Annotated in this window: 110 protein-coding genes, 1 pseudogene and 4 riboswitches (2 of these 115 only partly in view); of the genes and pseudogenes, 30 read left to right on the forward strand and 81 right to left on the reverse strand. The window is 36.0% G+C overall.

The genetic code is table 11. The features are described from left to right. The 7 genes and pseudogenes from MHH96_RS01040 to MHH96_RS01070 form a co-directional block, all read right to left on the reverse strand. Positions 1–107, reverse strand: the start of a protein-coding gene (locus tag MHH96_RS01040; protein WP_047944769.1) for a flagellin N-terminal helical domain-containing protein. The gene continues 1,303 nt to the left of window position 1, outside the view; 107 of the gene's 1,410 nt are visible here — the first part of the coding sequence; the start codon lies at positions 105–107; the stop codon falls past the left edge of the window. Between the two features lie 20 nt (positions 108–127). Continuing rightward, positions 128–559 (reverse strand): flagellar export chaperone FliS, encoded by a 432-nt coding sequence (gene fliS, locus MHH96_RS01045; protein ID WP_047944768.1) that lies wholly within the window; start codon positions 557–559, stop codon positions 128–130. A gap of 56 nt (positions 560–615) precedes the next feature. Next, on the reverse strand, positions 616–912 hold the full coding sequence (locus MHH96_RS01050) for an EscU/YscU/HrcU family type III secretion system export apparatus switch protein (protein WP_047944767.1): 297 nt from the start codon (positions 910–912) through the stop codon (positions 616–618). After that, positions 909–5,480 carry a hypothetical protein gene (locus MHH96_RS01055; protein ID WP_341116386.1) on the reverse strand — a complete coding sequence of 1,524 codons (4,572 nt, stop codon included), beginning with the start codon at positions 5,478–5,480 and terminating at the stop codon, positions 909–911. Before MHH96_RS01055 ends, MHH96_RS01050 begins: the two co-directional genes overlap by 4 nt. Positions 5,481–5,617: 137 nt before the next feature. Beyond that, positions 5,618–6,031, reverse strand: a complete 414-nt coding sequence (locus MHH96_RS01060; RefSeq protein ID WP_047943677.1) for a TIGR03826 family flagellar region protein — start codon at positions 6,029–6,031, stop codon at positions 5,618–5,620. Between the two features lie 13 nt (positions 6,032–6,044). Continuing rightward, on the reverse strand, positions 6,045–6,737 hold the full coding sequence (locus tag MHH96_RS01065) for a ComF family protein (RefSeq protein ID WP_047943676.1): 693 nt from the start codon (positions 6,735–6,737) through the stop codon (positions 6,045–6,047). Beyond that, a pseudogene (locus MHH96_RS01070) lies at positions 6,734–7,693 on the reverse strand (DEAD/DEAH box helicase); the annotation flags it as partial. The pseudogene MHH96_RS01070 and the gene MHH96_RS01065, both read right to left, overlap by 4 nt. A gap of 163 nt (positions 7,694–7,856) precedes the next feature. On the opposite strand from MHH96_RS01070, the gene MHH96_RS01075 reads away from it, so the two are divergent. From MHH96_RS01075 to MHH96_RS01085, 3 genes are all read left to right on the forward strand, one after another. Continuing rightward, complete coding sequence (locus tag MHH96_RS01075; RefSeq protein WP_341116389.1) at positions 7,857–8,351, forward strand: PH domain-containing protein; 495 nt, start codon at positions 7,857–7,859, stop codon at positions 8,349–8,351. A gap of 48 nt (positions 8,352–8,399) precedes the next feature. After that, positions 8,400–8,660, forward strand: coding sequence for a hypothetical protein (locus MHH96_RS01080; protein ID WP_341116391.1), 261 nt, complete (start codon positions 8,400–8,402; stop codon positions 8,658–8,660). A gap of 321 nt (positions 8,661–8,981) precedes the next feature. Next, positions 8,982–9,944, forward strand: coding sequence for an NYN domain-containing protein (locus MHH96_RS01085; protein ID WP_095320695.1), 963 nt, complete (start codon positions 8,982–8,984; stop codon positions 9,942–9,944). Between the two features lie 162 nt (positions 9,945–10,106). On the opposite strand, the gene MHH96_RS01090 is transcribed toward MHH96_RS01085, so the two are convergent. The 22 genes from MHH96_RS01090 to MHH96_RS01195 form a co-directional block, all read right to left on the reverse strand. After that, a complete protein-coding gene (locus MHH96_RS01090) occupies positions 10,107–11,006 on the reverse strand; it encodes a peptidoglycan-binding protein (protein ID WP_341116395.1) in 900 nt (299 codons plus the stop codon). Between the two features lie 126 nt (positions 11,007–11,132). Beyond that, the gene (locus tag MHH96_RS01095; RefSeq protein ID WP_341116396.1) at positions 11,133–11,537 is read right to left on the reverse strand and encodes a phage holin family protein; all 405 of its coding nucleotides are present in this window, start codon (positions 11,535–11,537) and stop codon (positions 11,133–11,135) included. A 35-nt stretch (positions 11,538–11,572) separates the two neighbouring features. Further along, complete coding sequence (locus MHH96_RS01100; protein ID WP_341116397.1) at positions 11,573–11,800, reverse strand: hypothetical protein; 228 nt, start codon at positions 11,798–11,800, stop codon at positions 11,573–11,575. Continuing rightward, positions 11,800–12,231 carry a hypothetical protein gene (locus tag MHH96_RS01105; RefSeq protein WP_156485373.1) on the reverse strand — a complete coding sequence of 144 codons (432 nt, stop codon included), beginning with the start codon at positions 12,229–12,231 and terminating at the stop codon, positions 11,800–11,802. Before MHH96_RS01105 ends, MHH96_RS01100 begins: the two co-directional genes overlap by 1 nt. 61 nt (positions 12,232–12,292) lie before the next feature. Beyond that, positions 12,293–17,080 carry a phage tail protein gene (locus MHH96_RS01110; protein ID WP_341116403.1) on the reverse strand — a complete coding sequence of 1,596 codons (4,788 nt, stop codon included), beginning with the start codon at positions 17,078–17,080 and terminating at the stop codon, positions 12,293–12,295. A gap of 36 nt (positions 17,081–17,116) precedes the next feature. Further along, a complete protein-coding gene (locus MHH96_RS01115) occupies positions 17,117–17,833 on the reverse strand; it encodes a distal tail protein Dit (RefSeq protein ID WP_341116406.1) in 717 nt (238 codons plus the stop codon). A gap of 6 nt (positions 17,834–17,839) precedes the next feature. Continuing rightward, positions 17,840–21,124, reverse strand: a complete 3,285-nt coding sequence (locus MHH96_RS01120; RefSeq protein WP_341116407.1) for a phage tail tape measure protein — start codon at positions 21,122–21,124, stop codon at positions 17,840–17,842. Then, positions 21,125–21,469, reverse strand: a complete 345-nt coding sequence (locus MHH96_RS01125; RefSeq protein WP_341116409.1) for a phenylalanine racemase — start codon at positions 21,467–21,469, stop codon at positions 21,125–21,127. A gap of 89 nt (positions 21,470–21,558) precedes the next feature. Next, positions 21,559–21,861: a segregation and condensation protein B gene (locus MHH96_RS01130; protein WP_341116411.1), complete on the reverse strand. Its 303-nt coding sequence runs from the start codon at positions 21,859–21,861 to the stop codon at positions 21,559–21,561. A 13-nt stretch (positions 21,862–21,874) separates the two neighbouring features. Then, a complete protein-coding gene (locus MHH96_RS01135; protein ID WP_341116412.1) occupies positions 21,875–22,357 on the reverse strand; it encodes a phage major tail protein, TP901-1 family in 483 nt (160 codons plus the stop codon). Between the two features lie 12 nt (positions 22,358–22,369). Next, positions 22,370–22,777: a tail completion protein gp17 gene (gene gp17 / locus MHH96_RS01140; RefSeq protein WP_095320708.1), complete on the reverse strand. Its 408-nt coding sequence runs from the start codon at positions 22,775–22,777 to the stop codon at positions 22,370–22,372. A gap of 6 nt (positions 22,778–22,783) precedes the next feature. Beyond that, positions 22,784–23,122, reverse strand: coding sequence for a hypothetical protein (locus MHH96_RS01145; protein ID WP_341116414.1), 339 nt, complete (start codon positions 23,120–23,122; stop codon positions 22,784–22,786). Further along, positions 23,119–23,439 (reverse strand): hypothetical protein, encoded by a 321-nt coding sequence (locus MHH96_RS01150; protein WP_341116415.1) that lies wholly within the window; start codon positions 23,437–23,439, stop codon positions 23,119–23,121. Before MHH96_RS01150 ends, MHH96_RS01145 begins: the two co-directional genes overlap by 4 nt. Continuing rightward, the gene (locus tag MHH96_RS01155; RefSeq protein ID WP_341116417.1) at positions 23,436–23,768 is read right to left on the reverse strand and encodes a phage head-tail connector protein; all 333 of its coding nucleotides are present in this window, start codon (positions 23,766–23,768) and stop codon (positions 23,436–23,438) included. The genes MHH96_RS01150 and MHH96_RS01155 overlap by 4 nt, the downstream gene beginning before the upstream one ends. A 1-nt stretch (position 23,769) precedes the next feature. Next, positions 23,770–24,084, reverse strand: a complete 315-nt coding sequence (locus MHH96_RS01160) for a hypothetical protein (protein WP_341116418.1) — start codon at positions 24,082–24,084, stop codon at positions 23,770–23,772. Between the two features lie 21 nt (positions 24,085–24,105). Continuing rightward, a complete protein-coding gene (locus MHH96_RS01165; RefSeq protein ID WP_341116420.1) occupies positions 24,106–25,032 on the reverse strand; it encodes a hypothetical protein in 927 nt (308 codons plus the stop codon). Positions 25,033–25,050: 18 nt separating this feature from the next. Next, on the reverse strand, positions 25,051–25,686 hold the full coding sequence (locus MHH96_RS01170) for a capsid assembly scaffolding protein Gp46 family protein (protein WP_144547406.1): 636 nt from the start codon (positions 25,684–25,686) through the stop codon (positions 25,051–25,053). Between the two features lie 160 nt (positions 25,687–25,846). Beyond that, the gene (locus tag MHH96_RS01175) at positions 25,847–25,984 is read right to left on the reverse strand and encodes a hypothetical protein (protein ID WP_341116423.1); all 138 of its coding nucleotides are present in this window, start codon (positions 25,982–25,984) and stop codon (positions 25,847–25,849) included. Continuing rightward, entirely contained in the window at positions 25,977–27,461 is a 1,485-nt protein-coding gene (locus MHH96_RS01180) for a minor capsid protein (RefSeq protein ID WP_341116425.1), read from the reverse strand. The genes MHH96_RS01175 and MHH96_RS01180 overlap by 8 nt, the downstream gene beginning before the upstream one ends. Then, complete coding sequence (locus MHH96_RS01185; RefSeq protein WP_341116426.1) at positions 27,461–28,789, reverse strand: phage portal protein; 1,329 nt, start codon at positions 28,787–28,789, stop codon at positions 27,461–27,463. The genes MHH96_RS01180 and MHH96_RS01185 overlap by 1 nt, the downstream gene beginning before the upstream one ends. Further along, on the reverse strand, positions 28,790–30,055 hold the full coding sequence (locus MHH96_RS01190) for a PBSX family phage terminase large subunit (protein ID WP_341116427.1): 1,266 nt from the start codon (positions 30,053–30,055) through the stop codon (positions 28,790–28,792). Then, entirely contained in the window at positions 30,048–30,476 is a 429-nt protein-coding gene (locus MHH96_RS01195; protein ID WP_341116428.1) for a terminase small subunit, read from the reverse strand. Before MHH96_RS01195 ends, MHH96_RS01190 begins: the two co-directional genes overlap by 8 nt. A gap of 132 nt (positions 30,477–30,608) precedes the next feature. On the opposite strand from MHH96_RS01195, the gene MHH96_RS01200 reads away from it, so the two are divergent. Continuing rightward, positions 30,609–31,331, forward strand: coding sequence for a hypothetical protein (locus tag MHH96_RS01200; protein ID WP_341116431.1), 723 nt, complete (start codon positions 30,609–30,611; stop codon positions 31,329–31,331). A 124-nt stretch (positions 31,332–31,455) separates the two neighbouring features. Here the strand turns inward: MHH96_RS01200 and MHH96_RS01205 are convergent, their stop codons facing one another. The 13 genes from MHH96_RS01205 to MHH96_RS01265 all read right to left on the reverse strand — a co-directional run bounded on the left by MHH96_RS01205 (position 31,456) and on the right by MHH96_RS01265 (position 43,100). After that, the gene (locus MHH96_RS01205) at positions 31,456–31,983 is read right to left on the reverse strand and encodes a hypothetical protein (protein ID WP_341116433.1); all 528 of its coding nucleotides are present in this window, start codon (positions 31,981–31,983) and stop codon (positions 31,456–31,458) included. Between the two features lie 4 nt (positions 31,984–31,987). Beyond that, the gene (locus tag MHH96_RS01210) at positions 31,988–33,361 is read right to left on the reverse strand and encodes a DEAD/DEAH box helicase (RefSeq protein WP_341116434.1); all 1,374 of its coding nucleotides are present in this window, start codon (positions 33,359–33,361) and stop codon (positions 31,988–31,990) included. After that, the gene (locus MHH96_RS01215) at positions 33,358–33,654 is read right to left on the reverse strand and encodes a VRR-NUC domain-containing protein (protein ID WP_341116435.1); all 297 of its coding nucleotides are present in this window, start codon (positions 33,652–33,654) and stop codon (positions 33,358–33,360) included. The genes MHH96_RS01210 and MHH96_RS01215 overlap by 4 nt, the downstream gene beginning before the upstream one ends. Before the next feature lie 309 nt (positions 33,655–33,963). Further along, complete coding sequence (locus MHH96_RS01220) at positions 33,964–36,396, reverse strand: virulence-associated E family protein (protein WP_341116436.1); 2,433 nt, start codon at positions 36,394–36,396, stop codon at positions 33,964–33,966. Between the two features lie 86 nt (positions 36,397–36,482). Next, positions 36,483–36,773, reverse strand: coding sequence for an IDEAL domain-containing protein (locus MHH96_RS01225; protein ID WP_341116437.1), 291 nt, complete (start codon positions 36,771–36,773; stop codon positions 36,483–36,485). A gap of 16 nt (positions 36,774–36,789) precedes the next feature. Next, positions 36,790–37,563: a hypothetical protein gene (locus tag MHH96_RS01230; protein WP_341116439.1), complete on the reverse strand. Its 774-nt coding sequence runs from the start codon at positions 37,561–37,563 to the stop codon at positions 36,790–36,792. A gap of 157 nt (positions 37,564–37,720) precedes the next feature. Further along, the gene (locus MHH96_RS01235) at positions 37,721–39,703 is read right to left on the reverse strand and encodes a DNA polymerase (protein ID WP_341118087.1); all 1,983 of its coding nucleotides are present in this window, start codon (positions 39,701–39,703) and stop codon (positions 37,721–37,723) included. Next, positions 39,703–40,536, reverse strand: coding sequence for a DUF2815 family protein (locus MHH96_RS01240; protein ID WP_341116441.1), 834 nt, complete (start codon positions 40,534–40,536; stop codon positions 39,703–39,705). Before MHH96_RS01240 ends, MHH96_RS01235 begins: the two co-directional genes overlap by 1 nt. Then, positions 40,536–41,711, reverse strand: a complete 1,176-nt coding sequence (locus MHH96_RS01245) for a DUF2800 domain-containing protein (RefSeq protein WP_341116443.1) — start codon at positions 41,709–41,711, stop codon at positions 40,536–40,538. The genes MHH96_RS01240 and MHH96_RS01245 overlap by 1 nt, the downstream gene beginning before the upstream one ends. Next, positions 41,708–42,196 carry a hypothetical protein gene (locus MHH96_RS01250; RefSeq protein ID WP_341116444.1) on the reverse strand — a complete coding sequence of 163 codons (489 nt, stop codon included), beginning with the start codon at positions 42,194–42,196 and terminating at the stop codon, positions 41,708–41,710. The genes MHH96_RS01245 and MHH96_RS01250 overlap by 4 nt, the downstream gene beginning before the upstream one ends. Before the next feature lie 129 nt (positions 42,197–42,325). Then, on the reverse strand, positions 42,326–42,484 hold the full coding sequence (locus MHH96_RS01255) for a hypothetical protein (protein ID WP_341116446.1): 159 nt from the start codon (positions 42,482–42,484) through the stop codon (positions 42,326–42,328). Between the two features lie 175 nt (positions 42,485–42,659). Continuing rightward, a complete protein-coding gene (locus MHH96_RS01260; protein ID WP_341116447.1) occupies positions 42,660–42,845 on the reverse strand; it encodes a hypothetical protein in 186 nt (61 codons plus the stop codon). Positions 42,846–42,869: 24 nt separating this feature from the next. After that, positions 42,870–43,100, reverse strand: coding sequence for a helix-turn-helix transcriptional regulator (locus tag MHH96_RS01265; RefSeq protein WP_341116448.1), 231 nt, complete (start codon positions 43,098–43,100; stop codon positions 42,870–42,872). 189 nt (positions 43,101–43,289) lie between these two features. Between MHH96_RS01265 and MHH96_RS01270 the strand changes: the two genes are divergently transcribed. Both MHH96_RS01270 and MHH96_RS01275 read left to right on the forward strand, forming a co-directional pair. Then, positions 43,290–43,997, forward strand: a complete 708-nt coding sequence (locus MHH96_RS01270) for a helix-turn-helix domain-containing protein (protein WP_341116450.1) — start codon at positions 43,290–43,292, stop codon at positions 43,995–43,997. 66 nt (positions 43,998–44,063) lie between these two features. Next, complete coding sequence (locus MHH96_RS01275; protein WP_341116451.1) at positions 44,064–45,443, forward strand: recombinase family protein; 1,380 nt, start codon at positions 44,064–44,066, stop codon at positions 45,441–45,443. Positions 45,444–45,587: 144 nt separating this feature from the next. Here MHH96_RS01275 and MHH96_RS01280 read toward each other — a convergent pair whose 3' ends face one another. The 3 genes from MHH96_RS01280 to MHH96_RS01290 all read right to left on the reverse strand — a co-directional run bounded on the left by MHH96_RS01280 (position 45,588) and on the right by MHH96_RS01290 (position 47,694). Continuing rightward, entirely contained in the window at positions 45,588–46,172 is a 585-nt protein-coding gene (locus tag MHH96_RS01280) for a hypothetical protein (RefSeq protein ID WP_341116452.1), read from the reverse strand. Positions 46,173–46,453: 281 nt separating this feature from the next. Then, positions 46,454–47,002, reverse strand: coding sequence for a hypothetical protein (locus tag MHH96_RS01285; RefSeq protein WP_341116453.1), 549 nt, complete (start codon positions 47,000–47,002; stop codon positions 46,454–46,456). A 242-nt stretch (positions 47,003–47,244) separates the two neighbouring features. Then, positions 47,245–47,694, reverse strand: a complete 450-nt coding sequence (locus MHH96_RS01290; RefSeq protein WP_445668991.1) for a nuclease-related domain-containing protein — start codon at positions 47,692–47,694, stop codon at positions 47,245–47,247. Between the two features lie 386 nt (positions 47,695–48,080). Here MHH96_RS01290 and MHH96_RS01295 point away from each other — a divergent pair, with 386 nt between their 5' ends. Beyond that, the gene (locus MHH96_RS01295) at positions 48,081–49,040 is read left to right on the forward strand and encodes a hypothetical protein (RefSeq protein ID WP_341116454.1); all 960 of its coding nucleotides are present in this window, start codon (positions 48,081–48,083) and stop codon (positions 49,038–49,040) included. 598 nt (positions 49,041–49,638) lie between these two features. Here the strand turns inward: MHH96_RS01295 and MHH96_RS01300 are convergent. The 3 genes from MHH96_RS01300 to MHH96_RS01310 all read right to left on the reverse strand — a co-directional run bounded on the left by MHH96_RS01300 (position 49,639) and on the right by MHH96_RS01310 (position 52,817). After that, positions 49,639–50,478, reverse strand: a complete 840-nt coding sequence (locus tag MHH96_RS01300) for a DegV family protein (RefSeq protein WP_047943672.1) — start codon at positions 50,476–50,478, stop codon at positions 49,639–49,641. A 323-nt stretch (positions 50,479–50,801) separates the two neighbouring features. Next, a complete protein-coding gene (locus MHH96_RS01305; RefSeq protein WP_047943671.1) occupies positions 50,802–51,488 on the reverse strand; it encodes a response regulator in 687 nt (228 codons plus the stop codon). A 189-nt stretch (positions 51,489–51,677) separates the two neighbouring features. Next, positions 51,678–52,817 carry a sensor histidine kinase gene (locus MHH96_RS01310; RefSeq protein ID WP_047943670.1) on the reverse strand — a complete coding sequence of 380 codons (1,140 nt, stop codon included), beginning with the start codon at positions 52,815–52,817 and terminating at the stop codon, positions 51,678–51,680. A 557-nt stretch (positions 52,818–53,374) separates the two neighbouring features. On the opposite strand from MHH96_RS01310, the gene MHH96_RS01315 reads away from it, so the two are divergent. The 4 genes from MHH96_RS01315 to MHH96_RS01330 all read left to right on the forward strand — a co-directional run bounded on the left by MHH96_RS01315 (position 53,375) and on the right by MHH96_RS01330 (position 58,206). Then, positions 53,375–54,007 carry a YigZ family protein gene (locus MHH96_RS01315; protein WP_061797935.1) on the forward strand — a complete coding sequence of 211 codons (633 nt, stop codon included), beginning with the start codon at positions 53,375–53,377 and terminating at the stop codon, positions 54,005–54,007. A gap of 129 nt (positions 54,008–54,136) precedes the next feature. Continuing rightward, positions 54,137–55,225 (forward strand): LCP family protein, encoded by a 1,089-nt coding sequence (locus MHH96_RS01320; RefSeq protein WP_047943668.1) that lies wholly within the window; start codon positions 54,137–54,139, stop codon positions 55,223–55,225. A 243-nt stretch (positions 55,226–55,468) separates the two neighbouring features. Then, positions 55,469–55,606 (forward strand): hypothetical protein, encoded by a 138-nt coding sequence (locus tag MHH96_RS01325; RefSeq protein WP_156485402.1) that lies wholly within the window; start codon positions 55,469–55,471, stop codon positions 55,604–55,606. A gap of 221 nt (positions 55,607–55,827) precedes the next feature. Beyond that, a complete protein-coding gene (locus MHH96_RS01330) occupies positions 55,828–58,206 on the forward strand; it encodes a SpoIID/LytB domain-containing protein (protein ID WP_341116455.1) in 2,379 nt (792 codons plus the stop codon). Between the two features lie 59 nt (positions 58,207–58,265). Here MHH96_RS01330 and MHH96_RS01335 read toward each other — a convergent pair whose 3' ends face one another. The 3 genes from MHH96_RS01335 to MHH96_RS01345 form a co-directional block, all read right to left on the reverse strand. Next, complete coding sequence (locus MHH96_RS01335) at positions 58,266–59,327, reverse strand: glycosyltransferase family 4 protein (protein ID WP_047943667.1); 1,062 nt, start codon at positions 59,325–59,327, stop codon at positions 58,266–58,268. A 308-nt stretch (positions 59,328–59,635) separates the two neighbouring features. After that, complete coding sequence (gene tagH, locus MHH96_RS01340; protein ID WP_047943666.1) at positions 59,636–60,445, reverse strand: teichoic acids export ABC transporter ATP-binding subunit TagH; 810 nt, start codon at positions 60,443–60,445, stop codon at positions 59,636–59,638. Positions 60,446–60,458: 13 nt separating this feature from the next. Beyond that, positions 60,459–61,289 (reverse strand): ABC transporter permease, encoded by an 831-nt coding sequence (locus MHH96_RS01345; protein WP_047943665.1) that lies wholly within the window; start codon positions 61,287–61,289, stop codon positions 60,459–60,461. 643 nt (positions 61,290–61,932) lie between these two features. Here MHH96_RS01345 and tagU point away from each other — a divergent pair. The 7 genes from tagU (at position 61,933) to MHH96_RS01380 (ending at position 69,748) form a co-directional block, all read left to right on the forward strand. Further along, positions 61,933–62,862 carry a polyisoprenyl-teichoic acid--peptidoglycan teichoic acid transferase TagU gene (gene tagU / locus MHH96_RS01350; protein ID WP_047943664.1) on the forward strand — a complete coding sequence of 310 codons (930 nt, stop codon included), beginning with the start codon at positions 61,933–61,935 and terminating at the stop codon, positions 62,860–62,862. A 198-nt stretch (positions 62,863–63,060) separates the two neighbouring features. After that, positions 63,061–63,456 carry a glycerol-3-phosphate cytidylyltransferase gene (gene tagD / locus MHH96_RS01355; protein ID WP_047943663.1) on the forward strand — a complete coding sequence of 132 codons (396 nt, stop codon included), beginning with the start codon at positions 63,061–63,063 and terminating at the stop codon, positions 63,454–63,456. Positions 63,457–63,481: 25 nt separating this feature from the next. Continuing rightward, complete coding sequence (locus MHH96_RS01360) at positions 63,482–64,621, forward strand: CDP-glycerol glycerophosphotransferase family protein (protein WP_269083452.1); 1,140 nt, start codon at positions 63,482–63,484, stop codon at positions 64,619–64,621. A 272-nt stretch (positions 64,622–64,893) separates the two neighbouring features. Next, complete coding sequence (locus MHH96_RS01365; RefSeq protein ID WP_047943661.1) at positions 64,894–65,610, forward strand: IspD/TarI family cytidylyltransferase; 717 nt, start codon at positions 64,894–64,896, stop codon at positions 65,608–65,610. Next, positions 65,603–66,628 carry a ribitol-5-phosphate dehydrogenase gene (locus tag MHH96_RS01370; RefSeq protein WP_047943660.1) on the forward strand — a complete coding sequence of 342 codons (1,026 nt, stop codon included), beginning with the start codon at positions 65,603–65,605 and terminating at the stop codon, positions 66,626–66,628. The genes MHH96_RS01365 and MHH96_RS01370 overlap by 8 nt, the downstream gene beginning before the upstream one ends. A 33-nt stretch (positions 66,629–66,661) precedes the next feature. Further along, positions 66,662–67,837, forward strand: a complete 1,176-nt coding sequence (locus MHH96_RS01375; protein ID WP_176473329.1) for a CDP-glycerol glycerophosphotransferase family protein — start codon at positions 66,662–66,664, stop codon at positions 67,835–67,837. Positions 67,838–67,855: 18 nt separating this feature from the next. Continuing rightward, positions 67,856–69,748 carry a CDP-glycerol glycerophosphotransferase family protein gene (locus tag MHH96_RS01380; protein WP_082138395.1) on the forward strand — a complete coding sequence of 631 codons (1,893 nt, stop codon included), beginning with the start codon at positions 67,856–67,858 and terminating at the stop codon, positions 69,746–69,748. Positions 69,749–70,080: 332 nt separating this feature from the next. Here the strand turns inward: MHH96_RS01380 and gloA2 are convergent, their stop codons facing one another. Together gloA2 and galE are read right to left on the reverse strand one after the other, a co-directional pair. After that, positions 70,081–70,470, reverse strand: coding sequence for an SMU1112c/YaeR family gloxylase I-like metalloprotein (gloA2, locus tag MHH96_RS01385; protein WP_047943659.1), 390 nt, complete (start codon positions 70,468–70,470; stop codon positions 70,081–70,083). Positions 70,471–70,554: 84 nt separating this feature from the next. Continuing rightward, positions 70,555–71,517 carry a UDP-glucose 4-epimerase GalE gene (gene galE, locus MHH96_RS01390; RefSeq protein ID WP_047943684.1) on the reverse strand — a complete coding sequence of 321 codons (963 nt, stop codon included), beginning with the start codon at positions 71,515–71,517 and terminating at the stop codon, positions 70,555–70,557. A 372-nt stretch (positions 71,518–71,889) separates the two neighbouring features. On the opposite strand from galE, the gene MHH96_RS01395 reads away from it, so the two are divergent. After that, the gene (locus MHH96_RS01395) at positions 71,890–75,504 is read left to right on the forward strand and encodes an alpha-amylase family glycosyl hydrolase (protein WP_341116460.1); all 3,615 of its coding nucleotides are present in this window, start codon (positions 71,890–71,892) and stop codon (positions 75,502–75,504) included. A 38-nt stretch (positions 75,505–75,542) separates the two neighbouring features. Here MHH96_RS01395 and MHH96_RS01400 read toward each other — a convergent pair whose 3' ends face one another. Further along, positions 75,543–76,289, reverse strand: a complete 747-nt coding sequence (locus MHH96_RS01400) for a WecB/TagA/CpsF family glycosyltransferase (protein WP_095258457.1) — start codon at positions 76,287–76,289, stop codon at positions 75,543–75,545. Positions 76,290–76,529: 240 nt separating this feature from the next. Beyond that, a riboswitch (cyclic di-GMP riboswitch) is annotated at positions 76,530–76,618 on the forward strand. A gap of 24 nt (positions 76,619–76,642) precedes the next feature. Here MHH96_RS01400 and MHH96_RS01405 point away from each other — a divergent pair. Further along, positions 76,643–76,789 carry an anti-repressor SinI family protein gene (locus MHH96_RS01405; RefSeq protein ID WP_095258455.1) on the forward strand — a complete coding sequence of 49 codons (147 nt, stop codon included), beginning with the start codon at positions 76,643–76,645 and terminating at the stop codon, positions 76,787–76,789. A gap of 235 nt (positions 76,790–77,024) precedes the next feature. On the opposite strand, the gene MHH96_RS01410 is transcribed toward MHH96_RS01405, so the two are convergent. From MHH96_RS01410 to MHH96_RS01425, 4 genes are all read right to left on the reverse strand, one after another. Then, positions 77,025–77,171, reverse strand: coding sequence for a hypothetical protein (locus tag MHH96_RS01410; protein WP_163186436.1), 147 nt, complete (start codon positions 77,169–77,171; stop codon positions 77,025–77,027). Positions 77,172–77,185: 14 nt separating this feature from the next. Further along, on the reverse strand, positions 77,186–77,527 hold the full coding sequence (locus tag MHH96_RS01415; RefSeq protein ID WP_047943656.1) for a single-stranded DNA-binding protein: 342 nt from the start codon (positions 77,525–77,527) through the stop codon (positions 77,186–77,188). 266 nt (positions 77,528–77,793) lie between these two features. Further along, the gene (locus MHH96_RS01420) at positions 77,794–79,530 is read right to left on the reverse strand and encodes a phospho-sugar mutase (RefSeq protein WP_144544688.1); all 1,737 of its coding nucleotides are present in this window, start codon (positions 79,528–79,530) and stop codon (positions 77,794–77,796) included. A gap of 165 nt (positions 79,531–79,695) precedes the next feature. Beyond that, positions 79,696–80,202 (reverse strand): cupin domain-containing protein, encoded by a 507-nt coding sequence (locus MHH96_RS01425; RefSeq protein ID WP_047943654.1) that lies wholly within the window; start codon positions 80,200–80,202, stop codon positions 79,696–79,698. A gap of 235 nt (positions 80,203–80,437) precedes the next feature. On the opposite strand from MHH96_RS01425, the gene MHH96_RS01430 reads away from it, so the two are divergent. Beyond that, positions 80,438–82,120, forward strand: coding sequence for a methyl-accepting chemotaxis protein (locus MHH96_RS01430; RefSeq protein ID WP_047943653.1), 1,683 nt, complete (start codon positions 80,438–80,440; stop codon positions 82,118–82,120). A 586-nt stretch (positions 82,121–82,706) separates the two neighbouring features. On the opposite strand, the gene MHH96_RS01435 is transcribed toward MHH96_RS01430, so the two are convergent. From MHH96_RS01435 to MHH96_RS01490, 12 genes are all read right to left on the reverse strand, one after another. After that, on the reverse strand, positions 82,707–84,176 hold the full coding sequence (locus tag MHH96_RS01435; protein ID WP_047943652.1) for an MFS transporter: 1,470 nt from the start codon (positions 84,174–84,176) through the stop codon (positions 82,707–82,709). A 119-nt stretch (positions 84,177–84,295) separates the two neighbouring features. Continuing rightward, on the reverse strand, positions 84,296–84,907 hold the full coding sequence (locus MHH96_RS01440; RefSeq protein WP_053215751.1) for a cysteine hydrolase family protein: 612 nt from the start codon (positions 84,905–84,907) through the stop codon (positions 84,296–84,298). A 69-nt stretch (positions 84,908–84,976) separates the two neighbouring features. Then, complete coding sequence (locus MHH96_RS01445) at positions 84,977–86,011, reverse strand: ABC transporter substrate-binding protein (RefSeq protein ID WP_047943650.1); 1,035 nt, start codon at positions 86,009–86,011, stop codon at positions 84,977–84,979. Positions 86,012–86,053: 42 nt separating this feature from the next. Then, complete coding sequence (locus MHH96_RS01450; RefSeq protein ID WP_047943683.1) at positions 86,054–86,869, reverse strand: ABC transporter permease; 816 nt, start codon at positions 86,867–86,869, stop codon at positions 86,054–86,056. A 71-nt stretch (positions 86,870–86,940) separates the two neighbouring features. Continuing rightward, positions 86,941–87,711: an ABC transporter ATP-binding protein gene (locus MHH96_RS01455; RefSeq protein ID WP_412759302.1), complete on the reverse strand. Its 771-nt coding sequence runs from the start codon at positions 87,709–87,711 to the stop codon at positions 86,941–86,943. A 118-nt stretch (positions 87,712–87,829) separates the two neighbouring features. Further along, positions 87,830–88,156, reverse strand: a complete 327-nt coding sequence (locus tag MHH96_RS01460) for a Na-translocating system protein MpsC family protein (RefSeq protein ID WP_047943648.1) — start codon at positions 88,154–88,156, stop codon at positions 87,830–87,832. 241 nt (positions 88,157–88,397) lie between these two features. After that, complete coding sequence (locus MHH96_RS01465; protein ID WP_082138393.1) at positions 88,398–89,831, reverse strand: NAD-dependent succinate-semialdehyde dehydrogenase; 1,434 nt, start codon at positions 89,829–89,831, stop codon at positions 88,398–88,400. Positions 89,832–89,958: 127 nt separating this feature from the next. Further along, positions 89,959–92,199 carry a GAP1-N2 domain-containing protein gene (locus MHH96_RS01470; RefSeq protein WP_341116471.1) on the reverse strand — a complete coding sequence of 747 codons (2,241 nt, stop codon included), beginning with the start codon at positions 92,197–92,199 and terminating at the stop codon, positions 89,959–89,961. 664 nt (positions 92,200–92,863) lie between these two features. Next, positions 92,864–93,256 carry a nuclease-related domain-containing protein gene (locus MHH96_RS01475; RefSeq protein ID WP_082138392.1) on the reverse strand — a complete coding sequence of 131 codons (393 nt, stop codon included), beginning with the start codon at positions 93,254–93,256 and terminating at the stop codon, positions 92,864–92,866. 241 nt (positions 93,257–93,497) lie between these two features. After that, positions 93,498–94,493 (reverse strand): acrylyl-CoA reductase family protein, encoded by a 996-nt coding sequence (locus MHH96_RS01480; RefSeq protein ID WP_328282762.1) that lies wholly within the window; start codon positions 94,491–94,493, stop codon positions 93,498–93,500. A gap of 109 nt (positions 94,494–94,602) precedes the next feature. Further along, complete coding sequence (locus tag MHH96_RS01485; RefSeq protein WP_176474113.1) at positions 94,603–95,421, reverse strand: MurR/RpiR family transcriptional regulator; 819 nt, start codon at positions 95,419–95,421, stop codon at positions 94,603–94,605. 63 nt (positions 95,422–95,484) lie between these two features. After that, positions 95,485–96,045 carry an AAA family ATPase gene (locus MHH96_RS01490; RefSeq protein ID WP_328282761.1) on the reverse strand — a complete coding sequence of 187 codons (561 nt, stop codon included), beginning with the start codon at positions 96,043–96,045 and terminating at the stop codon, positions 95,485–95,487. A 185-nt stretch (positions 96,046–96,230) separates the two neighbouring features. Between MHH96_RS01490 and MHH96_RS01495 the strand changes: the two genes are divergently transcribed. Then, a complete protein-coding gene (locus tag MHH96_RS01495) occupies positions 96,231–97,319 on the forward strand; it encodes an iron-containing alcohol dehydrogenase family protein (protein WP_047943682.1) in 1,089 nt (362 codons plus the stop codon). A 32-nt stretch (positions 97,320–97,351) separates the two neighbouring features. On the opposite strand, the gene MHH96_RS01500 is transcribed toward MHH96_RS01495, so the two are convergent. After that, on the reverse strand, positions 97,352–98,215 hold the full coding sequence (locus MHH96_RS01500) for an NAD(P)-dependent oxidoreductase (protein WP_047943681.1): 864 nt from the start codon (positions 98,213–98,215) through the stop codon (positions 97,352–97,354). 101 nt (positions 98,216–98,316) lie between these two features. Next, the gene (ric, locus tag MHH96_RS01505; RefSeq protein WP_047943641.1) at positions 98,317–99,006 is read right to left on the reverse strand and encodes an iron-sulfur cluster repair di-iron protein; all 690 of its coding nucleotides are present in this window, start codon (positions 99,004–99,006) and stop codon (positions 98,317–98,319) included. A gap of 155 nt (positions 99,007–99,161) precedes the next feature. Here ric and MHH96_RS01510 point away from each other — a divergent pair, with 155 nt between their 5' ends. Beyond that, on the forward strand, positions 99,162–99,857 hold the full coding sequence (locus MHH96_RS01510) for a Crp/Fnr family transcriptional regulator (RefSeq protein ID WP_061798030.1): 696 nt from the start codon (positions 99,162–99,164) through the stop codon (positions 99,855–99,857). Positions 99,858–100,296: 439 nt separating this feature from the next. Beyond that, complete coding sequence (locus tag MHH96_RS01515; protein WP_061798035.1) at positions 100,297–100,746, forward strand: AraC family transcriptional regulator; 450 nt, start codon at positions 100,297–100,299, stop codon at positions 100,744–100,746. Positions 100,747–101,105: 359 nt separating this feature from the next. On the opposite strand, the gene MHH96_RS01520 is transcribed toward MHH96_RS01515, so the two are convergent. Next, on the reverse strand, positions 101,106–101,612 hold the full coding sequence (locus tag MHH96_RS01520) for a hypothetical protein (RefSeq protein WP_053215750.1): 507 nt from the start codon (positions 101,610–101,612) through the stop codon (positions 101,106–101,108). 900 nt (positions 101,613–102,512) lie between these two features. Continuing rightward, a riboswitch (cyclic di-GMP riboswitch) is annotated at positions 102,513–102,614 on the forward strand. Positions 102,615–102,680: 66 nt separating this feature from the next. On the opposite strand from MHH96_RS01520, the gene MHH96_RS01525 reads away from it, so the two are divergent. Both MHH96_RS01525 and MHH96_RS01530 read left to right on the forward strand, forming a co-directional pair. Next, positions 102,681–102,866, forward strand: coding sequence for a hypothetical protein (locus MHH96_RS01525; RefSeq protein WP_047943638.1), 186 nt, complete (start codon positions 102,681–102,683; stop codon positions 102,864–102,866). Positions 102,867–102,961: 95 nt separating this feature from the next. After that, positions 102,962–103,366: a YkvA family protein gene (locus tag MHH96_RS01530; protein ID WP_061798045.1), complete on the forward strand. Its 405-nt coding sequence runs from the start codon at positions 102,962–102,964 to the stop codon at positions 103,364–103,366. 47 nt (positions 103,367–103,413) lie between these two features. Here the strand turns inward: MHH96_RS01530 and MHH96_RS01535 are convergent, their stop codons facing one another. The 8 genes from MHH96_RS01535 to MHH96_RS01570 all read right to left on the reverse strand — a co-directional run bounded on the left by MHH96_RS01535 (position 103,414) and on the right by MHH96_RS01570 (position 112,064). Continuing rightward, on the reverse strand, positions 103,414–104,595 hold the full coding sequence (locus tag MHH96_RS01535) for a NupC/NupG family nucleoside CNT transporter (RefSeq protein WP_061798048.1): 1,182 nt from the start codon (positions 104,593–104,595) through the stop codon (positions 103,414–103,416). Positions 104,596–104,942: 347 nt separating this feature from the next. After that, entirely contained in the window at positions 104,943–106,151 is a 1,209-nt protein-coding gene (locus MHH96_RS01540) for a M20 family metallopeptidase (RefSeq protein ID WP_047943635.1), read from the reverse strand. A gap of 12 nt (positions 106,152–106,163) precedes the next feature. Then, entirely contained in the window at positions 106,164–107,021 is an 858-nt protein-coding gene (locus tag MHH96_RS01545; RefSeq protein ID WP_061798054.1) for a MetQ/NlpA family ABC transporter substrate-binding protein, read from the reverse strand. Between the two features lie 79 nt (positions 107,022–107,100). After that, on the reverse strand, positions 107,101–107,763 hold the full coding sequence (locus tag MHH96_RS01550) for a methionine ABC transporter permease (RefSeq protein WP_047943633.1): 663 nt from the start codon (positions 107,761–107,763) through the stop codon (positions 107,101–107,103). Continuing rightward, complete coding sequence (locus MHH96_RS01555) at positions 107,763–108,779, reverse strand: methionine ABC transporter ATP-binding protein (protein WP_061798057.1); 1,017 nt, start codon at positions 108,777–108,779, stop codon at positions 107,763–107,765. Before MHH96_RS01555 ends, MHH96_RS01550 begins: the two co-directional genes overlap by 1 nt. A gap of 140 nt (positions 108,780–108,919) precedes the next feature. After that, positions 108,920–109,030, reverse strand: a riboswitch (SAM riboswitch). A 385-nt stretch (positions 109,031–109,415) separates the two neighbouring features. Beyond that, positions 109,416–110,723, reverse strand: a complete 1,308-nt coding sequence (locus tag MHH96_RS01560) for a nucleobase:cation symporter-2 family protein (protein ID WP_061798058.1) — start codon at positions 110,721–110,723, stop codon at positions 109,416–109,418. A gap of 1 nt (position 110,724) precedes the next feature. Continuing rightward, positions 110,725–111,333, reverse strand: coding sequence for a xanthine phosphoribosyltransferase (locus MHH96_RS01565; RefSeq protein ID WP_061798060.1), 609 nt, complete (start codon positions 111,331–111,333; stop codon positions 110,725–110,727). Between the two features lie 160 nt (positions 111,334–111,493). Then, positions 111,494–111,595: riboswitch (purine riboswitch) on the reverse strand. A gap of 283 nt (positions 111,596–111,878) precedes the next feature. After that, positions 111,879–112,064, reverse strand: a complete 186-nt coding sequence (locus MHH96_RS01570) for a hypothetical protein (RefSeq protein ID WP_141232341.1) — start codon at positions 112,062–112,064, stop codon at positions 111,879–111,881. A gap of 191 nt (positions 112,065–112,255) precedes the next feature. Between MHH96_RS01570 and MHH96_RS01575 the strand changes: the two genes are divergently transcribed. The 4 genes from MHH96_RS01575 to MHH96_RS01590 form a co-directional block, all read left to right on the forward strand. Continuing rightward, positions 112,256–112,945, forward strand: a complete 690-nt coding sequence (locus MHH96_RS01575; protein WP_341118089.1) for a response regulator transcription factor — start codon at positions 112,256–112,258, stop codon at positions 112,943–112,945. Beyond that, complete coding sequence (locus MHH96_RS01580) at positions 112,942–113,943, forward strand: sensor histidine kinase (RefSeq protein WP_328282758.1); 1,002 nt, start codon at positions 112,942–112,944, stop codon at positions 113,941–113,943. The genes MHH96_RS01575 and MHH96_RS01580 overlap by 4 nt, the downstream gene beginning before the upstream one ends. Before the next feature lie 124 nt (positions 113,944–114,067). Continuing rightward, positions 114,068–114,832, forward strand: a complete 765-nt coding sequence (locus MHH96_RS01585; protein WP_144544671.1) for an ABC transporter ATP-binding protein — start codon at positions 114,068–114,070, stop codon at positions 114,830–114,832. Next, a protein-coding gene (locus MHH96_RS01590; RefSeq protein WP_328282757.1) for an ABC transporter permease crosses the window boundary here: on the forward strand, positions 114,819–115,343 show its 5' portion. Its footprint extends 1,419 nt past the window's final position; the window shows 525 of its 1,944 coding nt (coding positions 1–525); it begins with the start codon at positions 114,819–114,821; its stop codon lies off the right edge, out of view. Before MHH96_RS01585 ends, MHH96_RS01590 begins: the two co-directional genes overlap by 14 nt.

The raw sequence follows: 115,343 nt of genomic DNA on the forward strand, positions 1-115,343 counted from the left end.
ATTCTTAAACCAGAAGATAGTCTTTCTAGGTTTTTGGAAGTATTGAATTGGTTTTGATATAGATTACGGTAAGCATTTAGTGCCTGAATATTGTGATTAATTTTCATTTTAATATACTCCTTTTGTTTTAATTTTTATCATATGTCATGATATTTTTTTCGTATGCCAATGTTTTTTGGCGAAGACCAGTATTTATCTTAGGTGTTTTTTCTTTCATGCTTACAGACCAAGCTGCAAGTAGTTCTTCTATTATCGTTTTGACTTCTTGGATAATGGATATATCTTTTTTTAAATTGGCATCAATAAGTTTTCCTGCAATATAGTTATATAACATGTCTAGTTGATCGGCGATAATTCCTGCCTCATAGTTAATCCCAGCGCCAAGTCTCCAGACAATGTCATTAGCTTTCTTTAATTTTACATTCGCGAGGATATAATCCTTATTTTCTATGTTTTCAATTGCTTCTTCTAAATTATTTAGACATGCTTCATATAATAATGCTGTGAGTTCTTGTGGAGATTTTTGATAGAGTACTTCTTCTGAAATAAGGTTAGCCATGATTTTCCACCTCCAAAATGCTCCTGCTTTTTTTATCGGAACATCTTTTAATTTCTTTAATATTTTTTATTCATTTCTTCAATTAATAGAAGAATTTCTGCTATTACTGAATATAATTGAGGAGGAATACTATCTCCTAAGTCCATATCTAATAGATTGGCAACAAGAGAGGAGTCTTCTTGCATATGGATATTATTTTTCTGGGCCAATTCTATTATTTGTTGAGCAACTGCTCCCTTCCCTTGTGCAACAACAGAAGGGGCAGTGCTTTTATCGTCATATTTTAATACTGCTGCAACTGGTCCATTTCTTTCAAAGCGATTTTTTTGATTATAATATCTTGTCATGCTCATATTTGTAAGTTAACTCCTTTCTCTTGTATGAAATCATTAACGCTGGCAAGTCTTTTATTATCTTTTTTCTCTATTGTATCAGCTGAAGGATTTGTAAGATGCGTAAAATGGATATTTTGTACTTGATAACCAATCTCTTGTAAACGATCTACCGCAATTTTAGATAGTGGCGACATTTTCTTTTCAAAATCTGCTGAATCATTTTTTACGGTGATGGATAGATTGCGATCTGTTGCATTCAATAAAATTCCAACATCTCCTAATTTCTTCGTTTCTAAAAGAAAGTAAAGATTGCAATTTTCCCAATCTACTTGTTCCCCTTTTGATTTTGAATTGATAAATACTTGTATGTTCTCATTTTTCTCGCCTAACAGCATGGGCAAATTAAAGAACATACTTTGCAATTGGCTAGATGAATCTTGCTTATTTAATAATTGTTGTCCGTTAATATTGTTTAATGCCTGTTCCGCCTGCCTGCTTACTGTTTCATCACCTAAATTTTCACTACTTGCTAATTTCAATAATGTTGTCTTCAGATTGTCTTCCTGTTCTTTAGTTGGAGTATGACTTGAAACAAGTCTATTTGCTACATCACTCTCTCGATTTAAACCGAATGAGCGGATTTTTTCATACATTTGTCGTGAAGAAGGCTCTTCTCCTTCTAATATATAATTCCTTCCAATATCCTCAGATTGTTTTACCAAACTTTTCAATGGAGATACTTCTTCTAATAACGCACTATTTTTTGAAACATAGTGGACAATTTTTTGTTCAGATGGCTTATATTGAATACTATCAACCATCTTTTTCACCTCTGAAACAATTTCAGTTGCTTTGGCAGTATTTCCATTAGAAAGATATTTTTTTGCTTCTGCTAATTGTGAGCTCGCCTGGAGTAGTCGTTTTTCGGTACGCATATCGGCATATAACATTAAATCACTTTTTAAAATTGTTTGATCTAATTTAGCAATTGTACTTTCAATTATTTTGGATGCTTGTGGGATACTTGAATCCTTGTACTTTTTCATTAATTTTTGCGCATTATCTAAATTTCGATAGATTTCTCTCTTTATATCTCTAAATTCATGTGTTGCCTCTGCTAGTTTTTGAGATATTTTTGTTACCAATATATCCTTTGAAGATATTCCCATGGCTTGCAACTGACTATCCCATCGTTTTTCTTCCATCTCCACTTGTTTTAGAGAACTATCTTCTCCATAATTTTTGTTTTCTTGTTGTATTGCTGTTTCTACTTCCTGTAAAGCTTTAGAAATGTTTTGTCTTGATGCCATCTCTCTGCCTTTACTATTTAACTCTAATGAAGTATTAATTGCTTTTTCTATCTTTTCTTTTTTATCTGGACTTAAGTTTTCATTTTTACTAAGCTCAGATTTTAAATCATTTAGTGCCTTTTCTAGGATAGGCTCTTTTTGTATTTGTTTAGCAGCTTGTTTGATAGTCTCCATCTGTAATTGAGTCGTGTTAGTCTTAGCAGCTTCTCTATTGCTCTCATTTTGTTGAACTTGACTCTTTTCATTAGGAATTTTTGAATTATCCATTTCGATAATCTGATTAAGAGCAGTTATTATACGCTCTTTGGCTGCTGCATTTAATTGATCTGCTTGATTAATAACCTGTACCACTTGCTTTACTACTTCCGGCGGCATTTTCGGATTGTTAATAATCGTCTCTTTTACCGTTTGGATTGCTTTTTGTAGATTAGGGTCTTGTTTTATTTGGTCTTTCGTTTGAGTTAATTGATCCTGCACGGCTTTGCTTTGGTCTGTTGCTATTGGTTTGAATTGTTGGGCCGTTACTTCTTGTTCGGCACGAGTCAGTGCTTGCACTAATTTCTCTCTGCCCGCACTTTCTTGGCCTAAACGCTGGCTTATTGTCGCTTCTCTTACTGCCTGTTCTACTTGTTTTACTACTTCTGGCGGCATTTTTGGATTATTGACAATTGTTTCTTTTACTGTTTGGATTGCCTTTTGTAGATTAGGCTCTTGTTTTATTTGGTCTTTCGTTTGAGTTAATTGATCTTGCACGGCTTTGCTTTGGTCTGTTGCTATTGGTTTGAATTGTTGGGCTGTTACTTCTTGTTCGGCACGAGTCAGTGCTTGCACTAATTTCTCTCTGCCCGCATTTTCTTGGCCTAAACGCAGGCTTATTGTTGCTTCTCTTACCGCCTGTTCTACCTGTTTTACTACTTCTGGCGGCATTTTTGGATTATTGACAATTGTTTCTTTTACTGTTTGGATTGCTTTTTGTAGATTAGGCTCTTGTTTTATTTGGTCTTTCGTTTGAGTCAATTGATTTTGCACTGCTTTATCTGTTGCTATTGGTTTGGCTTGTTGGGCTGTTACTTCTTGTTCGGCACGAGTCAGTGCTTGCACTAATTTCTCTCTGCCCGCACTTTCTTGGCCTAAACGCTGGCTTATTGTCGCTTCTCTTACTGCCTGTTCTACCTGTTTTACTACTTCTGGCGGCATTTTTGGATTATTGACAATTGTTTCTTTTACTGTTTGGATTGCTTTTTGTAGATTAGGCTCTTGTTTTATTTGGTCTTTCGTTTGAGTCAATTGGTCTTGTACGGCTTTGCTTTGGTCTGTTGCTATTGGTTTGAATTGTTGGGCTGTTACTTCTTGTTCGGCACGAGTCAGTGCTTGCACTAATTTCTCTCTGCCCGCATTTTCTTGGCCTAAACGCAGGCTTATTGTTGCTTCTCTTACCGCCTGTTCTACCTGTTTTACTACTTCTGGCGGTATTTTTGGATTATTGACAATTATTTCTTTTACTGTTTGGATTGCCTTTTGTAGATTAGGCTCTTGTTTTATTTGGTCTTTCGTTTGAGTCAATTGATTTTGCACTGCTTTATCTGTTGCTATTGGTTTAGCTTGCTGAGCCGTTACTTCTTGTTCGGCACGAGTCAATGCCTGCACAAGCTTCTCTCTGCCCGCACTTTCCTGGCCCAAACGCTGGCTTATTGTCGCTTCTCTTACTGCCTGTTCTACTTGTTTTACTACTTCCGGCGGCATTTTCGGATTGTTGATAATCGTCTCTTTTACCGTCTGGATTGCTTTTTGTAGATTAGGCTCTTGTTTTATTTGGTCTTTCGTTTGAGTCAATTGATTTTGCACTGCTTTATCTGTTGCTATTGGTTTAGATTGCTGAGCCGTTACTTCTTGTTCGGCACGAGTCAATGCCTGCACAAGCTTCTCTCTGCCCGCACTTTCCTGGCCCAAACGCTGGCTTATTGTCGCTTCTCTTACTGCCTGTTCTACCTGTTTTACTACTTCCGGCGGCATTTTTGGATTGTTGATAATTGTTTCCTTTACCGTTTGGATTGCCTTTTGTAGGTTAGGCTCTTGTTTTATTTGGTCTTTCGTTTGAGTCAATTGGTCTTGTACGGCTTTGCTTTGGCCTGTTGCTGCAGGTTTGGATTGTTGGGCCGTAATTTCTTGTTCGGCCTTTGTGACTGCTTGTACTAATTTCTCGCGGCCAGCACTTTCTTGGCCTAAACGCTGGCTTATTGTCGCTTCTCTTACTGCCTGTTCTACTTGTTTTACTACTTCCGGTGGCATTTTCGGATTGTTGATAATTGTTTCTTTTACTGTTTGGATTGCCTTTTGTAGATTAGGCTCTTGTTTTATTTGGTCTTTCACTTTATTCAATTCCGTAGCAGCCTCTTGTAAATCGTCTAATTTTATATTTGTCAATACATCCATTATTTTTGTTTTGGCTATTGATTGTAGTTTTTCAGAATCTTGTATAGCTTGTGTAATACTTTTTATATGCTCTTTCGATATCCGTGGATTTTCGTTTAATTTTGTACGTAATAACTCTATTCCCTTTTGAATATCCTCTTCCGTTTCCATTGCAGAAGATAATTCACTTATTAATTTTGTCAAAGCATTATTTTGCTTTGAACTAGTTTCATTTTTTAAAGCATAGACTGGATTATGATGTTCTACTTGATTTTTCGATACATTTTTTTGAAAATTAGGATCAATTACATTTGCTATTTTTGTAATGATATCATTCAACGGCTCTCCATTAACTGCTGCATGGATAGAACGCAAATTAACTGCTGATATCTCCAGATTTTTGCTTGCCAGAGCACGTAATGAAACTAATTTTTCTTCTATTGTCCCTGTTTCATTTTCTAAAAATGTATTTAACTGGACTAATGTATCTCTATTTATGGTAGTTTTTTTTCCTAAAATAGCCGTTGCCATTCTTAATTCATTTTTACTTTTTTCTGAAATGCTCATATCTTCTATCATTTTTTCTGATGAAGGATTTGATGGTAAGTCAGGAGCAGTAGTGGTGATTGTTTTAACCTTTATTTCACCACCATCCATATCACTAATTTGGACAGAAACTCGATTTTCCTTTGGAATCGTTTCTTCAAATTTCACATTAAAGTCTTTTCCTTTAATTTGGACAACCGCTTCATTTTCTGAAATCCGAGATTTAATTTGTGCATTATATGTTTCATTTTTTAAAAGCTCTAATTGTTTTTCATTGGTTGTTACATTGGATAGTTGGGTTTTATTAGATATTTGCATAATAACACTCCCATAAAATACATTCTTCTTACTATATCGGCCCAATGCTTTCTAACTTTATTTATTCAATAAAAATGGTAAAATTTAATTAAAAAAGTTTAATAGAATTACAATTCTATTAAACTTTTTTAATTATTCTACCTTTTATCTAATACTCGATAGGCTGATTTATTTCTTTCTTCCATTTCTCTTTTTCTTTCTTCTTCCTTTTCCATCACATTTAGATCATTCTGTATTCCTGATAAACAAGAATGACACAGCTTCCCTTCTCGAATAATCGTTCCACACTTGGCACAGGGATATCCAAGATTAGGGAATTGGGCAAGCTTGATTCTGCCTTTTTTGATAAATTTATATATCAATGTTCTTTCTACACCAGTCGCTTCGACCACATCATCCATCTGCGCTGTGCGATTCTGCTTTTTGCGAATATATTGGTATACTTTTTCATAATCTGCTTCTTCTTGTTTATAGCATTTCAAACACACATCTCGAATGTTATTTATCACATATATATCGCCACAGTTTGGGCAATTCCCTAGTTCAGCCATCCATGATTCCTCCTCATCTTGCAATTGTAAAGGAAGTGATGGACTTTGCTCCGGCTTCCTTTAGCACTTTCGCTGCATTTCGTAGCGTTGCACCTGTAGTATATATATCGTCAACCAGAATAATATCTTGAGCGATAACAGCCTCTTTTTGCTCTATTTTAAAAATATTTCCTATCTGTAATCGTTGTTTTCGTGTTTTTTTCGATTGTTTTTCACTATGTATGCGCACAAGACCATTTACATAAGGAACTTTTGCATAAAAGAGAACTGCCTCTACTTGATTAAAGCCTCTTTCGTACAAACGTTCGTCACTTAATGGAATAGGCATCACCACTTTATTTTTTCCGAAATCCTTCGGTAAAAAAGAAACAAAGGCTGCAGCTATATTATAGTCCCCTCTATATTTAAACCGTGCAATCGTTTCTTTCAAAAAATCATTGTACAAAAATAACGATTGGTTGGATTGCAGTATTCCTTTCCATTCCTCTTCGTCTTCCCATTTTTGACAATCATAGCACATGCCCTCTTTAACATGAACGGACTCCAAGAACTGAAGAGATCGGCCACAAATTCGGCAAGTCTCTCCCTTTATTACTGCTAACTTCTCCTTACAGCCCGCACATAAATAGCATTCTGGTGCTTTCGAGAAAAGATAGGTCCAATTAAATTCCGGTATAACTGGTGCTAAGCAAATCACGCAAATCATAACAGTAGCATCCCTTTCTCTCCTGCTTCTTGATTGCTTCGCTTAATTTGCTTTCGCGCTAATACCATATTATTTGTTTTTCCATAATGAAAAAAAGTTATCGCTCCATCTGGAAATTCCTTTTTCCTTCCTACTCTTCCCGCAATCTGTACAAGAGCACTCTCTGTGAAAATCCGATTTTCCGCTCCTAAAACAGCAACATCTACATTTGGAAAAGTAACGCCCCTCTCTAAAATCGTTGTTGTAACAAGCAAATCCACTTCTTTATTACGCATTTTTTGTACCTTTTCCTTTCGATCAGGATCTTCAGCATGAACGGCTTCAACCTTATCAACAATTGGTTGCAACAGCTTTTTCACTTTTTCCATATAATGAATTTTGGGCACGAATAAGAGCATAGGTTTATTTTGTGGAACTCGTTCACGAATCCAATCAACAAGCATGGCAGGGAGCTTGTCCTTTTTCAAGCCCTTTTCCCAATTCCCACACCATTGAAAATCTGGAACAGGCAACGGATATTGATGAAAGCGTGCTGGAATGGTCACAAAGTGAACTTTGTTATGCTTACACTTTTCTTGCCAGTCTTTATCGGGAGTCGCCGTTAAATAAATAAGTGTCGATTGTTCCTTCTTGGCTTTTTGCACAGCATATTGAAGCGATTTATCAACGGAATATGGAAACGCATCCATTTCATCTAAAATAATGAGGTCAAAGGCTCGGTGGAACCGAAAAAGCTGATGGGTCGTGCTAATCGTTAGCGGACTAAACTGATGACGATCTTCACTACCACCATAAACAGGCAATACCTTTATTTCTGGAAAAACCTCCTGTAATCGAGGGGCCAATTCGAGGACAACATCTGTACGAGGAGTAGCAATACATACACGTTGATTATCACGCAATGCTTTTTCAATTCCTTTAAAAAGAATCTCCGTTTTCCCAGCGCCACAAACAGCTGGTTATGAATGCATAAGTTATTTTAAAAGCAATTACGAGGCTCTTAAATCAACATGTCTCTTACATACCCTCTTGAATTTATTGTCTATTTTTGTCGAATGCATAATTTACCCGATCCATTTATTGTATGATTAAAGTACTATTAAAACTAGGAGTGATAAGATGAAATTTTGCCCAGAGTGTGGAACAAAAGCAGAAGGTATGAAGTTTTGTCCGGAGTGCGGATATAAGCTTGGAGAAGTGGCTGCTCCTCAACCGGAAGTAGAGCAATCACCCTCAGAAAGAACATTATTAACATTTCAAACGTACATGTTTGGTATGGAAAACAAGAAGGGTATGCTTGGAGGATTCCAGGTATCCGTTCCGCAGCACAATTACGAACTAACTACTGAACGTCTATTGATTAATAAAGTGGGTGTCATGTCTACTAAGCGAGATGAGATTGAACTATATAAAATTAAAGACGTTGCAGTTAAGCAAGGCATGAAAGAAAAACTTGGAGGCTTTGGGGATATTGAAATACATAGTTCCGATGAATCTCACCCAACATATACAATTAAACGTATCAAGGATCCTGTTCAAGTGAAAGAAGCAATTCGCCGTGCAGTGTTGGATAATAAAAACAATATGAACATAAGCTATAGACAAAATATATGAAATAAAGCCCTTCTCATACGAGTTGGGCTTTTTAATAAGGAGAACCTTATGCAAATACATATTGCTATATATTACGCTACTCACTATCCTGGATTAGGTTCAAACAATACTTTACAACGTGGAAATTATGAGGTTGATTCATTTGAATATAAAATAGATCCAGGTAAAGAAGCAGCACGAGTTGCTAAGATTGCTTGTGATAAATTGATTAGAGATAACGTCAATAAGATCACTCTAAGAAAGGTAATTTACAATGAAACAAATGATATTTCTGAATTGGTTAGAGAGTTATACATCGGCAGGAAATGATTCTAAGAAGGTATCGATTAGATGTTTTAAATCAGTGGAGTCTTTCGCGGATTCATACTGTTCATTAAGCTGCAACAATATTTCAAAGTCGGTCATTTTATCCCTCCTTTCATACTAAGGAGGTTTCTTTATTTTGAAGGGAATTTCCTGTTTGTTCACAGATTATACAAAATAAAAAGTTAGACAGCCATAAACATTTTTTGTTAGAAAGCGATTCTTTATAAAAATACTCTTATTTTCAAAAAAAATTCATAAATTACTTGTTTCACAGTTAGATAAAATTGTAAAATTATGATATTAATTGTAAGAAAGGAGAAAATTATGTCAAGTCCCAAAAAGACTAAATCTACAACAATAGTAAAACCTACTAATCAAGATAAGGAATTTGAGGAATCAATCGGTTTATTCTTCGATATAATTGGAAAATCTACAGAAGAAACCGTTAGAGCTTTAAACCATGTAGATTTACTTGATAATGTTGCAATATTCGTTGACTATGACAATGTATATTGGACATTGAAAAAAATCTTCAACCATGATCCTGATCATGAGGATTTAGAGAAAAATCTATTCCATCAATTGTGGAAAAGGTATGGTCAAGATCATGTAAGAACATTTCGAGTATACGCCGATTTTCAAAAGATTAGAACAAGCCTAACCAACCTTCAAAAGAACAGGGTTCAAATTAGACATGTTTATTCGAATGGAAAAGAAGGAGAAAATAGAAAAAACTCTTCGGACATAGAACTTTGCATTGATGCAATAGAAAATACATATAAAGATCCAGGTATAACTTGTTATGTATTTGTTACTGCTGACAGCGATATGATACCTATTATGAGTAGAATGATGTATAAAGGGAAAAGAGTTGAATTATTTTATCTTTCCGATGCTGCTCCCAAATATGTTGAAATGAGTAATTACGTACATCATTCAGAAGACTTAAGTGACTTTCTAAACATAGAAAGAAAAATTTATAATGTAAATGACTATATCATCCCTGGTTTACAGATTATTGTTGATTGGGAAAGTAAATATGAAGCAGAAGGTATAAAATTTCTAGGAGCTCCTTATTTAAAAGGACAATTCTCAAAATTACTTGAGATTCCTGAATTAACAGCTAGTGACTTAATCGAGTTGTTACAAATTCAAAATTATATTGAAGATAGTAACAAAAAGCTAAAAAATGGACAGGTTAAAAACAGTATAAAAGTTTCAGAAAAAGGGCATGCACTACTTCAATTAAATACAAGTACACAAATTGCAGCTACAGAAGCTGAATAATTTTTTTGTGTTCTGCTTGACGTTCTCATTCTATTTGGTATATTATGTAACTACTTAATATTCGCTTATAAATTCGCTAATATTATATTCGCTATTTTATACGTTAGAAAAGGACAGGAACTATATACCTGTCCTTTTTACTTTAATTAAATATTACATAATTTAAAACATCTTATTCCAAGTGTTTTTACCAACAATGCCATCTACGTCTAATCCATGTCGTTTTTGATATGCTTGTACAGCTTTTTTAGTAGCATTACCAAAGATTCCATCTGCTGTTACTCCTACCGCACGTTGAATACGCTCCACATCTTTACCTTTACTTCCAACTTTTATTAAATGCCCTGGATAAGGTACTATAGCTTCACTATTCGCTTTATTCGATGTGGATGGCTTCTTATATTCGTCTAACTTTTTAGCTGTGACAGGACCATATACGCCATCTACTGTTATTTTTACAGCTTTCTGAAAAGCTTTGACTGCATTAACTGTCTCATCTCCATAATTACCATCTGCACCATATTTCGTTAGCTTAAAGCCTTTATCGATTAGTTTTTGTTGCAACTTTTTAACGGCAGTTCCTTTATCTCCTTTTTCTAATATGGAAGGAGCAGTAATAATTTCTGAACCAACCTTGGTTTCTTCTGGTACCACCGTTATTTTTCCAGTGTACTCTAGATGCGGATTATCTTTAAAGCTAGTCCAGTCTCCACCCCATTCGAACCCTTTTGATTTTGCGATAGCTGCAACGCGTTTCCAGTCTTTATTAACCGTCCAATATGCGTCTGTACCTTCTTTGTTAGTTAAACAAAAGTCTACCGCAATACCAAAATTATGGTTAGATTGTCCACCCTTTGCATTTGTAACGATTTTACCAGGCTTTGTTCTGCCCTGCGCATATAAAGCATCTTGTTCCGCATATGAACGATAGCCGTCTGTAATCAATACGTAAATTCCTTCATTGTAAGCTTCTTCAATAATCTCTAATGCCTTTTCTTTTACAATTGTTTTAACTGCTCCCATACGTTTAATAGCTTTATCTTGTAAAGTTTTCAAGCTCATTCTTTCCACACTCCTTAATATTTTTCGTTTAATAAGATTTCAATTTCTTCTTTGTCTACTTTGCTAAAGAACCATTTAATTTTCTTAAACATACAATCACCTCATAAAAAAAGAGCAGCCGCTAAGCTACTCTTTCCTTCCCTTTACTTTTTCTTTTAGCACTGCAATGATATTGCCCAACGGTCCTAGTGGAACGCCAATCTTTCCAGCATTTTCAGTAATGCTAATAAATTCAATTGCAATGTACGCCCATGCTGCTCCTTCTCCACCTGCTGCAGTTCCGTTCAAAGATATTTCAATAAGATATAATAGACCAATTAAAATAAGGACAATCAACTTTTTTATAAAGCCTCTTGTCCCCTTTGCGCTATTTAATTCTTTATTTACAAATGCACATAATAATCCGGTCACATAATCCGCAAGCATGACCACCAGCAGCACTGACACCGCTAGACCAAAACTCCCCACCATTACTGACCAAATCCCCCCAATAACACCTATCGCAATACTTAATCCATGTTGTTTTTCCATTTTCCCCTTATCCTTTCCAGACATAATAAAAAAGCCTATTCGGCTTCTGTTCCTACAATTGATTCGATTACCTTTTCTTTGACTTTAGCTTGCAAACCACTGATGTCATTCGCGATTGGAGTGTATTCCTCGAATGTTAAAGGAATATATCCATTTAAATTGATTGTTTGGTGCTCATGTGTTGCAAAAAAGTTAACATTAACCCCACTGACTGTTCCTTTGTTGTATGCAATATTTACGCTGGTTACTTCAATTGTAATCATTATTTATTTTCCTCCTTGTTCTCATCGCTATTTTCAAAGACTTCATAAAGATAATCATAGACTTCTGCATCTTTTCCGCTGACTTCTCCGTCATAACCTAATAAGATTTCTTTCACTGTTTTTAAATAACCAGTGGCATCGCCTCCTTCAATGACAAAAAGTTCATCAAATAATTCCTTTTGTTGTTCTTTGAATCCTTTTACATCTTTTACATCAAATGAACCATCTTCTTTTTTATTCGGATTTCCTTCCTCATCTGTGCCTGCGTACTCTTTTAACAATTCTTGTTCTTCTTCCACAACTTGTTTCCACTTTTCTTGCATAGCTTTAACAAAGCGAGAACGATGTCGAGATTGTTTTCCTTTCAGTGTTAAGTTATATAAAAACTCTACTGCTGCGGGTAAATAAGATACTTTGATTGATATTTTCATGACTTTTCCTCCATAATAAAAAGCTGACCGAATTTTACGATCAGCTTTGCTTTTAATTTTTTTATGCTGCATAAACAGCTTTTTCTAATTCTTCTACTCTGCGTTTTAAAACAAAGTTTTCAACTTCTAATGCTTTATATTTTTTATCCAACTCTTGAATGGCAAACCATGACAAACTATTCATCATGTACTGTTCTACACCGTCTCCATCTACAACACAGGATGGCGTTTTATAACCTTCACCAATGACCAATCCAATACGAACTCTGTCCTTACCTTGAGAAACTTCCGAGCGTAATCGGTAATCATAGATAGTTGCACTATTAATAATAGCTAGTGCGCTATCAGTGTGTGGTCTAATATCTTGCTTATACTCTGCCATGGAGCCAGTTGGGAAGCTTGATGCTCTCATTGGTACATAGCTATCTGTTGTATTTTCTACTGTTGCTCTCACTTCTCCGCCGGCAGCAGGCTTTATATAAATATTTATACCGCTGGCTCCACTATTTCTTTGCAAAGTATTAGCGAACAATTGTCTTGCTCTTAAATCAAGATAAGTATCTAAGGTATTTTCCCTCGTAACTCTTAATTCTCCGCTTCCGGCAGGTTTGATATACATATTTCCCCCATCAACACCGCTATTATTTTGAAGAGTGTTTGAGAATACTTGTCTTGCTCTTATATCAACATAATTTTCCATCGTGTTTGCAGCTGTAAATCTTACTTCACCAGTTGCACTAGGCTTAATATAGATATTCACGCCGCTAAAATCGTTATTGTATTGAATAGTATTAACAAGCGCTTGTCTTGCCCTCATATCACCATCAACGAATAATACATTATCACTATTTCCTGCACGTGTTAGCGTGATTCCGTTTGTTGCTTCTATCCGCATATCTTGACCACTAAATATGTGCATACCCAAACCTTGTACGCCCGAATTTATAGTTTCGTTTGCAAAGAAATCTATGAATCTAGCACCATTTTTGTCGGTTGTTCCCGAGTGAACGGCGCGCTGTGTTGTGATTCCTTTGTCAGTTAACATGGTTGCTCTACCACCCGCAGAATCTACCCTTTCAACGCCATTTGATTTTTTGCTAGTGATTCCTACACGAACCACACCGTTGTAAGAATCAAAAGTAGAAACATATGTCGCTATACTAGAAGCGCCAAATATTCGAGTGATTGTACCCGTTGAAGAGATATTCCCTCCTGTAATCTCTGTTGTATCTCCGCTTGCTGTTGATATAATCCTAACGCCGCTTAATGTTCCTGTTTTGATATTGGAAGCATTCAAGTTAATTACAGAAACTTTCGCGGCATCTAATGTGCCTGCGGTTACTTTTCCAGCATCCAAACTTGTGATATTACCATTTCCTACTTTAAAAGTTCCGTTAACCGTTACGTTTCCATCAAGTACTAATTTCTTACCTTGAATAAGGATTCCAGATGTATCAAGATTTATCTGATTAACTACATCGTTTTTTGTAACTCTTAGATTGATAGCATCTGATAGTTGACTAAATTGTGATACGGTTGCCATATCCTCCGGAGCTGGTGACCAATCGGTAGGTTTATTTCCTTTCTCGACTTTTGCTTCTTTATATCGGACAGTATCACTAGGTGTAGTAGCTGAACTATGTCGAATAGAATACTCTATATGACTAATATCATCCCTATTAGGAACGGTAATTGTTATAGCTGAATATCCTTCTCCACCTGCTTTTATTACATTACCGCGATATTGGTTATACGTTCCACCTGTATAACGAACATGAAGCATAATGGACGCGTCTTGATTGGTGGGTTTTAAATAAATTCTACCTGTTAAAATCATTCCTTTTGACCAATGCTGTACTTTGTCAGCGAAATAAAAATCCCATCCACCGAAAGTTGCAGTTTTAAAATCGCTAGAAGTGTTTTGAACAAGATTTCTCCCGCCTATTTCTAAATTATTTAAATCGGTTTGCACACTTGAAATGGTACTCGTCAAACTGCTTGCTGTTTGGGTAAGTGTGTTAATACTTCCCTCGGCATTGGTCATTCGTGATTGTAACCCCGTTGCAATCTGAGTAACACTGGTGATGTTTCCTTCTGCATCTGAAACGCGATTTTGAAGACCTTGTGCTGTTTGAGTGAGCGTACTAATATCGCCCTCTGTATTTGTTATTCTGCTTGCTAAACCACTAGCAGTTTGTTGTAATGTACTGATATTACCTTCTGCAGTTCCAACCCTTGTTGTAATACCGCTAACTGTTTGTTCTAATGTGCTAAATTGGGTGACTGTTGCCATATCTTCGGGTGCGGGCGTCCAGTCAGTTGCTTTACTGCCTATCTCTAACTTCAAATTAGAAATAGTGATACTTCCAGTAACATTATCCATTCTGATACCTATAAATTTAGGTTCACTAGCACTACTTGATAGTGTCATAGTACGTGAATAATGTGTTAATTCTGTTTTGAGTGGAATATTAAAATCAGTTATACTGATGTATGGCGTTGAAAGTTGTTGAACTCTAAATGTTCCAACAGTGTTAGAAGCTACGTAATCAAATGATATCGTAATAGTTTTACCAGCTAATTTAGAAAAATCTACAGGATACAAAGTAGCAGTTTCATTTGTTCCACCTTTCCCAGTAAAGGTTTTATTATTACTGGTTTCTAATGCATAGTTTCTTCCACCAATCTCCAAATTATCTAAATTGGTCTGAACTTGTGAAACCGAAGAAATAATTCCATCTGCCTTAATATCAAGGCTAGCTATATTGCTATTAATAGAATTAATACTTGATTCTGTGGATGAAACACGATTAGAAATACCGTTGATACTTAAATCAATTTGAGACATCTTACTTGTGTAAGTAGACGTATCAACTTTTCCCTTCATAGAAGAATCAACTTGAGCTTTGGTATAAACATCTTCCGCCTTAGCCATTAGGGAAATTTGTCCAGACATAGATGTAATATTACTCTCTGCATTTGTTACACGTCCGGTTAACGTATCAACGCTCGTTTTTGTTGCTCTTAACTCTATTTTTTCATCTAATGCAGTAATAATCGTTTGCTGTTCCGATACAACTCCATCTAAATTAGATAGCGTTCTAATTGTTGAAGTTAAAGAATTATTAATCGTATCAACATTCTGCACTATAGTGGTTATCTTACCGCCTGCTTCTGCTAAATCATCACTTATTGACTCTACTTCTGTCTCTAAAGAACTCGCTTTATTTAAAGCATTCTGTGCATTTTGCTTAGCTGTATTAGCCACATTAACCGCATCAACTGCTATGCCATTAACAGCACTTGCGGTATCTAAGGCATCTTGTGCTTTATCAAATGAAGTTTGGGCATCTTCAATAGCTTTTTGTGCATTTTCGGTTGCTTCGTTAGCTCTGTTAAAAGCATCTTCAGCTCGTTCTGTAGCTTCTGCTGCCTCTTGTTTGGCCACATTAACATCCATGTCCACAATTAGTTGCCATCGCTCACCATTCCAAATATAGGTTTGCGTATACTCCCCATCGATTACCTTAAACCACTGATCGCCTTCTAAGAACTCTCCGACTGGCTCTATAGGGCTGTAGTAATTTTTATTCTTACCGTTAGCTGCATCGATTATTTTTGTGGCATTATCCCAAATACCTGCACGATCATTTATTTTGCGTTCAAGCTTATCAATACGATTATCTAACTCTGCATCATATAAATTGATAAACTGGCCAAGTTCGACTTTTCCGGAATGTTCTGGGTCAGCAACATCATACTCAAACGAGATTACCCTTTCTTCTGCTTCAATTGGTTTGGCAAAAGAACGATCTATTGCAACTGTAATATCACCTAAACGGACTTTCTCATGTTCATATCCCGTAAGTTCTTCCATTAAAAAAACATCCATCTCATAATTATCGAGTGGATGCTTCTGTTCTTGAAGTGCGTTCCAGGTTTCTAATAACAATTGGGCTGGGTCTTCCTGTTCACTGGATTCGAAAATTCCGAATCGATGGCGAATGGTACCATCTTTATTGGGACGGCCATAAATATTTAACGCTTCCGGATCACCAACCCATTCCTGTCCCTTAGGCTTATCAACTGGATTACCGTTAGCTTTTTTCCATTCCACATCAGCAAAAGAAATTTTCCGAGAATATCCGCCAGTTGCGTTTCCTTCTTCATCTTCTAATTCTAAAGATGCACCACGCCCATACAACGCTGTCTTAGGATAGGATTGCACTTGATGCCGTATGCTTAAAATATCTTTGTCCATTTCCCATCGCTTTCCAGTATTAGTTCCACGCATGGTTAAAATATCAATATATCTGCCTACAATTCTATTACCCTGTATTTCCACTCTATCGCGGATTTCTCCGCCCCAATTATTAATAATATCCTCGATTGCTTCGGTTACAGATATATAATAAAAGTTTGTAGAATTTAATCCAAAGCTATCACTGGTTTGTCCTACTTGCCATCGTACTCCGTTTAATGCTCTCGTAAGTGCATCTCGTAAAGTTGTATTAAACGGTCTTACATCTGTGATAATCTCGTCGTTTAGCTCAAGCATAGCAGGTTCACAAATGGCATGTAGCTCTGGTCCAGATTCTCCATTGATGCGCTCTGGCTCTTTTATGACAAAAAGCCTAAATGCACCATCTTTATCCATAAATGCAACTTGGTTTTCAGCTATGATATATTTCGAATCCTCATGTGTTCCATCTGCCATGAACTCAAATGTTGATCCTTGATTAAGCATTTCTTTATATGGCGCATCCCAAAAAGCGCATGCATCTTCTGCTTCATTCGATAAAACGGCAAGCAGATTATCGGCAGGATCAAATATTAATAAATTTGACATAGGTTTCCTCCTTTCTTTGATATTTATTTCATCATACTATAACCATCTCGGGGTATAGGTTATAGTTGTGGTAGCGACACTAGAAGGCGTAACCGTCAATTTGTTTTCTCCTGGTCTCAATTCAAACCAGTTACTGCTAAAATCTAAACTTGTCATTCTTACAGTATAATTAATCGTGATTTTCCGTTTCTTAAAATCAACCACTAACTTATCACCTGCAACAAATGCCCATATGACTCTAACAAACTTTCCATCTTCATTCTGGACACGAAATTCATTAGCTGCAGAAGTAAATTCAACATTAAAAATAGGAGTACATGAAGCTGTTCCTTCGTTAATAATTGTTGTAGAAGTTACCGTTTTCTCTTGACCATATTTTAATGGATCTAATCTAAGCATAGGTAATACACCTTTTCCATAGTGTTTAATTTCTTCCCAATCAGGCTCACCGTCCAAAATGCTGTAATACACTTTGGATGGCTCATCTGAAAAAACGGTAGGTTTCGGTCCTTCTACATCTAACATTGCTGATAAGGAATCAACTTGCTCTCTCAACTCTTCTAAACTAGTTGTTTCCAACAGATAAAACGAGACAGGTAATGGTCTTTCTGGATACTCTTTCTTCTTGTACGTTGTTCCAGGTCTATTAGGGGTTTTGGATCTTATTACATTTTGACTTAAAGGACCTCGTCCACCAACTTCCTTGACCTTGATAGGTAGTATGATTCCGTTATATCTCATATAAAAACTCATTGCTGTTTACCCCCTAAATCTCCGAGAGTCTCTTTTCTTTTCCTTGCTCTGTTCTTTAGTGATGAAGTTTATTACCCCTCTAGCCTCATAACCCCCGATATTAATAACAGCCTGCACATTTTCTAAATTCATAGATTGATTTCCACCATCTGAGTAAGGTACATATCTTATACCACTTTCATCCGTATTTTGTCTTGCTGCTTCTCTTGCATACCGCATCGAAACATCATGAGGGATAACTTGGCTTCCATTCGGTAAGTTAACTAACTCACCACGGCCACCCTCATTCATATATGCAAAGCCACCTTGCCAATCATCTGTACCTCGAGCAAGATATGGGATTTTACTAATACTAACGCCAGGAACTTTATTGATTATAGAAATTGCTGAATTTATTCCGCCAATTACCCCGTTAACGAATCCTTTTACCTGACTTACTAAAGATTGCACAGATCCGGAAATACCACTAAACACACCTGATACAAAAGACGTTAGACCTGACCAAGCCCCTTGAATTGCACTGAAGACTCCAGAAACTTTGCTAGATACTTTATCCATAATTCGTGATATTGTACTGAAAACAGAACTAAATACTTTGGAAACCGTTGAACTAATTCCGTTGATAATGGAGCTTATTTTGTTAATCGCAGAACCGATAAAGGTCATGATATTACGCCATATTCCACTGATTACAGAAAAAACGGTATTAAAAATACCAGTCACTGTTACAATGATTGGTCTAATAGTTGCTATAATACTGGAAATAATTCCTGCAATGAATGTAACAATTGGTGATATAACTCCCATTACTGCAGATATAATCCCAGCTATAAAAGCCACTATAGGGCTCACTGTTGAAACAATACCAGCAAATACGTGGACCACAACAGTAATAATACTCATGATTATTGGAATCATTGCCTGGATTACACCAATAATTAATTGAATAATCGCTATAAAGGCAGGAGCAACAGATTGGACAATATTCATAAAAGCTAGAATCAGATTCTGAATAACAGGAAGTAGCGAACTAATAATTACGGCCACTAATGGCATAAATTGAGCTGCTAAATCAATGACAACCATCACAACCTGCATAATGATTGGAAATAGCTGATTAAACAAGTTAATTAAAACGGGAAGTACTGCACTTATAATCGTCATCATTGTCATTCCCATCTGTATTATGACCGGAATCAACGTTGATATAGCTTGCATAATTAACGGTATGACCGCACTAGCTAATTGTCCTAGAGCTGTTCCTAAAGTCGCTACTACCGGTAATACCATAGCGATTATCTGCTGAAATGCTGAAGCTATTTGTGGGCCAAAGTTTTGAAATAGGGATATGGCCATCTTTACAATCGGGTTAAGTCCTAAGAACAGTGAAAGAATCTGAATGCCAAAACCACTACCGACTCCTCCAGCTGATTGGAACCCTCCTATTAAGCTAGTAAAGAATGTTTGAATTACTTGCCATACCGAGCTAAATATTGTCCCTAAGCTTCCAATAATTCCTCCTAATGTACCCATCACTGAACTAAAAACGCCAGGCATTGATGAGATAGTTGCCTTAATAATGTCAATTGCTCCAGTAACTAGGGATTGGATTGTTGTGGCAATGTTCCCAACTCTAGTTGCCGTACTCTCAGAAATTCCTAGAAGTTGCATAAAATCAACGTTGTCTTTAACACTCATGGATCCAAACCAGATATCCCAAAATGAGGTGATGATTCCGCCAATTTTTGAGGTAATAGACATCAACCGGCTAGCAATCTCCGGATCGAATCCGATACTTGCCAATAGATCCGCATTGTCTTTTACACTCATGGATCCGAAAACGACATCATACATCGATTCGAGAAGTGTTTTTATCTGACCTACAGTAGTTTGGATAAACGACACGACAGATTGGAATACGGAAATGACATTGTTTCTAAATGCTTCATTCGTGGCCATAAAATATCCAAATGTGGCTGCTAACCCCGTTATGGCAGCAATAACAAGTCCGATAGGACTAATTAAGAATCCTACCGCAGATACTAGTCCTCCTATTCCCATCGCCATTAATCCTAAGATGGATAGAACAGGACCGGATGCAGCAACTATACCTGCTGCCATCGCAATCATTGTCATTGTTCCTTCATCTAAATTGTTAAACTTTTCTACTATACTAGTAGTCCATTTAGCTAGATCAGCAATAAATGGAGTTAACTTACTCATGAGGGCTATAGTCGCTGATTCAATAGCACCGGACAAGTTTTCTAATGCTCCACCTATTCCTGCTTTCATCTGTGCTGCTGCTTCAGCACTTGCACCGGATGAGTTTTCTAACTCTGTTGTCAGTCCTTTAATGCCCTTCTGCCCTTGGTTCATCAAGATAAGCATTCCGGTTGCTGCTTCGGTACCAAATATGGTTGCTAAGTTTGCTAACTTTTGAGCTTCTGTCATCCCATCCATGGACTTTGTTAACTCGCCAATAATTTCATTTAACGGTTTAAAGTTACCTTTTGCATCTAAGACATCAAAACCTAACTTTTCCATAGTCTTGGATGATTCTTCAGTAGGCTTGGCCAATCTGATTAAGGCCATACGTAAAGATGTACCTGCTTGGCTACCATCCAAACCAGCGTTGACCATAAGACCTGTAGCTGCAGATAACTCTTCTATACTTATTCCAAGTGATGCTGCCGGGGCCGCTGCATACTTAAAGGCATAACTCATATCACTTACACCTGCAGCCGTTTTATTGGCTGCCATTGCTAAAATATCAGCAACTTTTCCGGAGTCTTCCGCTTTTAACTGGAATCCGTTCAAGGCAGCTGCAACGGTATTGGCAGTTAGCGCCAAATCTTCACCCGATGCTTCAGCTGCAGCAATTACTCCTGGCATTGCTGCAATAACTTGATTCGCGTCAAAACCTTTAGCAGCCATATCTGTCATGGCAACAGCTACCTGACTACTGGATAGGGATGTACTCGCTCCTAAATCTAACGCTGATTTAGTCATTGCATCTAATTCTGTTGCACTCGCTCCCGCGATGGCTCCAGCTTTTCGCATCGCACTATCAAAGTCAGCTGTCATTTTAATAGCGCCAACAAATGGAGTGGTAATACCAGCAGTAATACCGGCTCCAGTCATTGCTGTTTTCTTTCCAAAATCGCTGACTTTTTGACCTGCAGATTTCACCTGTTCGGATAAAGCATTAGCTTTTTCTAATGCATCTCCAAAAGATCTTGTAAAACTACTGGCATCCCCAGTTATCTTTGCAGCTAATGTATAATCGGCCATCTAGTTACCTCCTTTCTTAGGAGACTTAATTCGATTAGCTTTAAAGATTCTATCCACCCAAGACTTGCCTTTCTTCTTCTCCATTTCGAGAATTGTGTTAACTGCGGATTCGTTATATTGCTTATCTGCTCTGTGAGCTTTCTTAGGAAACAAATCGATAAACTTCTTGCTTTTTTTTCGATTGGCATTCGCTTCTGCATTCATCACTGCATTTCGCGTCCAAGTAGTATCGTGGATGAATTTATTTTCATGCGCTTTTTTGATAAACATCTTTTCTTTTTCGGTTAATTTGTAATACTCGTCTGGTGTAAATCCAAATTCAACGACAAAAAAAGCTAAGTCCATTTCATGATTGAAAGGCTTAGCTAATTCTGCTTTTCTTATATCTGCTGGAGTAGGGTCGTATTTGTTAGGCAGATCACTTTCGACCAGCTCTAACGGAACATAAACCCCATATCATCTTTAAGTTTTTCAATGATTGCCATGTTTACAGTCATCAATCCATTTTCTTCAATGAGCTTATCAAACATTTCAATTGCCTTACTTTGTTTAACAACCTCATTTGTGGATTCTTCCACTAATGCAAAAGAAAATAATTGTCTTAATGCCGTAATAGGCAATAACCCGTTATTTTTTGTAATTTCACCAACTATACTTGTTTTAGTGATTGTTTCAATTGTTTCTACCTTTTTGGTGTTGTATTTAAGCGTGTAATTTACTCCATCAACTGTAAACATTTAATTTCCTCCCTTACACTTCTGGTGTTTCTGGTGTTTGTGCTTCGTCTTCTAAATCTACTAATTCACCTGTTCCTTGTAACGAAATGGTATAAGTAACCGCGTCATCGTAAGGAGCTTCGATTGGATACGATGTTAATAAAGCTAAACCACCAAACATATCCGTTTCTGTTTTTTGATTCGTAACTTTGATTAAGAAAGGATCATCACTTTCAAATAATTTTTTTAATTGTTTATGGGATGCATGGTCACGAACATACACACCGTCGTTATCGATGGACCATTCTTTTAATCCAACAACAAACTCTTTCCATCCATTTGCATCCTTCGATGTAACTTCGATAGTGTCCTTATCACGGTTAATCGTTAGACCTTGTTGGCCCGCAATAGCTAATAATACGCTACCTGTTGTATCCCAAATGGATAGTAGAATATCTTTACCAGCAATAGCTTTGTTTAGCTTTCCTGATAGTTCTGTATATAAAGCTTGACTCATAATATAGCCCTCCTATATTTTCATTTTGTAGCCTGAAAAGACAACGAAATCATAGCCAATAACTGCGTGCTTTGTTCCGTCTGCTTCATCTAAAATTTGAGAAACCCCATTAGGTACCTGCAACGTTACCTCATAATCTCCTGGTAACTCGATATCCTCCGATAAAGCTTCTTCGAGTTTTTGAATAGCGTTGAATATTTTCTCAGATCCTCCACCTTCTGTGTGTGCATGGATAACCACCTGGTATCTATCCTTCTGCATCGTTTTGCTTTTCTCCGGAATAGAACCTAACATTTCAACATGGTAATAAGGTACGAGATTATCTTTTGGTACAGCGTCATAGCACCTTAATTCTGTGTTTGCCTCCACTTTTTGAATAACTGCAGCAAGAATGGAGATAAACGATAATTTTTGCATCATCTAGCATTACTCCCTTATTTTTTCTAATAAGTCTTGTTTATAGATTGGCCGTTGAGTATCGACATTTTGTTTTAAAAAGTACTGGCCAGGAACATATCCGCCATTTACTAATCGATGCCCATATTCAACGTGAGGAGCATAATGGACACCGTAACCTACTTCATCGCCTTGATACTTTGCAGAAAGTCGCAATTGAGCTGTTTCACCAACTGGAGTTCCTCCAGCACGTTGAGACCTGGCATAAATGTCTCGAGCATTTTTCTGAGAAACAGCAATAAAGTCAGTTTGACTTTTCTCCCTCAACTTTCTTGCCAGCTTATCAGCCCCTTGAATAGTTATCCTCACGGCTTTTCACTTCCATAACGATCTACAATGACCAATCGCCATCTTTCATAATCGTCGCCTGTTACTTCTTTAATAGCATAATATAAGCCATTAATCTTAACGCTCTCAGCTTCATCGATAAAAGCTTTTGGTGCTCGAGTAAGGATTTTACGACTGTTTACCGTGACTTCTCTTTTATCTAAAGCAACTTCCTTATCTGACCAAGAAGAAAAGCGACCAATTGATTCTCCTATTAATACTTTTTCATAAATAGGATTGTTCAGCTGATCGCTTCCGATTTTTTTGTTGGCATATAAAAAGAGTGGATAGAATCTCATAAGAATCTCACCACTCCCCTATTTCCGTTATCCTGCTTATTTTTCATTTCGAGATATCTAGCAAAATCAGTCTCATACTCTTCTAAAACATCATCTACGAAAGTGACACTGAAGGTATCCACATTCTCCGATTTAATCCCTTCATTACTGGACTGTGTTTTATTGTACATCGCACAAACCACTTCGACTGCTACTGATTCAAGTTCTGGTGGCAGGAGGGTTAGACCTAATCGTAAGTTGATACGGTCCAAAGCTGTCTTTATTAATTCATCTAAAAGCGCAGGATTGGCTTCAGGTTTACGAATTAATACTCGTTCTTTAATAGCCATATTAATCAACCTTTAGCTCGTTTTCGGCTTTTTCAGCTGCTTCCTTACCTTTTACCTTCTCCCCGTTCGAAAGCTCGTAATAGCCTCCCCCTGTGTGTTTAGGGTAAACTTCATCTTCTCCCGGATTTACAGGTTCCTCAGGATCCTCTTCATACGCAATAAACGGTTTACCCTTTCGGTTGTTTGTAGATGATAAAGCTTTGATACGCTCTTCACTAGGTTCGTATCCTTCTCTTGGATACTTTTCCCCCACCTTCGGATACAAATAGTTTCCATCTTCTACATCCTTAAACGGATCAATTACTTTATAACCCATGTTCTATTCATCCTCTCTTAATTAAACTTCCGGAATTGGTTCCCCAATCGTTATTTTTACTACTCCATCCAAGCGCTCCGCAAATAAAGTTACTCCTGACAATGCGATTGTTTCTGCAGTAAGATTTTTCTTTTGGATATCATGGGTTACGCCGATTAGACCAAGTTCTTCAGTTGTAAAGCCGAAATCCGCTTTGTTTATTTCTCCCCCCGTGATTTGTACGTAAGCCAGAACAATGTTTTCAGGAGCAGTAGCGTATACAGTTCCTCTTGGTACGGAGGTATTGATGATAACTGTATCTACACCAGCAAAATTTTGAATATATGTTAAGCCAAAAGCTGTTTGAGTGGTTACTTCTGCATTTGCTAAATGGTCCGCAATATCTTCCGGATTAACGAAAGCTACTGTTTGAGCTGCATCATCTTCGAATAATGTTTGAATTTTACCCCATGCTCGAGCAAATGCACCTTGTAAAGTTGTAGCTGTTGCAGTGCCAGTACCTGATGCTAAGAAATTGAAGAATCGAGTACGTACACCCTTCTGAATTTCACGAAGAAGCTTTTCATCAGTTTCAACAATTGCCTGTTCGTAACCATGCTTTTGAATAGATTCTACAGAAGCAGCTTTACGATACTTCTTAAATGTTAATTCGATAATGTCAGCTGGTTCAGTAGTAACTTTAGAAAGTGGAATTGTTTCACCTTCACCAACCTCATCCTCCGCAGCCATTGTTACTGTAGATTTATAAGTCTTAATTGTCATTCCATTTGTTAATGGCATTCTACGAGTAACCCCTAGCGCTTCAATTAATTTTGAAAGGTTAGAACCAAAGCGCTCTGTAAAATCGATAGCAGCAGCCTTCGCTAAATCCCCTGTTTTTGTCATATTGTCTTCAGCGAAAAACTGTAGATTTAATGGTAAACGAAATGCTTTCTTTGAATATGTCATATTGTCTTTTCCTCCTAATTATTTAAATAGGTGCATATTTTCAGTAATTAATTTTTGACGCTTTACAGCATCTTTCTCTGCCATGATGTCTTGCTTTGTAAGTGGTTTACCGTTGTTAGTAGTCACTTTAGGCGGTTTACCAGCTAAAGCTTTTTTCACGCCTTCCTGTACCTTTTTATCCACTAATGAAATAAAGGTATTAACAGCTGTTTGAGTGTCTTCTGCGGACTCTTTTACGACAAATGAAAGAAGCTCATCATCGGCAACAATATCTTTTTCGGCTAGCATTTTGGTAGCTTCTTTGGAAAGGGAATAGAAGGCATCTTTTCTCTTGTAGTCCTCTAACTCTTTTTGAAGTTTATCGAACTCATATTGCTTCTTCTGCTCCTCATTCATCTTAGCTAACTTCTCAGCTTCTTTAACTGCTTTTTCTGCTGCCTTTTTCTCCCGGGCTACCCTTTGTTTTACAATCTCCTCCAGCTCTTCCTGCGTATACGTTTTACCTGGTGCTGGTGGTTCTGGGTTTGGATCAGGCGTTGGATCGGGATCAGGGTTTGGATTAGGGTCTGGATCATCAGCATAAAACTGTAAATCTAATTTCAACAGATTGCTAGGTGATACTTTGGGCCATGCTTTTTCTATAATTTCTTTCATGATTATTCTCCTCGCTTTTTTAAGACTTGGTTGTCTTTTATACTCATGCAGTTTAAAGTCACCAGCACGGTTATGGACATAAAAAATAGCCCATAGCTACTATGCTTGGGCTATTTATAACATAATAAAAGCACTCAACCTTTAATTTGGTTAAGTGCTTTTATTTGAAGAATGTTTTCCCTTCTTTACGTAATTTTTCAACTTCCTCTTTAGATAATTTCCTTGGCATACCTGGATCTGATATTCTTCTTTCAAAATCTATTTGAGCTTCTTTTTCTGACTCACTTTTCTTACTCATCTGGTATCACCTCCAAAATATATTCATTTTCACCTTTATAAAGAATTTCAAATTTTGTCATCTTATCTATTAAAAACTCTTTCTGTTTCGAATATAAACTTAAATCCTCAATGTAAGCCCCTTTAGATCCTTTAGGGACAATGATTGATATTCTAACTGGTTTCTTTAAACTACTTTTCTCTGCTGCTGAAGTACTTGTAAAAGCACTCTCCTCAAATATATCCCCGACTTCAAAGCCCTGAAAAATATCATTATCTAATGATCTATAAGTAATTATATCATCACCTAAGTTAAATTTCGATATACCTTTAGAAATTTCATTAGCTACACTTGCCAACCCTTTTTCATAAGGGGCCAAACCGCGAAGCATATTATTCAATCTCTCATAGAATTTTGGCCTTGGTTCTCCTTTGATACCTGTGTAATTTTGTATACTTTGTTTCTCTGCATCTGTTAGTTTATCTATCCAATCTTTTGTAGCTTTTCGTAACTTGGGAACGGCTTTGTCTGTAGATAAAGGTTTTAATCCGGATTGTTTAATTATATTTTGTAATGCTTCTTTAGAGTTTTCGATTTTTATATTTTCCACAGGGATAACAGTCGTTCTGCAGCGTGCGTGGAAGGGCGGATAGTTTACACCAACCTTTGCATCCTCAAAATTAAACTGTTCCCCATCTAGATTTCTACATGTCTTACTAGTCTTTCTATCCATAACTGCAGATATCTCATAACGAGTTACACCTGCATCTAAAAATGCCTGCTTATTAGCTTGGTTCATGACGAAATTGTATTCAGTCTGTAGTAATCTTTTGGCATCGTTCTCTCCAACCCCAGTACGGTACTGAATTACTTGGGACATCTGTTTATAATCGTCTCCGCGAATAATACCATCTCTAATTTCAGCATTCAAAGCATTAAGTAATCTTTCTTTATTCCCCCAAATACGCGTTGAGAAATTGCCTTCGTTGATCCATTTTTCGTTAAGAGTCTGTTGCATTGCCAAATTATTAACAACAAAAAAAGCTGGTGGATTTTTTAATCCTTTCATCGATGACAAGTATCCATTTTCATAAGCTTCCTCGAGTAATTTACTAAAGTTATCTTCTTCAAATGCTCCTAACTCTATCATTCTCATACGAATATCAAGCTGTAAGCCTTCTAACCTGTTAAGCTTGTAAATCGACTCTCTGATAGGCATTAAGTGGCCGTATTTAGGGTTACGTCTAGCAAACTCGTCATAATCTTGAAACAATAAATCGCGCTCTTTTTCCGTTAACGTCTGCACCAGCTTCCGGTATTCAATGACACCGTCTTTTCCATACTTTGTGTAATAGCTTGCTATTTCTTTCTTCAGCTGTTCTTTCACACGGAGGTATTCTTTCTCCATTTTCTTTTCAAACTTCACATTCTTTTTATCCTGGGCAGTAAATAGTTGAACCATCCTTTGTTCCCAGTAGGACTTTTTTTCAGAATCCATTATTCTTCAGCACCTGTCACAAAATCACCGTCTGCACCAGTGTTAAAGTCCTTAGCTTGGCTCTCTGTTTCAGCAGCCATCCTTTCAATCTCTTGTTTAGGATTATCTACGATGGACAGGACGCTTAATTGCGTTTCCTTCGAAACAACGCCTTGGAGCTTTCCAGCAGTCTCAGCTTCATCCGCAACGTTTCTTGGGATATTTCTAGTAAACTTGTAATTCAAATTGCGCCATTGACCCTTATTACTTGCTTCCATGTTCGTAGGAAGATTGAACACCATTTTAAAGCGACGATTCATTCCGCTCGTAAATTTACGTTCTTTCATGGCTGCAAGATTTTTCATCGGCTGCAGCTTAAATTCAAGAGCAACTCCTGAAGCACTTCCGAATGACTCATCGTTTATATTCGCCACCATGCTAATCTGATAAATCAGTCGTTCTAATCGATCCAATAAATGCTCTTGGCTGGCATCTCCATTTGGCTTTTCCATGAAATCAACGATTAATTTCTCAACATTTTCAGCACCATATAAATTAATAATTCGATTGTCTCTGATATTTTGGAGCGTAGTTTCGTCGAGTTCCATCCCTAACATTTTCATATATGCATCGGCAAAATAATCGACGTCATTCGCCTTCTCTGATAAAGCTTTATCAAAAGCATTAATCAACGATTCTACTGATTCAAAGATGGATTGCCTTTCCTCATTTTCGATATACTCAATAACGGGCACATCGCCGTAGTAATGGGTCTTTTCATCGGAAAGAATTAATCCGTCTTTTCCATCCGAGATCGTTATTTCTTTATCCACTGTAAATAATTGCCCTTTTGTGCCATCGTCTGTTTTTTGGTATCGGACAGCAAATAAAGGTTTCTGAGCGATGGTATCGTCATAAACAATGAACATATCTAATGGATTGTTATATGCGCTGCATGTTTCCGATTCCTCATTCTGATAAAGCAGCTCAAATCCGTGGCCATAAATCGATGTAATCTTACTTAGTTCGGCTTGGTTATCGTCCATGTCATTCCGTTTAAGAAATTCATCGACTTTTTCGTTTACTCCAGCGTCATCATGGCTGACTTTAATAGGGATTCCAATAAAATAACCGTTAAATGTATCAACAATGTACTTTGCATAGTTGACCACTAAACGGTTATCCGGCTTATATTCTGCCTTGTCTTCCTGGCTTAAGATTGGGGCCTTACTCTCATACAATTCTTTTAATCGCTTGTACCTGGGCAGCTCTTCTTCATGTAACTTAATAAAATTCTGTACCACTTCTGCTGTTATTTCTTCTTCTGCAGGATGAATAAAAACAACCATTTACAACCCTCCTTTGAATGTTTTGATTTTTACTGTGTTGTTAATACTTTCGACTGAATATCTTAAGGCATCGATAATATGGTTATTTGCGTCGATTGGTTCGTTGAGCCAATTGCCCTCACTATCCTGTTTAAATGTGTAAGTGTTAAATTCTTCAATGGTATTTACACAGGACGGATGTATATAAATTTTAAAGCCTTGCAGAAACTGAATTCCTTGCATAATGGATCCTTGTCCTTTTATGCTGCCTTTCAACCCAGTTGCTCCTTTACGCTTAAGCTCTGCTATTAGTCTTTTTTCGGCGCTATCTGCAACAACTGGAGAACGTAATAATTTCTTTCGTTCTAGCAGTTTATAAATCTCATCAGTTAGCATTGCTTTTTCGTAATGCTCGTCATATATCCACAGCTCTTTATTGGCTAAATCAATTACTGAGCTAACCAATGTTGTAGGGTCATTAGTGAAACCAAAGTCCATACCATGCGCTTGTTGTTGAATGGCTTTTATCTTTTCTAGTGGATCAAACTCTACAACTCGGAAATTATCAAAAACGAGACCTTCAGCTACTCCCCAGTCTCCATCACAGACGATTCTTGCACGTCTTGGATTAGTCCTATATAAATCCTCGTATCGAGCTCTATCGACTTCATCCAGCCATTCATTGACTCTGAATGTGGTTGTAGTGGCAAAAGTATCTTTCTCTTTTGTTTCTTCATCGAAAAAGGTTTTCTTTAGCCAATGTCGTTCACTCCAAGGATTAAAGGTAACTGTAATCTGTTTAAAGAAGTCTTCAGCATCAAAAGAACCACGAATCGATTCGACTACTGTACGAAACTTTTCTTCTGTTTCAATCTGATAGGCTTCCTCAAACCAAGCCCAACAAAGGATACCGACTTCAACCGTAATCGATGTAATTTTTAATTCGTCATCCAGCCCACGAAACAATATCTTTTGTCCTGTTGGCTTATAAGTGATTTCAGGTAGGGACTCATTGAACTTAAACAAATGGGCAACCTTTAATTGATTGGCTGCCCATTTTAAATCCGTATATGTTGATTGCTTATTGGTATTGGAATAGCGACGAATAACGAGTAAATTAGCCCAAGGGTATTTCATGATTCGATGGATAAAATTAATAGCCGTATTCTTTGATTTTTTACTTCCCCGGGATCCTTTAACTACTCGGTAGAATTGCTTGTTATGCCAAAAGCGATTGTATCCACCACCTATGGCCTTTTTAACGCTTATTCTGACTTCTTTAGTCATCGTCAGGCACATCTTCCACAAATACTGGTATAACCATGTCTACCTGCTGTTTATCGGTCCACATGGCGTATCGTTTACCGAGTAATTCGGCTGCTTTGATTCTATCCTTTGCAGAAACATCGATATCGTCAATTGTTTGTGCTCCTTCACCTACACCTCGTAAAGTTTCTTCTGTTTGTTCACCGCGCACAATACTTGTGAGAAATTCAAGGATCTCCCGTTGATTGGCTACCTTTTGCGACTGAATTTCTTCGAGCCTTGCATCTATATATCTTTTTATCTCAGGTTTCTTCAAGTTTTCATTGCCAATTGAATAAGCTGTCTTCTTGCTATAACCTGCTTTCAATGCTGCATCTGTTGCATTTCCGGTGATGATATACTCATCAGCGAATTTGCGTTGCTTCAATGTCAATTTACCCATGGTATATCACCACTCCTTTCTGTAAATAGTAAAAAAATCATAAAAATCAACTAATTTTCAAATATTTCACACACTCTCCCCTATTTTTTTTGGTATATTATTACTATATTAAAGTAAAGGAGAATAATACCATTGTTAGAAAACCCAAGTTCAAAACTTTATCATTTATTAAAAGAAATTTCTGAACTACCAATGGATACTTCTTGGGAAAAAGCTATAGCACAAATTTTCGAAGTTGACCCAGAGGACATGACAGAGATATTCAACCGATACGTAAGTATGCTTAACCTGTTTAGAGAAGTTGAAGTAATTGTGAATGAAAACGAAAGGTTGTGTACCCCTGTAAGCACAGAACATCTTTCTAGAGTGCGCTATGCGCTTATTGAATTAAATATGAATGGTACCATAAGAGAATGCAAAAACATTCTTAAATACGACACATTAACTGCAATGTATTATTTATCAGAAAATATATCTATTTATTTTAAAATTGAAGAAAAAGAAATAGATAGCTCTAAAATAAATGATTTGATAAGCCAATTAGATAACTTAATCGCTGATATAAAGAACTCTGAGTTACCAAAAGATCTAAAAAGTCTTCTAAATAGGAACCTAATCAAGATTAAACAATCTTTGGACTATTATTTTGTTTCAGGTATTGAAGGGATAAGAGATGCCTTGGAATCAACAATAGGATCTATAATATATAATTCCCAAATTGTTCAACCTGAATATGAAGATAATACTATGCAAAATGTATTTAAATTTATGTCTAGATTAAATGACTTTGTTAGCTCCGTTAATGGGGTTAAGGATATTATTGCTCCTATCACTATGTTATTGTTAAAAAAGTAAGTTGAATTTTTTCAAAAAAAACCATCTATCCTGTTAAAATAGATGGTTTTACTTTTATCGATAATTTTTTCATACTACCATATTAACACGTCTATTTTGCATGTAAAGTGCCCAATTTTTGTTCTTATGATAGCTTGATGCCATTTACTCCAAACATCAGTACTACCAAGGTTTCACAGGCTTTGTCCACGTCCTTATACACGGTTCTTAAATGCACCGATTGCCCACCAGATAATTCTTTAGCTGTTTTCTTTTGCTCGGAAATATATAAATCGTATACCGTTTTATATCTTCGGAGGTCCTCCGGATTATCTGATTTTTCACAAATAAGTCGATAGATTTCTAACGTTTTATTGATGTATTTTACCATGGCCAATGTCAGCTCTTTTGATTTCATAATACTGCGGATGGCAAACTCATCGGTATCTAGCTCATCCAAATCTAATTTTGCATTCAGCTCATTGATTTCCAACTTGATATCTGCTGTATGGACGGCAAAGGTTCGGTAATTTCTAAGAAGCAATTTAACATTCCGTAACCGTCTATCGTGCTTTATCTTTTCTTGTTTTTCTTTCTCTTTTTCTAAATGTTCAAAGGCTGCTTGTGCTGCTGCCTGGGAAATTACCATTAGTTGCTTATCGCTAATATTCATAACATTATTCTCCCTTCACACGTTCAATTCTTGCCTTAAGTGCTGCCATCAGATCATCTTGGGTATTCGTTTTATTTTCTAACGCTCTAACTACGTCCTCATCGACTCCGCCAGAAACGGTTAAATGGTGAATAATTACCTTTTCTGTTTGTCCCTGCCTATGAAGTCGTTTATTTGCCTGCTGATAAAGTTCCAAGGACCAATTAAGGCCAAACCATACAACGTGATTTCCACCTTGCTGCAGGTTCAATCCGTAAGCTGCCGAAGCAGGATGCGCTAATAGAATATCGATCTCTCGGTTATTCCAATCTGTTTCATCCTGGGGAGTCTTTAATTCTCTTACTCTTAAATTTGTTTTGACCAACGCTTTTTTAATGCGGTCTTTATCGTGTTGAAAGTTGTAAAAGACTAGTGCTGGTTTCCCGTTTAATCCTTCGATTAACTCCATAAAGGCTTCTAATTTACAATCGTGAATATTGACAACGTTTCTCTCCTCGTCGTACACAGCACCGTTACACAGCTGCAGAAGTTTATTCGTTAACACAGCTGCAGAACCTGCATCAATAGTTGTCTCATCCACCTGAAGAAGCATTTCGGTTTCTAACTTGTTGTAGGCTTTTTCCGCCTTACTATCCAAGATGATTGGTACCGTATTAAAAACAATATCCGGAAGCTCTAAATAATCTTCAGCTTTCATGGATACGCATATATCTCCAATTAATTGCTGGATCCTTTCGTCTGCGCCTTGTTTTGGCGAATAGGTAAACACTCTATCTCTATTACGTTGATCTGGTTCGAAATATCTTTCTCGGAAGCCAGTAATCGTTTTTCCTAATCGTTCTCCGCCATCTAACAAATAAACCTGTGCCCATAAATCCAACATTCCGTTTGGTGCCGGCGTACCGGTTAGTCCTACGATTCTTTTAATGTGTGGCCGTACCCATTTCAAAGACTTAAATCGTTTGGCCTGATGATTTTTAAAAGATGAAAACTCGTCTACAATTACCATGTCAAATGGCCAAGCATTCTTGTAGTATTCTACCAACCAAGGTACGTTTTCTCGATTAATCACATAGATATCTGCAGGTGTGTTAAGTGATTTTATTCTCTTTGCTTGGGATCCTAAAACAGTCGAAAATCGCAATAACTTAAGATGATCCCACTTGCTTGCTTCTTTCACCCATGTTGACTCTGCAACTTTCTTAGGGGCAATGACTAGAATCTTATTAACGGCAAAACGGTTGTACTTTAGATCGTTTACTGCCGTTAAAGTGATTACTGTTTTGCCTAATCCCATATCCAATAACAGCCCAAGCGCAGGCGTATCAAGAACACGTTCTATGCAGTATCTTTGGTAGTTGTGGGGTGTAAAGTTCACTGGCCCTCGCTCGCTTTCCCTGTAACTCTTGCTATGAATAAATCCACTCCTAGAAAACTATCAATCACTAAAACTTTGTTTCCTAGCTCTTCAATTTTTCTTTGCTGGTACACTTGGTTAGGTCTAGGTTTCTTTCCTGGTGCTTTTAACTCGATGAAATAGACCTGGCCTCCTGGTAGAAGTACTAATCTGTCTGGCACTCCAATATTTCCAGGCGATTCAAATTTATAAGCTATGCCTTTTATTTTCTTTACTTGTTTTCTTAAGTACTCCTCGATATCTTTTTCTCGCATTTGCAAACCTCCAAAAACTAATTTGTAAACTTTCTTTCACGTACACGTATATGAAATAAAAATAGGCGGTTTAGGCATACGCTAATTACGCCTAATCTCCCTAATCCCTTTATTTTTATATTTATATAGAATTAAGGTATACAAAGTATACAAACTACTATAAACCCTTATATATCAACGATTTTTCCGTATACTTTCTTGTATACTTTCTACTTTTTCAAAGTATACAAGGTATACATTTCCAAAATTTATGAAAGTATACAAAACGGCTTCAAAGTATACAGAATTTTGATAGAAAGTATACAGAATTTACCCCTTAATATATCCACCTTTTACCATTCCGTATGGGCCATACCGATACGGTTTTTTACATTTTGTCCATCCGTCAATTTGTTCTAGAACATCATTGATGGCGATTGTATCCATCCTTCTCATATTCCGGATATCGCCTCCTAGACATTCCACCCAAATTTCGGCAGCGCAAATGCGATCTCTTTTTTCTGTATCGGTTTCAGCCCTTCCAAACTCTCCAGACCAGTACAATCTTCTAGTCGCAATATCTTTCTTCTGCCAATCTGCAGGTACTTCTCTTTCCACAAAATCGCGAATAAGGCTCTCACGTGGATCCTGTTCTGCATGGCCTTCCTGTTGCCGTCTTGCTTCTTCTGCCAATTCCCCAGTTAAGAAAAGGGACTCGCCCAATCGCCAATGAATCACTGCTTCCGCCCATAACTGCTCTACTTCTGCATCTAAATCACGGAATACTAGTTTAGTAGGTTGCTGGGCTCCAACATCAACTGGCCAAAAACGTCTACCACCTGTTGGATCTCTTAAATAGTCACTTCTATTACTTGTCCCAAAAAATACACAACGTCTTGGATGCTTCTCTGTTTTACGTGCATATGCAGCACGATATTGGTCTTCTGTTCTACTAAGGAATCCTTTAATAGTCTGAACATCTGACTTGTTGTAGGCGCTCATTTCACCGATCTCAACCAGCCATACACCCTGTAACAGTTCAGCTGCTTCTTTCCCTTCAAAACTCTCTATACTATTTGTAAACCATCCTTTACCCATCTTCTGAATAAGCGTTGTTTTACCTAGTCCTTGAGCTCCTGTAAGCACCGGCATTGTATCGTATTTAATGCCAGGATTCATTGCTCTTGCAACAGCTGCCGTAAACGATTTTCTCGTCACTGCTCTTGTATAAGGAGTATCTGCAGCACCTAAGTAATCAATAAATAGAGTATCTAGCCTTTTCACTCCGTCCCACTCCAAAGAATTGAGATAGTCTACAACTGGATTGAATTGATTAGCTGCAGCGCATAAAATGAGTGCATCATTAACGATATCTTTCACACGGAAATTAAGAATTTTTTCTAGGTAACTCCGCAACCCTGCATCGTCTGTATCTGTCCATCTGAACACTTCTTCTTCTTTATCCCTAGGCACCCACGGTAAAGGCCCAACTCCCATTAAAGAATCCGCAAAGGAATCCATCTTAATCCGACCTTTTAAACGCGGATCATGTTCTAATGCTACCAATGCGTTTTCGATAGACTTTAAAGGGGAACCAGTTGAAGGACTAATTTTTAACTTTTGAATCCAACTTACATCATTATCTCCATCGCCTGCTGGGGATCCGTCTTGTCCCACTGGCGATTCTCCAAAGTCGGCTACAGCTCTTTCATATCGTTCCTGGTTTAAAATAGCTGCTACACCTGCATCGTTTAATGCGAAAGCAGCCATTGTTGTAAAAGATGGCAATTTGTTTACCGGAGTATCCGGCTTTGCTTCATCGTCTAATTCTCCATATTTGTGTAATCTCACTAAGTCAAACGCGTTTACTAATCTGCCACTGCAGGGATCCGTCGCATGGTGAGAATAAAGAAATAACCCATCATCATAAATAACAGCTCCACCAACCGTCGAACCTCCTACAAAGGTGTAGCGCTCGCTACCGTCATCTGTTGGCGTATAAACACCAGGTAAAAAAGTTTCGATGGCTGTATGGATATCGTATTGTCTGCAGAAAGCTCCAACGACTCCGCGCTTCTCTGTAGGATTTCCTTGCTTCGCCGCCATCCTTACGTGTGATTGACTGGCCCCAGGTACTTCTGGCCACTCTTGGATATCTCTCCAATCGTTATATAGACTTAAAAGTCCGTCAGCATCTAGGAAAGGCTTATCCCCATATTGGAAGACATATTGACTATCGGAAGAACAACTTGGCCAGTACATCAACCGGGAAGCTTCAAACGTGGTAGGATCCGCAAAGCTCATGCCAATAATGGAAGCTAGCTTTCTAGCTAATGGCTCATATTCATCTGCAGAAGACGTCCGATTTAAAGGAGCAAGCACACGTAAACGCGGCTTGCCCTCCTCATGCTTCCTGGTGGAATAAGTTGCATAAGCGCACCCTAATGCCTCGAGACGACGTAACACGTCTGCTGTTCCACCTGCAGGTATATTATCCAAGTCGAGCGTTATAATATCTCTTCCTGTTACGTTTGATGCCTTTCTTCGGTTGTTGGCCAAAGTACCGGCTACGAATCCCCCAACGTCCTTTAGTTCATCTTGGCGAGACTTAGGGAGCTTCATATATTCGGCTAGGGTTTCTGTCCCCCTAACGGCTGTACGTAATCGATCTACTAGCTCTGACCAATATAATGTTTGCGATGGCCACTCGGTTGCCTTTCTGCTTCCTGCAGCTGATATCGTTAACTGTCTGTCATAAATCATGCTGTAACACCACCTTCCACTTTTAACTTTTTTTATCATCCACTTTTAGATAGAAGTTCCATTAAATCCATCTCAAGAAGTCTCCCTTAACTCTCCTTTACTAACAATTCCTTTTGTCTAGTAAGCTCTCTAAACCATTCTTCATCATGTGTTAATAGTGCTAAATCAATTAAGCTATCGTAATCAATATACTTCTCTTCCATTATCCAAGGTTGTACTCTATGCCGATCGAAAGTATGTTCATTGAGTTCAGCGACCGGTCCTTTGGTAATCTTTACGTCTACTGAAGAACCATGTATTCTAGTTACATATCCGTACATGAAAATACCAAAAATCGCTTTCACCTTTACCCAATCACCAATCTTTAACTGATCCAACTTCTATTCCTCCTTCTTATAATTTGATCCGTAGTAAATCCCTCATCGCTTTTGCTTCTAACTGAATTGAAGATAATTCATTTTGAAGATTATTAATGAAATCTTGTTGAGACGAGATTTCAAGTTCCAAAACGGTGTTGTGGGCACGTAACGCATCTATTTCAGCTAGTGTATGATCTGCTTCAGTATGAGAGCTTTCTGAAGCTTTTAACTTTCTTTTGAGGGAATCAATCTCATTTTTGAAGTCTCTTTCCATTTCACCAGCTTTAACAACTAAGTCTTTGTAATCTATTTCTAATTGGGCATACTTCTGTTTCCAATCGGATACATCCTGGCATATAGATGGAAGTGCTTGAGGCTTTTCAAGATCAAATGCTTTAGACAACTTATTTTTTTCCTCCTTTTTCTTCTTATCAAGATTTTTCTTGAATTCACTTATTCTCAAGCGATTTTTAAATTTCCAATTGGCAAAATTACTTTTTGTTACACCTTTTCGAGCTGCAATATCTTTATCTAGTAATCCCTGATCCTTAAGTTTAAAATATTCCTCAAAAGGCATATGAAAAGCAGATTCAACAGGCATTAGCTTCCCTTCTTTCTTATTGGTAGTTTTTTGATCGATAACTTTTCCTAAGTACGTCAATTCACTGTAAACAGGACACCCATTGCATGTATTTTCACGCTGTTTCGTAGTTGTTTGAGACGCTATTTTCTTTGGGCATTTATCGCAATGTTCGTCCAGCAACGTTCCTATTCTTATCCTGGCAGCTTTCTTTTGTTGTTTATCCATCACATTCTCACCCTTTTCCAACCTTTACGGAGACGAGATTTCAATTCATCTGTTCTCAATGGCTCATAGAGATATACTTCTAGGTCATCCTCAATCCGAAACAACAGAAACCACCTTGCTTGTCGTTTACGTTTGCTGGCCATCTTTTAATTACACCTCAATCCTTTTTGTAATATTCAGAAAGGAAACCATCTGCAGTCAGCGGTAATCCAGGAGCCCAATCAATTGGGGTACCCATGATGGAAGTTACGGTGTCCAAATCTGCTTGATTTTTTGGTACATCAAGCACCACCTCATCATGAATGTGCATGACAGCTTGATATCCTAATACAGCTAAACGTTTCAATGTCACGGCTAAACAATCTCGAGCAATTGCTTGAACACAGTTCTCGACTAATTTGCCGCCATATGTGGATTGTTTCTCCCACTTCTTTGTAGTCTGATTAAGACCAAAATAATGAAGCGCTTCCTTACCAAAATCATTCTGTGAAAGAAACGGTTTTACATAAAATAGCTTGCGCCCACTTGGAAGAGTAATAGTTAAAAAGTCTAATCCGTTTTGTATATCGCTCTCTCGCGCTATAATTAGTCCTCGAACACCCGCAGGTTGTCCTGTTCTCATAACAGAAAGTGCTGCATTCTCTAGCGAATACCATAAATCCACAATTCTCTTACTGGAGGATCTCCAACGTCTTACGATATCCGGTAACTCTTCTTCCGTTAATCCACCTTCTAAAGCTCCCATACTAATTAAAGCCCCTGATGATCCCTGGTAACCTAGTGCCAATTCAGCAACTTTTCCTTTTTGACGTAAAGCGTATTCCGGATTCCCTTTTTTAATTAGTTCCAACGGAACACCAAACATCTGAGAAGCTGAAGCCTCGTATATTTTTCCATGTGTATTGAATACATCTAACCTCCATTGCTCTCCAGCAAGCCAAGCTATTACTCTAGCTTCAATAGCCGAGAAGTCGGAAATCAATAGGGTATTTCCTTCACTTGGGATAAAGGCTGTACGAATTAGTTGAGACAAAGTATCAGGAACATTCCCATAAACAAACTTCAAAGCATCTATTTTCTTTTCCCGTACAAGCTCTCTTGCATGGCCAAGAGTCTCGAGATAGTTGCGAGGAAGGTTCTGCACTTGGACTAATCTACCTGCCCATCTGCCGGTTCTATTGGCTCCGTAAAACTGAAGTAAGCCCCGTACTCTTCCGTCATCACAAACAGCTGATTCCATGGCCACATATTTTTTTGTGCTAGTTTTAGAAAGCTCCTGGCGAATCTCTAGCATTCTTTTGACTTCCCCTTCTGTAGAATCAAGAAGATTCGTAACAGTATCCTTCTGCAGGTTCTCCACTTCTAATCCTTTATCAGCTAGCCATTTTGTTAATTGTTGCGAACTGTTAGGATTTGCTAATCCGGTAATTTTTACAGCTTCTTCTGTAAGTGTTGCAGTTGCTAAATCATCTATATACAAAGCTCCTTCGATGAGCTGTTGATCTACACGAACACCATAAGCATTAATCTGTTGATCCAATTCCCAAAGCTTTTGTTCAGATGCAGGAATAGGAAAACTGGATAATCTACTTTCTATTTCCTTTTCTACTTCAACGTCTTGAATGCAATACTCTTTAAACAACTCCCACTTTTCCGGTTCATGGTGCGGAAGGGTTCTTGTACGATTTCCATTTTTCTTAGATGGTTTCGTAGGAGTACAAAATAACTTGATTAATGAAGATCCAACACTCATTTTTCGTTTATCTTGAGGAAGGCCCATTGCTTTTGCTGTTGGTCCAAGACCTGCAGTAAACCCACAATACAAACCGTGAAACATCGTACAGCGCCATTCTTTCAGCCAATTAGCCGGTGTAGGTAAGCCTAAAAACTTGGAAAGACAGTACCATTCGAATGCAGCATTATACGCATGTTTTGTTACATTAGGATCTATTAGGGCTTGATGAATTTCAAAAGGTATACGCCATCCTTGGGCTAAATCCACAATCTTAGTAGGTTGGCCATTAATGGAATAGGCGAAAAGTAGTATCTGAAAGTCCGGAGACTGTACGTATTTGTACAGCCCCGACTTCTTAATATCCACCGATGAATAAGTCTCAATATCGATGTTTAAACTTCTAATCATATTCCGTACACGCCACCGTTACCGTTATTAATCGGTTGGCCAGTAATCGGGTCAAGCTGTGGCGTCTGGTATTGACCAGAGGAGGGCTGTTGCGGTTGCCCTTGCATACCATAAGGCATTTGAATATTAGGTGCTGGTTGTTGGTACTGTTGCTGCTGGTATTGCGGTTGTTGGTAAGCCGGTTGCTGTGGAGCTCCTCCACCGAAATCATCGGCTGCAGCTGGAGCTGCCGCACCTAACGGCTCACCGTCACGTGTTTTTTGCACATTAGTAGATAGATAGCAACCGATACCTTTTTTCCCTTGTGCTGCGTATGGTGCAAAGTTAACAGCTACGCGGCCGTACATTCCGCTATACACTTCTGTTGGATCTACGATTGGATTAAGGTTAGCATCCACAATTTTAGGTGGTTGATCAGCCTTAGATGATGCACTGAATACCCAGTGACCTTTACACTCTGGACCAAACGGCATACCGTCAGAAGGCTTTACTCCGTCGCCGTCATAGACAGGAAGGGCAACCATCGGAGGAATAACCCCGTTCCACTTTTTATCTTTACCTTGTTGCTTGGCTGCTTCGATGGCAGCATCGATACGTTGTTTTGTTTGAACGTCAGATTTCGGTACAAGGATTGTTACGCTGTATTTTGCTTCTCCTCCATCTTGTCTTGCTCTTGGAGTTAATAGATTTACATAGCTTAATCTTGCTTCACCTGTTACGATTCGAGTTGGATTTGACATGTTTTCATTTCTCCTTTTTGTTTGGTTTATTGGCATACCCCATCTACCTGAGGTATATTGATCAACGTGATAATCTGCTATATCACCCATTATTTAAAATCCTCCGATGCATCGGGGTTTAGAGTTACAGCCGGTCTTTTATCACCTGCAGGTGCTAGTGTCGGTTTACCTGAAGTTTTTACAACAAGTCCCGGATCTTCTAGTAAACTCTTATACTCTTTTTTGCCTAACTCTTTTTCCAATTTAGGAACGGTTAACGGTACACGTTCATATAAGACAGCTTCATCGATACCATTCACTCTGAGGTAATCAAAGGCTTTATCGATATCCACATAATTGCGCGTTCCTCTACCTTCAACAGCTTTCCAGCCAGCAATCTCATTCCCTTTTAATGCTTCAGTAAGAGCGTACTCTTTAAGGGCTTTTATCCATGCTTCAATATGCTGCCCTTTTTCTAGCATTTGGCCGACTTCCTCATTTGAAAGTAAAGGCGGTTTAAGAGCAGTAAAATCAGCTAATGCGCTAAACTCTTCTGCACGTGCTCGGCACTGTGCTTTTGCTTTACAAAATTTACAATGCTCTCCTGGGACAAATTCACCTTCGCCGTTGAATGCTTTTTTTGCTATTGGCTTAATCTCTTCGCCCCATGCTAGTAGATCCTTAAGAGAAAGCTCGTATTCTGAAATACTATCTAAACGCGGTTGAATGATTGCTAGATGAACATTTTTAATAGGATACAAGAATCCATATTCCTGGTAAGCGCCTAATGCGTATAGCTTCATTTGTGGATTGTCTTCAGCATCAACAGCAACGCCTTTACCATACTTAAAGTCCGTAATATAAAGTGTTTCTCCACCTATAATCAGGCAATCAACTGTTCCGAACCCTTCAGGAGCATAAGCACTATAGTTCAATCTTTTCTCCACTGCCACATAAGGTAATGAAGGCATTCCAATCGTTAATTCTTTCAGATAGTCCAGGTAAGTATCTGTATGGCGTAACATTTCATCCTGGAATAATTCATGCTTTTTCATTTTGTTGAGTCGACGAGTAAATGTGCTTTTTCCCATCGGTTCTGTAAACTGTTTCCTTAACTTCAGTTCTGCAATCTCATGGGCAAGTGTTCCTTCTTCTGCATACACAGAAGTTGATTCCGGAAACTGCTCTTCGAGCCTTACACTCGGGGTGCAAGTTAGCCAGCGCTTGGAAGCACTAGCCGATAATAGCGCATGAGATCGTTCAGAATGCGCGATGTTACCACTCATATTTTTGCACCTAATTCACGTAATTTCGTAGCAAATGCCCCGTATTGCTCTTGAGGTACCTGCATTAAGGATTGAGCCCCAAATTGCGCTAAAAGGTTTAATAGGTCCTGTTGTTTTCCTGCATCCATTAATTGAGTAGACGCTCTAGCTAAATCCTCCATGCTATAAGCAGGTGCAGTAGTTGGAACTCCCCCCGGTGTTACTGCGGGTTGTTGCTGTTGCACGGGTGGCTGCTGAACAGGTTGTGCTTGTTGAACAGGAGGAGCCTGTTGATATTGCGGTTGCTCCGATGCTGGTTGCTGTTCTAAAGGAGCTTGTTGTGCCGGTTGCTGAATAGGTGCTACATTATTTACTGGTGCATCTTGTACTTTTGCAGGACCTTCCCCCTGTAATGATGGGGCAGCTTGTCCTCCTAAAACGGATGCAAATAAAAGAATTGCCTTCTCAAACTTTGGTGATAAATCAACGGTTACTGTAAAATTCATCTATATTTCTTCCTCTCATGTGTTATATTAGTAATAAGTCATAATTTCCTAGGATCCTTATTGGCGTGAGGATCCTATTTTTCTTTGCCTTTATTGCATAATTCCTTCCACTCTCCAGGAGTCGGTAGTTTATTCTTGTCCAATTACTTCACCCCCTTTCAGATAGCTTTCTTGCATATCTTCAACAGTTAAAATCTCACGTAAATTTGTTGAATACTCTACGTTATCTAACCTTGTAGAATAATCACCGTCCGATACATAATTGATAAGGCATTTACTGATTGGCATTACTTCACCTTCTCTCATTATTTTGTGACATCATTTTTCAACATCGTGGGTAAAAAGAAAAGCTATTCAGCTTCGTATACTTCTTCCATTGACGTAGCTACCGTCTTATTAGCTATAAGGACCAACACAACACCGTCTTTGGCTCGGTTAACAGCGCATCGATTAACAAAATTGCTTATGCTTTTTTCTTTGTTAGGATGGTAACTAGGTCACCATTTCTTCGAACTGTCTTGCATTCGTATTCGTTTACTATGGCTGGAATTTTTCTTTCCTTCACCCAGCAACCATCTAACATCTTGGATAACCCAACAGGAATATCTACAGGAAACTCTCCGACTTTCATTGATGTGACTTCAATCATTTGGATCTTCCTCCATTTCCTCCTTTATGCAGTTTTTAATTTCCGAAAAAAATCGGATTGTGGACCAAAAAAAATATTTTCCACTGGAATCTTATAATGTTTTTCGATGTTTACAAAGAAAGATCGTGGAACATTTGAAGAGTCTTTTTCATATTTAGCTAGCGTATCTTTGTTGATTCCAAACAATTTAGCCGCTTCAGTCAGCTTCAATCCCGCATTTACTCTAGCTGCTCTTAAAGTTATTCGTAAGGTCATTGGCTTCACCTCCTGTTTTCGTTTGGCTTGATTACAATATATCCGATTTAATTCGGAATGTCAACCGAATTAAATCGGATTTTTAATAATTATTATATTTCGACTAAATTAATTACGATATTTTTCGGAATAATTCTTGATTTTCCGTATTTTTTCGGATATAATTATAAATATTAGGAGGTGAGAATATTGATAGATAGGGATTTACCTTTAAAGAAAGAAATATCAGAGAATATTAAGAAATTAATGAAAAGAAATAACTGGACTCAGCTAAGAACTAGTGAAAAGTCTGGCATTTCAAAAAGCACATTATCTGATTATATTAATTGTAAAACTCTTATTAACCCAGGGAATGTTGAAAAGTTAGCAGAAGCCTTTAAGGTTTCTAAAGGAGATATTGATCCTAGCTTTAACCAAAATCCAGTTGATATCAGCTACAATTATGATTCTGCTAAAGCCGGTAACTTTACAGTAAAAGAAAATTCTTCTCCATACTATGTAAAAGATGTTGGATTTCAAAAGGTACCTATAGTTGGAACTATTAGCTGTGGTGAAGGTATCTTAGCTTATGAGGATATAGAAGGATACGAAGATGTACCAAAATCCTGGATGAACGGTGCAGAACACTTCTTCCTTCGTGCAAAAGGAGATAGCATGATAAACGCCAGAATACATGACGGTGATATGCTTTTGATTCGAGTTCAAGATCAAGTTGAAAATGGTGAAATTGCTGCAGTACAAATTGATGGAGAAGAAGCTGTTCTAAAAAGGGTATATATAACCGATGACACTATGATTTTGCAAAGTGAAAATCCTAAATACCCGCCAATAATAGCTCGAAAAGGGCAAGACATAAAAATACTTGGAAAGTTAAAACGAAATTTCATCGAGTATTAAATTTCTAGCTAGATGTTTAATCATCAGGGAGAGCGACGGCTCTCCCTTTGTATAGGAGGAATTGTGTTGGTCCGTCAAAGGAAAGAAATGAAAGAAGAAATAACGCAGGTTGCGGTGTATATCCGAGTTAGTACGCAGGAACAAGTTGAAAACTACAGTATCGAGTCACAAAAGGAAAGAATCGAAGCATATTGTAAGGCAAAAGGATGGGGAATTTACGATGTTTATATTGATCCTGGTTATTCCGGTTCCAATACAGACCGTCCAGCCCTGCAGAGGATGCTAGAAGACGTTAATAAAGTAGATGCTGTTGTTGTTTATAAATTGGACAGGCTATCACGTTCTCAACGGGATACACTTGATTTAATAGAAGAACATTTTTTAAAGAATAATGTGGATTTTGTTTCCATTACAGAGACGCTAGACACTTCCACACCGTTCGGAAAAGCAATGATAGGTATTTTATCAGTATTCGCTCAACTTGAAAGAGAGACTATTGCAGAGCGTATGAGAATGGGCCATATTAAACGTGCTGAAAATGGGTATCGAACTTCCGGAGGAGATTACGACCCTGCAGGTTATGCGCGTGTTAACGGAAAACTTGAAATAAAAGAAGATGAAGCGCAGCATATTAAACTCGCATATGATTTATACGAGCAATATCTCTCCATTACAAAAGTCCAAAACCGATTAAAAGAACTAGGATACAAAGTATGGAGGTTTCGACGATACCATGATATTTTACACAATAGATTATACTGTGGGTATGTAAGTTTTGCAGGTGAGTATTATGTTGGTAAGCACGAACCAATCATTTCTGAAGATCAGTTTGATAGAGTCCAGGAGCTATTAACAAGAAACAAAGGCAGAAATGCGAATAAAGCAAAAGAAAGTCTTTTTACTGGATTAATAACGTGCGGTTGCTGCGGAGAAAATTACGTCACATTCACATGTGTTGACAGAGGAAAAAAATATCGATATTACGTGTGTCGTGCAAGAAGGTACCACGCTGAATATGATGAAAAATGCATGAATAAAAACTGGAATTCCAAAAAATTAGAAGCTTTAATAGTGGATAGAATAAACAACATGATCGCTGATAAGTCATTTACTAATCAGGAAATGGAGTTAGTCGACTATGACAAATTGCTCAGAGAAATTGATGACAAGGAAGGAAGATTAATTGATCTATACACTATAAAAAAAATGGATAAGAATAAGTTGGCTGAAAGATTTCAGGCATTAGAAGAAGAAAAATTAGAACTCACTAGGAAGAAAGAAGCCCAGGAGAAAAAAAAGACAAATATGCTAAGCGAAGACGATTTGAAACAGTACTCACTCGATTTATTAACAGCTGAATTTCCTGAAAGACAAGCCATTGTTCAAAAGTTAATAAAACAGATATATATTAACGGGGATACGGTAGAAATCTCCTGGAATCTCTAATAATTATTTTTCGGTTTTCATAGTTGGCTATTCAACGGAATTGTTAGCAAGATTATGGACAAGTTGTACTTTGATATTGAGATTATGGGAGATTAATTACAACTATACAAAAAAAGAAGACACAAAGGTCTTCTTTGATAACATTTAGAATGGTTTACCTGAATTTAGCTCAATATCATTTGCATAATATTGTTCCCAATGAGCAGGGGTTGCTTTATCTAAAAATCTAAGGCTACTAACACCACCGCTACCAATTAACATTCCACCATTTGAATTCACAACTACTTTTCCATATGTTGGTCTATCATCACATGAAAAACTTGGTTCGCTTGCAGTTTGCATTTCATCAAAAAAGCTGTAATACTGCACCGTTGAATTTGGGCTAATTGTAAATTGAGTGCCTGGTGTTATATCTGAATCAACACCTCCAGCACTAGGGGTTTTACCAGTAAATTGAGTCCCATCTTTTTTATATAAATATATTGTTGAATTAACTGGAACATCACTTACATTACTTAAATTAAAAGTGATAACTGTACGAAATTTAGATGCTGTATTTCCACAAGCAACGTTACTCTGAATAGAAAAATATTCTACTCTACTTACTTCGGAGCTACTTCCTGTACTATTCTTTGTACCTGTTTCAGCATTAGTTGTATAGCTAGTTCCAATTACTAAAATAGCAATTAATCCTAGTATAGTTGCTAACTTTCCTTTTAAACTTAACATTTGTTTTCCCCCTTTATCTTTATAATTCAATATTAATTGACAAATTTTGCAATTAATAGTCTTGAAAATTATTTATTTTATAGTAGAATTTTGAAAGTGTTTATATCTTTAGCAGAGTAAAAGGAAGGGATGAAGGAATTCAGATTTTGAAAATTTAGAGTTTAAGGAAAAACAATCAATTGTTCAAACACTGATAAAAGAAATTCAAATAGATAATGATAACGTCATGATTGATTGGCGTTTTAATTTATAATATTTTTTATGTATTCATTTTGGGTTATTCACACTGCCCAGATAAGAAGCTCCGATTGTGCCTCGATGATTTGCTCCATTTTGTCTGATGCCTCTTGCTGTCCTTGTGAAAGACTGCCGTTCCATTGTAATGTAATTTTTGATGTTTCTTGATCCAGTTCTGGCCCACTCCATTTAATTAATGGGGTACATTCACTTATTCTCCCCATCATGATGCAATTTCGACAATAAGTGCAGTTTTCTTTACATCGTGCACAAGGAAAAGTAGCAAATAACTCCTGATTTTCATTTCCACAACGCATGCAAATGTACTTATTGCGAGCTTTTTTCTCTATCCCTTTCCTATACGAGCAATAACCATTTTCGTAATGTGCTTGGATTTCTTGTTCTGAAAAAGGGAGCTCAGCTAGTAGTAAAGTTTTACCTTGGAGGGAAGCTTGGAGTTGCGGATTAAATGGATAAGCTTTATTAAGTGGCGGCGTTATCAGTTGATTTTGGGAAGCATTTGAGATTCGGAAGGAGTGAGAGAAATTACTTTTCGTGGGGAGTAATATATTGTCCTTTTGATAAAATCGCATTATTTTCCTCCTAGTTCTGTTTTAAATAGATTTTAAGGTTAAATGATGAATTGCCTTTTTTCTAAATCCTGTTCTTTTCAGTTTTAAATTTGCTAGTGTCCTTGAAGCTATTATAGACTAAATAACCTTTAAAGTGGGGAGTATCGCCTTTTTTTGACTTATTACTACAGCTAGGGAAAAACCAATATACTTTTGCAAAATATCCGTATCTAAAGGAGTATTCTTTCTTTTAAGACACTTGATTAATCTCTTTTTTCATCTGTTGGGAGAAAAGATCTTTTATAGGAAGAAGTGAGTTTAGAAATCAATTTTGGTAAATATTCTTTATGAATGATGGTGTTTTTAAAGGTTTGAATTTGAGGAGAGGATAACCGCAAAATTGATTTTGGGTTACTAAATACAACGAGAGAGTAAATAGGAATAATAGGAAATTGATTAGCTAATAGCCAGGCTTCAAACTGTCGCTTTAATCTGTTCACTTGAATAATAGGATCAGGAAATGCCTCTTTTTCTTCTTCCTTTATTCGTATCATTTGATGTAAATCAGTATCAAGGTATAGCTCGCCAATGATATTTTTCACTTCAAGGATTAACGCATATTTCGCATGCAGAATTAATACATCAATTTGGAAAAAATGTTTTCCGTCCCATAGGCGTAAATCATGCAGGATAAAGTAGTCATTATCTGGCAAAAAACTAAGCGGGAAAATCCACTGCCTGCTTCCCCCCTGTATCTTGCCAACTTCCGTTGATAATCTTGATTGATTAACGGAATATTAGAATGATTAGCTCTAATCCTCGAGAGCAAGGCCTCTAATTGGAGCGCTCGATATCGATATTCAATTGGTTTTACGATCAACTGCACACTTCCTTTTTTTCATACTGAATTTATTCTATACAGCCATTTGAATTCCTGACTATTTGATAAAAAAGGACTAGTGAATAAAACTTAGTTGCTTTTGTTTACTAAACTGCACTTGGTAACTACATAATTTAAATTATTTATCGTTATCCGATATAAAATATAATACCAATTTTCAGTCTTTATATTAACTGGTAATAAATAAGGAGTGCCGTTATGCAAATTAATCTTTTGTTTGAAGGAGCAGTAAAAGAACAATTTAAGCAACAAGCATCGACCAATACAGATGTACTAATGAAGCAGCCACTAGGTGAAAAAAAAGAAATTGAAGTAGAGCGTGACGGAAAAGCTTTTACTTTAACATTCTCTGATGAAATAAAACATCTAAAAGCAGAGACAGATGAAGAAATTGCACAAATGTTTGCTCAGCAAGTAGAAGACCCATCTGATATTTTTTCATATCGTCCGCGAGACCAATGGCTTATTTTCAGTCAATATTTAAATGATAATGGTATCTTTGATGGGAAGAATGCGAAGGATATTGAAGAAATTGAAAATCTACTTGTAGATATAACGGATGGCTTAGATAATTTAGATATTGCTACACCAAAAGGCCGAGATATAAAATCTGGAAGCAAACCTATTACGCAGCAATTAACTTCTGCTGAGGCACAATTAGAACTTGCCTCTTCAACAGCTGCATTACAACTATTTGGTGAGAAATATGTTACAGGTTATGCGAAAGAGGGCTTTCACCAATTGATTGAACAGTACACAAAGCGAAATGAAAAACGTGTATTGAGTTATAAGTCAATCGAAGAAAAATTTTATCAAGGGCGTGCGAAGATTTACGAAACACGACATATGGATACAACTTCTTTAAATGCCCAACAAAAAAATAATTTATCGATTACAAATAAACTAGGCAAAATCAATTATACAGAAGCAGAAATTTCCAAAATGATTGAAGTTTATAAAGAAAAATTCGGAATGCTTCAAAATAAATCGGACGTTGATGTCCTCATTGCTAAATTGCAGGATGAGTTATCGAACTTTGTTACAAAAGGTATTTCTAAACAAGATAAAGACTACGAAGCAGCAAATAACTTCGTTAAAGAGAAATCAGCAAAAACTTTTGAGCGCATTGCAGATTATTGGAAAAAATTATTATATTAATATACAACACCATACAAAATAACGTTCCCAAATCAAAGTTTGGGAACACACCAAAAAGCCGTAAACGTTGATTTAACAACGTTTATGGCTTTTTACATAATGGAAGTATTCAAAAGCTTCCGCAAGCAACAAATGGAGTTTAATAAACAGCTTATTGAAGAATTTCATGGTCAGCATGAATACATAGAGAATCGTTTAGAAGAGAGAGATCGCTAGCTCGTAGAATCGATGCGCCAAACGCTGGAGGCTCGTAAAGAGATTACTGCAGCTGAGAATATGGAGAAGAAAAAATGATGGTATTTTGGAAGATAGGGGAAGTTTGTAAAAGACCACCTCTTGAAATCGAGAGGTGACTTTGATGCCTAGTCAAGTTCTTACAGCGGTACCGGACTGAACGTAGTGAGGAAGGATATGGAGCTGTAAGTGCTGACTGGGTAAAACACGATTTACAAGCTAGTCATAACGAAGGAATGAAAAGGGGCGCTCTTCCTTGTTCATTTTTTTCCTTGCGACTCCCTCACCTATCCTTTCGACTAACTCTCCCACCATCACAAAAATCCCGATTCTTTTCTAAGAACCGGGATTCCAAACATCATTATTATCTTTTCTTTATCCAGCCAAGTCCCATTGATCCTTCTCCTAAGTGTGTACCAATAACAGCACCAAAGTAACTTAATGAGAATTCAATATTGGGGAATTCTTGTTCTAGTTCTGCTTTCCATTCTTTTGCTTCTTCTTCGCGATTAGCATGGATGATGGCAGCGTAGTAGCTGCCTCCATTCGTTTCTTCGCGGAGAAGTTCGACAATTCGCCTCATTGCTCTTTTTTTTGTGCGGATTTTTTCAAATGGGACAATTATCTTATCCTTAAAATGCAGCAATGGCTTAACCTGCAGAAGACTGCCGATGATTGCTTGAGCACTGGATAGTCGTCCACCTCTTTGAAGATTTGATAGATCATCTACCATAAAGTAGGCGTTGCTTGTTTGTTTTAATTCGTCAAGAATGGGAATAATTTCTGCTGCGCTTTTCCCTTGTTGAGCTAATTTTGCTGCTTCTATAGCATAGAAACCTTGAACCATGCAGCTTATTTCTGTATCAAAAGCAAATACTTTAATGCCCTCTACCATGTCTCCAGCAGTAATGGCTCCTTGATAAGTGCCGCTGATACCACTTGATAAATGAACACTTATTACTTCATCATAATTTTTAGATAGTTCTTCAAATAGCTCTACAAATTTTCCAATAGATGGTTGAGAGGTCGTAGGCAGGTCCATTTTTCTAACTGCTTCATAAAATTCAGATGCGGTTAATTCTTTTTCCTCCTCATATACTTCTGACCCTAAGAAAACTGTCAATGGGATCATATATATATTGTACTTCTCCCTCACCTCTTTAGGAATATAGGCCGTACTATCTGTAACAATAGCTGTTTTCATGCAATTAGTTACCTTCCTTATCTATTCGTTTGTATACATATTTTAACTATAAAAGTTAATTAGCATTATCGATTAATTCTATTATAATGCACATAAAGAGGAATTTATATGGAATTTTAAATGGCAAGGAAATATTATAACAGATTTTTCACTTTAGAGGTTGATTAGGATGGCAATATTTCTTTACTTTCACTTCCTACAATTTTATCGCATTTTCATATGATTGCAATTGCAACGAAAACACCAACCTCACCAAATAAAACAATTCGTTAAAAAAAGGAGTTTCCTCAAACCAACAAGTGATTTAGGTAACCCCTTTTTACTTAACGAACTTCTACCCAACCGTTTTTAATAGCAACAACTACTGCTTGTGTACGGTCGTTCACATTCATTTTTTGTAAAATATTACTTACATGGTTTTTAACCGTTTTTTCACTAATAAATAGTGCCTCTCCGATTCCTCGGTTACTTTTTCCATCAGCAAGAAGCTGTAAAACTTCACACTCACGTCTTGTTAACAAGTGCAATGGTCTTCTAATTTCTACTACTTGTACATGATGTTCATCCGAGTTTGCATTCTCTATTGCTAAACGGCGATATTCATTAACGAGATTATGGGTTACTTTCGGGTGTAAATAAGACCCTCCATCTGCTACTACCTTAACTGCTTCAATTAATGCATCTGCATCCATTTCCTTAAGCAGATAACCGCTCGCACCTGTTTTAAGGGCATGGGTTACGTAGTTTTCATCATCATGTATAGATAGGATGATGACTTTTGTTTCTGGAAATTTCTCTAGTAATTGTCTTGTTGCCTCTACACCATTAATGGTAGGCATATTTATATCCATGATTGTTACGTCGGGTTGGTATTCTTCGATTAGCTGAATAGCTTGTGTACCATCGTCTCCTTCAGCTACTACTTCGAAGCTCGATTCGAAGTCGAGAATTCTTTTTACCCCTTCTCTAAATAATTGGTGATCGTCAATAATAACTATCCTTGTAGTCAACTGCTCCGCCTCCCTTATTTTCTTTAAGCTCTTTTCGTCACAATGTTATTTTTGGCAGGAAATGAACTTCTTGCTTTCCTCTCCACACACTAATTGATAGGAGTCAAGCATCCTCCAATCCATTCAACACAAAAATGTTAAACTTCATTTTGGTTAAAATAACATACTTCTCGAAAACAGTCATTCTTATCATCTAATAGGAACGTTGATCATAACAATGGTTCCAACTCCAAGTTTGGAATCAATGGTTAATTCCCCATCCAGTAGTTCTACTCTTTCTTTCATCCCAATTAAACCAAAGGATTCTTCTTTTTTCTCATTCTTATCGAATCCTTTTCCATTATCCTTAACTAAGACGATAATTTGCTCCATTCGTAATTCTACTTTTACGGAGATATTAGATGCTTCTGCATGCTTTAAAGCATTTTGGACTGATTCTTGAACTAAGCGAAAAATTGCAACTTCATATTTGCTTGGAAGTCTTGTTTCTTTTCCGATGGTGGCAAACTCAATTTTTATTGAGTCATGATACTCTTCTGTTGTTTTCAAATATTTTTTTAGGGTCGGAATAAGGCCAAGATCATCTAAAGCCATTGGACGAAGATCATAAATAATTCGTCTTACCTCATATAATGCACTTCGTACCATCACTTTTAAATTTCTGATTTCTTCAAAGGCCTCTTTCGCCCCACGCTCTTTATATATTCTTTCCACTAAGTCAGAGCGCATCATTACATTTGCCATCATTTGTGCAGGACCATCGTGTATTTCTCGAGAAAGTCTTTTCTTCTCTTCTTCCTGGGCACCAATAATTTTCAGTCCGAAATCCTGCTTTTGTTTGGCGTCTTCGATTACTTCGCCAACTTGCTTTAAATCACTAACCAAATAATTCATCACGACAGAAATTTGTGTGACCAGATGTTCTGCCCGCTTAATGGTTTCATCTAGACCTAACAATCGACGCTCTAAATCATCACGGCGTTCTCGATACTGCTTTTCTAAGTGCCGATTCACACTTAAATCCATTTGCAGTGTATGTGCTCTTTCATAAGCCTCACGTACTTCTTCTTCTGAGTATTCATTAAAATGCTTACTGACTTCCGATAAGCGTTTACGAGCAAACCGAGACTGGATTTCTAGCTTGTCTCCTTTTTCTATCGTTTCTAATACAAGAACTTTCATTTCTTTTAATTCTTCGGTAAGGGTTTCATAATCTTGTCGACATTGTTCTCCAATACGAAAAATTTCATCTTTGCTTGAACCAACGGTTTTAATCATTTGTTCAACAATATAATCTAACGTTTTTGTGTCAAATTTCCTTATCAACATATTTAATTCCTCCAAAAAGGCTAAAACCCTTCCAACATCCATTATTATTTTAGCTTGAAAGTTAATAATATGTTTAATTCATCGAAAAATAAATTAAAATCGTTATTTTGACATATATCACCCTATATGAAACCATGTCCGAAGACCTATTAACATCAAGAATCACTGTGAAAAAGTATGTAAAAATGCAATAATACAATTTTATCCTATTCTAAACAAAAAACAAAGTAAAAGAAAATAGATTGATAAGGCGCCTGTAATCCAAGATTCGTAACCCTCTGCATGAAATATAGCCTATACCATATGTAGCGGGTCTTTTCGAGCATGGAGTTTTACTTATTATATCATGCTTGCTAAATCGCTATATTAAGATTTGATTACAAAGCGAACAATAATTGAAGAATAAACAATGTCGAATTATAATGAAATAAGACTAATTATCGATTTTCTACTAATTTTTTATAGAAAATGGTTACAAAAAATGACTTATATAACGAACAAATAAGATGAAATCGCCAATATTAGTGGAAAGAGATACAAAGAAAGGAGCTGCCAATATGCTTCCTTCCTATCTTACTGTACCTAGCTACGGAGAATATGAACTAATTATTCAAAAATCACGCTTTATTGCTCATATCGCTCGAACAGAAACAGAAGAAGCAGCACAGGCTTTCATAGGAGAAATCAAGAAAAAACATAAAGACGCAACACATAATTGTTCTGCTTACTTAATCGGAGAACATGATCAAATTCAAAAAGCAAACGATGATGGGGAACCGAGTGGCACAGCAGGAGTACCAATTCTTGAGGTCCTGAAGAAAAAAGGTCTGAAAGATACAACAGTTGTTGTTACCCGTTATTTTGGAGGTATTAAGCTTGGTGCAGGGGGGCTTATTCGTGCTTATGGAAAAACAACCTCTGAAGGATTAGCAAATATCGGTATTGTTGAAAGAAAGTTGAAACAAATAGTCAGTGTATCCATCGAGTATCACTTACTTGGTAAAATAGAAAATGAATTACGTTCATCGAACTATGAAATTAAAGATATTCATTATTTAGAAAATGTCGAAATTGATGTCTTTGTGGATTCTGATGAGGTAGAGACTTATACGGATTGGATAACTGACTTAACAAATGGACAAGGTATTATAAAAGAAAAAGACACCTTGTACGCAGAAACCCTCATTTGAATTTTTTACAATTAATACAAAAATATACCTGGAATAGAAATAAACTACTAATTTACGTTAAAGAGAGATAGAGGTAAGATAGTATGTATGTTTTCATTCCGTTATTTCTTAATTCAAAAAGGAGAACTTATGGCAAATAATACAAGAGAAACTTTAATAAAGGATACAAAGAAAAAGAAACGAAAAAAAATTAAGCTATTTATTTTTGTCCCATTGCTGGTTATTATCTTAGCCGGAATTGGTTATGGAGCTACCTTATATTCAAAGGCAAAATCAGTGGTAGATGATTCTTATGAGCCAATTGACCGTGATTCTAAAAGGGATGCAAAAGTGGATCCAAACATCGATGACGTTTCAATTTTATTCATTGGAGTAGATGACAGTGAGAAAAGATCGAGCAAATCCGGCACAACCCGATCTCGTTCCGATGCTCTCATGCTTGCTACTTTAAATGAGAAAGAAAAATCCGTTAAATTGCTGAGCATCCCACGTGATTCTTATGTATATATTCCTGAACGCGGCTATTCTGATAAAATTACTCATGCCCATTATTTCGGCGGGGTTTCGTCAACCTTAGACACAGTGGAAGAATTGCTAGATATTCCTGTTGATTATTATGTAAAAATGAATTTCGATGCCTTTATGGATGTAGTAGATGCATTAGGTGGAATTGATGTCGATGTTCCAGTAACATTTACAGAACAAAACTCAAAGGATAAAGCAGGCGCCATTCATCTTGAAAAAGGCTATCAAGAATTGGACGGCGAACAAGCACTTGCCCTTGCAAGAACAAGAAAAATTGATAATGACATTGAACGTGGGAAAAGACAACAATTAATCATGCAAGCCATTATGAAAAAAGCAGTCTCTATCGAGGGAATAACCAAGTATTCAAAAGTGATGGAAGCGATAGGAAGCAATATGACAACAGACTTATCATTCAGCGATATACAATCTCTAATTGCTTATGCAACTGCAGATAATGGTTTACAAGTGGAGACACTAACGCTAGCTGGAACCGACGGTCGTGTCGATAATAAATACATTTATCAATTAGATGAAACAGCACTTGCAGAAACAAAATCGATTCTGCAGCAGCATTTAGGCATAAGCAGTAACCAACTATCCAATTCAGACAAACCGAATGATTCGGAAAATACTACTGATTTAAACAGTACCGTGGAAACAGATACCACATCCGATAAGGTAAATTATTAAATAATATAAATGCATCAAGCTTCCAAAGCATGGTGCATTTTTTATTTATATCATAAAATAAAAAAATTCTGCGTAAATCCTCATTGAAAATGAATTAGAATGGCTATAAATAAACTATACAACTACCTGCTGACTAAAAAATTTATTTCAGCATTATAATTTTTAAGTAAAATGTCAACACTATACCTAATAGAAAAAGCAAACATATTTTGTAAAGGAAATACAAAGTAATGAGGTGCTAGTATGTTGAAAAAAATGTTAACCTACTTAAATGGAGCAATTGAAAGACCATTATTTACGGATAATGAACCTAGTATTTGGAATGAATTAGAAGATGATTTTTACGATGAGGAATTAGACGAAAAGCACAGACTTTTATAATCATGCTATTATTATTTACTTCTAGATACCATATACAACTGTAGATGAATTGCTCTACAGTTTTTTTCTGTTTCTTCCCCATTTATCCCTTTCTTAATCTGCCAGCAATATCCACATTCATTTACCATTAGAATATGATAGAATCATAGTAATTCCTCTTAGGTAAAAGACATAATTTTTTTAATAGATTCCTAGTTTACGACAATTAAATAAAGGAGAAAATGATGATAAAAAAAACACTATCATTGTTGTTGTCACTTGTCTTGCTTCTTTCTTTCCTTCCTGTTTTTGAACACAGCATCTACGCGAGCGTTGCTGAACCACTAGTACATGTTAAGTTAAAGAATTATCTTGGTAATAAAACAGTAATTTCCCTTACCTCCTCTGGTACCTATAAAACTGGTGATGGTAAAGTATCTATAAATAGCAACACAGAATATATGGTTAAGCTAGAACAATCAAAATTAAAGCTATATCAAGGAAGCCAGCTTCTTTCTGAGTCTACTTCGTTTACTTTGGCTCCTTCTGATCCAAACAGCTACTTAACAATTAATAATCGTTCCTATAAAGGATCTTTTGAATTTATCATGGAAACAATCAGCGGAAAAACATATATTCGCCCAATTAATACAGTAGGGATAGAAGATTATCTTAAAGGGGTTGTGCCTCGTGAAATGCCTGCCCTGTGGAATATCGAAGCATTAAAAGCACAGGCAGTTGCTGCCAGAACTTATTCTTGGAATTACGGCGGTCAAACCATTACCGATACCATTAATCACCAAGTGTATGGCGGATTAACTGATTCTCATCCTAATTCTGATAATGCAGTGGAGGCAACTACTGGACAGGTCTTAAAATATGGCAGCAAATTAATCGATGCTGTATTCTCAGCAAGTAATGGTGGCGTAATGGAGTCTGCTAAAAATGTTTGGGGCTATGAATATGCCTATTTACAAAATGGTGCTGATTCCTTTGATAACAACTATAGTTGGGAATTCAGCCTACAAAAAACACAAATCGATATGAAAGATAAAGATTTAGCTAATCCAGACGCATGGTGGAAAACGACTTCAGAAAAAGATACAAAAATTGTCAGTCTTATAAAAAGTTGGCTAAATAATAATAGCTATAAAGATAAAGATATCAAAATTGTTTCTATTCCGACCCTTGCGTTTAATAATCCTTCGTCCACAACCCGAGTAACAACAGGTTCAATAACAGTTCAGTTTTATGTGAAGGATCTAAAAGATAAAGACGGGAACCTTATTTTACAAGAAGTGAAACAAGCAAATGTGGCAGCTTCTAAAGTTAGAGCAATAATTGGTGTAGATACGTTAAAGAGTTATCTTATTACAAAAAGCGCTTCTAGTACCACTGCACATAGTGTTGCTGGAAAGGGGTATGGCCATGGCGTAGGTTTAAGTCAATATGGTGCAAATGGTCGTGCTAATAGTGGCCAAAAATACAGTGATATTCTTTCATTCTATTATCCAAGCGCTAATTTAGTAACGGAATATATCCAGTCTGAGATTACCACTCCTGTGATAACAGATACAAAGGCTATTTTCGCGAACACGAATGACACAGTCAGCGTTTTCTTTTCTATCAATAAAACAGCCAATACGACTGTAAGAGTAAAAGATAGTACTGGTATAGTGGTTGCAACTCTTTTAAATAACGCAGCTTTACATGCTGGTAACTACAACTATACTGCCAATGTAGCAAACTGGAACAATGGCAGCTATACAGCTGAAATAATTGCAACCGACAGCAATAAGCAAACAGCAACAGCTCATGCTGTAGTTCAAGTTGCAAAACTAGCAGCACCATCGATTAGTTCGAGTACTACCAAATACGATAAAGATGCTAACAAAGTCGTTGCTTCCTTTCATGTTAACCAAGCAACAAAGACAACGGTTATTGTGAAAGATAGCAATCATAAAGCAGTGAAAACATTAGCCAACAATCAATCTTTAACAGCCGGGTATCATTCCTTTACTTGGGATGTAGCAAATGTGAACAATGGAGCCTATACGTTTGAAATTACTTCGATAAATAGCGCTAATAAAAAGCAAACAGTTAAACAAAGTTTCACTCTTAAGAAAACAGTAGTACAAGCTCCAATTATTAACAATGTAAAAACATCCTATGATACATCAGGAAATAAAATAAAGGTGAGCTTCCATGTGAACCAAGCTTCTAACACAACCGTAAAAATTGTAAACAACAAAAATAAGGTCGTTAAAACACTTACTTTTAATAAATCATTAAAGGCAGGATCCTCTTCCTATACATGGAGTGTTGGAAGCACGAGTGACGGGTTCTATTCAGCAACAATTGAATCGGTCAATATAAGCAAGCTAAAGAAATCTGTTTCTAAAAAGTTCACTCTCTATAAAGTAAAAACTGGAACTGTTAAAGCAAGCAAGCTCAATATTAGACAGAAGTCCTCTACATCATCCAAGGTAGTTGGGTCGATTCCAAACGATAAGAAAGTAACTATTTATGAAAAAAGCGGTTCTTGGTATAAAGTGAAATATGGAAAAGTAACTGGCTATGTATCCACAAAGTATGTAAAAAATGTAAAGGAAAGAAAGTAAGCCTCACTTCTTTTCTTCTCCATTATAAAAAGACCTCTTATAATTAAGAGGCCTTTTTATTATCTATTCTTCTCAGTTGAATATCTTATGTCATTAATAAATTTTAAAATCGGCTTATAGTTTTTTCCTACTAATCCAATCTTTTCTACAATTAATTCAATTATTAATAAAACAGTGGCTATTAAGAGGATTGCTCCCCATACTTTTGCCATAGAGAAAATGACTGCAACTAGTCCAAAAAATGATGCCATTGCATATATTATTATAACGGTTTGTCTATGCGTAAAACCAATATTTAGTAAACAATGATGTAAATGAGACCTGTCCGGGGCCGTTAATGGCTGCTTATTAACTAATCGACGAATTATCGCAAAGAATGTATCCGAAATAGGAACTCCTAAAATAATAACCGGAATAATAAAGGAGATTAACGTTACATTTTTAAAACCTAGCAGAGACATTACACCAATGATATAACCGAGAAATAACGCACCCGTATCTCCGAGGAAAATCTTTGCAGGATAAAAGTTGAAAAATAAAAATCCAAGTGTACTTGCTAAAACGATGGAGGAAATTGCAATTACATACCCATTTCCCATGATCATTGCCATACCAGTGATAGTAAACAAGGCAATACAGGATACACCTGATGCTAGACCATCTAAACCATCAATTAAATTAATCGCATTCGTTACGCCGACAATCCAAAGAATCGTAATCGGTATATCCAAGAATCCAAATTCTAGCTGGCCACCGAATGGCAAGTTGATAAATTCAACTTGTACACCGCCCCATACAACGACTATTACTGCAGCGATTGCTTGAGCAGCAAGTTTAATCTTTGCTGAAAGGGTATAAATATCATCTAATATACCCGTTATTATAATAATTACACTACCAATCAATATTGGATAATGATAGGCCTTATCTGGGTTAATTACTAAAGCACCGATGACAAAACTAATATATATTGCTAAACCACCCATACGTGGCATGATCTTTTGATGTACTTTTCGTTTCTCTGGTTTATCCATTGCTCCAACTTTAAACGCAAGCTTCTTCACTAGTGGTGTCAGTAAGATAGAAGCAATAAAACATACCACAAGCATTATATAAATCATGGAGATCCTCCCTAATGCCTCTCATAACGTATATTTTTAGGCATCTGTCTATTCTTGCATATAATCGAAATTTATTATAACACAATACTATCTTGCTTGGTTTAATAAATTCCACTCTTATTTAACATTTATATTACATTTTTTTAATCCTAAATAAACATAACTTGATTATTATTATATATGACGTGGTCCACTTTAGGAAAGTTTCAACCTAAAGCATAATTTTTTCATCTCTGCCCTATTAAAAATAAAACCGCTCTAACAGATAGAACGGTTTTACAAGGTACTAATAGAGACAAGCTTTCTCCTTAGACCTTTCCTACAAATGCAGGATCACTTCTTTTTTTCAGCCCAGCTTCTTGAAATTCTTTTTTTTGTTTCGGAGTTAATTTTTTATACTCTGCTAAAAATTTCTCATATGCTGGCATTACTTCTTCAATACTGCCGATCATTTTCACTTCGCCATGCTCTAGCCAAACACCTTTTTCGCAGAATTGTTTCATCTGGCCGATTGAATGGCTAACAAAGAACATCGTTTTCCCGCGTTTTTTAAATTCATTCATTTTGTCCAAACATTTCTCCGCAAATGCTTTATCCCCTACTGACAATGCCTCATCAATAATTAATACATCTGGATCTGTATGAACAGAAATCGCAAAGCCAAGACGGGACTTCATCCCACTTGAATAAGATTTCACTGGCTGATCAATAAATTTCCCTAACTCTGAAAACTCGATAATTTCTGGCTCAAGCTCTTTAATTTGATCTTTTGTAAATCCAAGCATCAAACACTTTAGCTCTATATTCTCACGGCCTGTTAATTCGCCGTTCACACCAGCAGATACTGCAATCAGAGATGCCTGTCCATCAATTTCTACCTCACCAGAAGTTTGGGGAACAATCCCCGCAATAATATTAGATAATGTTGATTTGCCGGAACCATTGACACCTACAAAGCCAATAACATCCCCCTTCTCTGCTTCAAAACTAACATCTTTTAAAGCAAAAAAGGGTTCTCCGTAACTTTTCGGAAGAAATATATCTTTTAGTTTCTCCGAATTGTTTTTATATAATTTATATCTTTTTGTTAAATTTTTAACGATTACAGACTTTTCCATACGGGACCTCCTATTATAAAAAGTCAATAAAATGTCTTCTAAATTTCACATGCATATATGACCCTACAAATAATAGGAGGAGAACTAATCCCCAGAAATATATGGTGATTGTTGGATGGGCCATGATAAACCAGCCCTCTCCTAACAATGCATAACGATAGCCTTCTACTAAATAATAGATAGGGTTTAATAACATCACATAATCAATAATCTTTCCAAAGGAGGAATCATTAAATCTTCCTGCCGGCCACAAGATTGGCGTTATATACAAGAGCACACGCATTAAAGATTGCAGCAACATTTGAAAATCCCGCACAATAGTTGAGATAGTTGATGTGATTAGTGATAGTGCAAATAAAAATAAAATAGCTGCAAATAAAAAATAAGGTATTTGCAAGTAATAAATCGTAATAGGATATCCAATAAATTGGAATATTATCATTATAACTCCCATTATCAATAATTGGGGATATAATAACGACAATATTACATAGGATGGTATAGCGCTTAAAGGAAAATTCATTCTTGAGACCATTCGTAGTCTAGAATAAATGGACTTAGAGCCTTGTGTTATAGCCGGGTAGATGAAAAACCAGATTAAAATTCCAGACAGCATCCAGACAAAAAATGGTATTTTTCCATTTTCTCCTGGTACAGTTCCCCTTCCTTGTACAAATCCAAATACAAACCAATAGATTGCAATTTGAATGGCTGGGTTAATAAACTCCCAAAGAATCCCCAAATAATTATTTCTATTAGAACTTTTCAACTCATACGTGGACAGCCTTTTTATTAAATGAAAATTATCTATTTGTTCTTTAATTACTTTAAACATTGAATTCATATTGTTATACCCTTCTAAAGTTATCATCTATCTTTATAATCTTATTTATGTCAGAGTGTATTCCATTTATTTTATCTCTAACTTTCTTATACCTAATATATTTTTAAACTACCTCCTGTCTATTCCCTTTTAGTCTCTTTATAAATATATAGATTTTACAAAGATTTTTCAAATACTAAAATATCAACTAATTTTCGATATTCACTTCCTAGTTCTCTTCCTTACCTTCTATTTAATATGATTTACAAGTTTTTTCTATACTATTGCAACTTACATCTGATTAATAACGTCCTATATAAATAGATAGTAAAATCGAATGGAGATAATTCCGAAACTTTTATTGTCAAATATCCGAATGAAACGATGTGATTGAACAAATGCTATAAAAAGTTATTATACGATTTTTAATATAGGAGATGCTTATGTTCCTCGGAAATTCTATATTAAGCCAATCTGTTTTAAACTATTATTTCCCCTTACTAAAGCATCTACATTATTTAATCAGTTTTATCAGGGATTTACTAGGTGTAAAGAATTAATGTACTTTTCTTAATTTTTATAAAAAGATATCTATTATTTTTTTTTTCTGCTATTCTTTATATTAGTTTTATCATATTTTGTCAGGATATGGAGGATTTAATTAATGCGATCAGATAAGCCTATAAAGAAGAAACGAACTTGGCTTCGTGTAACTGGTATTGTATTACTGTTATTGATTATTGGAATTGGAGCTTATATATACACGGTATGGCATTCACTAAATAAAGCGGTGGATACGATGCATGAACCAGTTGACCGGGTTACATCTAAAAGGGATAGCTCATTAAGTCTTAAGAGTAAAGAACCGTTTTCTGTGTTAATGCTAGGTGTAGATGAACGTGATGGAGATTCTGGACGTTCTGATACAATTATCGTAATGACAGTTAATCCAGAAAAAAAATCTGTTAAGATGTTAAGTATCCCACGTGATACTCGGACAGAAATCGTTGGTCATGGTACGACAGATAAAATTAACCACGCCTACGCTTTTGGTGGAGTAGCAATGTCTATGGATACAGTTGAGAACTTTTTAGATATTCCTATCGATTACTATATGCAAATTAATATGGAAGGTTTTAAGGATATCGTTGATGCAGTAGGTGGGGTAACGGTTAATAATGATCTAGACTTTACGTATGAAGGAGTTCATTTCCCTAAAGGTCAAATATCATTAAATGGTAAAGATGCTTTAAAATTTTCTCGTATGCGATATGAAGATCCTAGAGGAGACTTCGGTCGTCAATTACGTCAACGTTTAATTATTCAAGCTGTTATTAAAGAAGGAGCTAGTCTCAACACATTAACAAATTTCGGTAATATTTTCGAAGCTCTTGGTCAAAACATTAAAACGAATATAAGCTTTGATGAAATGGTTGATATTCAAGCCAATTATAAGAGTGCAGCAAACGACATTGACCAGTTAACGATTTCTGGCACTGGACAAACTATTAATAAAGTTTGGTATTTAGTTGTTAATGATGAAGAAAAAACAAGAGTGCAAACAGAACTAAAAAATCACTTAAATGTTGATTAAATACAAAAGACAGAGCAGTCCACATTAGTCTAATCTAGACAAAGGTGGCTGCTTTTTTTATGCTATTTGTCGTGCTTCCTTGTACTTGTAAATAACAATCAAAAGATTTAAAATAAATTAATTGGATAAACTAAATTTCTATCATCTATCTTTTATAGCCTATCATTATAGGTTAATCACTCTATTCAGGAGGTTATAATGAAAAAAGTTCTTACTTATGGTACTTTTGACTTGTTGCATATAGGTCATATAAATATTTTAAAACGTGCAAAAGAATTAGGAGACCATTTAACAGTTGGTCTTTCTAGTGATGAATTTAATAAAATCAAAAATAAAGAAGCTTTTCATAGCTATGAAAATCGAAAAACTATTTTAGAATCTATCCGATATGTAGATGAAGTAATTGCTGAAAATGATTGGGATCAAAAAATTAGAGATGTTGTTGATCACAATATTGATATTTTTGTGATGGGAAATGATTGGGAAGGTAAATTCGACTTTTTGAAAGATTATTGTGAAGTTGTATATTTGCCAAGAACAGATGGCATTTCAACAACAAAAATAAAAACGGACTTAATTAATATAAATGGTTAGAGAACTATTTATTTATATGTACTTAATGCTATTTTCTTTTCTGTTCAAGGTAGCTAAGTTGTTTCCTCTGCAGAAGAAAATAGTTTTTTGTGTGTCCTTTGTTGAAAATAATTACTTTATATACAATGAACTAAAAAAGAATTCTCAAACATATCCTTGCATTTTTTTAACAGACCATAAAACCACTTCCTTTTTTAAAGACAAAGTTACAATTGGAGATACAGTTCTTCCCTTCTCCCCCAGACACTTTGGATCTTTTTTAAAAGGAATTTATCACCTGGCAACTTCTAGAGTAGTTGTGTTAGATAATTATTTTGGTTTTTTATCAGCAATTCAGTTTAAAAATGAAGTTAGAAAACTTCAAATTTGGCATGCTAATGGCGCCATTAAAACATTTGGTTGGAAAGATTATAGTGTCAAACACCGTAGTAATCGTGCAAAGAAAAGATTTAGTAAGGTATATAATCAGTTTGACTATATCCTTTCTGGTTCGAAAAAAATGTCTGCAATTTATCAACAAGCCTTTTCTGTTTCTGAAAAGAGAATGCTAGAGATTGGTATCCCTAGAACTGATATTTTTTTCGACCAACATTATATAAAAAAAGTTAAAGATACATTTTACACAAAGTATCCTACTTTTAGAGAAAAAAAAATTATTCTGTATGCACCAACTTTCAGAGATGACCAAGGAGAAACTTCTGATTTACCACTTAACTTTGCTTATTTTAAAGAAAAATTAAAATCTGACTATATTTTACTTATTAAACTGCACCCAAGTATAAAAAATGCAATGGACCTATCAAATTACGAAGGTTTTGTTTACGATCTCTCTTCCTATCCTACAATGAATGATTTATTATTCATTTCGGATATATTGATAACAGATTATTCTTCTATTCCTTTTGAATATTCATTTTTACAAAAACCAATGATTTTCTATCCTTATGACTTAGAAGAATATTCTCAAAATCGAGGATTTTGGGAACCGTATGACCAATTAGTACCAGGACCTATTGCGCATAATTCAGAAGAAATTGTCGACTACATTAGTCACTCGTCCTTTGATTATAAGAAGATTGAAAACTTCCATGAAGATTGGAATACTTATTCATTAGGGAATGCTAGCAAAAATGTGGCTAATCAGCTTCATAAATGGCTAAAATAATGAATAACATACACTTTCTTTGTGACTATTTTTCTTGCTTTATCGAATACAGAAACAAAAGAGATTTGTACTAATGGGATTTATCAGACTATTTAGTTATGATAGATGCCTTTTTTATAGGGCCGCTAATTGTGTTACGATTACTTTAAATCCTATGGTATTTGTTGAAATGACTCGAAAAGAAGTGTATATTTAGTTTGGTTTATGTAAATGAAAGATTAAATAAATATGAAGAGACAGTTGATAGATAATCATGTAAAGGAGACTTAATTATGATATACGCTGAAATCCTTGCTGGTGGAAAAGGAACACGAATGGGAAATGTTAGCATGCCAAAACAATTCCTTCCATTAAATGAAAAGCCAATTATTATTCATACTATTGAAAAGTTTTTATTAAATGACCAATTTGAAAAAGTTATTATTGCTTCACCCAAAGAATGGATCAATTATACAAATGATATTATCAATAAATATATTGATAATCGTGACCGTTTAGTTGTAATCGAAGGTGGAGAAGATAGAAATGGGACCATTATGAATGGAATAAAATATGTGGAAGATACATTTGGGTTATTTCATGACGATATAATCGTAACGCATGATTCTGTTCGTCCTTTTATTACCCATCGCATTATTGAAGAAAACATCCAATACGGTCTTGAATTTGGTGCTGTTGATACTGTAATATCTGCGATTGATACAATTGTCGAATCAGAGGATGGCGAGTCTATTTCTCATATCCCTGTTCGTGATCTTATGTATCAAGGTCAAACACCACAAACATTTAATATGAAAATGCTGAAAGATCACTATTACTCCCTTTCTACGGAGCAAAAGGCAATTCTTTCAGATGCTTGTAAAATCTGTGTCTTAAAGGGCGAGAAAGTGAAACTTGTAACAGGAGAAGTATTTAATATTAAAATCACAACACCATACGATTTAAAAGTAGCAAATGCTATTATTCAGGAGCGAATAAACCATGATTAATCAAGTTTATCGTCTTGTTTCCCCAAGACAATTTGAAGTAACATACCAAGACTTCTCCTTAAAATCAGAATTGATTGTCGTTCGGCCAACTCATTTGTCTATCTGTAATGCGGACCAACGCTATTATACTGGATCACGCGGTAAAGAGACAATGGCAAAAAAACTACCAATGGCTTTAATTCATGAAGGAATTGGTACAGTTGTATACGATCCAAAAGGTGAAATAGCAAATGGAACAAGAGTAGTAATGGTTCCTAACGATCCTACTGAAGAAGATCCTTACATTGCTGAAAACTATTTGCGTTCAAGTAGATTCCGCTCTAGTGGCTATGACGGATTTATGCAAGACTATGTCTTCTTAAAGAGAGATCGCTTAGTTGAAATTCCTGAAGATATGAACCCATTTGTAGCAGCTTTTACTGAACTTATCACAATTGCCATGCATTCCCTTACAAGATTTGAATCAAGATCTCATAAACGCCGAAATACATTTGGTGTTTGGGGAGATGGAAATCTTGGATTTATTATGTCATTAATCTTAAAGAAGAAATATCCTGAGAGCAAAGTAATTTCCTTTGGAAAAACGCAGTATAAATTAGACCGTTTCTCCTTTGTAGATGAAGCGTACTTAATTGATGATATTCCAGAATCAGTAAAAATAGACCACGCATTCGAATGTGTAGGTGGTTTAGGCAGCCAATATGCTATAAACCAGAGCATTGATTTAATTGTGCCAGAAGGTTCTATTTCGATTCTAGGGGTGTCAGAGTATCCTGTTGAAGTAAATACAAGAATGGTTCTGGAAAAAGGTATTACCTTGATTGGCAGCAGCCGGAGTGGACGTGCTGATTTCCAAAATACCGTTAATTTTTATAAAGAGTATCCAGATATCGTAGATTACTTTTCTACCTTAATTGGAGAAGTCCAAACAGTTACATCTATTCAGTCCATTATTGAGGCATTTGAAAAAGACTTAACTTCTTCTTGGGGAAAAACGATTATGGAATGGAAGATATAAATCTTACCAAAAGATAAGAAAGGTAGATTGTTTTTGAAGAGTATAAAATTACTACCTACTGTTTTAGCAAAAATTGGTTTCCAATTTGTTTATTTACTTTTTTGTTTCTTCTTTAAAGTAAATCCCAAAAAAATTACCTTTGCATCTTCACGTTCAAACGAACTAAATGGTAACTTAGAATATATTTATTCAGAATTTAAAAGTAGAGATAATAATCTTATTTTAGTAAAATCATTCTTTAAAATTAAGAATGATTTTACTGGTAAGATACACTACTTATTTCATATGATTAAAGAGTGCTATCATATTGCAACTTCAAGATATTTTATTATCGATGATTATCATTATTTGATTTACTTAATTAAACCAAGAAAAAAAACAGAAATTATTCAACTTTGGCATGCTTGTGGAGCATTTAAAAAGTTTGGTATGAGCATAGTAGGAAAGCCAAATGGCCCAAGTAGGGAATATATAAAGACTGTTAAAATTCATTCAAATTACTCTAGACTATATGTCAGTTCGTCTGAGGTTATTCCTTATTATGCAGAAGCTTTTGATATGGAAGAGTCAAAAATATTCCCCCTAGGTGTTCCCAGAACTGATTATTTTTTTGAAAATCATCAGAAGGAAAAAGTGATAGAGAAATTACTACAAAAAATAGGATCATTCCAAGATAAACAAATAATTCTTTATGCCCCTACATTTCGCGGGAAAAGTTATCAACAGGACGTATTTGTTAGCCCTATTAATTTTAATTTATTAAAAGAGCAACTAAAAAAAGAATCAATCATTTTGATTCATTTACATCCTTATATGTCTTCTGCTTTCCATTTAGAGGACGATTTAAAAGATTTTGTTTACCATATCAAACATGACTTTACTATTGAAGAGTTATTATTAATTACAGATGTTCTTATAACAGATTATTCCTCTATTATATTTGACTATAGCTTATTAAATAAACCTGCGGCATTTTATGCTCATGATTTAAATGAATACATGCAAGAACGAGATTTTTATTATGAATACGAATCATTAGTACCTGGGCCTATTTTCTCTCACACAGAGAAACTTGTAGATTGGTTAAATAATGGGCAGTTCAATCAAGAGAAAATGGATTTATTTAAAAATAAATTTTTTGATTATACAGACGGAAACACTTCTAGTAGAATCGTTTCACATTTGCTTAGTTCATTGAATGATTTATGAAGTTAAGGAGACATAAATATGTTAAGAAAGATTATTCGAAAGTTAAGAAGAAGAACCTCTTCTAATTCATCCGGACCGGTAGTCCGTGATGATCTGGAATTTAGCATTGATAAGCCTGTTCAAATAACAGAGGATCGTATTATTATCCAAAAAGAGAAAATAAGTGAATCCCTTCCTGTTCTGAACGAAATAGCTGGAAAAATAGAAGAATATATTCCTCGCCGTAAAATAACGCAATTGAACTGGAATGGACCTATTTTGGAAATCGAGGGATATTTTTATTTAGAAAAAGTTCCTATGATGAATGAAGACCTCGTGAAAAAACGTTTAGTTTTATTAAGCACTAGTGGTTTAAAGGTATCTATCCCCTTACAAGATGTGCTTGTTAAGGATATCAAAACAACGGATTCTATTGATAGTAAGTATAGCTGGGCAGGTTTTCGCTCAAAGGTTAACTTTGCTACTATTACTTCCCATAATAGGCCGCTTCCTGAGGAGGAATATCGCTTATTCTTGGAGCTTGACGTCCATGTACTTGGCGATAAAGTATATAAAAAATCATTCCCTTTAGGAAATATTGAGCATTTTCTAGATAATGGTTTTCATTCAGCTAAAATGGAGTATTTCACCGCAAGAAAAGAAATGAAGTTCAACCTTTTAGCTACATATGATTTACCGTTAAAGACATTAAAAATTACGTCATCTAAATTGAAGGACTTAGATCCAACCTTAATGGGATTAGATGCAGACTTAAAACAGCGCGGTATCATTTATCGCATTGTCTACAAATGGTGTTTTTCTCTAACTTACAAAATATGCAAAACGCTATTACCATTGCAAACAAGAAAGATTATTTTTGCATCTGACAGCCGTAGTGAAATGAGCGGAAACTTCCAATTTGTCTATGATGAATTACTTAGAAGAAATTTAAATTATGACTATCATCTCCTTTTAAAAAAGGGAGTAGACGAAAAGAAAAATTATCGAGAAATCTTTAGCTTAGCTTATCATTTAGCTACTGCTAAATTTATTATTCTTGATGACTTTTATCCAATGATCTACCCACTAAAAATTAGAAAAAATGCTGAATTGATTCAATTATGGCATGCAGTTGGAGCATTTAAAACATTTGGCTTTAGCCGCTTAGGCCGTCCAGGAGGACCGTCACCAAAATCGAAAAACCATCGCAACTATACAAAAGCTATTGTTAGCTCTCATAACGTTGCAAAGCATTATGCTGAAGGGTTTGGTATTGACTTAGATAAAGTAATTCCAACAGGTATTCCAAGAACAGATGTTTTCTTTAATAAAGAATATCAGGAAGAAGTACGAAATAACTTATATGAAGAGTATCCATTCTTAAAAGGTAAGAAAGTAATTACATTTGCACCTACTTTCCGAGGAAATGGCCAGCAGTCTGCCCATTATCCAATGGAGGTATTAAATTTAGAAAAGCTATATAACGAATTGAAGGACGAGTATGTATTCCTTTTTAAAATTCATCCATTTGTAAAAAATGAATTTAGCATTCCTTACCAATTCAGTGATTTCTTCTATGATTTTTCTTCCTACCGAGAAATCAATGATTTACTATTTATTACTGATATCTTAATTACAGATTATTCATCTGTATGTTTCGAATATGCTCTATTAAATAAACCAATGATTTTCTTTGCATATGATGTGGAGGAATATGTCCGTACACGTGACTTCTATTATGACTATCATTCCTTCATTCCTGGTCCGCTTGCAAAAACGACAGAGAAAATGATCGACATTATTAAAAAGGAAGATTTTAAAATGGAGAAAATTGAGCCCTTTGTTCATTACTTCTTTGATGATTTAGACGGAAAAGCAACAGAGCGTGTTGTTGACCAGCTTATTATCAATAATTTTAATGAGTTATTATAATTAGATATCGAATGTTTAATGGAACAAAGTTGTTTTTTAATTAGCTACAAAAACTAAAAATTTAAAGAAAGTCGTCTTAATAAGCTTCTCTTATTAAGACGACTTTTTCTTTCTGCCGACATTTCTCGGGAAATACTTGTCAGCATTTGTTGATAATTTAGTGTTTTCAATAAATACAAACGCGGTATATATACTATAAGAAAATGAGTGGAAAGGATGATAAATATGAAAATAAAAGCTGGTAGCTGGAGATTACTAAGTTCTCAAGATAAGCAATTTATTTTACAAACTGTTTGTACCCTTTCTCAATATAAGGGAAAAGCTCATTCTAATTAAGCCTCATACACTTCAATTGGTAACCCATCAGGATCAGCAAAAAAAGTAAACTTTTTGTTCGTAAATGGATCGATCCGAATATCTTCAACTGTAATATTATTCGATTGTAAATATTGTACAGTTTCTTCTATGTTATTTACTTCAAAGGCAATATGACGTAAGCCGGCAGCCTCAGGATAACTTGGTCTTTCTCTTGGTTTAGGAAAGGAAAATAGTTCGATTTGATAGATATTGTTTACTAAAAGGTCTAGCTTATAAGAGTCCCTTTCTTCTCTGTATACTTCATTTATTAGCTTAAATCCTAAAAGCTCCACATAAAAATGTTTTGATACTTCGTAATTGCTGCAAATAATCGCTATATGATGAATCTTATTTACATTAAACATTTTATTACTCCTTTTCATTTAAAAATAAGCATCGTCATGTTAGAAAAAGCGAAGAAATTGTCTGGATTCCTTCGCCTCTATGTATTATTTATTGTGCCATTTCCATGCACTCTCAATAATTGTCTCTAAGCCTCTTTCTGTTTTCCAGCCTAATTCGCTGGATATTTTCTCCGAGGAAGCAACTAATCTTGCAGGGTCCCCTGCTCTTCTATCACCTAGAATTACATTTGCCTTTGTGCCAGTAACCTTTTCACACATATCAATTACTTGTTTGACAGAATAGCCTACTCCGTTACCTACATTATAGGTTTCTGCTTCCTTTTTTCCATTTAATAGAGCGTCTAATGCAGCTATATGAGCATTAGCTAAATCTGTCACATGGATGTAATCACGAATGCAAGTCCCATCCTCGGTTGGATAATCTGTACCAAAGACAGAAATGGACTCTCTCTCTCCTAATAATTGTTGAAGAATAATAGGAATTAAGTGTGTTTCTGGGTCATGACTTTCCCCGATTTCACCAGATACATGAGCACCAGCAGCATTGAAATAGCGTAAAACCACATAATGAAGACCATATGCGGTATGAAAATCAGCTAAAATTTGTTCTACCATTAATTTTGATCTTCCATACGGATTAATAGGTGCTGTTTCTGATGTTTCTACAATGATTTCTTCTTTTGGAATTCCATATGTAGCTGCAGTTGAAGAGAAAATAAAGTTTTTCACCTTATATTTCAACATGACATTTAATAACGTTAATGTATTGGCTACATTATTCTCATAATATTTATATGGGTCTTGAACAGACTCCCCGACTAGACTATATGCTGCAAAATGCATAACAGCTTTAATTGGATATTTAGAAAAAATCGCTTCTAAATCGTCTACATTCCCTAGATCCCCTTTTACAAAAATAGCACGCGAATCTACTGCTTCCTCGTGACCTGTAGCAAGATTATCTAATACAATCACTTCTTCTTTTTCTACTAATTCTTTAACCAAATGACTACCAATATAGCCAGCTCCACCTACTACTAATATCATAGATAAATCTCCTTTTAGTAACATTTTATCCTCTCTCCTATTTTATCACATTTTTTGTAAAAATTTTTTACAGTAAGATTTTAATCGCAAATTGGCACTAAAAAAGAAATATCCTATTGTCAAATAGACAAAAGCATAGTATCTTTAAATAGACTCAAATACAGAAAACGCTTTCAACTTTTCTCATCTATCATTTTAACAACAACATTTTATTTTGCTATTTTGCGCAAACGTTTTCACTGATGCCCCATCATGAACTCACTTTCTTAATAAATCACCTTTATCCCATTAGGGCAATCGTTTTCTTTGAAGTACATAGGTAGTAACAGAAGTCTTTCTGTTCTCATAAAAAAATGGAAAGGAGAATGTTTTTTGAAAACAAAAAATCATCCTTATCTCGTACTATGTTTAATTTTTCTTCTGATTTTCAGCAGCTTTGGAGGCTATCTTCCAAGTAAAAAGGCAAAAGCAGATAATTTACCAGATTCTCCTATCGTCAATGCTGATAAGTCTGTGCAATTCTCCTATGATAATGCATCGGCACAGGACGTGAAAGTGGCAGGAAGCTTTACTGACTGGCAAAATGGAGCATTAAGCATGAAAAAGGACAAAGACAATCGCTGGTCCCTTTCTATTTCAAATCTAGCAGCTGGCGTCTATCAATATAAGTTTATTGTTGATAATGAATGGATAACAGATCCAGCAAATGAGATTATGGAAGATGGCAATAGTCGCTTTGTTGTTCCCGGCTTAAACCTTGATTCTATACCGGTGAAGGTTGAAAAAAATAAATCATACCCATTAGAAGCGATCCTAGTTAATAAAGATGGCAGTACACAAAAAGAAACAGAGCTTACGTGGTCACTTAAAGAGAAAGTAGAAGGGATTAACATTGTTGATGGCCAACTAACAATACAGGACAATGCAAAAGCTAATGAATCCTTTATCCTGCTTGCTGATAAGGATGGTGAAAAGGTAGAAAAGAAAATTGATATTGTTGGCAATATGTATTCGTACACTATTAACTATTATCGTCTAGATGAAGACTATACGAAATGGGATTTATGGATTTTTAACAGTGGGGTTCCTGATAATGGCTTTCCATTTACAGAGAAAGTGACAAATGATTATATGTTTACAAGTGGGAACTATTCTTTTCCAGAAAATGAAATAACGATTATTCCTCGCAAAGGAAATTGGGAAGCGCAAGATATACAGAACTCTATTAAAATAGCGGATGGCAAACAAGCTGCTGAAGCATGGATAATTGAAGGGGTAGAAACTGTTTTCTATACAAAAGATGATGCTATTAACGCAATAAAAGATTTAAAAGGAGGGGATTATGTAAGGCGCCATATTCAGTTTATGTATGATCGTCCTGATTTGGATTATAAAGACTGGAATATATGGGTATGGGGGACTGGTGTGAAAGATGACCAAATCGATTTTGATCAAAACCTTCACGGGATGGCGACTGCAACAATTAATGTAAGTGAAGCAGCCCAAAGCGTTGGATTTATTTTACGAAAAGGCGAAAATTGGGATACAGCTGTTAAAGAAGGAAATGGAGATCGCTACATATCTCTAAATACATCGGATTTAATCACAAAGGTTTATGTTACAAGTGGGCAAGAGGAGCTATATATTGTGCCTGAAGTTACTGGACCCGTTTTAGAAAACGGAAATGCTACCTTCTACTATAGAGACAAAGATTTATATGCAAAGAATGAAATGGATAAACTAGAAAAGGTAGAACTTCAATTTAATGGAAAACGTTATAATATGACGAATGAAGCAAAAAATGAGCGTTTTTCCTATACAATTGAAAATATCCCAGAAGGAAAGCATCCCTATTCTTTCTTTGTAACAATCGATGGGATCGAAACAGAAGTAACTGATCCCTATAATACGGAAAATGGCACATCCATGCTTGTTTATGAAAAAGCAGATTTTAACTTGCTTACGGATATCACTCCAAAAGAAGCGACTTATAACGACAATGCCGTCCTTTCCGTTGATTGGCAAACAAACAAAAATACAGCTATCCGTGAAGTGTATGCTGATTTAAGCGCTATTGGCGGAAAAGGAAAAGTAGCAATTGATCCACAATTAAAGGAACTTACCATCGCTATTGACCAAAATACAACTACAGGAACGAAAGAAATTCCGGTATATATTACTGATCAGTATGGCAACATTCATACCGAGCAAGCAAAAATCACAGTTAAAGCAAGACAATCAGTGGGAAAAGATGATTTTGACTGGGATGAAGCAAGGATTTACTTTATGCTAACAGACCGATTCTTTGATGGAGATTCATTGAACAATGATCCATCTGGCATTGGCTATGATACAAGTAAACCTGGAACCTATCATGGTGGAGACTTTAAAGGAATTACAAAAAAGCTAGATTATCTCGAAAATCTAGGCATCAATACAATATGGATTAATCCTATAGTAGAAAATATTAAGTATGATGTTCGCTATGAAAATCCAGATACTCCTTATTATGCGTACCATGGATATTGGGCTAGTAATTTTGAAAAATTGAATCCTCATTTTGGAACAATGGAGGATTTCCATGAACTAATTGATGCAGCCCATGAGCGTGGAATAAAAATTATGGTGGACGTTGTCGTAAATCATGCGGGCTATGGGTTAAAAGCAAGTGATGCCGTAAAGGATGGAAAAATCGCTAACTTCCCTACTGCTGATGATAGAAATCGTTTTGCTGGAATGTTCCGTGATGGAGGCACAGATACTGTACAAGGCGAGCTATCAGGACTGCCTGATTTCTTAACGGAAAATCCAGATGTAAGGAACCAAATTGTAGATTGGCAAACTAGCTGGATTGAAAAATCAAAGACAGCGAAAGGAAATACCATTGATTACTTCCGCGTGGATACCGTAAAACACGTTGAGAATACAACGTGGTCAAGCTTTAAAAATGAATTAACAAAAATTTTACCAACCTTTAAATTAATTGGAGAAGCATGGGGAGCTCAAGTGAATGATGACCAAGGCTATTTAAATAGCGGTATTATGGACTCCTTATTAGACTTTGACTTTAAGAATTTAGCACGTGACTTTGCAAATGGTGATATAGAACGTGTCCAAAGAGCTTTAGAAGATAGAAACAATAAGCTTTCAAACACAGGTACATTAGGACAATTTCTAGGTAGCCATGATGAAGACGGCTTTTTAGAGTCTGTAGATGGTGATATTGGAAAGCTTAAGCTTGCAGCCGCATTGCAAATCACCTCTAAAGGTCAACCTGTCATTTACTATGGAGAAGAGCTTGGTCTGTCAGGAGCAAATAATTATCCATACTATGATAACCGCTATGACATGGATTGGAATCTAACGGAAAACAATGAGGTTCTGGAGCACTATACAAAACTATTAAATGTTAGAAAAGAATACTCCAGCATATTTTCTAAAGGGACTCGTGCTCACATAGCAGGTAGTGATGCGGAAGGTTATTCTGTATTTAAACGAGAATACTCAAATCAACAAGTTTTTGTTGCCTTAAATACGAAGGAAACAGCGACAGAAGCTGCCTTTGAAGTTCCATTTATGAAGGAAGCAGTAGATTTATATTCTGGTAAAACATATTCTGTTAGTGAAAATAAAATTACGATAACTATTCCTTCTAGAGAAGACGGCGGAACTGTTTTATTAGTAGATGCGGAGCAAGCAGAGCCACCTCAACCAGAGGTACCTTCTACTCCTGGAGAAACGGATTCAGAAACACCTCCAACATCTAATGATAACGGAGTGAAAACGCCTGAATCAGATGGTTCCAAAAATCAAGGTTCTCATCAAGCAGCAGAAACCCCCAGCATTCCAAACAAAGGAAATGGAAAAGCTCTTCCTAATACTGCAACTGACTCCTATAACCATATTTTAATCGGTTTAGGTCTGCTAGTAATTGGAATTGGAACGGTAATATTTATTCGAAGAAAGAAACACACAGCAGATAAATAAGAAAATACCAGATAAGGGTTTCTCCTTATCTGGTATTTTCAGCTTGTTTTTCTTTGCTTATAAATAGAATAGAAAAAGGAGACATGCCCAACGACATTGCGTTTCCATAATCTTCTGGGTTCTTTTCCCATTCGATATAACCACTCAAGACGGAGATCGCGAAAGATTTTAGGAGCTCTTGTCACTTCACCGGAAGAAAAATCAATAAAAGCACCTACTGCCATCGTAATCGTACACTTTAGCTTTGAACGATATTCATTAATCCATTGTTCCTGTAACGGCATCCCAAATCCTACTAAAAGGATATCTGCTTTACTCTCATTAATCTGACTAATTATATTTTCCGTATTCTCTTTCGGGAAATAACCATCCTGGTTCCCTACAAATAAAATATTCTGATATGTTTGCTGCAGCCGCTCTTGAGCCTTTTGTGCGACACCAGGTTTAGCTCCCAAAAGAAACACTCGAAATGATTGGTTATGCTTCTCTTCATTTAATGACTCAAATAAAGCCGGAATAAAATCTGTCCCATTTAAATTTTCCTTAAAAGAGAAGCCAAAAAGCTTAGCACCCATTTCAATACCAATTCCGTCATTTAACAATAAATCAGCATTATTCAGCATATCACGATATTCTGCATCCTTTTGCGCAATATTATATCCATGATCATTTAGAAAAAAAACATCCGTTGCTTTTCTTTTGTCTAGTTTTTCCTTTATATACGTAATAGCTTCTTTTGAGCTTATAACATTTACTTTTAAATTTCCTAGCCATTTCTTATCCATTTTGTATCCCCTAATGAGAAATTTTTTAAAAAAGCCCTTTTCTATTATATAAAAATTGTCTACTAGAAACAATTCATGCTAGTAATACCTCTCTCATTCTATACTGTACAATTTACAATATTTACTATTTTTCCTTTTTTAAGAAATATTTACTATGCCGATGTTGGAATATGTCGAAAGTTTTCATATGAAAATGTTTTTAACTTTTGCATAATAGTGATAAAATTTTACTGTACAATTAACAGATAAAGGCAAACCATCTGAAAGGGTGGGACGCAAAGCTTCAGGTCTAAGGTAGATTTTTTTACTATGATGGCTGGGCCACCTTATATTCTATAAGGAGGTTAATTATCATGATTAATTTGTTTCCCACCGAAATTCAAACTGAAAGAAATTTAGACAGTGAATGGTTATCGCTTATCTCGGAGGCAAAAAAGCAGGGCTTAACGCAAGAAGAAGTCCGTGCAGTGTTAACAATACTAGAAAATAGCAACGAATAAATTTTTAGAATATTTTAAAATATGATAGCGTTTCAACCTTAATAGCGAATCTATTAAGGTATTTTTTCTCTTTTATGTCACCCGCAAAAAAAAAAGTGTCACATTGGACACTAAATAATGGGGAATAAAAGCGAAGTGTGTATTGATTTTTTCTAATAAAGGATGGATGTTTCAAAGAAAGAGCTTTGAAACGGAAAGATAATTTTGGCGTGAGTAAGTGTATAGAGTGAAAGCCTTAAGATGTTGGGGAAGTACGAGAGATAGTTTCCATCTGAATAATATGTTCTAGCTGTTTTATTCTTACATTACATTGTTCTAATTTTTCATTAGTCTTGGCCTGCATTTTAATTAATGTAACCATTAAATCTGGTACATTATTCACCTTGTTTTCCTCCTTTAAGGAATGGTTTGTTCTAGTTTTCTAGGATCCAAGAAACGTACGGATTCGGCAATAACTTCTGTTACATAGACCTTTTTCCGATCCTGATTTTCATAGTTTCTTGTTTGTATTCGGCCAACGACTCCAACCAGAGAGCCTTTATGACAATACTGGGCTGTATTTTCCGCTACCTTATTCCAAAAGGTACATTGCACAAAATCAGCATCGTAATCACCAGCTTGATTCTTGTAGTTTCTATTTATTGCAACAGTCACATGAACAATGGAAGTTCCTTCTTGCGTTACTCGCAGTTCTGGATCTTTCGTTAGCCTTCCTACTAAAGTAACTTGATTGATCATCTTCTCCCCCCCTTCTCTCTTAAATTAGTAAAATCATACTATAAATTAGAGCAAAGGCAAAATGTCGAAAATTCAAGTTTTGAGCGTATATCTATAAAGAAAACGAAGATTTCGCCTAAGCGATTTTTAAACTTCGGAGCAGAAATAGCGTTCAAATTTTAAGTTTTGCCTTTTTTATTTTATTAATAAAAAAACTCCTTCAGGAATGTCTAGAAAAGGAATATCACTTCGCTTTTCCCAAACAATCTTGAAGGAGTTTTGGTAGATTATTTATTATATCCGTCGATTACTGCATTCACTTGCTCCATTACGCCTAGCTTCAGTGCTTCTAGCTTACTTGTGCTGTCTTCTAAAGAAGAACTATTTACACTAAAGTAGAATTTCGCCTTTGGCTCTGTTCCAGATGGACGCAGACAGAACCATGAACCATCTTCTAAATAATATTTAATTACATTAGACTTTGGTAGATCAATCAATGTTTCTGTTAGACCTTCTGAACGTTTACTTGTTAAATAGTCTTCCACTGCTACAACATTTAAGCCCTTAACTTCTTTGATTGGAGCTTTACGGAAAGTATCCATAATATATGCAATTTGCTCTGCTCCATCTTTTCCTTTTAATGTTAATGATTCTAAACCTTCTTGATAGAAGCCATACTTTTTAAAGATTTCTAGTAAACCTTCATATAGCGTTAAACCTTTTGCTTTATAATAAGCAGCAACCTCTGCAGCAAAAATGGCAGATTGAACAGCATCTTTATCGCGCACGAAATCACCGATTAAATAGCCATAGCTCTCTTCATAACCGAAAAGGAACGTATGCTCATGTGTGTGTTCAAACTCTTTAATTTTCTCTCCGATAAACTTAAATCCTGTCAAAGTATCAATAGTTGGAATGCCATAAGATTCTGCAATCACACGGCCAATTTCAGAGGTAACGATTGTTTTAATGACAACACCGTTTTCTGGAAGTGTTCCCTTTGCCCTTTTCTCAGACAATAAGTATTCAAGCATTAATGCACCTAATTGATTTCCTGTAAGAACTGTGTATTCGCCACTTGCATCCTTCACTGCAACCCCTAGTCTATCTGCATCTGGATCTGTGGCAAGGAGAACGTCGGCATTGATTTCTTTGCCGTAACGAATCGCAATTTCAAAAGCAGCATGCTCTTCTGGATTTGGTGATTTTACGGTAGAAAAGTTAGCATCAGGTAATTCTTGTTCCTTCACAACTGTTACATTTTCAAATCCAAACGCTTCTAAACCAGCACGGACTGGCTTGTTTCCAGTACCATGTAATGGAGTATAAACAATTTTTAAATCTTTTGCTTCTGGCAAACGATTTAATTGGATTGTTTTTAGTTGTTCTACATAGGCAGCATCTACTTCTGCACCAATATATGTTAATAATCCTTTTTCTAATAACTCTTTTTCATCTAACACTTCTATTGTAAGCTCATCTTCTACTTCATTTACATATTTAATAATGATATCCGCAGCCTCAGGAGGAAGTTGTCCACCGTCTTCTCCGTATGCTTTAAAGCCATTATACTCAGGAGGGTTGTGACTAGCGGTAATCACTACTCCAGCAAATGTATTTAAATAGCGTACAGCAAAAGATAATGCTGGTGTAGGACGAAGCTCTTCAAACACATAGGATTTAACTCCAAGCTTACCTACTACTTTCGCAACTTCTAGGGCAAATTCTGGAGATTGATGACGAGAATCATACGCTACAGCTACCCCGCGCTTCATCGCTTCTTCTCCTTGCTCTACTATGTACTTCCCTAATCCTTCTGCTGCTTTACGAACAGTATAAATATTCATGCGATTAATACCAGGTCCTAGTTCTCCACGCATACCGCCTGTACCAAATTCTAAATGTTTGTAAAAACTGTCCTCCAGCAACTTATCAGATGTTTGTAATTCTGTTAGTTGCGCTTTTAAGTTCGCTTCTAGTCCTGCAAAACTTGTCCACTTTTCTACGATTTCTTTATAAGCCATTGTCGCTGTTCTCCCACCTTTAAATTAATTAACCATATATCTTAACATTACCTAAAATATGTATATAAGTAAAGATTTTTTCAAACCCCTTCTTGTGGAACCCTCCTCACCAATCAGGTCTTAATTCCTATGTCAATAAAGTTCCCAGATCAATTTCCACCTAAATCATTTTTGTCTCCACATCTTTGACAGTGGACCGTCTTCTCCATAGACTGGATCCGCAGCTGGAAAAAATGCACTTTCGATCTCTTCCTGTACACCGTCTAAGTCTTTCTCTACATCTGTTTTTATATTATAATCTTCTCCATTTGGGTATGCACCGATCACTTCAAATTCTGGAGAGGCAGATAATTTCTTATGACCAGTTCCCGCAGGAAGCAATAAGACATCACCACTCTTTACTATAAGCTTGGATCCACCTTCTCCACCTATTTGTAATAAAGCGGAGCCTGTTTTTACACCCAGAACTTCATGGGTGTTGCTGTGATAATGATGATAGGAAAATACTCCTCCTGACCAGGTATTTTTCCAATTATTTTGCTGAAAGACCTTTTCCATTTCGTCTTCCTTATTCTCCATTGCCCTTTTATAATGAAGAGCCGGTAGATACGGATGATTGGGTATATATCTATTCTGTTCGAAATAATACATTGTAATATCTGGATTACCCATGGATACACACCTCTCTGTCAGTTGATATTACTGTATACCCCTCTTCTTCCTAAATCATTCCTACGATTATTTATTGAATTCTTAAAAACATCCATTCAAATAATTACTTCTTTTCTTCCAATTCTGACTTTTGCATTTTTACTAAAAATAAGAAAGTTTCCGTCGATAATATTCAAGGTATCTTTTAATTTTGCTAAATAAGAATTATTAACATTTAAAAAGGAAGGCGAACAGTATGAAAATTTCCATTAAGTATAAATTATTAGCAAGTTTTCTGATTGTTTCTATTTTATTTATGCTTCTGTCCTATTATTCTTATAAAAGTACAAAAGAAACAGTAGAAACTTATGATTATGTAATTGAAACCGTCACAGAATTACGCTCTATTTCTGAACAAATACAGACAAATACAGCTAGAGAAATTTCAAACTTAAGGGGTTATTTTGTTTATAAAACCGATGCCTATAAAAATAGAGTAAATGGCGCAAGCACCAATATTGATACGCTTGTTAACAGTGGGATAGAAATCTCTACTGAGGCAGAAACAGTAAAGCGATTAAAGGATATACAGACTTTAAACAAAGAACTTACTCATAAGGCGAATGCATTGATGAATAGTAATAATCCTTCTCGATCTGCTTTAGATGAGATTACGACATTGTCTGACAGCTTATCTGATCAAACGGAAGCTTTTAATATTTGGCTGAGCCATGATATTTTGAATCCAGAAGTTGAAAAAGCTCATACAGATTCTGAACAAAGAATGATGCTGGTAATTATTTTTAGTGTGTTAGTCACGATGATATCTGTCGTTATGGGGGTCCTACAATCAGCTCTTATTATGAAACCAATTCAGTATTTAAAAACAAATATGCAAAAAGTAGCAAAAGGGAACTTACACACAGCTAAATTTCCTATAAAATCAAAAGATGAAATTTATCAACTAAATGAAGCTTTTGAACAAATGAAAGAGAATTTAGCAAAAATGATTGTTAACATGACAGAAAGCTCAAATCTGGTAGCGGCATCTGCGGAGCAATTAAATGCAAGTGCAGAGCAATCAAGCAATGCATCTGCAGCAATTGCTTCCTCTATTCAGGCAATTGCTGCTAGTAATGAACATGCAATTGTTAAAATATCTGGCAATACACTTGCCTTAGATTCCATTTTAACCGGAGTAGAAGCGATTAAAGATCGTTCTTTGCATGTGTCTTCCTTATCGCAAGCTGCATTTACCTATGCAGAAAAGGGAACAAAACAAATCGAAGATAATTTAACACAAATGAAATTCATTTATGATTCTGTACAACGTTCCAATTCGATTATCTCTTCTTTAGCTGATCGATCAAAAGAAATAGGAAAAATGATTGAGTTAATAAGTAATATTGCCGAGCAAACAAATTTATTAGCTTTAAATGCGGCTATTGAGGCGGCTAGAGCAGGAGAAAACGGCAAAGGCTTTGCCGTTGTAGCCGATGAAGTTCGTAAATTAGCGGAGCAGTCTCAAACTTCCGCACAAGATATTTCCCAATCTTTACATGGAATTCAGCAGGATACATCTGATGCAGTCACCATGTTAAATGAGACAATGGATCGAGCGAAGAACGGGGTAACTATTTCAACAAATACAGTTGAATCCTTCTCCACCATTGTGTCCAATACTCAAAAGGTTGCTCCAGAAATAGATGAGGTTGCCCAAACAGTTGCTGCAATCACAACACAGATTAAAGATGTGGTTGGGGCTGCAAATGAAATTACCCTTCTTGCTAAAGAAAATGGGAATAGTACAGAAGAAGTTGCCGCTTCTACAGAAGAACAATTAGCATCGATGGAAGAAATTAAGGCTTCTGCTGAATCCTTATCCAGCATGGCAGAAGAATTAATGGAAATTGTGTCTCAGTTTAATAGTGAAACCTAAATGTGAAGTAAGAGGACCCGAAAAGTTAGCGTGACAATTACTTTTCGGGTGTTTTTTAAGGAGAATGAATAATAATTTGTTGTTTGGCTGATTTCTTGGCGCGGTTGGCTGATTTTTTCTACTTTGGCTGATTTCCTGGCGCGGTTGGCTGATATTTTTCTACTTTGGCTGATTTCTTGCCCCGGTTGGCTGATTTTTCTTTACTTTGGCTGATTTCCTAGCCCGGTTGGCTGATATTTTTCTACTTTGGCTGATTTCTTGCCCCGGTTGGCTGATTTTTCTTTACTTTGGCTGATTTCTTGGCGCGGTTGGCTGATATTTTTCTACTTTGGCTGATTTCCTAGCCCGGTTGGCTGATTTTTCTTTACTTTGGCTGATTTCCTAGCCCGGTTGGCTGATTTTTCTTTACTTTGGCTGATTTTCTGCCCCGCTTGGCTGATATTTTTCTACTTTGGCTGATTTCTTGCCTCGGTTGGCTGATTTCCTCCTGTTTTTCTGATTTCCCAGTGCACTATGGCTAATTCTCGATACTTTCAGCCAAAATCATCATTCACTTCACCAATTATTCCCTATAAATATTAATTTTTCATCCTTCCTCCCACTCCTCCTTCTTCTTTCTTCGAACAGAATAAACGAAATAAATAGCAATCAATACTAAAAGAGCGAATAAAAGCAGAAATAAATAATGAAAGCCTAACATTACTGCCTCAAAATCTGAACGTCTTGTATCATTCATCCAATCCGTAATCGTTCCATCTAACCACATATTCATAAAAGTAATAGCTAGCGCTGTCCCGATTACCATTCCAATATTTCGAAGTAAGGCAATAGTACTGCTCATCATTCCTAAGAATTGTAAGGGAACATATAGCATCATAATGCTGTAATTGGGTGATGTTAAAATCCCCATCGAAAAACCCAATAAACAAAGCAATGCAATTAATATAGGTAAGGATGTCCCAGGAGATAGGAAACTCAGACCAAGCATCGTTATACATAAAAGCCCTAAGCCAACTAAGACTACTTTCTCTCCCCCAAATCTGTCTGCTAACGATCCACTAATAGGTCCTAGTACTGCAAGAAACAATGGATAACACATTAATAAAAGTCCTGACTGCTCGGCAGTAAAGCCTACAACTCCCCGTAAATAAAAAGGTAATATAACCGTTGAAGCAAATGCAGCACAATAGCTTGTCATTAAGATTAATCCACCTGCTTTAACAATCGGTGAAGAGAAAATCGATGGCTGGATAAACGGATGCTCCTCCTTCTTACTATGAAAGAAAAAGAAAAGAAAGCAGGCAACACTCATACACGCAATCCCTAATAAATAGATCTTAAATGCTCCCTCACCAATTGAGTTAAGAACAAAAACAAAGGAAACAATACCGATTCCAAAATAGATGCTGCCTTTGTAATCAAAGCTAGAATTTTCAAAATGGCGGTCAATTGGCACAAATCTTTGTGCTAAAAAATAGGCTCCCAAACTTATTGGAACAACGGTCCAAAATAAGATATGCCAAGAAAAGGATTCGATAAAAAATCCACCAACAGAGGGACCTAATAATGCTCCGATTCCCACAGATGTGCTGATAATCCCAAGAGCTTTGCCTCGATGTTTCTCAGGATAAACATCTGTCACAATTGCCATATTGACTGCTTGAAGCATTGCTGCCCCACCGCCTTGGATTACTCTAGCAATAATTAACATAGGAATATTGAAAGACAGGGCGGATCCGCATGCTCCCACTGCAAAAATAAGATAGCCAAGATTATGTATACGCTTCTTTCCAAACTGATCTGCTAGTTTCCCCATCAAAGGTAAAAACAACATAATTGCCAATAGATACCCATTGACAATCCATTGGGTAACGGAAAGCTTTGCCGAAAAGTCAATGGATATATCGGTTAAGGCAATATTGACAAATCCAGCAGAAAAGTGGGACAAAAAAGCCCCTGTACAAACAGATAGCAAAAAAAGTATGGACTGGAATTTTTGACTCGAGGTTGATGCGCCTTTTCTTACTTCTAAATAACTTAGCTTGTTTTTTGTCATTTAAATCATCCTTTATGGTGATGAACATATGCATTCTCTCTACTACGGCGAAATCTAAAGAGGAGGATGAGAGTATCAGAAGCTTCTCACACTTTCCTCCTATCAAACTAATTCGTATCTTACTGCAGAGCATGAATAGATTTAACTACTTCTTTACTGGTGGCAACTGTACCAAAGAACTGGTTGATGGTTTGCAAGGTCATATCATGTGCCTCTTTCGAGAAGGCTGCCGTACAATCTGATAAGAAAATAACATCGTAATCCAGCATAAAACCATCTCTTGCTGTTGATTCCACACATATATTTGTGCTAACACCAGCCATTAACAGCGTCTCAATTTTTAATGCTCTTAGAACAGAATCCAATCTTGTATTAATAAATGCACTATATCTATGTTTTATTACGATAACATCATTCTTCTCTGGTTCCAATTGATAAAATTCTGCTCCCCATGTATTCTTTCGGCAAAGCCCCTTCTGATTTTTTCCCTTTAGTCGCTTAACCCACGTTTCTGAATCTGTGCTGTCCTCATGAATCGTTTGAATATAAATAATCGGTACATTTATGTCTTTCATCGAAGCAATCATGCTTTTTAGATTTGGCATCATTTCATCTACCATAGATACATCTAAATCCTGCTGAGCTAAGCTTCCTTCTTTATGACAATAATCATTTTGAACATCAACAATTAATAATGCAGTATGTTGGGGATTCCATTCTAATTGATTCATTAGCCTCATCCTTTCGTGTTAAATTTATACCTTCCTGTATCCTTTGCATTCCCATCAAAATGATCCATATTATTTAGAAAGCTCATCCACAAATTGCATGTCAATTAGCTTATCGTATTGATAGCCATTTGTATAAACTCCAGTTTTTTCGACAACTTCCATTGGTTTTGCAAGTGCCTCTTCGGAAATAAAGCCATCCTTACTCCAAAGACTATCTGCATAAGCCCGATCAAGCGAAGCCTGCAAGCTTTCCTCCGCAGTCGAAGGGAATTCTTGTTTTAAAATTTTCATCGCCAGCTCATGATCCTCATCAATCGTCTTAAGTCCTTTCATAACCGCACTGACAAAGCTTTTTACTGTCTCTGGCTCTTCTTCTATTGTTGACTTTTTCACGCTTAATACCGAATATGGGTAGTCACCAAGACTGGCAAAGCTGTAAAACGGTTCTGCCCAAACTCCTTTATTTATTCCTTCGGTAATCTGTGGTTCTGCGCCATTCGCTATATCAGCTTGACCCGATTCAACTAATGAAACGACAGCACTTGCATCAGCTGGTTCTTCTAGTTTGACATCTTTATCAGGATCTAATCCGACATCCATTAATAACCACCGTGTTAATAAATTGGGACTTCCGCCAAAGCGCCCTGCTGCTATGGTTTTTCCTTTTAAATAATCAGCAAGTTTCTCCTTACTAGTATTAGCTATTGTTTGCTCTGTATCCGTCATTAAGTACACATTGGCTCGGTTTACAACATTTACTACAGAAACAATAGGATCAGCATTTCCTGTGTTGGCCATTTGATTCGATTCTGGACCACCAATATTTCCCCATGCATCCCCACTAACTACAGAAGTAACATGGGCACCGCCTGTTGCTGTAATTATTTCAACCTCTAGTCCCTCTTCTTCAAAAAAGCCTTCCCGAATCGCTGCATATAAAGGCAGATAGCCAATTAAATGTACTGGTTCGGCAATAACAAGCTTCTTTGTTCCATTCTCAGACTCTTTTTTACTACTGGTGCCGTTTGCGGAGGAACACCCGCTAAAAATAATTATAAGAAGCACTAAATAAACACCAATTTTAAAATAGCGACTTTTTTTCATGTAAACTCTCCCCCTATTGCATTATCTAAACTGGCTAAGACTCTACTCTCTCAGTCTTTTTCCTTTTAACAAGCGCTTTTCCAGCCAAACAGTGCCTATATACATCAACACTGATAATATGGATAAAACAACAACTCCTACCCATACTAAATTTATATTCATAATTTGTCCTGCGTACAAAATCATTCTGCCAATCCCTTGTCGCGAACTAATAAATTCCCCTACGATTGTTCCCGCTAAGGCTAAGGCAATATTAATTTTCAAACTGCTGACAATCCACGGCATAGCAGAGGGAATAACGACTTTTGCAAAAATATGATGTTTTTTTGCGCCAAGGGAGAAAAGCATTTTTTCTAAATCAGCATCCACACTTTTCACCCCACTATGTGCAGCAATAGCTGTTACAATCACAGTCATCATAAATGCCAGAACAACTTTTGAGCTGAAGCCAATCCCAAAAAGAATAACTAAAACCGGAGCTAATGCAAGTTTAGGAATGGCGTTAAAAGCAATTAAATATGGTTCTGTGATTCGGGAGTAAAAATAGGACCACCAAAAGGACAATCCAAGCAACGCACCAAAAAATGTGCCAAAAAGAAAGCCGATTATAGTAGCACCTGAAGTGTATAGAAGATCGCTCCATAAAGTTCCTTCTGTAAAAGCAATAATACCCGTTTCCCAAATAATCGTCGGGCTGCTCCAATAATAAGAATCGATTATTTTCCACTTGGTAAGTAGTTCCCATAAAACAAAGAAAAGAATACCAATTAAAACTTGCCCAATTAGCGTTATTCGCTTCTTCCTTCTTTCCTTTAATTCCTCATCCTCTATAATCGGCAATATACCTACCTCTTGCATTTTCACCTTGTGCGGCAAAATAATTTGCTCTGAATTGTCTCTCATCTATGTTCCTCCTCTTTTCTAGAATCTTATTTTTCTAAAGCTGCTTCTTCCTTTAATAGTGCAAATAAATATTTTTTCAAAGCAATGAAATCCGGATGCAATAATGTTTCTTGATTGCGTGGTCTTGCTAATGGTACTTCTACCTTTTCCTTTAATCGTCCTGGTCTTGGGGATAAGACATAAATTTCATCTGATAAATAGATAGCTTCATCAATATCATGGGTTACAAACAAAATGGTTTTCTTAAAATCAGCCCAAATATCTAACAGCCAAGTTTGCATCAATAATCGTGTCTGGGCATCTAAAGCACCAAATGGCTCATCGAGTAAAATAATATCTTGGTCATATAACAAGGTGCGTAATAATGCTGCTCTTTGTCTCATTCCACCAGATAATTCATCTGGATAATGATGTTCAAATCCCCCTAATCCGTATTTTTGAAGAAGTGGTTTAGCTCTTGCCACAGCTTCTTTCTTACTCACACCCTTTATTTCTAGTCCTAATATGACATTTTGCAAAATACTTCTCCAAGGTAGAAGCAAATCTTTTTGAAGCATATAGCCCACATATCCATTCTTGCCAACAATGTTCTTACCATCGATGATTACCTCCCCAGTAGTAGGCTTCATTAGACCTGCGATTATATTAAATAACGTTGATTTACCACAACCACTCGGTCCAATTAAGCTGATAAACTTGCCTTCTTGGATTTTTAAATTGGCATCCCTCAATGCTACTACTTCTTTTCCTTCTTTTTTAAAGATCTTATTCGTATGGCGAACTTCTAGTTTATACACCCTAAAATCCCTCATTTCATAAAATATTACTTTTAATAAAAAAAACCGCCAGAATTTCCTGAGTGTTGTATCTCAGTCTAATTCTGACGGTTTTCCTGCTCTCTTCCAAAGAGTTCATTTAACCAGCCAAATAGGATTCAATTTTCTTGTCTAACATAATAATTGTTCCACTAATCTCTCTCATGGAATCATAATCCTTTAATATTAGCTGCACCTTGAAATGCAGTTTTTCTTCTAAATTGCGTAAAAGCATTTCCTTGTATTTATCAATTAATAGACGATCAATAATCTCCGCAAGGTTATCACTTGAACTTTCTATAATTTCCAGTACAGGAATACGCTTATGCTTAGCAATAATGATAATTTTATTATCGATTAAACTAATCTGCTGTTCAGTTAGCCCAACCTTAAAAATCAATTGATTGACAAGATTGTTTTCCTTCATGATACTTTGCTTCAATTCTCCGAGAGTTCTTGGTAGCTGATCAACTAATATAATTATCACCCCCACTAAAGATAGCAGAACGAATAAGCCATTCTATAACCTATCAAAAGCTCGCAGCACACAAGCAAAACAAATCTACCTATATAAAATATAGAATATTCTGTTTATTGGATCATATCATATCTTTGTACGACTTTCTTCTATTTTGTCAGAAATTCTAACTCTATTTTTTATAAAAAGTTTAGAGATCTAATTCCAATGAAAGAAATTTATACTCTAAATAATCTTCTAATCCATACTTTCCACCTTCGCGGCCGACTCCTGATTCTTTTACTCCGCCAAATGGTGCTTGTTCAGTGGTTGGTACCGGATCATTGATCCCAATTATGCCATATTCAAGGCCTTCTGACATTCTAAATACACGAGAGATGTCTTTTGTATAAAAATATGCTGCTAATCCATAGGAAGTATCATTAGCAAAATGTAAGGCTTCTTTCTCTGTTTCAAATTCAAAAATTGGCGCTACTGGTCCAAATGTTTCTTCCGTCGCAATTTTCATCTCATGAGTAGCATGTAATAAAACTGTTGGTTCATAGAAATGGCCATTGTCATATTCTTCGCCAGCTGGTTTTTTTCCTCCATAGATGACTTTAGCGCCTTTTTGGATAGCATCTTGAATATGCTCTTCCGTTTTGGCAACAGCTGCTTCGTTTATAAGTGGCCCAATGGTTACTTCAGGATACAAGCCATTTCCAACAACCAAATTTTTCATTTTTGTTACTAAAATATCGGAAAAGCGTTCTGCAATTGTTTTCTGAACATAAATCCGATTCGTGCATATACATGTCTGTCCTGCATTGCGAAACTTACTTGCAATAACGCCTTCAGCTGCTCTTTCTAAGTCTGCATCCTCAAAAATGATAAAAGGAGCATGGCCCCCAAGTTCCATCGAGATCTTCTTCATGGTAGCAGATGCTTTTGCTGCAAGCTCTTTCCCTACTTTTGTTGAACCTGTAAAAGTGATTTTTCTTACTTCTTGTCTTTCCATCATCGCATCTCCGATTGGAGCCGCATCACCATGAACTAAATTTAACACACCTTTTGGCAGTCCTACTTCATGAAAAATCTTCATTACTTCTATTGCTGTTAAAGGAGTGGCTTCCGCTGGCTTTAAGACAACTGTACATCCAGCAGCAAGCGCTGGAGCAATTTTTCTAGCAAGCATGGCGATTGGAAAATTCCATGGAGTAATTGCTCCGACTACTCCTACTGGCTGTCTTAGCACAATGATTCGCTTTGTTTCTGAACTTGCAGGAATCGTATCACCATAGATACGTTTTCCTTCTTCCGCATACCATTCCAAATAATCTGCTGCTAAATTCACTTCCCCCTTAGCCTCTGCAACTGGCTTTCCCATTTCAGTTGTAATAATTGCTGCGAGATCTTCTATTTGTTCGCGCAGCTTATCAGCTACTGTTTTTAAATACATAGAACGTTCTTTTGCAGTTTTTTTCGCCCATAAAGGCAGCGCATTTTGAGCTGCATCAATTGCTAAATGCCCGTCCTCCTTTCCTCCTCTTGCCACTTCTTCAATGACCTCTCCAGTTGCCGGGTTATAGACAGAATAAGTTTTTCCTGAAACGGAATGACGCCATACCCCATTAATATATTGCATTTTCATACTCCTTTCATAAGTGTTTTTCCCCTATCATAACAAACATTTTCGATAATTCCACATAATCCGACTTGCTTACTCCTATAAAAAACGGAGCATCTTATTAAATAAAGACGCTCCGTTTCTCTTAATTCACATAAAAATATCCTATAACTCCAAGAATGATTAAAACGATTATAAGAATTCCATATTTGCGAAAAAACTTTACACCTGGATTCGCCGTTTGTTCACGAACTTCCTTTAGAAGTTTTTTCAAAGATTGAGATCGTATACTAGCTAATTCTCTTTTCCGTTCTTTCTTCTTCCAAATAGAATTACGATCCGTAATTAAGTAATCTTTTAAGGCATAGTTGAACCTTGGACTCGTCCCAAATTTTTTCAAGGACCATTCAATATAATCAAGCATTTCATCTTCGGAACCATATATCGCTATATACGAAAAGACTTGACGATGTTCGACCCCCTCCATTCCTCCTGGAAACAGAAGGAGAAATCGTTCATATGGTTTAAAAAGACCATTGTCTTTCGTAATCTCTTGGGCCAAATCGCTTGCTTTGGCTTTAATTGGTTCACTTGCCATACGAAAAACGTTTTGTGTTTGTTCCTGAGATAGGTAGAAATAGGTATACAGTAATTCTAATACTTCAAACTTCTCTTTTTCCCAACCCTTTATCTCAAAACTACGTTCTTCTTTGTCTTGTAAAAATATCTCTCCAAACTGCTTAACATCGGCAAGCTCTACTTTTTCTAACTGTAATTGTACTAAAATCTGTGCTTTTACATCCGGCAGCACCAACCTCTTATATGATTCAAATGGAATAAATCTTTGAAAATAGACGATTATTTCAAAGACAATTGCCATAGGATGGCTGCTTTTTTTCACTTCATACACTAGTCTATTTTTGGTTGTTTTTAAGAATGTTGCATTATGCTCAAAGGAAGAATTTACATGCAATAGATTTTTGATATTAATTAATACTTTTGTTAAAGAATGTTGAAAGCTGAATTCATGCTTTAGATAATCTTCAATAATCTCTGTGTAAGAAAAAATATCACTCATATAAGAAAGAACTTGCTGATACGTTTCTGGATATTTTTCGAGAATTCCCCATAGTGATTGGCAGATATCTTCCCCTTCATAATAGGCAATTGTTTTAACTATAAATTCTACAACATCTACATGTTCAACAACCTTTTGGATTTCCAAAACAAATCTTAGATAATCTGGAACAATGGAAGCATCCTTCATCCGCTCTTCTCGATAAAGCACTTGTTTGAAAATATGCACAAGCTCGAGCTTTTCTCGATGATTTTTTTGGAGAAAAGTATACAGCATTTTCAATGTCGCTACTTTATCGTTATCATAAAAATAATAATCTAGTTTTTCCATATAGAATAGAAGAAATAAGTCATTGTATGTTTGAATAGCAAGTTTCTTCTGTTTATCCAATCCTTTCAAAGCCCGTTCACAGTAAACAAAAAATTCATCTAGCTCTGTGGCAGTTTCCAGTGCTTCAAAAGCAAAGTGAAGGTAATCATGTTCTTCTTCCTTAAAACTTAAGACATTTCTTTTATCCTGACTTAAGTCAAAAGTAAATTGGTTTTCCACAGCTCTATTTCGGAGACGAATGGATCCCTGCTCTACAAACATTACATGGATATTTTCTAACATTTCTGGTTCGTTATGAAAAGTAGATGCACCAAATAATCTTCTTGTTTCATAGGGCATATATATAAATAATAATTCCAATAGCCACATTGCATATTTATGCTGCTGATGAGAGGGGGCCTGAAACGAAATATACACTCTTTTCTTTTCCGCAACCGCCGTAATACAAGCAAATAATAACTCTTTAAACTTCTTTTCATCCAGCTGTAAAACATAAAACAGCTCTTGCTTTTTGGTAAAGATATTCTCTTTCGTATATGAGACATGTTCTATTTCTTCTAGTTCTTCTCCTAGGTTCTCAATATCTTCCAAGCTATAAAAATGTTCAATATGAAAAATTTGAGAAGGTTTATGGATCCATTCCTCTTTTCTACTTGGAGGAATAATATAATTATGTACAAACAGCTGGTTCTTTCGTTTTGGGCTTTCAGCAGGCGCAAAACTAGATTTCCCTATCACCAATTCTCCCGTTTCAGGCTGCATTAAAGTAAATTGCGGTGGATAATTCTCTATTTCTTTGTCACTGCTTTTCTTTAATTCACTCGGCATATGATAAGTACTAATTGGAATTAGGTATTTCTTGATGAAGCTTTCCTCCACGTTAGGGGAGACAGCTATAGTATCAGACTCATCACCTGAAAGAAAAAGACCTTTACCATCTCTAGTTACTATTTGCTGCTGTATCAGGCTTTTTCCCATTGTCCTCTCTCCTTTCTTTCCTTGTTTTTATAGATAAATAAGGTTTACATTAATGCTTCTATATTCATCACTATAATTACAATATAAAAAAAACAGCTAATATCTGTATTATACAGGCATGCTGTTTTTTTAAAAACTAACTTCGCTGCACTTTTCCAATAAATATAGAAATTCTATCTACTTTTTTGAAAATTCCCTGTGGTATTCAATATTCTAGTTAAACCTTGGGTCTGTTCCCTTTTTGTCTCTTGCTTTTGGGCACAGAGAGGAGCGCTCTTTTTTCTTTTATTTCAGTTTACATATTATTAACATAATTATAAACTACTCAAAATAGCTCCAACGGTTGACTCCTGCTAACTTATAATGTTTTGGCTAATATTCTTCTTATTCTTTTTTGGAATAAATAATTCTACACCAATTATATAATAGGAGGGTTATTATTTTTTCATTAAGAAAAAGTAATTTCAGTTCTTCTACATTGCGTAATACCGCAGTTTTGACTGTTTCTTCCTTTCAGCTTTCTTCACAAACGACATTCATTCCTATTTCTACCACTTTAAATGAATGACATATTTTGCTAAAGACTCCTTTCTGCAATTCTTTATATTTATAGATTGGTAATTTTGAAAATGGGGATTTGTCGATGTGCAGCGCTGCTAATTTTTCAGCCAATTGTTGCTGAAACTTGTTCAGATTTTCGGAAGGATGACTCATTCTTTTTAAATATCGCTGGACCTGCGTTGGAAAAATAAATGGTAAAGATAGGGGAGCTTGTTATTAAGGTAAACTCAGGATTACTAAAAACAACAGAAGAAGTAGTTGTTTTATTCTCCCAACCATGCTTATGAAGCAACTGTTTAAATAACGTTTCATCCCTCCTTATTTTATTTAGTGGGTTACTAATTTCTTTATGATTCATTGTATAGATGCGATCATTTTGATAGTAATAGTCTCCTCCATAATTCTTTATTTCAAAAAGATGAATTTCATCAGTGTTAATAATAATGGAATCGATTTGAAAAGTAGTGTTATTTATTTGCAGTAGTAAATCATTGATTAATTAGCTGTCTCCTAAAAGAGTCTCTGTGAAGCAATCAAATAATTTTTCTCCTGCCTAGCCTTTTTTCAGATGAGCTAAGTACTGTTTTTCATTTAAATCTAGGTCCATCCGTTGATTCAAGGATTGTAAAACGAGGATTTCTGGAGAAATTGTCCGAGGTTTATAGGGCATACTAATTTGTTTCATCCCTTCTTTTTTTATTAAAAAAGGCCATTCTATAAGAACAGCCTCTTTTTTTTTATTCAACAGCAACAATCATTCTGCCTGTTATGCCGCCTTCTAATATTTTGGGTAACTCTTCAGGTAATTGCTGCAAAGATACCTCTTTATAAACAAAGGAAGAAAGGTTTTTTGGTTTCAAATCAGTTGCAATACGTTCCCATAGCTTTTGTCTAATTCCCATTGGGCAATAGACAGAGTCGATTCCAAGTAGATTCACTCCTCTAAGTATGAATGGAAATACACTTGTCGGCACTGCTCCACCACCTGTTAAGCCACTTACTGCGACCGAACCGCCATAGATTATTTTACTAATAATTGCAGCCAACGATTCACCTCCGACTGGATCAATTGCTCCTGCCCATTCTTGCTTATCCAGTGCCTTTACTTTGCCATTATAGACGTCTTCTCTTCCGATAACATGGGATGCTCCAATGCTTGTTAAATAGCCCTCTGCTTCTTTCTTTCCAGAGCTTGCAATAACGTTAAACCCTAATTGGGAAAGCATCGCTACACCGAAGCTGCCAACTCCACCAGTAGCACCTGTCACCAATACAGATCCATTCTCTGGCTTCAGACCATTATCCTGCAATCTTTGTATAGAAAGAGCTGCGGTAAAGCCTGCTGTTCCAATAATCATCGCTTCTTTCAAGCTTAATCCTTCTGGCAGCTGAACAATCCAATCTGCAGGAATACGAGCATATTCACTATAACCTCCAGAATGAGATACACCTATTTCATAGCTGGTAGCAATAACAGAGTCTCCTTCTTTAAAGCGACTGTCTTCTGAAGACACAACTATCCCTGCCATATCAATTCCTGGAATATGGGGATACGAACGAACAATTTTTCCATCTGGAGTACCAGCAAGCCCATCTTTATAGTTTACGCCAGAATAATGAACTTTTATGACTACTTCACCAGCAGATAAATCCTCTAAGCTAACATGCTTTGTTTCCACTGAAAAATTACTATCTTTATTATCAACTACAACTGCTTGAAAACTATTTTTCATTATTAAGTCACCTCGTACTCATAGTATCAATTTAGTAATAACAGGTCAAAGCAAAGAAATTACCCTATTATTATAGTATGAATGCGAATTTCCACTTACAGAAGTGCAATTACTCTCTGTGATTCTTTTCAGCTGGGTATAACTTTTGATAAAATGCTATTGCAAAATCAAAAAAGTACATAAGTCCAAAACGTTCTGAGGAGAAGCCTGTTCGATCATATGTTTGTCCATGAAGTCTATAGAAAAGATTAGCTTTATTGACAATAGGAAGGCTTTCATTATGGGTAATAACGATAATTTTGGCGTTGCTTTTCTGAATAAGTTGGATCAACTCTGTATTTCCTTCTATGAATCTGCCAGAAGGGCTTGTGATAATGGCTACAGATTGTTCGTCCAATTCTGCTATATCTTTCATTTGCTCTTGGATATCAGAAAAGGCATGAACAAATTTCCCAGACTTTACTAATCGGTATTGAAAATCTTGAGCCATCGCTTGAGATAATTGTGTTCCGAAGAAAGAAACCTTCTTTGCTTCATAGATAATTTCTAAAATATTTCGTACATCACCAACATTTATCCTAGCTTCCATTGTATGCAGCCACCCTGCCATTTTTTGATAAAGCACTCTTTGCAATTGCTCGCCTACTTCATTTTCTTGTAAGCCACTTTCAATATATTCCTCCACTGGATTTTCCAACTTGTCCAATTGGGCAATATCTTTAAATTCCTGAAAGGAAGCATACCCTATTTTTTTACAAAATCTTGTAATCGCTGCAGGGGATGTATAACAAGCTTCTGCTAAAACAGTAATGTTCATATTGGCAATATGACGCACATCTTTTAATAGTGTCAAGGCAATATAGTAATTCGTATCCTTTGTTTTATTGTTATTAATAAAGTCTAATAAACGAAAAATAATATCTTTCAATTTCATCACCAAAATTCATTGATTTCTTTACTTAAATAAGCTAATTTCCTTTAATTTATTCCATCATCTATCCGTTCTTTTTCTAAATGGATTTCTTTTATCTTCTTTTAAATTTAAGCCAATAGCCTGCGCAACTTTTTCGATGACTTCCTCGATACATAAACCATTTGTATCCACATGCTCCCTAAATAATGATCGTTCTAGCTGCTTTAATCGAGATTCAGCTTGCTTATATGCCCAAGAATCTTCTCCTTCTAATCTGCTTCGTAATCGTTTTTTGATCGTAGCTTTTGACGCCATCAGTGTAACATGTTTAACTATAATCTGATCATTCTTTAATCGCGAGATAATTTCATGAAAATATGCTTCATTCGTAATGGTCATTGGTACTATAATGATTCCATCGTAATCGCGAGTGATTTGTTTTAATAATGAATAGTTTGTCTCTCTCCAAAGAGGAAAATCTTGAAAATCATCCTTTTGTAAAGCGGGTGGAATATTTTTCATTAAGACATATCCAAATCTTTCTGGATCAAATACAAATGCTTTTTCTAATCTTTTCACAAGCTCATAAGCAGTTGTTGTCTTCCCTGCACCAAATGTTCCGTTGATCCAAATAATCATAAGCTTCCCCCCATAAGGTATTTTTCTTTTACTATAGCAAATTTATCACTCTTACTTTTTTTCTCACTCCAAATGTTTGATTTTTTTGAAAAAACACCTACTTTTCGCTTTCCGAAAGTTGTATAATTTTTAGAATAATATAATTTATTTACAGAGGCTATCTCTAAGGAGGAAAAACAATGCAAATTCAACCAGAGGACATCGTTAGAAGTGGTCCGAACCAATATATTTGTAAAGAAGGAATTCTAAAGGAATTAGACAGTTTATTGTCTCCCTTTCAAGCTCCTGCCATCATAACTGGCAATAAATCATTTGAAGCCTATACTAAATATGTCGCTTCCATTCCTGAACACTGGAAAATTATTCAGCACGCAGGCTATAGTTCTCAACAGGCGATAGAGGAGCTCGCCCCATCATGTGGAGCAGCTGATGTCATTATTGGTATAGGAGGCGGCATTATATTAGATACTGCCAAGGCAGTTGCAGACAAATTAAATATCGAAGTTGTTTTAATTCCAACTGTTGCTGGAACATGTGCTGCAAGCACACCATTAAGTGTCATTTATTCACCAGATGGGGAATTTGAAAGAGTAGCATATCATAGACGCTCTAGTTATTTAACGGTTGTTGATCCAGCATTTTTAATTCACACCCCGATTGATTATTTGAAAAGTGGAATTGGTGATACCTTAACAAAATGGTATGAAGCAGAAGCGATTATCCGAAATGCGAATGATGAAAGAGCTCACTCTTTATTTGTCCAAGCTGCATTAAGCCAATCTGTTTTCATCCGTGATATTTTATTAAAGGATAGTATAAAAGCAGTTCAAAGCAGTGAAGCTGGAAAAGTTACACCGAGCTTTACTAAAACGGTAGAAGCCGTTATTACTTTAGCAGGAACAGTAGGAGGATTCGGCGGAAGATATGGGAGAATGTCTGGATCTCATGCCATTCATAACGGATTAAGCTTTGTTGAAGAAACACACACCATCCTTCATGGACAAAAGGTGGCTTATGGCATATTAGTCCAGCTTGCCTTAGAAAACCGCATTGATGAAATCGAAGCATTGTTGCCATATTATCAGCAGCTCGGTTTTCCAACCAATTTAGCAGACTTACATATTGTAGATAATCAGGCAATAGCTCTACAAAAGGTTGCAGAACATGCTGTTAATCCAAAAGAATCGCTTCAGCTGATGGGTTCCTATCGAGCAGATGAAGTAATTGCGGCAATGAACGTCCTGGAAAGTATCACAACTAGCAAATCTGTATAAAAAATGAAAAAGGAGATAGAATTCAACATCGCTTATAGCGATGTTGATCCATCTCCTTTTAACTCTTTTAAAACAGCCATTACATCGAATTCTCCTAATCCATTTTCAAGAGCGGATTGATATGTTTTATAGGCTGATGCTCCAATCGCATTTAATTCTGCCGTTTCACTTGCTAGTCGTAAATCTTTTGCCATATGCTTAAGGGCAAATGCTGCCGGAAAATCATCCTTTAAAATAGACGATGATTTCATTTTTGAAATTGCTGTTCCGACTGCACTTTCATTAATAATAGTTAACATGTCTTCTTTTTTTATTCCTTGTTTTTCTGCAAAAAGAACGGATTCGGCAATTCCTTGTACTGTAATTCCCAATAATAAGTTAATGGCAAGTTTTGCATTACTGCCGGCTCCAGATGGACCAAGATAAATAGAAAGCTTGCTCATCGGCTCCAATACAGCTTTCACCTGTTCGTAAACTTCTTCTTCGCCGCCAACTAAAACAAGTAAATTTCCTTCCTTAGCCGGTTGAACACTTCCTGAAACTGGGGCATCAAGAAACTTCACTCCATTTTCTAAAGCAGTATTATAAATGAATTGAGACGTTTGTGGGGAAACGGTACTCATATCAATAAATACTTTTCCTGATTTTGCATGTGACAAGATTCCATTTTCAAGATAGATGCTTTTCACAGCATTATCGTCTGAAACCATTGTAAAAATGAGGTTACTGTTATCGACTAGTTCTGTTAACGATTCAGCCTGTTTGGCACCAACAGCAATTAATTCTTTTCCTTTATCGGGTGTACGATTATAGAACGTTAATTCATAACCAGCCTTGATTAAATTCAAAGCCATCGGAATCCCCATATTTCCTAATCCTATCCAACCTATTTTCATACAATCATTCCATCCTTCCCATCCTATAGTCATACACATTTTACCATATTATTTATCACAATACGTCAATGTGGATATAGGATAGGAAGAAGAATTACCGTTTATAATCTTCTAAACAATACATTATTCTCTAGATGAATATGATCAAATGTTAAGCTCTCTAATTCTTCTAGTTTTAAATAGGTTAATCGGTACGTATTACATGCATGCAGCGGCAGTTCATAATCATTCGTAGCTTGGCGAATTTTCTTCAATATTTCCCCTGCACCTTCATGTTCCTTTTCTAATATTGTGATTTCAGCACGAGCCTTTTCAAGACTTTCTACTTCCTTACTCGCCTCATATTCTATCACTTTTGGAAAAATCCGCTGCTCTTCTCGAAGCAAGTGTTGTTCTAAATCGTCCTTTAATAAATAAAACTGGGTATACATATCTTTCAAATGTAAATCGCGCTCCCCATGCACACGATAGACTTTACTAACAAATCCATCTAATTCTTCTAATAAATCTCTCGTATTTGCATGGTAATGATCGATAATATACTTCACTAAATCAGTTAATGACCTATTCATCCAGTCAATTTCTTCGGTTGTCTGCATCTGTTCATACATAATATTGAGTACTTTTACTAAATCCTTATCTTCTAAATGTAAAGATTTAATTGCCTCTCCTATTGGCCGATTTCCCCCACAGCAAAAATCAATTTTATATTCTTTAAATAGTTTACTTGCTGCTGGAAACTTAATAATGATATCACCTGTTTTCGTCTCTTCCGTAAAAATGGCATTCATATGAACACTCTCCCTTATTAGAATAGCTAAAGTATAGAAGATATGGACAAAGTAAAATAGGATTGAAATCACAGATTAAAGATTGTTATAATTTTAATTAGATAATCATCGTTTTAATTGTGAAAAAATACACAAATTGACTGGTGGTGTTAATAATGAAACAACAAATGGTTAGCCCATGTCCTAAACGAGTTCCTATATTTTACTCTTTATCAGATTTAGAAATAAAAAAAATAACAGATGTTGTTCATCATAAACTATTTAAAAAAGGTGAGATGATTATAGAGGAAGGAGATATTTCCACCTCTCTTTATATTATTCATAGTGGCAAAGTCAAGCTATCTAAGTTAACTATTCAGGGAAAAGAACAAATCGTTCATTTATTAACGACTGGTGATTTCTTTGGAGAGAGCAATCTTTTTCATGATGACATGGTTATGAACTTAAGCTGCCATGCTTTAGAAGATACAAAGATATGTGTATTAAAAAAACAAGATTTTGATCAAATAATGTTAAGTAATCCTGAAATCTCTTTCAAACTGTTAAAAACGATTACCAAACGCTTATCTCATACAGAAGATCTAGCAAGAACGTTAGCAACGAAAGATCCCGAAGTGAGAATTGCCGATATGCTTTTAGAATTCTGTGAGAAATTCGGGACAGAACATCAAAATACTGTTCTTATTACCCTCCCTATCACAAGAGAAGAAGTCTCCAGCTATGTTGGCCTTACGAGAGAAACAATTAGCCGAAAACTTGCAAAGCTGGTCGACAAGGGAATTCTTAGCTTAATCGGTAACAAACAAATTCTCATTCATAATAAAGGGAAGCTTCAATCAATAGGGGGATAACTTCCCCCTTTAATAATGAAAACAAATAAATATTCATCGCAGCTATTCCTTCTCCTTTTCCAAGCAGGAAACACTTTTACATAAGTAACTTCTTATTCTCCTAAACTTCCGCGCAATGGCCAAATTTGATAAACCATCATTAGTGATTTTAAAATTGTTACGTAGGTTAATGTTATCCAGCCTCCCATTAAATATTTCCTATTCGTTCCTTATATAGAACAACTCTTCTTGCTAATTAACAGAAATGCACTTCAAAAAATCATCCCATTTCTATTCTTTTTGCTTCTTTTGAATTAATCTTCTCCACAAAGATATCTGTTTAAAGATCTAGTGAATTACTTCTTGAGAGAAGAAAACCATCATGAAGTCAAAATTTTTTTAAAATTCACTTGAAAAACATTTTAATTCGAATTACCTTATCTAAGAAGGAGGTTACAATATGAATATAACTATTGAAGAAATACCTAAATCAAGGATTGCTTATTTTCGAAATGTTGGGGAGTATGGAGAAAAACAAAATAAAGAATTGATGGAATCCTTTAAAAAGTGGGCAAAATCGAATGGCTTATTTGATAATTCTATTATTCTTGGCATACCTCGAGATAACCCAGAAATCACACCTAAGGAGGAATGCCGTTATGATGTTTGTATTGTGATAGAAAATAATTTTAAAGTAGCAAAACCAGCTCAAGTTGGTGAATTTCCCGGTGGAAAATATGCTGTTTTCTTGCTCGACCATACAAAAGAGGCAGTCAGTGAATTTTGGGGAAATATTATTTCTGAGATAGAAAGACATAATCTATCATTAAGACAACAACCAATTATAGAAAGATATAATTCACAAATGATTGAAAATCATTTGTGTGAAATACTAGTTCCTATACAGTAACCGAGCAGTGGCACAGCGAGGAGAAGGGGTATCTGTTACCTTTTTGCACTTTTTCTTTTGAATTTCAGTCACAGAGAACTCTTCTCTTTTACTTTTTCTCTATTCCTCTTTCTTTTTGGGGCACAGAGAGCTCTCCTCCTTTACCTTTTTTCTCTGTTCTCTTCTTTTGGGGCACAGAGACCTTGCTCGTTTAAATGCTTCACTTGTCTCTCTTTATAATGGTTGCCTTCCCTCTGCTCCCTTTATAGTTTCTACATTGGACTTTCTTCATTCACACTAAATATCATTCATACTACACCACTTTGTATTCCACAATAACTCTGTTTCATTATCAACATAGGAGATCTTTCCTTGCTAGCTTAAATACACTGAAAAAATCGAATACGGTTAATATCTGTTCCATAATACATCCAACGGTTTATTCGCCAACGATATCCTGCAATAGAATGACGCCCAATAAAGGTTGGATAGAACCAAAATCCTTTGCCATTTTCTAACCAAATAAAAGTAAAGCGGTACATACAAGGTCGGATAGAACTAGATTCAACAGTAAAAGTGCTTAGTTGCGACTGATTTAATTGTGGTGTAAAAGATGGCGGTGGTGATATCGGCGGTCCAGAGTCAGTCCCATCTCCAATCTGCGGTGCATCTGGAAATGCTGGAGGTCCTGCTGGAGGAGGCGGTTGTTCTCCACCTGGAAACGGCGGCAAAATCCCACCTCCGATTGGCGGCAAATGAGGAACTGTTCCTCCACCATTCGATGGAGGGGTTATTCTAGATTCTCCACCTATTTGCGAACTAATCATTCTATGATGAGGTAGAAAAGAATGGTGTCCACAATAAGAATAAAACGGCTGAAAATACATTATTATTCCCCTTTCGAGCTTTTATATTACTCTATGTAAATAGCCCATTTGAGGTGCAGTAAACAGTTTTTAAAACAAGTCCTACAGGAATGATAACTAGACGATGATCTTTTCTTTCAGAAGGCAATGAATGAGTAATGGAAAATCATCATTGTAAAAATAGGTAACACAAAAAGAAAATTATAATTATTTCATAACAATGGATAAATAAACCCATTTGCACTTCGCGCCATTTGCCATAGAAGAAACAATATACTTTGCTGCTACCTCTACCCCAAAATGAATGGCATATTCACCGATAAGGAAAGCTGCTAAAAGAATAAAAAGGTCGAAGCTTCAGCCAAAGAATAATCTTTTTAATGGATAAACAAATGTTGACATAATACTTCCACATGCACCGATAAAAAGTAAATACAGAAATAGCGACAAGTTTCCCGGGAAATTATCCTAAAACACGGCAATACTGATCGATTAAATCTCCTTCCGACATACGTCTTATCACTAAAACAACTAGAACAATTAAATTACTCCTTGAATAATGGAGAAGAACGTCGAAATCCACTGTCTTCTTTTACCGTGGTAACTTCTCTATTTCTTAAAAAATATTTTTCACTTGACATTTGTTTAAAAATGGGATGACTGCTTAATGGCTTTTGTGGATAATTATTGTTTTCCTATTTATTTTTTGCCCATTATTATAGGAAAAATAATGAATGGACAATCAATTAGCAAATGGAGAAAGTATGAAGAAAAAGAATTTCAGATGTCTAATATAGTATAAATAACCTATAATTCCCACAAAATATTTGATATAATTTCTTTATAAAGGTGTTATAGGCCTTTTGATACTGGCATTTAGAACTAGCAAGTACTAATCTTAAACTATAATAATCTGACTAATCGACGAAAGGGCAAAATCATTGAAAAGTGATGACGCAAAGCTATAGGGGCTTAGGGGTAACGAAGATCGATTTTTTCTACATGATAGCAAAAGTTATGACATTCATTACGCTTGCCAGCCAGTTACCGAATCCACCTTCGACGATTTAGATGAAGGGAAAAAAGAAAATGAGACAAAAAAATAATGATGAAATACTAATCAAGCGATCAATCGTTGTAAGCGATCAAAACTATTATTTACCGGAAACAGGAAATTTTGGGAAGGGACTATTTTTCGGTATGCTTATTAGTACCCCTTTATGGATTTCCTTTTTTGGATGGCTTCGTATTTTCCTTACTTTTGTTGGTAAATAGACTAGGCAAACAGTAAATATTTTACTTATACTACACAAAAGCATATAATCATTATATGAATAGGCGCGAAAACCATTAGGAAAGGAGCTTTCATAATGGCCGAATCAAAAGAAAAATTAGAAAAAGAACTTGCTGCTGCAGGAAAGCATTATTCCGAGGAAAAATTTTGGTCCAAAATTGCCAAGTTTGGAAAAAAGGCAGGTTCCTCTGTCGTTTATGCGGTGCTTTTGTTGTATTACACTTTACAAAAACCAAATGTACCTAAAAAAGTCAAAGCAACTATTATTGGAGCATTAGGTTATTTTATCCTCCCTCTTGATTTAATCCCTGATTTTCTTGTTGGTATAGGTTATACAGATGATTTAGGGGCACTAGGACTTGCATTATTCCAAGTTGCTATGTATATTGATGAGGATATTAAATCAAAAGCAAGAGTAAAACTCACAGAGTGGTTTGGCAGTAAAGTCGATACAACTGAAATAGATAAAAAAATAAAGTAGAAATTGCTTATAAAAAAAGGGACTAGCAACAGTCCCTTTTTCATTTATTAAAGAAATAAACCTACGATTGTAGCGGTTAATACAGATGCAAGTGTGGCTGCTAATAACATTTTCAGTCCGAATTTTGCAACGATATCTGCTTTTTTGGCATTAATTGCTTGAATCGATCCGGCAATAATTCCAATACTAGAGAAATTTGCAAAAGATACAAGGAAAGTGGACACAATCCCTACTGTTTTGTCTGAAAGATCTCCAAGTAATGGTTGTAATTGCAGCATTGCTACAAATTCGTTTGCAGCTAATTTCGTCCCCATTACAGAACCAGCCGTTACTATTTCACTGCCAGGTATCCCCATTATCCAAGCAATTGGAGCAAATATATAACCCAATATACCGGTAAAACCGATGCCGAAAATACTTGTAAAGAAACCGTCAATTAGAGCCAGTAAACCAACATAAGCAACTAACATCGCGGCAACAATTAAGGCAACACGACCACCATCTAAAGCTCCTGCTGAGATTGCTCCAAAAACAGAATTCGTATTGGAGACATCTTTTATGTTAATTTTCTCATCTTCATCTTTTGAAATTGGTGCAATAAGTGTCGCAATAATTAAAGCAGATAATGCATTTAAAATCATAGCTGCTAATACATATCGGGGAGGAATCATTTCCATGTATGCCCCCATAATAGATGCAGAAACAGATCCCATAGCAGAGGTACATACAATAAATAATTTATTTGCGTTTATCGTATCTAAATGCCCTTTGATCGCAAGAAGTGCTTCCGATTGTCCAAAAAAGATAGAGTTAATGCTGTTAAATGTTACAACCTTTGATAAACCAGTAATCTTAGCCAATGCACCACCAATATATTTAATTGCTAGTGGCAATACTTTGATATGAGTTAACAAAGATAATAAAGTAGAAGTAAAAATAATGATCATAAGAACATTAATGAAAAAAACACTTTCGCCTTCTGGTACTAATCCCCCAGTAACAAAATTTACCCCTTCATACCCATAGTTAAGGACTTTAGAGACACCGTTAGATGTAGCTTCTACTATTTTTAGTCCTACTGTAGTTTTAAACATTATTAGTGCTACAATAAATTCAAGCACAAATAATACGAGAATAGCTCTGAAGTTAATCCTTTTTTTATCATTTGATAGTAAAAAGGCAATAGCTATCGTCACGATGATACCTAATATCCCAACTAAAATCGACATAGAAAATTCCTCCTAAATATGAAGCAGTAACAACCTTCCTCTTCTCATAAAAACTATCTTAATATAGTTAATATAACTTCAGAAAACATTGCTAATACATTAAAAACGATATACAGTTTTAGATATTACCTTATATTTGGGTTAATGTCATCCTTTAATTGAAGAATAAGTTAAATTAATAAAATTTCAACCTTTCTAAATATTATCTAAATATATTTAATTCATATCATTATAAATACTCACCCAGGTAAATAAAACGATAAAAAGCAATTTCAGGAACCATCTCCTAAAATTGCTTTTTCCATTTCTCTATTCTTTTGAAATTTCCAGTGACAAAAATAACTATTTTAAATGGAGTTTACTTTTTCTTTTTTCGCTGCTTCAAATGCTTTATTCACACGATTTAAAAGCACACTATCTGAAAGCAAACGATAGCCTGTTTTTGCAAGGACTTGTGCTCCTTTAACAAGAGCGGCATCTCCAGTTGGTGATTTTGCGGCTTCTCGAAATTCGTTCGTATGGGCAATTAAGTCGTCTGGCCCTATTTTAATATGAGGATGCGCAGTTGGAACTTCATAGCTAATATTTCCAGCGTCTGTTGATCCTTTTCCGCGAGATCTTTCCGTTACAACTGTTTCTCCAACTGCCTCTAATTCTTCTTTTAAGATTCCATCTAAAATTGGGTTTAATACAAAATCCTTCACTTCATTTTGAAATCTTTCCACTTTAACAGTCGCACCAGTGGCAAGCGCAGCTCCTTCAGCGATCGCACGAACTTTTGCTGCAACCTCTTCTGTTTTTTTCCATGTTTCGGCACGTATATAGAATCGTGCTGATGCATATTCTGGTATGATATTCGGTGCATCTCCCCCGTTTGTTATAATCCCATGGATTCTGATATCATCAGGCAGCTGTTGTCTAAGCGCATTGATGCCGACAAACAATTGTATAACTGCATCAAGTGCGTTTATCCCTTTTTCAGGTGATCCGGATGCATGTGCTGCTTTTCCGTAAAAATGAAAATCTAAGGGATCCACAGCAAGTGTTTCACTAGTCAACGAGGTTTGGCCAGAGGGATGAATCATTAAAGCGACATCCACATCCTTTAAATAGCCATGTTTCACAAAGCTTCCTTTTGCACTCCCATTTGGACCTCCCTCTTCTGCAGGTGTGCCAAGAACAACTACTTTCCCACCAGTTTTAGACAGTACTTGAGATAAGGCAATACCAGCTGCAACACTTGTTGTTCCAATAATATTGTGGCCACAAGCATGCCCTAGACCAGGCAAGGCATCATATTCAGCAAGGAAGGCAATGGTTGGACCAGATATCCCACTGTCTTTTACTGCATAAAAAGATGTTTCATGTCCAGCAACAGCAATTTCCACTTTAAATCCCGCGTTTGTTAGAATATCTACATGCCTTTTACTTGCAAAAAATTCTTGATTGCCAATCTCAGGATTTGCATGAATTAATTGACTCGTTTCAATATAAAGATCCTTATTTGTTTGAATGGATTCATTAATTAAATCAAGACCAGATAACGTATTACTCATTTTCTCTCCCCCTTATAGTCCTTTAAATTGTTTTGCCAGCTCATCTTTTGCAATATTTACTACAATCGAACCACCATTTGTATCTGCTTCTACCGCTTTTACAACTTCTTCTTCATGATAAAGTTCAACAATTTTCTGATAGGTTTCATTATTCGCATCCTCTGTACGAGCCGCAAAGATATTTACATATGGTAATACGTTTTTATCCTCTGCATCTTCTAGATAAATGGGATCTTTAACAGGATCAAAGCCTGCTTGACCAGCGACACCATTATTGATAACAGATGCTGCAACATCTGGTAAGACTCTTGGTGTTTGTTGAGCTACAATTGGCAAGATATCAAGTTTCTTTGGGTTTTCTACAATCTTAGATGGATCTCCAAATAATCCAAAGTCATCAGCTAAGGTAATTAATCCTGCAGATTCAAGTAATTTTAAAGCGCGCGCTTGATTAGATGGATCGTCTGGAATAGCAATTTTGTCACCCTCTTTTATTTCACTTACATCTTTCACTTTTTCTGAATAGATTCCCATAGGAGCAATCACTGTTGTTCCGATGGGCGTTAAATCCGTTTTGTTTTCTTCATTAAACTGACTTAGAAAAGCAATATGCTGGAAGGAGTTAATATCAATATCTCCATTCTCTAAAGCTTGGTTTGGCAAAGTATAGTCTGAAAACTCGACTAGCTCGATTTCAATTCCTTCTGCTTTCGCCTTTTTCTTCAAAGTCGGCCAGACTTCTCCATCGGATCCTGTTACCCCTATTTTCACCTTCACTGTTTTATCTTTACCTGATGCACTGTCTGACCCGCAGGCAGCTAGTGCCCAAATAGTTGTTAATAATAGTAAAATAGCAAAATATTTTTTCATCTCTCAATCTCCTTAATTAGTAATTTTTGTTATTTTTTAACTTATAAAGCGGTAAATATCCCATCGTTAAAGTTTTGTCTTAACGTCTCATTATTTTTCGTGATAATGTATTTCCAATCCATTGAGCAATTTGTACAAGTATAATCAGTATAATGACGGTAACAAGCATAACACTGCCGTCAAAACGCTGGTAGCCATATGTCATCGCCACATGTCCCAGTCCGCCTCCGCCAACGGTACCAGCCATCGCAGAAAAATCAATTAAGCTGATCGTTACAAAGGTTAATCCTAGAATCAGTGGTCCTAATGCTTCGGGAATTAATACAGTAAAAATGATTTGCAAAGGGCTTGCTCCCATCGCTTTAGCAGCTTCAATAACTCCTGGATCAATACTGACTAAATTATTTTCTACTACTCTCGCAATTCCGAATGAGGCTGCAATAGTCATTGGAAATATCGCTGCCCAAGTCCCAATCGTTGTGCCCACAACTGCTCTTGTTAACGGGCTGATTGCTACTAAGAAAATAATAAATGGAATAGGGCGGATAATATTTATTAGAATATTGAGCAAACGGAAAACTAATTTATTTTCCAAAATATTTCCCTTCCTTGTCACAAAGAGAAGTAATCCAATCGTAATGCCTAAAATAGATCCTAAAATAAGAGTGGTAATAACCATTAATATGGTTTCTCCGGTAGATTCCACAATGCGCGGCCAAAAAGTACTCCAATCAACCTTCATTAAACAAGCACCTCCTCAACTGTTACTAATGCTTCTAATTCATGCAGAACCGCTTTAATATTTTCCTTGCTGCCTTCAAAGGATACTAGAAGATTCCCATAAAACTTCTCTTGCAATTCACGAACAGATCCATAAACAATATTTACATCGACATTAAATTTTCTTGTGACCTTTGAAAGAACTGGATCACTTGCAATTTCCCCTTTAAAAATTACTCTATATAACTTGTCGCCGCCCTTATTCCTCCATTCAGCCAATAAGGAAGCAGATGGACGATCCTGCTGTACAGACTGAATAAAGCGTTGTGTAGTCGAGTGTTGGGGATTTGTGAAAACTTCAAAGACAGATCCATTCTCTATTACTTCGCCATTTTCCATCACAGCCACTCGGTCACATATTTCTTGAATAACATGCATCTCATGTGTAATTAATAAAATCGTAATGCCTAAATCCTTATTTACTTTTTTTAATAAACGCAGTATTTCGCCTGTTGTATCTGGATCAAGCGCAGAAGTTGCTTCATCACAAATCAATATATCCGGAGAAGTAGCAAGAGCACGTGCAATCCCAACCCGCTGCTTCTGTCCTCCTGACAATTGTTCAGGATAGTCGTCTGCTTTATCGGATAAACCGACAAATTGTAAAAGCTCCGCCACTCTTTCTTTTATTTCCTTTTTCGATACACCAGCCAGCTTTAATGGGTAGGCTATGTTGCCGGCTACCGTTCGAGATGTAAAGAGATTAAAGTTTTGAAAAATCATGCCGATTCTTCGACGAAGCTTGCGAATCTCTTTTGGTGATAGGGAGGCTACATCTACTCCTTGCACTTGGATATTTCCGTTTGTTGGTGTTTCTAATAAATTCACAAGTCGTAATAAAGTACTTTTTCCAGCTCCACTAAAACCAATAATCCCAAAAATCTCTCCTTGTGCAATGGAGATAGAAACATCCTTTACTGCGTTTACTTCGCGACTGCCAAGCTTAAAGGTCTTGGCTACCTTTTCAAATTCAATCATTTGCCCTTCCACTCCTATACTAGGTTAAAAACATACGTATCTTGTCAAGAAGAAGCAGACTTTTAGTCAATGCAAAAAGGCCCTGCTTCTTCTTTCCAGAAAGAAAAAGCAGGGCCTTTATAAGACAAAGAAACTACTTTTTCTCATCTTTCAAATGCACAATTGGCATTTGCAGGAATTGGCACGGTGTTTAATATAAATCCGCTGCCGAGACTTCTTCGGGCCTGTCCCTCCGTCTCTCTGGATAAGAAAAATGTTTTATTTAATTTTTGTAAGATTTGATAACAACTATAAAACTAGATAAATAAATTGTCAACTATGTTTTTGCATTTTTTTATTTACAAATATGCTTCCTATAAAAATAAATTATTCTTATAAAACATCCACTTGATAATCGTTTTTATATATAGGATAAGAAACTATTCTTATTACCCATATAATTTCTTTAACTTCGACTTCAATCAATACTCCATCTATTCCTATAACCATTAACAAAAAAATATTCTGATATAACAAATAAATACAATTAAACTTATCGGAATAATTTTTATAAAAAAGTGTAATTTCTCGATTTATGCTTATTATTTGGATTACACTGCGGAAAGTCTTATTTATCTGTTTTTTAGCATCGCAAATTTAGGCTGCTGTCTTTTCTTCCATTTGTACTGTTTTGGCACGTGATCCGGGAATTATGTTAAATAAAATATTTAAGATAATTGCAGTTAGCCCACCTGCAACAATACCGCTTTGGAAGAGGATGCGGATGCTTTCTGGAAATTTCATAAAGATATCTGGAACAACGGTTACACCAAGCCCCATTCCAATCGAGCAAGCAAGAATGAGTAAGTTTCCTTGGTTATTAAAATCCACCTGTCCTAGCATTTTAATACCATAGGACACAACCATACCAAACATTGCAAGCGAAGCGCCCCCAAGTACAGCTGTTGGAATCAATGTTGTAATGGCTGCAATCTTAGGAATAAAGCCTAAAATAACTAAAATTGTTCCTGCTGCATAAATGACATTCTTTGTTTTTACACCTGTTAATTGAACTAAACCAACATTTTGTGAATAAGCTGTGTAAGGGAAGGAATTGAAAATCCCGCCAATTACAGAAGCTATCCCTTCTGCTCGATATCCGTTTGCTAAATCTTTTTCTGAAACCTTTTTATTAGTTATATCTCCTAATGCTAAATAGACACCTGTTGATTCAATTAAACTCACAATGGCAACAAGAGTCATCGTGATAATGGAAGTGAGATCAAAGGTTGGCATTCCAAAATAAAATGGAGTGATTCCATGTATCCAATCAGCTTCACCCACTTTAGCAAAATCAACCATTCCCATCATTGCAGCAATTAGCGTTCCGATAATAATTCCAATCAGAATAGAAATTGTCTTGATAAATCCAGTTGTAAATTTATTTAGCAATATAATGATAGTAAGTACACCAAAAGCAAGTACGACGTTTTTAATATTACCGAAGTCTGCACTTCCCTGCCCTCCTGCCATATCATTAAATGCTACAGGAATTAAAGTAAGACCAATTATTGTAACAACAGAACCAGTTACGACTGGTGGAAAAAATTTCACAAGCTTGCTAAAGATTGAAGAGATAAGAACAACAATAATACCAGAAACAATAATTGCACCATAAATGGCCGTTATTCCATGCTTACTTCCAATCGCAATCATTGGACCAACTGCAGTGAATGTACAGCCAAGCATAACAGGAAGACCAATTCCAAAAAATTTATTTTTCCAAACCTGCAGCAACGTAGCAACACCACATGTTAATAGATCAATCGATATAAGATAGGTTAATTGTTCAGGTGTTAATTTTAATGCTCCACCAACTATTAAAGGTACTAGCACAGCACCAGCATACATTGCTAGTACATGCTGCAGACCTATAGACCATGTTTTTACTGACATTTTTTCCATTTTAATATCCCCCTGCATAAATGCCATCATGTATTCGCTGTTCGGCAAATGTTACTTTTCCACCCTTTAAAGAGGCAATTCTTGCTAGAGATTCTACTCGATAGCCTTTTGCAATTAAATCATCTGCCCCTTGCTGGAATGACTTTTCGATTAATATCCCAATTCCACTAACAGTTGCACCAGCCTGCTCGACAATATTTGCTAAGCCTAAAGCAGCCTGTCCATTAGCTAAAAAGTCATCAATTACGAGAACATAATCATCTGAATGCATATACTTTTTGGAAACTGTAATTTCATTTGACTCTTGTTTTGTAAATGAATAAACTGTTGCTGTATATAAATCGCTTGTTAAAGTAAGGGATTTTCTTTTTCTTGCAAAAATAACCGGAACATCTAATGCTAGACCTGCCATTATAGCTGGTGCGATACCAGATGACTCTATTGTTAAGATTCTTGTAATCCCAGCATCTTTAAACAATCTAGCAAATTCCAGGCCAATTTCCTTCATCAGCTGAGGGTCCATTTGGTGATTAATGAATGAATCTACTTTTAAAACATGATCACTTAACACAATACCTTCTTCTTCAATTTTCTTCTTCAATAACTCCATTAACTAGACTCTCTCCTTTTTTGAAGGATAGCTAATAACAATAAATGCTCGAACTATCCTTACATAATACAAAAAAACACAGCTGCTTACTCTATGAGTAAGCGGCTGTGTTTTTAAAGCAAAAATAGACTGCCCTATTTATGTATAGATCAGTATATCTCCATTTTATACGCTTACCCGTAGTCAGATGATTAACGGTCATCTGGTAGAAACTTGCAGGCCATATTCCTGCTATTATACGAGTGTATATATCGATTGATTATTTGACAACATAATGGATTATAACGGATTTTCTCGGAAATGAAAACTAAATTTTTTTAAAAGGAGAAAGTTTCCAGCTTAGCGATTGAATAGTTAATGGATAAAAACCTCTAAAAAAGACTAATTCTATAGCTTATTAGAATAGTCATTTATCTTTTTAGCCATCTTTAAAACTTCTTCCATAAAGATGGCTGTATGTTCAATGGAATCTGCTTGTTTTTCCCGATAGCTGCAATTTTTCCCATCGATTCGGCTTTAAGGTTTTTTAGGCTGAATTGTCTCTCTCAACGATTCACCAGGCTGTAAGGGCTGATTTGATTTGATATGTAAATTAATAATCTCTCCAGGAAAAGAAGCGATAAATTTTCTTTAACACTAATGGCTATCGAAAGATTTGCTGGTATTGCCGCTTCTTTAATAATTGGCACAATGGGAATAATCTCTTCTAAAGATTCAACATGTTTAATCACTGATGCTGCACTCCAATCTGTCAAAATCACTTTACTATAACAGCAGACATCTTCCATATATTCACAATTTTTTAATTTTCGCTTCTATATTCCCCTTTGTTAGGAATTAAAATGATATAATGACCGTAGTTCTCTTCTTATTATTCATATAAAGAAGTGAATAATAACCTAATTATGATGTGGTGATTGTCCTGTTTAAAATACTTTTAATCGAAGATGATCAAACTTTGTTCCGGGCAATAAAGGAACGTTTAGAGCAATGGTCTTACGAAGCGATTGGGATTCATGATTTTAATAAAGTGATGCAAGAGTTTACAGAAAAGAAACCCGATTTAGTTATTATCGATATTCATCTTCCTAAATATGATGGGTTTCATTGGTGTCGAATGATTAGAAGCCACTCCAATGTACCAATTATTTTCCTATCTTCTCGTGATCATCCAACCGACATGGTGATGTCGATGCAGCTAGGAGCCGATGACTTTGTACAAAAGCCATTTCACTTTGAAGTCTTAATTGCAAAAATACAGGCAACCTTGCGGAGGGTTTATAATTACAACATCGAGCAATCTTCTCTGAAAACTTGGTGTGGTGCCACCATTGATTTTGAGAAAAATACAGTGACCTCTGTCAATGGGGAAATCGAGCTATCGAAAAATGAAATGTTCATTTTAAAAATATTATTAGACAAAAAAAATAAAATCGTATCAAGAGATGATCTTATCAATGAACTATGGAACGATAAACGCTTTGTTAGTGACAATACGCTAACAGTAAACGTAAATCGTTTGCGAAAAAAACTAGATGAACTTTCTCTCGGAAGCAATATAGAAACAAAAGTCGGACAAGGCTACATGGCTATTGAAGAGGATACATTATGATCAGACAATTTCTAATAGAAAAAAGAAGCTGGATTCTCTTTATTCTTTTTTTACAGCTGTTTCAATTATTTATGGCCATTATTGATGAGACAATTTCTTTTTATTCAATGATATATGTTAGCTTTATTAGCATCTTATTGTTTCTGATTTTCTGCTTTATCCGCTATCAAAAAGAGACTAAGTTTTATAAAAGCCTTTCTGCTCGAGAAGATGATTTAGACCTAACATCCTTAGCGCCAGCAAAAACACCTTTTGAAAAAATAATCGCGGATAGCTTTACAACCCAAACTCGCATGTTAAAGACAGAAAGATATCAAAATCTTCAGCAGCTTGAACTAGAGAAGGATGAACTGCTTTCTTGGATTCATGAAGTAAAAACGCCATTAACAGCATTACGTTTACTAATAGATGCTATTGAAAATCAGAAAATGAAGACATCCTTGACATTTGAATGGTTAAGAATTCACCATCTCTTAGACCAACAGCTGTACCAAAAACGTTTTTCATTTATTCAAAATGATCTCTACATAGAAAATGTTGATCTCGAAGTGGTTCTTTTCGAAGAAATAAAAACATTACAGTCATGGTGCATCCAAAAAGGAATCGGTTTTGATATTGAACTGCAGAAAAAGATGATATTAACAGATGGAAAATGGCTTTCGTTTATTATTAGGCAGCTATTAAGTAATGCCGTTAAATATAGTTATGAATCAGATATTATCATAAGAAGCTATGGCAATGACGGATATAGCTGTTTAGAAATAACCGATAATGGAATAGGAATAAGCCTGCAAGACTTACCAAGAATCTTTGAAAAAGGCTTTACTTCCACCTCCAAGCATCAAAATAATTATGCTACAGGAATGGGATTATATTTATCCCAAAAAATTGCAGAAGTACTCAAAATCAATATTGCCGTCCATTCCAAATTAAATAGAGGTACGACCTTTACCCTTACTTTCCCAAAGAACAATGAATTTAATCAAATTCATTACTAAAACATGTTGACTTCGAGGCATCGTGACAAAAATGTCACATGCTTCTTTTATTTGTTCGTCAAATCGAGGGATTGGATGAAATTCTTTTTGTATACTTAATCTATCATTTAAAGGAGTGTGGAGTATGGATATCTTAATTGCTTCAAAGGTCCATAAAAGTTATGGCAATAAAACAAATCGTCAAGAAGTGCTGAAGGGCGTAAATTTACACGTCCAAAAAGGCGAATTTGTCAGTATTATGGGGGCCTCTGGTTCAGGGAAAACAACCTTGTTGAACGTTCTTTCTTCTATCGATCAAGCAAGTGGAGGAACTATTCGAATTGTAGAGAAGGAAATTACCCGTCTTAAAGAAAAGCAGTTAGCAGAATTCCGAAAAAATCACTTAGGATTTATCTTTCAAGACTATAATTTACTCGATACTTTAACCGTTAAAGAAAATATTCTTTTACCACTATCAATTACAAAAACGCCCAAAAAAGAGGCACATCAGCGTTTTGATACTTTAGCGAAGGAATTAGGTATTTACGAAATAAAAGATAAGTATCCAAATGAAATATCAGGTGGTCAAAAGCAAAGAACATCTGCAGCCAGAGCTTTCATTCATGAACCAAGTATTATATTTGCAGATGAACCAACCGGAGCTCTTGATTCTAAGTCTGCCTCTGATTTATTAAATAAATTGAGTCATCTAAACCAAACAAGAAACGCAACCATCCTTATGGTAACCCATGACCCAGTCGCTGCAAGCTATTGTAATCGAGTTGTTTTTATTAAAGATGGGCAAATTTATACACAGCTTTATAAAGGAGACCAGGATAGACAGCGTTTTTTCCAAGATATTATCAAAACACAGGGAATTTTGGGTGGTGTGCAAAATGACCTTAAGTAATCTTGTTATTCGTAATCTCAAAAAAAATATAAAATACTATTATCTTTATATTTTTGCCTTAGTATTCAGTGTATCTCTTTATTTTTCCTTTGTAACCTTACAATATGACCCATCGATGAATGAGGTTGAGAATTCAGTCAAGGGTGGCGCTGCGATTAAAGCGGCCTCTATTCTTTTAATAGCAATTGTTGCGATATTTCTACTATATGCCAATACGATTTTTATCAAGCGCCGCGGAAAAGAAATTGGACTTTTCCAATTAATTGGGATGACCAAAAGCAAAATTTTCCGTTTGTTAACACTGGAAAATTTTATTTTATATTTTCTATCTATTGTAATCGGTATTTTTATTGGCGTTTCTTTTTCTAAGATAACCATCATGATTCTATTCAAAGTAACCGGGGTCCAAGCTATTGCGAAACTTCACTTTTCGCCAGAGGCTCTCGTCCAAACAGTCATTGTTTTTTGCGCCATATATGTTCTCATTATGTTAATGAACTATATTTTCATT

It is taken from the genome of Niallia sp. FSL K6-0212 (assembly GCF_038007605.1).
Classification (GTDB): domain Bacteria; phylum Bacillota; class Bacilli; order Bacillales; family Cytobacillaceae; genus Niallia; species Niallia circulans.

Bases quoted from the DNA above. Each gene is read 5' to 3' on its own strand.
- MHH96_RS01160 (WP_341116418.1), bottom strand. From the start codon at position 24,084: ATGGGTTATAAAGTAATTGATCCGTTTAAGGATGTAGAAGATGGAAAC.
- galE (WP_047943684.1), bottom strand. From the start codon at position 71,517: ATGATATTAGTAGTAGGTGGAGCTGGCTATATTGGTAGTCATTTGGTT.
- MHH96_RS01125 (WP_341116409.1), bottom strand. From the start codon at position 21,469: ATGGACTTAGCTTTTTTTGTCGTTGAATTTGGATTTACACCAGACGAG.
- gloA2 (WP_047943659.1), bottom strand. From the start codon at position 70,470: ATGTTTAATGTAAATAAGATTCATCATATAGCGATTATTTGCAGCAAT.
- MHH96_RS01560 (WP_061798058.1), bottom strand. From the start codon at position 110,723: ATGGAAAAAATGTCAGTAAAAACATGGTCTATAGGTCTGCAGCATGTA.
- MHH96_RS01215 (WP_341116435.1), bottom strand. From the start codon at position 33,654: ATGCGAGAAAAAGATATCGAGGAGTACTTAAGAAAACAAGTAAAGAAA.
- MHH96_RS01050 (WP_047944767.1), bottom strand. From the start codon at position 912: ATGAGCATGACAAGATATTATAATCAAAAAAATCGCTTTGAAAGAAAT.
- MHH96_RS01285 (WP_341116453.1), bottom strand. From the start codon at position 47,002: ATGCGATTTTATCAAAAGGACAATATATTACTCCCCACGAAAAGTAAT.
- MHH96_RS01250 (WP_341116444.1), bottom strand. From the start codon at position 42,196: ATGAATTTTACAGTAACCGTTGATTTATCACCAAAGTTTGAGAAGGCA.
- MHH96_RS01135 (WP_341116412.1), bottom strand. From the start codon at position 22,357: ATGAGTCAAGCTTTATATACAGAACTATCAGGAAAGCTAAACAAAGCT.
- MHH96_RS01330 (WP_341116455.1), top strand. From the start codon at position 55,828: ATGATGATAAAAAAAACACTATCATTGTTGTTGTCACTTGTCTTGCTT.
- MHH96_RS01525 (WP_047943638.1), top strand. From the start codon at position 102,681: ATGAGACAAAAAAATAATGATGAAATACTAATCAAGCGATCAATCGTT.
- MHH96_RS01090 (WP_341116395.1), bottom strand. From the start codon at position 11,006: ATGAGCTTGAAAACTTTACAAGATAAAGCTATTAAACGTATGGGAGCA.
- MHH96_RS01540 (WP_047943635.1), bottom strand. From the start codon at position 106,151: ATGAGTAATACGTTATCTGGTCTTGATTTAATTAATGAATCCATTCAA.
- MHH96_RS01370 (WP_047943660.1), top strand. From the start codon at position 65,603: ATGATTAATCAAGTTTATCGTCTTGTTTCCCCAAGACAATTTGAAGTA.
- MHH96_RS01490 (WP_328282761.1), bottom strand. From the start codon at position 96,045: ATGATTATTTGGATCAACGGAACATTTGGTGCAGGGAAGACAACAACT.
- MHH96_RS01165 (WP_341116420.1), bottom strand. From the start codon at position 25,032: ATGACATATTCAAAGAAAGCATTTCGTTTACCATTAAATCTACAGTTT.
- MHH96_RS01315 (WP_061797935.1), top strand. From the start codon at position 53,375: ATGCTTCCTTCCTATCTTACTGTACCTAGCTACGGAGAATATGAACTA.
- MHH96_RS01265 (WP_341116448.1), bottom strand. From the start codon at position 43,100: ATGACCTTACGAATAACTTTAAGAGCAGCTAGAGTAAATGCGGGATTG.
- MHH96_RS01420 (WP_144544688.1), bottom strand. From the start codon at position 79,530: ATGGCTTATAAAGAAATCGTAGAAAAGTGGACAAGTTTTGCAGGACTA.
- MHH96_RS01105 (WP_156485373.1), bottom strand. From the start codon at position 12,231: ATGAAAATATCAATCAAAGTATCTTATTTACCCGCAGCAGTAGAGTTT.
- MHH96_RS01460 (WP_047943648.1), bottom strand. From the start codon at position 88,156: ATGAAGGAAAACAATCTTGTCAATCAATTGATTTTTAAGGTTGGGCTA.
- MHH96_RS01335 (WP_047943667.1), bottom strand. From the start codon at position 59,327: ATGATTTATATAATGCTTGTGGTATGTTTTATTGCTTCTATCTTACTG.
- MHH96_RS01470 (WP_341116471.1), bottom strand. From the start codon at position 92,199: ATGGGAAAAAGCCTGATACAGCAGCAAATAGTAACTAGAGATGGTAAA.
- MHH96_RS01425 (WP_047943654.1), bottom strand. From the start codon at position 80,202: ATGGGTAATCCAGATATTACAATGTATTATTTCGAACAGAATAGATAT.
- MHH96_RS01580 (WP_328282758.1), top strand. From the start codon at position 112,942: ATGATCAGACAATTTCTAATAGAAAAAAGAAGCTGGATTCTCTTTATT.
- MHH96_RS01555 (WP_061798057.1), bottom strand. From the start codon at position 108,779: ATGATTGAATTTGAAAAGGTAGCCAAGACCTTTAAGCTTGGCAGTCGC.
- MHH96_RS01220 (WP_341116436.1), bottom strand. From the start codon at position 36,396: ATGATTTATGACAGACAGTTAACGATATCAGCTGCAGGAAGCAGAAAG.
- MHH96_RS01365 (WP_047943661.1), top strand. From the start codon at position 64,894: ATGATATACGCTGAAATCCTTGCTGGTGGAAAAGGAACACGAATGGGA.
- MHH96_RS01245 (WP_341116443.1), bottom strand. From the start codon at position 41,711: ATGAGTGGTAACATCGCGCATTCTGAACGATCTCATGCGCTATTATCG.
- MHH96_RS01435 (WP_047943652.1), bottom strand. From the start codon at position 84,176: ATGACAAAAAACAAGCTAAGTTATTTAGAAGTAAGAAAAGGCGCATCA.
- MHH96_RS01085 (WP_095320695.1), top strand. From the start codon at position 8,982: ATGTCAAGTCCCAAAAAGACTAAATCTACAACAATAGTAAAACCTACT.
- MHH96_RS01180 (WP_341116425.1), bottom strand. From the start codon at position 27,461: ATGGATTCTGAAAAAAAGTCCTACTGGGAACAAAGGATGGTTCAACTA.
- MHH96_RS01280 (WP_341116452.1), bottom strand. From the start codon at position 46,172: ATGTTAAGTTTAAAAGGAAAGTTAGCAACTATACTAGGATTAATTGCT.
- MHH96_RS01110 (WP_341116403.1), bottom strand. From the start codon at position 17,080: ATGTCAAATTTATTAATATTTGATCCTGCCGATAATCTGCTTGCCGTT.
- MHH96_RS01585 (WP_144544671.1), top strand. From the start codon at position 114,068: ATGGATATCTTAATTGCTTCAAAGGTCCATAAAAGTTATGGCAATAAA.
- tagD (WP_047943663.1), top strand. From the start codon at position 63,061: ATGAAAAAAGTTCTTACTTATGGTACTTTTGACTTGTTGCATATAGGT.
- MHH96_RS01080 (WP_341116391.1), top strand. From the start codon at position 8,400: ATGCAAATACATATTGCTATATATTACGCTACTCACTATCCTGGATTA.
- MHH96_RS01060 (WP_047943677.1), bottom strand. From the start codon at position 6,031: ATGGCTGAACTAGGGAATTGCCCAAACTGTGGCGATATATATGTGATA.
- MHH96_RS01100 (WP_341116397.1), bottom strand. From the start codon at position 11,800: ATGATTACAATTGAAGTAACCAGCGTAAATATTGCATACAACAAAGGA.
- MHH96_RS01065 (WP_047943676.1), bottom strand. From the start codon at position 6,737: ATGATTTGCGTGATTTGCTTAGCACCAGTTATACCGGAATTTAATTGG.
- MHH96_RS01175 (WP_341116423.1), bottom strand. From the start codon at position 25,984: ATGAGTAAGAAAAGTGAGTCAGAAAAAGAAGCTCAAATAGATTTTGAA.
- MHH96_RS01310 (WP_047943670.1), bottom strand. From the start codon at position 52,817: ATGTTGATAAGGAAATTTGACACAAAAACGTTAGATTATATTGTTGAA.
- MHH96_RS01075 (WP_341116389.1), top strand. From the start codon at position 7,857: ATGAAATTTTGCCCAGAGTGTGGAACAAAAGCAGAAGGTATGAAGTTT.
- MHH96_RS01415 (WP_047943656.1), bottom strand. From the start codon at position 77,527: ATGATCAATCAAGTTACTTTAGTAGGAAGGCTAACGAAAGATCCAGAA.
- MHH96_RS01465 (WP_082138393.1), bottom strand. From the start codon at position 89,831: ATGCAATATATTAATGGGGTATGGCGTCATTCCGTTTCAGGAAAAACT.
- MHH96_RS01055 (WP_341116386.1), bottom strand. From the start codon at position 5,480: ATGCAAATATCTAATAAAACCCAACTATCCAATGTAACAACCAATGAA.
- MHH96_RS01345 (WP_047943665.1), bottom strand. From the start codon at position 61,289: ATGAATTCAATGTTTAAAGTAATTAAAGAACAAATAGATAATTTTCAT.
- MHH96_RS01230 (WP_341116439.1), bottom strand. From the start codon at position 37,563: ATGGATAAACAACAAAAGAAAGCTGCCAGGATAAGAATAGGAACGTTG.
- MHH96_RS01150 (WP_341116415.1), bottom strand. From the start codon at position 23,439: ATGAGATTCTATCCACTCTTTTTATATGCCAACAAAAAAATCGGAAGC.
- MHH96_RS01400 (WP_095258457.1), bottom strand. From the start codon at position 76,289: ATGGATAAGAAATGGCTAGGAAATTTAAAAGTAAATGTTATAAGCTCA.
- MHH96_RS01095 (WP_341116396.1), bottom strand. From the start codon at position 11,537: ATGGAAAAACAACATGGATTAAGTATTGCGATAGGTGTTATTGGGGGG.
- fliS (WP_047944768.1), bottom strand. From the start codon at position 559: ATGGCTAACCTTATTTCAGAAGAAGTACTCTATCAAAAATCTCCACAA.
- MHH96_RS01440 (WP_053215751.1), bottom strand. From the start codon at position 84,907: ATGAATCAATTAGAATGGAATCCCCAACATACTGCATTATTAATTGTT.
- MHH96_RS01240 (WP_341116441.1), bottom strand. From the start codon at position 40,536: ATGGGTGATATAGCAGATTATCACGTTGATCAATATACCTCAGGTAGA.
- MHH96_RS01565 (WP_061798060.1), bottom strand. From the start codon at position 111,333: ATGGAGTTATTGAAGAAGAAAATTGAAGAAGAAGGTATTGTGTTAAGT.
- ric (WP_047943641.1), bottom strand. From the start codon at position 99,006: ATGAATGCCATTTTTACGGAAGAGACGAAAACAGGTGATATCATTATT.
- MHH96_RS01120 (WP_341116407.1), bottom strand. From the start codon at position 21,124: ATGGCCGATTATACATTAGCTGCAAAGATAACTGGGGATGCCAGTAGT.
- MHH96_RS01255 (WP_341116446.1), bottom strand. From the start codon at position 42,484: ATGCCAATCAGTAAATGCCTTATCAATTATGTATCGGACGGTGATTAT.
- MHH96_RS01190 (WP_341116427.1), bottom strand. From the start codon at position 30,055: ATGACTAAAGAAGTCAGAATAAGCGTTAAAAAGGCCATAGGTGGTGGA.
- MHH96_RS01445 (WP_047943650.1), bottom strand. From the start codon at position 86,011: ATGAAAAAAAGTCGCTATTTTAAAATTGGTGTTTATTTAGTGCTTCTT.
- MHH96_RS01130 (WP_341116411.1), bottom strand. From the start codon at position 21,861: ATGTTTACAGTTGATGGAGTAAATTACACGCTTAAATACAACACCAAA.
- MHH96_RS01480 (WP_328282762.1), bottom strand. From the start codon at position 94,493: ATGAAAAATAGTTTTCAAGCAGTTGTAGTTGATAATAAAGATAGTAAT.
- MHH96_RS01535 (WP_061798048.1), bottom strand. From the start codon at position 104,595: ATGTCGATTTTAGTTGGGATATTAGGTATCATCGTGACGATAGCTATT.
- MHH96_RS01530 (WP_061798045.1), top strand. From the start codon at position 102,962: ATGGCCGAATCAAAAGAAAAATTAGAAAAAGAACTTGCTGCTGCAGGA.
- MHH96_RS01115 (WP_341116406.1), bottom strand. From the start codon at position 17,833: ATGAGTTTTTATATGAGATATAACGGAATCATACTACCTATCAAGGTC.
- MHH96_RS01295 (WP_341116454.1), top strand. From the start codon at position 48,081: ATGCAAATTAATCTTTTGTTTGAAGGAGCAGTAAAAGAACAATTTAAG.
- MHH96_RS01515 (WP_061798035.1), top strand. From the start codon at position 100,297: ATGAATATAACTATTGAAGAAATACCTAAATCAAGGATTGCTTATTTT.
- MHH96_RS01195 (WP_341116428.1), bottom strand. From the start codon at position 30,476: ATGGGTAAATTGACATTGAAGCAACGCAAATTCGCTGATGAGTATATC.
- MHH96_RS01510 (WP_061798030.1), top strand. From the start codon at position 99,162: ATGAAACAACAAATGGTTAGCCCATGTCCTAAACGAGTTCCTATATTT.
- MHH96_RS01520 (WP_053215750.1), bottom strand. From the start codon at position 101,612: ATGTATTTTCAGCCGTTTTATTCTTATTGTGGACACCATTCTTTTCTA.
- MHH96_RS01170 (WP_144547406.1), bottom strand. From the start codon at position 25,686: ATGAAAGAAATTATAGAAAAAGCATGGCCCAAAGTATCACCTAGCAAT.
- MHH96_RS01380 (WP_082138395.1), top strand. From the start codon at position 67,856: ATGTTAAGAAAGATTATTCGAAAGTTAAGAAGAAGAACCTCTTCTAAT.
- tagU (WP_047943664.1), top strand. From the start codon at position 61,933: ATGCGATCAGATAAGCCTATAAAGAAGAAACGAACTTGGCTTCGTGTA.
- MHH96_RS01325 (WP_156485402.1), top strand. From the start codon at position 55,469: ATGTTGAAAAAAATGTTAACCTACTTAAATGGAGCAATTGAAAGACCA.
- tagH (WP_047943666.1), bottom strand. From the start codon at position 60,445: ATGGAAAAGTCTGTAATCGTTAAAAATTTAACAAAAAGATATAAATTA.
- MHH96_RS01360 (WP_269083452.1), top strand. From the start codon at position 63,482: ATGCTATTTTCTTTTCTGTTCAAGGTAGCTAAGTTGTTTCCTCTGCAG.
- MHH96_RS01430 (WP_047943653.1), top strand. From the start codon at position 80,438: ATGAAAATTTCCATTAAGTATAAATTATTAGCAAGTTTTCTGATTGTT.
- MHH96_RS01550 (WP_047943633.1), bottom strand. From the start codon at position 107,763: ATGAAGGTTGATTGGAGTACTTTTTGGCCGCGCATTGTGGAATCTACC.
- MHH96_RS01300 (WP_047943672.1), bottom strand. From the start codon at position 50,478: ATGAAAACAGCTATTGTTACAGATAGTACGGCCTATATTCCTAAAGAG.
- MHH96_RS01155 (WP_341116417.1), bottom strand. From the start codon at position 23,768: ATGGCTATTAAAGAACGAGTATTAATTCGTAAACCTGAAGCCAATCCT.
- gp17 (WP_095320708.1), bottom strand. From the start codon at position 22,777: ATGATGCAAAAATTATCGTTTATCTCCATTCTTGCTGCAGTTATTCAA.
- MHH96_RS01500 (WP_047943681.1), bottom strand. From the start codon at position 98,215: ATGAAAATAGGTTGGATAGGATTAGGAAATATGGGGATTCCGATGGCT.
- MHH96_RS01260 (WP_341116447.1), bottom strand. From the start codon at position 42,845: ATGATTGAAGTCACATCAATGAAAGTCGGAGAGTTTCCTGTAGATATT.
- MHH96_RS01450 (WP_047943683.1), bottom strand. From the start codon at position 86,869: ATGCAAGAGGTAGGTATATTGCCGATTATAGAGGATGAGGAATTAAAG.
- MHH96_RS01545 (WP_061798054.1), bottom strand. From the start codon at position 107,021: ATGAAAAAATATTTTGCTATTTTACTATTATTAACAACTATTTGGGCA.
- MHH96_RS01185 (WP_341116426.1), bottom strand. From the start codon at position 28,789: ATGGTTGTTTTTATTCATCCTGCAGAAGAAGAAATAACAGCAGAAGTG.
- MHH96_RS01205 (WP_341116433.1), bottom strand. From the start codon at position 31,983: ATGAATATTAGCGATAAGCAACTAATGGTAATTTCCCAGGCAGCAGCA.
- MHH96_RS01405 (WP_095258455.1), top strand. From the start codon at position 76,643: ATGATTAATTTGTTTCCCACCGAAATTCAAACTGAAAGAAATTTAGAC.
- MHH96_RS01320 (WP_047943668.1), top strand. From the start codon at position 54,137: ATGGCAAATAATACAAGAGAAACTTTAATAAAGGATACAAAGAAAAAG.